Genomic DNA, 115,343 nt, shown 5'->3' on the forward strand with positions numbered 1-115,343 from the left:
GCGCTACCATTAGAAAAAGAGTTCTCTACCATTGATGGCGTTAAGGTCATCAGCTCTACCAACTCTCTTGGTAGTACTAGTGTTACCCTCGAGTTCAATACCGATCGTGATATCGATAAGGCCGCAGTCGATGTTCAGGCCGCACTGCTGCGCGCTCAAAAACGCCTGCCGATCGAAATGACGGTACCGCCCTCTTACCGTAAAGTGAATCCTGCCGATACCCCAATTTTGGTAGTGAGAATGCAATCCCCTTCAGTGAGTCTCTCAGATTTAAATGACTACGCAGAAAATCTTCTCTCACCGAACCTGTCAACTATCGGCGGTGTCGCACAAGTCATCGTCTACGGAGCAAAGCGTTATGCCATCCGCGTGCGTGTTAACCCAGATGCCCTAGGCAATCGCAATCTCACAATGGAAGATGTCTCGGTTGCGATCAACAAAGCCAATGCAAATAGTCCTTTAGGTGTTTTAGATGGTCCCCGCCAATCCATCACGATTTATGCCAACCCGCAATTGGTTAGGCCGGAAGAATTCGGCAACCTCATTATTAGCCAGAAGAATGGCTTGCCAATCTACCTCAAAGACGTAGCTGAAGTAATTGAAAGCTATGAGGATGTGAAAACCTTAGCCAGTGTGAACGGTGAAAGATCAATTGCAATTGCTGTGTTGCGTCAGCCGAACGCCAATACGGTTGAAGTGGTTAAGTCAGTCAAAGAATTGCTGCCGAAACTTCAAAAGCAAATGCCAGACTCGGTTCAGTTGCAGCTCGCGAATGATCGCTCGCTTTCTATTATTGAAGCAATACATGATGTCAATATTACCTTAGCACTGACGGTGCTTTTAGTGGTGCTTGTGATGTTCTTATTCTTAAAACATCTTTCTGCCACCATCATTCCCTCGATCAGCCTACCTATTTCGCTAATTGGTGCTTTCTCCCTATTATATTTTTTAGGCTACAGCCTAGACAATATTTCTCTACTCGGCATTACCTTGGCAGTGGGCTTAGTCGTCGATGACGCAATTGTCGTTATAGAAAATATCATGCGCCACATTGAGGAAGGCATGGATCCACTCAAAGCCTCTCTCAAAGGAAGTAAAGAAGTTGGATTTACGATTTTTTCCATCTCACTTTCTTTAGTGGCCGTATTTATCCCGCTCTTCTTTTTGTCTGGTCCTATTGGCCTCTTGTTTAGAGAGTTCGCGGTGGTGGTATCGCTCTCGATTCTGGTATCCGCAGTGGTATCACTCACGATAGTCCCCATGCTGTGCAGTCGCTTTTTGCCAAAACCAGGGCAGCACGCTAAAGAATATGCCATCAATAAAAAGTTTGATCGCTTTTTCGATTGGATGCTCAAGACCTATGTTCATTATTTAGACCTAGCATTACTACATCGAAAAAAAGTATTGTGGGGCGCCCTTTCTACTTTTGTAATTACGATTGTTTTGTTTATGACTAGCCCCACAGGATTTTTCCCAGAGGAAGATATTGGCCAAATTTCGGTCACTACTGAGGCATCCGAGGACATCTCCTTCAAGGCGATGCTCATCCTGCAAGATCGAGCAGCAGCCATAGTCAGTAATGATCCCAATGTAGAGAGCTCTATTTCGATAGTCGGTGGAGGCAATAGCTCAGGCAGTAATACTGGACGTATCTTTGTCGTTTTAAAGCCTAAGGGTGATCGACCCAAGATGGCCAAAGTAATGGAAGAACTTAGAACCAAGTTCAGGGAAATTCCTGGGCTACAGGTGTTCATGCGCCCGGTACAAAATTTACAACTCGGTGGCCGAGGCAGTAAAAGTCGCTATCAATTTACATTGCAAAGCGTAGGCTTTGAAGGTGTAAATGAGTGGGCAGATAAGTTGATGCAAAAAATGCGTGCTGACCCCATCTTCCGCGACGTCACCAGCGACTCACAGCTCAAAGGTCTTAATGTCAAAATTGATATTGATCGTGAGAAAGCAGCCAGCGCTGGCGTCTCAATCACCGATATCCGTGCCGCTTTGTATAACTCCTTTGGCCAAAAACAAGTCTCCACAATTTATACCCCCGTAAATACTTATTACGTCATTCTGGAAACTGCAGAAGAGGATCGTCAGTATGAGACCGATCTCAATAAAGTTTTTGTTCGTGGCCGTGCAACTGATAAGCTTATACCACTCTCAAGCGTAGCCAGCTTTACCAGAAGTATTGGTCCTACCGCTGTCAACCACCAAGGGCAAATCCCTGCCGTCACTTTATCGTTCAATCTAGCGCCAGATGTGTTCTTGGGTGATGCTACTAAAAAGATTGAAGCCTACACCAGTGAAATTAAATTACCGACATCAATCATTACCAGTTACGGTGGTGACGCTGCTGTATTCAAGAGTAATCAGTCGGGACAATTAATCTTAATTTTTGCAGCCTTAGGTGTAATTTATATTCTCTTGGGAGTGCTGTACGAGAGTTATATTCATCCGCTAACGATCTTGGCGGGTCTGCCCTCAGCAGCGATTGGCGCGATCTTGGCACTGCGTATTTTTGGATTTGAGCTCACTATCATCGCCTCGATTGGTATCTTACTACTGATTGGTATCGTGAAGAAGAATGCGATCTTAATGATTGACTTTGCTTTGGATGCACAACGTAATCAAGGCATGTCCCCTGAGAAAGCAATTCGGGAGGCCTGTATTTTGCGCTTCCGCCCAATCATGATGACTACTTTTGCCGCCTTGATGGGCGTTCTCCCCATTGCCCTTGGAATTGGTGCTGGCGCAGAGCTGCGTCAGCCCTTAGGAATCAGCGTAGCAGGCGGATTAATCTTCTCGCAGTTTGTTACGCTCATCATTACCCCGGTGATTTATCTGTATCTAGATAAGTATGCGGGTAACGGCCCCCTTGAAATCCCCCCATCCGTCTTAGAAGGCACCTAATGCGTCAAGTGATTCTCGATACCGAAACAACTGGCCTGAATCCTGCTACAGGTGATCGCATTGTTGAAATTGCTTGCGTTGAAATGGTGGGCCGTCGCTTAACCGATCGCACCTTTCATTACTACATTAATCCTGAGCGTGATATCGATGCCGGCGCTTTTGCAGTTCATGGACTCTCTCGTGAGTTCCTATCAGACAAACCCGTGTTCTCACATATTGTGGAAGAGTTGATTGAGTTTGTTGATGGCGCTGAAGTAGTTATTCATAACGCAGCGTTTGACTTAGGCTTTCTTGATAATGAATTTGCACTGCTCAAGCGCCCAGCTTTTAGAGGTCTTGCCTCCAAAATTACCGACACCCTACTTGATGCCCGTCAGATGTTTCCAGGCAAGCGTAATTCGCTTGACGCCCTCTGTGAGCGCTTTGCAATTAGCAATCAACATAGAACCTTGCACGGCGCCTTATTGGATGCTCAGTTATTGGCTGAAGTCTACGTAGCGATGACGCGTGGGCAAGAAGACTTATCCATTGATCTGATTGATTACACCGTTGGCACTGATGCCTCAGGACAAGCCAAAGCCTTGCCAACTAAGCTTAAGATCGTGACAGCGAGTGAAGAAGATTGCCAGTTACATGAAAAGATCTTGGCTGAAATTGCCAAGGCAAGCAAGAAGGATTCCGTTTGGAGCCCTTCTGCTGTCGCTAGTTAATCAATATTCGATTAACTGATAGCGCGACGGATTTCATCCTTCTTAGGTTTAGATCCTGTAACCGATTCTGTATCGTGCTCGGTCGTATTCTCGATCGTCTCAATAAGTGCTTCTTGCATTCGAATATTATCTTTAGGGCAAATGGGTGCGCCATAAGTAGCCCACTTTTTTAATAGCGTTACCTCGTATCCGCACTGGCTACATTTGGCTTTATTGCGACTTGCATTGCTCGGTCTTGGGGGCGGAAAAACAATTGCTTGATGTGGATATGGCCCAAGCTCTTGACTAATCATCATGAGGCGCACCATCAACTCTTCGGTCGCATGAGCCATTCTGGCAGGACCCTCTAAACCAACAGTCTGAGCAATACCCTTGAAGTCCTCGCCATGACCGCTAAAGCAATCATCTACGGCATGGCATAACTCATGTACCAAAGTGTCCAAGAGCTGAACGGGATCATCCAACTTAGGTGAAATGAAGATCTCGTTCACTCCACCACCAGAGCACTCGCGTGGCCAACATTGTCCCAAGGTTGTTCTGGGGCTGCTAGAGGCTGGAAAGCCACAAGACACTCTTACTGGCGGTATAGCATATCCCGCCTTTGAAAATACCGGCTCTAGATGTCTTACGGCATCTTGCAACCAAGATTCTCTTACGGAGTGGTGCTTCATTTGTCGATCGCTTAATCAAGCTTGATATTGGCGGATTTGATTGCTTTATCCCAATAAGGCAATTCTTTTTTCAGTAAGGCATCCATCTGTGGGGGCGTGAGATAACGCAACTCAACACCAGCCGCATCAGAGCGCTCTCTGACCTCAGGCAGAGCGAGACTTTTCTTAACAGACTCAGTCAACTTAGCAATGACTGAAGCTGGCGTGCCAGCTGGCGCATATAAAGCTACCCAAGATTCCAATTGGAAAGTGGGTAAGCCTGCTTCAGCAGTAGTTGGCACGTTGGGCATTCCTGGGTGACGGCTTTTGCCTGTAACAGCCAAGCCTTTCAGCTTGCCACTTTGTACGTGCTGCATTACTGAAGGTGGCGTCGTGATAAATACTTGCACCTGACCTGCCAAAACATCCTGTATTGCAGGGCCAGAACCTTTGTACGGTACATGAACGATATCCACACCTGTATTTTGCTTAAAGATTTCTGTGCCAATATGAGATACAGAGCCATTACCCTGCGAGGCGTAATTGAGCTTTCCGGGATTGGCTTTAGCGTAAGCAATCAATTCTTTTAAATTATTTACAGGTACTGAAGGATGTACTGCAATCACATTCGTAGAAACTGTCAGGAGTCCAACTGGAGAAAAATCTTTAACTGGGTCCCACGGTAATTTATCCATCAAGGAAGGATTGCCAACGTGGTATCCAGAATAAGAAATCAACAAGGTGTATCCATCGGGCTTAGCCTTAGCCACATATTGATAAGCCGTATTTCCACTGGCACCTGGCTTGTTATCCACAATCACTGGCTGACCAATCACCCGAGTTAAGGGCTCACTCAATAAACGCGCCGAGGTATCTACTAAGCCTCCAGGCGGGTTCGGCACAACCAAGGTAATAGGTCGATCTGGAAATGGCTGAGCATGAGCCAGGTTAGAGCCTAATGCAATACTGATAATGGCTAAAGAACGGTAAATGAGTTTGATTGATTTCATATTGATCTCCAAAAACTGGGTTTCATTTGTCGAGTATTACTAATTATCGCTGCCCTACTTTGACATCACCAAAAATGGCCTGAGCTTCACGCGGTAAGCAGCGCCAGTAACGCTCATTTGAAGGCACGATGCCACCTAAGGCTGCAGCAGCCTCCCAAGCCCAACGGGGCTTGTACAAAAATGCACGTGCCAGAGCGATTAAATCCGCATCGCCTTTTTGCAAAATATCTTCAGCTTGCTTAGGGTCAGTAATCAAACCCACTGTCATTGTCGGAATACCAGACTTGTCTTTCACAATTTTGGCAAATGGCACTTGGTAATTTGGTCCAATCGCAATCTTTTGTAATGGAGAAATCCCCCCTGATGAAATATGCACAAAATCACATCCCAAGGGCTTTAGTCGAGCAGCAAAATCAGCTGTTTCTTCGGGCGTCCAACCACCCTCAATCCAATCACTTGCAGATATACGAATGCCTAAAACACCTTGATAGGCTTTTCGTACTGCCGCAAATAATTCCAATGGAAAGCGAATGCGGTTCTCATAAGAGCCGCCATATTCATCTGTACGTTGATTGGCAATGGGCGACAAAAACTGATGCAAGAGATAGCCATGGGCACCATGCAACTCAACACCATCGATCCCAATCCGCTCAGAGCGCTGCGCTGCAATAACAAATGCAGTAATGAGCCCAGCTAACTCTGTTTTAGAGAGCTCGTGTGGCAAACGTTCATCCTTGAGCTGTGGGATAGCCGAAGGAGCAACCATGTCCCAGCCGCCCTGCTCCTTGGAGAGTAATTGACCGCCAGCCCAAGGGCTTGCACTGGAAGCTTTACGGCCAGCATGCGCCAACTGAATAAACACGGGAGTGGCTGGAGCCAAACTCCGGGCTCTCGTGAGCTTGTCTTTCAGGGCCGCTTCTGTGCGGTCATCCCACAGACCCAGGCATACAGGGGTAATCCGTCCCTCAGGGGTCACACCGGTGGCTTCGATGATGAAAAGTCCCGCCCCGCTATTGAGGAGATTACCCCAGTGCATGAGATGCCAATCCTGAGCCTCTCCATTGACTGCGGAGTATTGGCACATTGGAGCCACAACCACCCGGTTTGATAGGGTTAGAGGCCCCTTAGGGGAGCTTAGAACATAACTGGAGAAGAGAAGACTCATTTGCTTACCTTTAGAACTGAAAAAGCGGAAAACTAGCTAAAGCGATAAAATAGATTCAGTAGAATAAACGAGACCACAAAGTTGTGCGGAATCCTTCCCAAGCACCTTTATTGAACCCAAAACCAGACAACAGAATATTAAGTAAATCACTATGAGTGCACCCCAAGCTTTTACATCAAAAGAAGATATTGGCCATTTTGTTGGCGGCAAAGTCATCACCCCAAAAGATGGTCGTTTCGCCGATGTATTTAATCCCTCCACAGGCGCTGTTGCTAGACGCGTAGCCCTAGCTAGCCGCAAAGAAGTTGATGAGGTTGTAGCAAACTCGCAGGCAACATTCAAGACTTGGAGCCAGACCTCCCCATTGCGCCGTGCGCGCATTATGTTTAAGTACCTTGAGCTACTCAACGCCAACCGTGATGAATTGGCTGCCATCATTACTGCTGAACACGGTAAAGTATTTACTGATGCGCAAGGTGAAGTGACTCGCGGTATCGAGATTGTTGAATTTGCTACCGGTATTCCGGAGCTACTCAAGGGTGATTACACCGAGCAAGTCTCAACTGATATTGATAACTGGGTGATGCGCCAGCCTTTAGGTGTGGTTGCTGGCGTGACGCCATTTAACTTCCCTGTCATGGTGCCCATGTGGATGTTCCCAGTGGCGATTGCCTGTGGCAACACCTTCATTCTGAAGCCTAGCCCAACTGATCCATCTGCTTCATTATTTATGGCGAAGTTGCTGACCCAAGCTGGCTTGCCTGATGGCGTATTTAACGTGGTGCAAGGCGATAAAGAAGCGGTTGATGCCTTGATTGAGAATCCGGATGTCAAGGCAGTGAGCTTTGTAGGCTCTACTCCTATCGCTAACTACATCTATGAGCGTTGCGCACACTTCGGTAAGCGCTCACAGGCCCTAGGTGGCGCTAAGAATCACATGGTAGTGATGCCAGATGCTGATATCGACAAGACGATTGATGCTTTGATTGGTGCAGCCTATGGCTCTGCTGGTGAGCGTTGCATGGCAATTTCAGTAGCGGTTTTGGTAGGCGATGTTGCCGAGAAAATCATGCCAAAACTGATCGAGCGCACTAAGACCCTGAAGGTGAAGAACGGTATGGAGCTTGATGCTGAAATGGGTCCTATCGTTACTAAAGCCGCCTTAGAGCGCATCACTGGCTATATTGATAGCGGTGTTACTTCCGGTGCGAAGTTATTAGTGGACGGTCGTGGTTTAACGGTACCGGGACATGAGAATGGCTTCTTTATCGGTGGCACACTGTTTGATAACGTAACCTCTGAGATGAAGATCTATTTAGAAGAAATTTTCGGGCCAGTACTCTCTTGCATGCGTGTAGCGAACTTCACCGAAGCACTCAATTTAGTGAACTCCTGTGAGTTTGGTAACGGCGTAGCCTGCTTTACGAGCGACGGTAATATTGCCCGTGAATTTGCTCGCCGCGTACAAGTGGGTATGGTGGGTATTAACGTACCTATTCCAGTTCCAATGGCTTGGCATGGTTTTGGTGGTTGGAAGAAATCCCTCTTTGGCGATATGCATGCCTACGGCAAAGAAGGTGTTCGTTTCTATACCAAACAAAAGAGCGTGATGCAGCGCTGGCCTGAGAGTATTGCTAAGGGCGCAGAGTTTGTGATGCCGACTTCGAAGTAATTAGATGCAGCAGTAATGTAACAAGCATCTGCAGATAACAATAGCGACCCTCGGGTCGCTATTTTTTTAACGTGTATTTTCGATTCAGAATACTAGGCGGGAATAAGATAACGCCTCTCAATAGCCCGAGCGAACAATACAATCACCGATACCAGGGCTAGATAAACTAAAGCAGCCAAAAAATAGGCTTTAAAGAATTGGAAATTGGTCGCAGCCAACTCTTGTACCCGAGCAAAGAATTCGGTGTACTGAATCAAGAAGGCAACAGAACTATCTTTGAGATTGGCAATCACTTGATTGGTGAGCGCTGGAATAGATAGTCGAATCACCTGCGGCAAAGTAATCAAGCGAAATATCTGCAAAGGACTGAAGCCCTGTGCACTAGCCGCTTCCAACTGACTTTTATCCAAACCATTGAAGGCAGTCTTTAGGTATGCTGCGTTGTAAGCTGCCACGTTGAATGTAAAGCCAATAAAGGCGACTGTGAATGGAGAAAGTCGCACACCCCACTGTGGCAAGCCGTAATACATCAAGAACAATAAAACAATTAAAGGCATGCCGATAAAAAAGGAGATATAGGAGTTGATGGCACTACGCACATATTGATTTTTACTCAGTGTCAGATAAAACACGACGATGCCCAAAAATAATCCTGAGACACTAATCAAACCCGCCAATTGCAAGGTCTTCACAAGCCCCGTCAAAATCAAGGGCATCTGCTCAGTGAGATCACGAACGAAAGATGGCCACCCTCCCATTAACGCTTCTCCTCGGCACCAAAGAAGGCTTTGATATCTGGATCAGAATGCCTGCTCAATACATCGATTCGATCATCAGCCCGAATGACACCGCGATCTAAAAACATTACGGTATCTGCAATATTACGCGCCAAGTTCAGGTCATGGGTCACGCAGATCATCGTGATCCCCTCACTATGCAAACGGTTGATGAGGTCTGCCACATCTCTAGACATCACAGGGTCCAATGCTGAAGTGGGCTCATCGAGCACTAAGACTGCTGGATCCATGGCGAGTGCGCGGGCAATAGCCACACGCTGTTTCTGTCCACCAGAAAGCTGTGAGGGATATTTATCTTGATGGGATATCATTTCAAAATGGGATAACTCGAATAAAGCTTTTTCTTTAGCCTCGGCCTTATCCATCTTGTGAAGCTTACGCAGCCCCAATGAAACGTTATCTAACACGGTCAAATGACTATAAAGGGCGAATTGCTGAAATACAAAACCAATTTGCTTACGCAACTCCCGCACATCCACATCAGGATGCAGCACTTCCTTGCCTCTAAAAAGAATCGATCCCGAGGTAGGCTCAACCAAGCGATTCAGGCAGCGCAATAAAGTGGATTTACCAGAGCCAGAGGAGCCCATCAAGACCCGAACATCGCCCTCTTTTAATTCCAGGTTAATGTTAGATAAGACAGTTTGCCCATCAAACTCTTTTACCAAATCCCTCACTTGAATTAATGCCACAGGATTACCTCTTTAAATAATGTGGTGCTAGTTCTCATGCTGGTGCTCATGCTGAAGCCATCCCTGGAATTTGGAAACGCTTGCTCAGAAGTTGAACGCCGACCAAGCAAATTCGGTAAATCACGAAATATAAAATGCCTACAGCTAGATAGACCTCTATGCCACGGAGAGTGGTTGAGGTGAGTGTCATGGCTTGCTTGGTAATCTCCGGGATCCCTACCGTATAGGCAAATGGAGAATATTTCAGTACTGAGGTGAACTCATTGACCATGCCCGGCACTGAAAATCGCAGCATCTGGGGCAACTCGATAAACCGGAGAACCTGTATACGAGTCATGCCCATGGCCTGGGCAGCAATTACTTCAGTAGGATCTACCGAGTTAAATGCCCCCCGAAATACCTCAGCCAAATAAGCAGATGCTACAAGGCCCAAACTCAGCGCCATCGCCATCAAAGGCGGAACCTTAAAGCCAATACCTGGTAAGCCAAAGTACACCATAAACAGTAAAACCAAAACTGGCACGCCCCTAAAGACATAGGTATAGCAGTCAATCAGCTGGCTTAGCCAGGAAATATCGAGGCGGCGTAGGCTTGCTAAAAATAAGCCGACTACTAAGCCCGTGAGTGAGCAAACGACAGTGACCAAAACTGTATAGGAAATGCCCTGGGCTAACTGGGCAAGAATATCCAGAAAGGTCACAGGGCAGACTTTTGGCTACTGATGGAGGTATCAATAAATGGGGTTTATTTCATCCACTTATCCAGAATGGCTTTGATTTTTTCTGGGCCCAGTTCATTGAGGTATTTATCAAAGTCATCGCGCAGCTTAGAGCCTTTAGCAAAAGCAAAGCCTAGCTTATCAAACCCTTTGAATACATAGCTACTCTGAATTGGTAACTGCAATTTGTTCTCATAATTGAGGAATACCGGCTCCTCAATAAAGGCGAGATCCAAATTACCGTTCTGCAAATCGGTAATCACTTCTGCATAAGAGGGATAGAGCTTAACCTTGCTTAATGAATAGTAGCCTTTGGGCTCTAGCTCATTCTTAATCAGATCATCGTAAGCCATGCCACGTGGGTAGCCAATGGAATATTTCTTGAGCTGATTTAAGTCGGTGATCTGAATATTTTTATTCTTCATGCTCACAAGATGCCAGGCATTGTCATAGTAAGGCTGAGAAAAATCCATTACCTCTTTGCGCTTGTCGGTAATAGAAATTCCTGAGAAAGCTACATCGGCTTGACCGCTAGAGACAGCGCCCAACATTCCAGCCCAATCATATGGGGTGACTTTTAAAGTACAGCCACGCGACTGACAGAAGCCCTGAAAAATATCCATATCAGCACCAACGATCTGCCCTTTGTCATCAAATAACATCGGGGGAGATGCAGGAGAAACAGCAACCTTAATTTCTTTGGTATCAGAGGACTTGGAGCAAGCCACAATGGTGAGCGCTAAAACAGTTGCAAACAATGCTAGAAAAAAGCGTTTCATGGGTAGTTCTCCAATCCTAATCAATGGTGATATCCAGAGCCTGAGTACGCATTAAGTATAGGGGAATTGGGAGGGTGCTGGCTACTGCAAGGTGTTTTTGAAGGCAGGCATCATGGGCATTGCCATTATCTCAATCCCCTCGTCGAGCAAAGCCTCAGCTTCATCTAGTGTGGTTTGACCGCGGATACTGCGCTCGGGTGACTCTTTGTAATGAATCTTTCTAGCCTCTTCTGCAAAAGAGCCGCCTACATCTTCGGATTTACCCATTAAATCACGCATACCTTTTAAAAAAGCTGCCTGAACCTGTGCCTCTAACTGAGAATGGTCGCCGGCAGTCAAAGCAAGGACATCGCCACTTAATGTGCCACTGACACCAGCATGATCAGTTGCGGCTGAACTAGCGACAGTCAGCTCAGTTGAAGTCGGGATATCTTTACTAGAGCCCGACTTAGCAATATGGGGCGCCGATGGCATACGAGTAATCTCAGTACTATCGCAAATAGGGCACGCCAGCATTCCCTTGTTTTGCTGAGCAAGGCAATCATCTTCAGAGGCAAACCATCCCTCAAAGCGATGAGACAGAGGACAAGCGAGGTTATAAACTTTCATAAGATCTATATAGGGGCAAAAATACCAAATTCAATAACCCTATTTTAAAGGATTATTGAATTACCCCGAGATAGTCTCAGGACTTACCAAACCACGACGATAGCGATCCAGCCAATAAGTCGCAATAGTGGTTTTCACGTCGGTAATTTCACCCTGCTCTACCCACTCCAATAATTGCTCAAGAGGGGCCGCAAAGACATCTAAAAATTCTTCATCATCTAAGTGACTTTTGCCGGACACCAAACCTTCGGCGAGATAGATATCAATAAATTCCGTCGAATACGAAATCACTGGATGAATGCGGCGTATAAAACTCCATTTACTTGCAGAGTAGCCAGTCTCTTCCTCAAGCTCTCGTTGCGCACAAAGCAATCGATCTTCACCAATTTCCAGCTTACCCGCAGGAATCTCAATACAGGCCTTGGCAATGGGGTAGCGATATTGGCGCTCCAACAATACCCTGCCATCATCTAAGATCGCCAGAATAGCGACTGCGCCAGGGTGCGTCAGATATTCACGTACAGCCTGATTGCCATCTGGCAGACTGACTTGATCGCGCTTCATGTTCAAAAAAATACCGCCATAAATATCCTCACCAGATAAGCGCTCTTCCCTCAAATGGGCATCACCGATTGGTAGGTCTTTAAATGATTTTTCAGTCATGGTGAGTCTTTCATTATTTGAACATCCATCATACAAAATCCAGGTGACATCAAAAAAAGGCTCCTATCAGGAGCCTATATCACTAGCCAAATGGTGATTTCGTCTATGAGCCCAATAGGGTGCGGCGCATTGCATCCAAGCAAATCGCCATCAGCCCGGCAGGGAGGATTCCTAAAGCCAAAACAAAGATCGCATTTAGACTCAGCAGCCCACGAGCAAAGCCTGATCCAGAAATCTCAGCAGCATGCGCTTCCTTTGACTCATCAAAGTACATTACCTTAACCACTCGCAGGTAGTAGAAGGCGCCGATCAAAGAAGCCATTACTGCAATAATTGCTAAGAAGGTGTGCTCACCGTCAACCAGAGCTTCAAGTACGCCAAGTTTGGCAGCAAAGCCCACTGTTGGCGGAATACCAGCCAAGGAGAACATCATTATTAGACCAATGAATGCAAACCAGGGGTGGCGCTTATTTAAACCTTTGAGGTCATCAATAGTTTCGCAATCATGACCCTTGCGCGACAAGATCATCAGTAGGCCGAAGCTGCCTAGCGTAGTTAATACATAGGTAATTGCATAGAACATCGATGCACTAAATGCATGATCATCAAACACGGATAACATGCCCAGCAATACGAAGCCCATTTGCGCAATCGCAGAGTAAGCCAGCATCCGCTTAATATTGGTTTGCGCAATAGCGGTGACGTTTCCTACTACTAAGGATAAAACAGCAAGGATCACCAGCATTGGCTGCCAATCACCCATCAGCGGCAACAGTGTGTTTACTAAGAGTCTAAATAGCAGGGCAAAAGCAGCTAACTTAGGTGCAGCTGCAATCATTAAAGTCACTGCTGTTGGAGCGCCTTGGTATACATCAGGCACCCACATATGAAAAGGCACAACCCCTAACTTAAAGGCTAAGCCAGAAACAATGAATACTAAGCCGAAGGCCATCACCAAATGATTCACACGAGGGTCAGCTACCGTTCTGAGGATCTCAATCAAATCTAGTGATCCGGTTACGCCGTACAACATAGACATACCGTAGAGCAAGAAACCAGATGCCAGAGCTCCAAGGATGAAGTACTTGATACCTGCCTCAACACTCTTCTCACTGCTGTGACGCATCGCAACCAAAGCATAGGTTGGCAAAGCCATCAGCTCCAAACCTAAATAGAGCGTGAGCAGGTTTGCACCCGAGATTAATACGCACTGACCTAACAGGGCTAGCAAAGCCAAGACGATGAAGTCAGGACGAAACAATGCACGATCAGTCAGATATTGCTTTGAATACACCAAGCTCACTAATACAGCGCCGCATGAACAAGCTTTTAATAGGTTTGAGATGGGGTCTGACTGAAACAAGCCATTCATGGCCACGATGGATACATCACTCATCCGACCTACAAATGCAAAGATCAAATAGACCAACAAGATGATGGTGAAAAAGTAAACAAAACCAACGCCACGTGGTGTGTGGAATATGTCTTGCTCTACACCCGGAGTGGCTGGCTGACGCTCAGGCACATAAACACTCGCCACCAGCAAAAAGCAGGTGACTACCAGTAAAACGAGTTCCGGCAGGACGGCGTATAGGTCGAATGCTTGCATTAGCTTTTACTCAGAGTTTGCTGACAGCGACATGCTGTAGCAGATTAATCACGGCTGGATGAATAACGTCGGTAAACGGTTTCGGATAAACGCCCATACCAATCACGCAGATGGACAACACTGCCATCATGAAATACTCACGCGCATTGAGATCTTTTAATTCTTCAACATGCGCATTGGTAATCGCACCGAAGAACACACGCTTGACCATCCACAAGGAATAAGCAGCGCTCAGAATCAAAGCGGTTGCTGCCAAGATACCAATCACGAAGTCATAATCCACAGCAGCCAGAATCACCATGAACTCACCCACGAATCCAGAGGTAGCAGGTAAACCGCAGTTGGCCATTGCCATTAAGACCACAAACGCTGTAAAGGCAGGCATGCGGTGTACAACGCCGCCGTAATCTGCAATTTGACGAGTGTGCATGCGGTCATACAACACGCCAATCGAAAGGAACATAGCACCAGCAACAAAGCCATGAGAAATCATCTGCACAATACCGCCCTCAATACCCAGGGGACTGAAGAGGAAGAAGCCAAGAGTCACAAATCCCATATGCGCTACCGATGAATAAGCCACTAGCTTTTTCATATCTTTCTGAACCAGCGCTACTGCACCTACGTAGATCACAGCTACTAAGGATAGGAAGATGATGAATGGGCCAAGATACTGACTTGCGTCGGGAGCGATTGGTAATGAGAAACGCAAGAAGCCATAAGCACCGAGCTTCAACATGATCGCAGCCAACACGACAGATCCGCCAGTAGGCGCTTCAACGTGAACGTCTGGCAACCAAGTATGCAAAGGCCACATCGGCACCTTCACAGCGAATGCCATAAAGAAGGCAAAAAACAGGAGGATTTGCTCAACAATGTCTAGGCGTGCGTTATGCCAAGCCAAGATATCAAAAGTATTGGTTGCGTTATACAAGTACAGCATGGCAATCAAAGTCAATAATGAGCCAAGCAAGGTATACAAGAAAAACTTAAATGCCGCATAGATCCGGTTATGACCGCCCCACACACCGATGATGATGTACATCGGAATTAGAGTTGCTTCAAAGAATACATAGAACAACAAAGCATCCAAAGCAGCAAATACACCAATCATTAATCCAGAAAGGATTAAGAAAGAAGCCATGTATTGCGAAACCTTCTTATCAATCACTTCCCATGCAGCAATCACCACAAAAATGTTGATGAATGCCGTCAAAACAATAAACCAGACCGATATGCCATCGATACCCAGGTGGTAGTTAATGTCGTAACGCGGAATCCAAGTCATCTTCTCGACAAATTGCATGCCCGGGTTGGCGAGATCGAAATTAATAATTAAAGGCAGCGTTGCAATGAAACCTAATACAGAGCCAAAAAGGGCTAACCAGCGAACACCGGCTGTAGGCCTCTCTGAACCGTAGAACAAAATAATGATGCCGAAGAAAATCGGGATCCAGATGGCGTAAGAAAGAATCATGATGGCTACTTAAGTAACAAAGGCCTAGCGAACAAAAGGCAGGTAAGCGTATAAAACCCAAGCCAACAATACCGCTAAGCCCGCAATCATTGCGAAGGCATAGTGATAGAGATAGCCGGATTGCAAATGGCGAATAACTGTGGAAAAGCGCCCCACCGCATGCGCACTACCGTTAACCAAGAAGCCGTCAATAGCCTGTTGATCACCGCGATGCCACAAGATGCCACCGATCCATAACAAACCTTTGGCGAATACCGCTTGGTTTAGATCGTCGAGATAGTATTTGTTATCCATCAACTTCTTGATGGGGGCAAAAGCTTGAGCAACTACACCAGGCAACTTTGGAGCCCAGAGGTAGCCAATCGCTGCAGTCAATACACCCAGAACAACTAGTAGCAATACTGGTGAAGTGAATGAATGTATTGCCATGGCGATTGGGCCGTGGAATTCATCCTCTAACTCCTTCATGACTGGATGGTGAGCTAGATCAATAAAAATAGAATCGCCGAAATAGGTACCAAATAACAAAGGTGTAATTGTGTAGAAACCGATGATGACTGAGGGAATTGCCAACAAGATCAAAGGTAAGGTCACAACAAAGGGTGACTCATGTGGTTTTTGACCGGGAGCTAAACCATGGTGCGCATGATCATCGCCCTGCTCTGCGTGATCATGATGGTGATCGTGGGCATGAGCGTCTTCATGACCCCAACGGGCTTTGCCATGGAATACATAGAAGTACAGACGGAATGAATATAGCGCGGTAACAAAGACGCTGGCCATGACTGCAAAGTAAGCAAATCCAGATCCCGGTAAATGGCTAGCTGCTACTGCCTCAATAATGGAGTCTTTTGAATAGAAGCCCGAGAAGAATGGCGTGCCAACCAATGCCAAGTTACCTAGTAACATCATCAGGCAAGTGATTGGCATGTATTTCCAGAGACCACCCATCTTGCGCATATCTTGCTCATGATGCATGCCTAGTATTACGCTACCCGCAGCAAGGAACAGAAGCGCCTTGAAGAATGCATGCGTCATCAGATGGAAGATGGCGATTGGATAAGCAGAAACACCCAAAGCGACAGTCATATAACCCAACTGAGAGAGAGTGGAATAAGCTACTACCCGCTTAATGTCGGTTTGGACGATACCCAAGAATCCCATAAAAAGTGCAGTAATCGAACCAATCACCAAGATAAAGCTCAAGGCTGCATCAGATAACTCAAATAGAGGTGACATGCGTGACACCATGAAGATGCCGGCAGTCACCATGGTTGCAGCGTGAATCAATGCAGAAATTGGGGTTGGGCCTTCCATGGAATCTGGCAACCAAACATGCAATGGGAATTGAGCTGATTTACCCATCGCGCCAATGAAGAGGCAGATGCAAGCTACGGTGACTAAATTCCAGCTAGTTCCTGGCAATGTTTGTGCAGCCAAAGCCGTGTTCTGGGCAAAGATCACATCGTAGTTCATGGAACCAGTGCTGGCTAGTAGTAAGCCAATACCGAGAATGAAACCAAAGTCACCAACACGGTTGACCAAGAAGGCCTTCATATTGGCAAATACAGCCGATTGACGCTCATAGTAAAAGCCAATCAGTAAATAAGAAACCACGCCCACCGCTTCCCAACCGAAAAAGAGTTGCAAGAGGTTATTACTCATTACCAGCATCAACATGGCAAAGGTAAAGAGTGAGATGTAAGAGAAGAAGCGGTTATAACCCTCCTCACCTTTCATATAACCAATGGTGTAGATGTGAACCATCAAGGAAATAAAGGTCACTACACACATCATGGTGGCTGTCAGGGGATCAATCAAGAAGCCAATATCCAAATTGAGCTCACCCAATTGCATCCAGCGATACACAGTGCCATTGAAATAGAAGCCATCCATGACTTGTACAAGTACAAAGCAAGACAGAACGAAAGCAATCATCACACCTAAGATGGTTACGAACTGGCAAGCACCATTACCGATACGGTTACCGCCTAATTTAGTACCAAAAAACCCGGCAATAACTGAGCCAAATAATGGCGCCAGCGGAATTGCGCAGAGAACAGGAAGAGTTAAGGTCAATTGCATGACTAGCCTTTTAGGTGGTCAAGGTCTTCAGCATTGATGGTGTCCACCTTACGGAAGAGAACAACCAAAATTGCCAAACCGATTGCCGCCTCAGCAGCAGCCACAGTCAAAATAAAGAATACGAATACTTGACCAGCCATATCACCCAAATAATGAGAGAAGGCTATGAAGTTCATGTTCACCGAGAGGAGCATCAATTCAATTGCCATTAAAAGCACAATGATGTTCTTGCGGTTTAAGAAAATACCAATCACACTAGTCGCAAACAAGATTGCGCCGAGCACCAAATAGTGAGCCAGGGTAATAGTCATTTCTTCTCCCCGCGGGAATCTTGCTTTGCAGCCATATCAGAATCCATCTTGACGATACGCATGCGATCAGCAGAGTTCACATTCACTTGCTCATGAATATTTTGGGCCTTCGAATCCTTGCGATTACGCAAGGTCAATGCCACAGCGGCAATAATGGCCACTAACAGGATGACGCCAGCAACCTCGAAGGCATAAACATAGTCAACGAAGATCAACATACCTAAAGCTTGTGTATTGCTGGTAGCCATTTCTTCAAGCATGGGCTGTACTGGACTACTAGTACCAATAAAACTACGAATTAAGACGATAGACAACTCCAATACGATGACCGCACCCATCAAAAAAGCTACGGGAAGGAATTTCTTGAAATCACGACGCAAATGCTCAATATCTAAGTCCAGCATCATGACTACGAACAGGAAGAGCACCATCACAGCGCCAACATAAACCAGAATTAGGGCTAAGCTGAGGAACTCTGCTTTTAGAAGCATCCACAGGCCAGAAGCACAGAAAAAGGCAAGCACCAAAAAGAGTGCGGCATGCACTGGATTACGCGCAGTAATCACGCGCAATGCTGAGAGCACTAAAAGACCAGCGAAAGCATAAAAGAATGCTGCAAATAATGTAGAAGTATCGAATGTCATATGTTCTTGTGCTTGATTCGATTAACGATAAGGCGCATCAGCTGCGCGGTTAGCGGCAATATCTTTTTCGTACTTATCACCTACTGCCAAGAGCATGTCTTTGGTGAAATACAAGTCACCACGTTTCTCGCCGAAATACTCAAAGATATTCGTTTCAACAATAGCGTCAACTGGACAGGCCTCTTCACAAAAACCGCAGAAAATACACTTGGTCAAATCGATGTCGTAACGGCTGGTACGACGCGTACCATCATCGCGCTCAGCAGTTTCGATCGTGATTGCGTAAGCTGGACAGACTGCTTCACATAGTTTGCAACCAATACAACGCTCTTCACCATTCTCATAACGGCGCAAAGCGTGTAAACCGCGGAAACGAACAGACTGAGGCGTCTTCTCTTCGGGGTATTGAATCGTAATCTTTTGTTTGAAAAGATAGCGCCCGGTAATCGACATACCGACCAAAATATCTTTCAACATTAAGCTATCGAGAAATTGGGAAATTTTCTTAAACATGATTGATCAACTTATTTCCAAATGTTCAATGGAGATACAACCCATGCGCCAACGACAACGACCCAGAATACGGAGATGGGAATAAATATCTTCCAACCCAAACGCATAATTTGGTCGTAGCGATAGCGCGGCAATGTAGCGCGTAACCAGATTACGCAAGATAAGAGGAAGAAGGTTTTTGCAAACAGCCAGAAGAAACCAGGGATATCACGCAAGATTGGCAAATCTACAATCGGCAACCAGCCACCCAAGAATAAAGTGGATGCTAGAGCGGCGATCAAAATCATATTGGCGTATTCAGCCAAAAAGAACATCGCAAATGCCATACCGGAGTACTCAACCATGTGACCCGCAACAATCTCAGACTCACCCTCAACCACGTCAAATGGATGACGATTAGTTTCAGCAACGCCAGAGATGAAATAAATCACGAACATGGGAAGTAATGGCAACCAGTTCCAAGAAAGGAAGTTTAAGCCCATGTTGGCGAAGTAGCCCTGCTCTTGTGAAGCAACAATCGCACTCAGATTCAAAGAGCCTGAAGTTAGCAATACCGTAACCAATGCAAAACCCATAGCGATTTCATAAGAAATCATTTGAGCTGAAGCGCGCATGGCGCCAAGGAATGGATACTTAGAGTTAGATGACCAACCCGCCAAGATGACGCCATAAACACCAATGGATGAGATTGCCATTACGTACAGCAATCCAGCATTGACATCAGCCAAGACCATTTTGGCTTGGAAGGGAATTACAGCCCAGGCGGCAAACGCCGGCATGATCACCATCACTGGGGCAATGAAATACAGAACCTTACTTGCTTGCGTAGGAGAAATGATCTCCTTCATCAAGAGTTTCAAGGCATCGGCAATCGGTTGCAATAATCCCAAGGGACCAACACGGTTTGGTCCAAGACGGATATGCATCCAACCAATCAGCTTACGCTCCCACAGAGTCATATAAGCAACTGCAGCAAACATCGGCAATACGATGATGACGATGCGCACTAATGCCCACACTAGCGGCCATAGTGAACCAAAGATAGCCTCGCCTTGGGTGGTAACGAGGTTCAAGAAATTATCCATCTCGTCCCTTATGCCTTACAAACAGTTACAGGACCAAACATTGATCCCAATTGAGCGCTAGCCATAGTACCTGCGGAGATTCTGACGGCGCCCTGGGCTAAGTTTGCTTCCAATGTCACTGGTAGATCTACAGATTGGGCACCTTGAGTCACTCGGACAGCATCGCCCTCTTTCAAGCCTAAGTCGCTAAAGAGGCCTTGACCCAAACCAACCTGATTACTACGCTTTGCATCGCGAGTTAACTGCAATGCAGGTGCACGACGTACGATTTGATCGCCGGCATAAATTCCCACATCAGATAAACGCTCTAAACCTGTTGATGAACCTGTATTGCTATTGCTTAAACCAGTAGCCGTAGATTGATTGCCAAGCTTGGTGCAGTAATTGTCACCCAGTGCTTCACCCAATACTTCTTCAGGCATGTTGTAGAGGAAGCCATCTAAATTCAATAAGCTACCAAGAACACGCAGAACCTTCCATGCTGGGCGAGAGTCGCCCAAAGGTTTTACAGCGGGCTGAATAGTTTGCGTGCGAGCCTCTGCATTAACAAAAGTAGACACTGTTTCTGTGAATGTAGAGATCGGCAGAATGACATCAGCAACCTCTAAAAGATCAGCACTCTTATAAGCACTGAGAGCAATCACCGTATTGGCCTTAGCTAGTGCAGCACGTGCTTGCGCAGGATTTGGTAAGTCAGCATCTGGCTCAACATTCATCAAAATCACAGCGCGGCGATCACCGGAGAGGATAGATTCAACGCCAGCGCCGTTGGCGTTAACCAAGCTAGCACCAACAGCGTTACCGCCAACTGGCAAGAAACCTAAAGTTGCGCCAGTTTGCTCAGCTATAAATTGCGCGAGCACATGTAAATCCGTTGCATTTGGATGTGCGATTGCGGCAGAGCCTAGTAATACTGATGTAGATGCGCCAGACAACAAGCTATCTACAATCTTTTGCGCAGTAGCAGACACTGTTAAATTGGGCGTGCCTGCTGGAGTAGAAACAGATTTAGCCTTGGCTACTGCCAATGCAACTTCACTTAATACATTAATCCATGCACTTGGAGTTGCAACAATACCGGTATTAGGAATTAACCAATCATCGCCACCCGCATCAATGCGTGACACTTGCAAGCCACGTTTGGCTGCTGTGCGTAAACGTGCAGCAATTAATGGCAGCTCCTTACGCAAGAAGCTACCAATCACTAAAACACGGTCTAACTCACTTAATTTGCTAATCGGCATACCCAGCCATGGGGCAGAAGCGGCACCCTTGACATCAGTTTGACGTAAGCGAGTCTCGACCTGATTAGAACCTAAGCCACGAATCATCTTCTGGAGAAGATACAACTCTTCAGTACTAGAGATTGGATGCGCTAAAGCAGCAACTGCTTCAGGGCCACTCTCAGCAGAAATGGTTTTGAGTGAGTGAGCTACGTAATCCATTGCGGATTGCCAATCAGTCTCAAGCCACTGACCGCCCTGCTTCACCATCGGTGTTGTTATACGATCTGCGCTGTTCAAGCCTTCGTAAGCAAAGCGATCACGATCGCTAATCCAGCATTCGTTAATTGCATCATTTTCTAAAGCAACGATACGCATGACTTTGTTAGATTTTGTTTGAATGGTAGTGTTCGCACCCAAACTATCATGCGGACTTACTGAACGCTTACGGCCTAATTCCCAAGTGCGCGCTGCATAGCGGAATGGCTTGCTTGTTAAAGCACCAACTGGGCAAATATCAATCATATTTCCAGATAACTCTGAATCAATAGTTTGACCGGCAAAAGTAGTGATTTCAGAATGCTCACCACGATTGACCATGCCTAATTCCATGACGCCAGCCACTTCTTGGCCAAAGCGTACGCAGCGGGTACAGTGAATACAGCGGGTCATCTCCTGCATAGAGATAAGTGGCCCTACATTCTTATGAAATACAACACGCTTCTCTTCTTCGTAGCGGGAATTTGATTTACCGTAACCAACCGCCAAATCTTGTAACTGACACTCACCACCTTGATCGCAAATTGGGCAATCCAAAGGATGGTTGATCAGCAAGAATTCCATCACTGAGCGCTGCGCTTCAACTGCCTTTGCGGAATGCGTAAATACCTTCATGCCTTGTGTCACTGGTGTTGCGCAAGCTGGTAAAGGTTTCGGTGCTTTCTCTACTTCTACCAGGCACATACGGCAGTTAGCAGCAATAGATAGTTTCTTGTGATAACAGAAGTGCGGAATATATGTATCAAGCTTATTCGCGGCGTGCATCACCATCGAACCTTGCGGAACCTCTACCAACTTACCATCTAATTCGATTTCAACCATGCTCACTTTAAGATGCCCCGTGCTCAATGTCTTATAAAGGTTTAACAGAATCTAAGCAGCGCTTATGTTCTACGTGATACACAAATTCATCCATGTAATGCTTCAACATACCGCGAACCGGCATGGCAGCTGCATCACCCAAGGCACAAATCGTACGACCTTGAATATTAGCTGCTACATCATTTAATAAATCTAAATCTTCTGGGCGACCTTCACCGTGTTCAATACGGTGAACAATCCGCCATAACCAACCAGTACCTTCACGACATGGGGTGCACTGACCACAGGATTCTTCATGATAGAAATAAGACAGGCGCTCTAAGGCGCGAACCATGCAGCGTGTTTCATTCATCACGATCACTGCACCAGATCCCAACATGGAACCTGCTTTTGCAATGCTGTCGTAATCCATGGTGAGCGTCATCATCTCTGCGCCCGGAATGACTGGGGCCGATGAACCACCGGGAATGACAGCCTTCAAAGGAATGCCATCACGCATGCCCCCAGCAAGCTTGAGTAATTCAGCAAATGGGGTACCCAACGGAATCTCATAGTTACCTGGATAGGTGACATCGCCAGATATGGAGAAAATCTTTGTACCGCCGTTATTTGGCTTGCCCAACTCTAAATACGCTGGACCACCAATTGCCATAATGAATGGCACAGCAGCAAATGTTTCAGTATTATTGATCGTAGTAGGCTTACCATACAAACCAAAGCTGGCAGGGAATGGTGGCTTAAAGCGTGGTTGACCCTTCTTACCCTCAAGTGACTCTAAGAGTGCAGTTTCTTCACCGCAGATATAGGCACCCCAACCCGGAGAAGCATGCAACTGGAAGTTGAAATCACTTCCCATGATTTTGTCACCAAGGTATCCGGCAGCACGAGCTTCTTCAAGTGCCTCTTCAAAGCGAGAATAGACTTCCCAAATTTCACCGTGGATATAGTTGTAGCCCACAGAGATGCCCATAGTGTAGGCACCAATAATCATGCCCTCAATTAAGGCATGTGGGTTGTAGCGCATGATGTCGCGGTCTTTAAATGTACCCGGCTCACCTTCATCGCTATTACAAACTAAATATTTTTGACCAGGGAACTGGCGGGGCATAAAGCTCCACTTCAATCCAGTAGGGAAACCTGCGCCTCCACGACCACGTAATGATGATGCTTTTAATTCAGCAATGATGGCATCTGGTGCAAGCTTGTCATTGATGATGCGACGCAGCTGTTGATAACCACCCCGGCTCTCATAATCTTTTAAACGCCAGTTTTCACCATTCAATCCCGCCAGGATCAAAGGCTTAATGTGTCTATCGTGCAAGCTGGTCATGCTGCTTTTCCTTCTGCACGGAGTTCACTTAATAAGGCATCAATCTTTTCATTACTCATGTGGCTACACATGCGTTTGTTATTCACCAACAGAACTGGAGAATCACCGCAAGCGCCCATGCACTCACCCTCTTTTAAGGTGAATGTGCCGCAAGACGTTGTCTCGTTGTAGCCAATACCGAGCGTTTCTTTTAAATGGCTTGCTGCAGTCTCACCATGCATTAGCTGGCAAGGTAAATTTGTACAGATCACCAACTTGTACTTACCAATTTTCTTGGTGTCATACATATTGTAAAAAGTAGCCACCTCATCTACTGCAATGGTTGGCATTTCTAAAATTTGGGCAACAGTTTCAATCACCTCAGGAGAAACCCAACCCAATTCAGTTTGGGCGGCAATCAAAGCGGCCATAACAGCAGATTGTTTTTGCTCTGGAGGGTATTTCGCAACATTGCGCGCAATGTCTGCGAGCGTTTTGTCAGATAGTTGAAGGGTTGTTGTCATAAATTCATCCTTGGCGCGCTGTATTAGCGGTCAATCTCCCCGAACACGATATCTTGGGTTCCAATAATAGTGACAGCATCAGCCAACATGTGACCACGGGACATCTCATCCATTGCAGAAAGATGTACAAAGCCTGGTGCACGAATCTTCATGCGGTACGGCTTGTTAGCGCCATCAGAAATTAAGTAAATTCCAAACTCACCTTTGGGATGCTCAACAGCAGAGTAAGCCTCGCCATCAGGAACGTGCATACCTTCAGTAAAGAGTTTGAAATGATGAATCAACTCTTCCATATTGGTTTTCATATCCACACGCTTTGGCGGAGATACCTTATGGTTATCACTCATAACAGGACCATCGTTTACCTTGAGCCAAGCAACGCACTGTTTAATGATGCGATTGGATTGACGCATCTCTTCCATGCGAACTAAATAACGATCATAAGAGTCGCCATTCACGCCAACAGGAATATCAAAGTCCAGTTTGTCGTAAGTTTCATAAGGCTGCTTTTTACGCAAGTCCCACTCAATCCCGGAACCACGGAGCATTGGGCCAGTAAAGCCAAGTTGCAAAGCGCGCTCAGGAGTCACAACACCAATACCAACCAAGCGTTGTTTCCAAATACGGTTATCCGTTAAGAGATTGCAATACTCATCGACGTTGGCATCAAAACCATTGGAGAACTGCTCAATGAAATCAAGCAATGTACCGCTACGATTCTCATTCAAACGCTTAATGGCGGAGGCGCTACGAATCTTAGACTTTGAGAACTGCGCCATCTGTGTTGGTAGGTCGCGATAAACGCCACCCGGACGGTAGTAGGCAGCATGCATACGCGCGCCGGATACAGCCTCGTACATGTCGAAAATATCTTCACGATCGCGGAAGGCATACAAGAACACGGCCATAGCGCCAACGTCCAAGCCATGGCAACCAATCCACAAAAGGTGATTTAGCAAACGGGTTAACTCGTCATACATCACTCGGATGTACTGTGCACGCAAAGGTACATCTACTTGAAGCAACTTCTCAATCGCCATCACGTAAGCATGCTCGTTTGCCATCATGGATACATAGTCCAAACGATCCATGTAAGGAACGTTTTGAATCCAAGTTCGTGTCTCTGCTAATTTTTCTGTGGCGCGATGCAATAAACCAATATGCGGATCAGCACGCTGGATCACCTCTCCATCGAGCTCCAACACCAGGCGAAGTACGCCGTGTGCTGCAGGATGCTGAGGACCAAAGTTGAGGGTGTAGTTCTTAATTTGCGCCATGAATTAAACCGGGCCTCCGTACTGCTCTTCGCGCACGATACGTGGCGTGATTTCACGCGCTTCGATCGTGACAGGCTGATACACCACCCGCTTTAACTCTGGGTCATAACGCATTTCTACGTTGCCAGAGATTGGGAAATCTTTTCTGAATGGATGACCAATAAAACCATAGTCAGTCAAGATACGACGTAGGTCTTCATGACCATCAAACAAAATACCGTAAAGGTCAAATGCTTCACGCTCAAACCAATTAGCCGATGCCCATACTGGTGTTAGCGATGCAACTACTGGGTAGGCATCTTCTGGAGCGAATACACGTACACGCAGACGCCAGTTATGAGCTATGGATAAAAGATGGGTCACTACACCAAAACGCTGACCACCCCACTGCCCGTCTCGGTAGTCCTGGTAATCTACTCCGCATGAATCTATTAACTGTTCAAAAGCCAATGAAGGCTCATTACGCAAGAGCATGGCGGATTCAAAATAAGTATCTGCATGAACAACAACAGTCACTTCACCTAAGGTAACTTCAATAGATTGAGCACGCTTACCTAAAACTTTTTCTAAATTAGCAACGAGCTGAATTAAACGGTCTGACATGATTTAAGCCTTCCGCGCAATCGTGCTGGTGCGAGCGATCTTGGATTGCAACTGAATAATTCCGTAGATCAAAGCCTCTGCAGTTGGAGGGCAACCAGGAACATAAATATCGACTGGCACGATGCGGTCACAGCCGCGCACAACTGAATACGAGTTATGGTAATAACCACCACCATTGGCACAAGAGCCCATGGAGATCACCCAGCGTGGCTCAGGCATTTGATCGTAGACCTTGCGAAGGGCCGGAGCCATCTTGTTACATAAAGTACCGGCCACAATCATTAAATCGGATTGACGAGGCGATGGGCGAAACACCACACCAAAGCGATCCAAGTCGTAACGGGAAGCGCCTGCGTGCATCATTTCCACAGCGCAGCAGGCCAGACCGAATGTCATTGGCCATAAAGAACCATTACGAGTCCAATTAATTAACTGGTCCGCAGTAGTGGTAACAAATCCTTCTTTGAGAACGCCTTCTAATGCCATATCGATCACTCCCAGTCGAGAGCGCCCTTTTTCCAGATATATACAAAGCCCACGATAAATTCCAATAGGAAAATCACCATAGAGGCATAACCAAACCAACCAATATCACGCAGAGCCACACCCCAAGGAAACAGGAATGCTGTTTCTAAGTCAAATAAGATAAATAGGATTGCGATGAGGTAGTAGCGTACGTCGAACTTCATACGAGCATCTTCGAATGCCTCAAAACCGCACTCATAAGGAGACAGTTTTTCGGCATCTGGCTTCGAAGGAGCCAAAATTTTTCCGAGGAACATGGGGACTAAACCAACCCCAATACCTACAAGGATAAAAAGCAGAACGGGAAAGTAATTAGCGAGATTCAAAATGGCCCTGAGTCGTTCGTCCGGTAAATCCTAAGAAGCTACAAATTATCAATTACTCCACTACAAAAAACCTTGATTTAGGGCACAAGCCCCCTACAATTTTTTACAAATTTGGTGCCGACGGCGAGACTCGAACTCGCACAGCCTAAGCCACTACCCCCTCAAGATAGCGTGTCTACCAATTTCACCACGTCGGCATCTTGTAAAACTTGTCAATTCTACTGCATTGCACCACTTATTTGCCTCAAAAATAGCGTTAAAAACTGCTTAAAACCCTATTTTTTACTTTGGAACTGCTGGCTTGGTCGGGTCTTGAACTGGAGCTACAGGTGCGGCAGCAGGGACTGCAACTGGAGCCACGGTGCCAGACAAAATTCCAGGGCTGACTTCCTTTTTATTTCCGATCCAAGTAATGCCTAAAGTGCAAACAAAAAAGATTGCCGCAAAGATAGCAGTTGTGTGGGAAAGGAAGTTGGCTGAGCCACTGGCGCCAAAAAGACTGCCTGAGGATCCAGAACCAAAAGCAGCTCCCATGTCGGCGCCTTTGCCCTGCTGAAGCAATACGAGCAAGATTACAGCCAAAGCTGAAATAACCTGTAAAACGATCAATAAAGTCTTAAACCATTCCATGGCTTATCTCCAAATAAAAAATCTAGGCCTGACAGATGGCTAAGAATTCCTGAGGGTTCAATGAAGCACCCCCAATCAAACCACCATCAATATCCGGCATTGCAAATAGTTCAACGGCATTATCAGGCTTGACACTGCCGCCATACAAAATTCCCACATGGGAAGCTACATCCTCATCAAACTCTGCCAACTGCAATCGAATCGCCCTGTGCATATCCTGGGCAATTTGAGCGCTGGCTACTTTACCTGTACCAATAGCCCAAACAGGCTCATAGGCAATCAGACAATCCGCCAAACGGTCTTGCAAAATCGCAACTTGCTTTGAAATTTGACCCCTTACAACCTCAACTTCACGTCCAGAGTTGCGCTCATCCGCAGACTCACCAACACAGATTACGGGAATCATGCCGTTATCTAATACCTGCAACGCTTTTTCCGCTACCTGCTCATCAGCCTCCTGATGATGCTGGCGGCGCTCCGAATGCCCCACGATGACGTAGGCACAATTTAATTCCTTGAGCATAGCGGCTGCAACATCACCGGTATAAGCTCCCGCCGAATAAGCTGAGGCATCTTGAGCACCTAAGCTTAAAAAAGCTAAAGAGCAATCACGAATTAAATCACCACACTGTGACAAATAAGGCGCTGGGGCGCACACCACATACTTACGACCCGCAGGCATCCCCTGCTCCATCCCACGGCAAACGGTCTTGATCCAGTCTGCATTACTTGCAAAACTGCCATTCATTTTCCAGTTGCCGATAACAGTGATGGGACGCATAAATCTAGCTCAACACTTAAACGGTCAACACAATCTTGCCAACGTGCTCAGAAGACTCCATCAAACGATGGGCATCAGCTGCTTGGTCCAAGGTAAATGTTTTATAAATCACTGGCTTTAACTTACCCGCATCTAGCAAAGGCCAGATATGGGCATGCAACTGCTGGGTAATCTGCTTCTTAAATGACACTGGACGTGGACGTAATGTGGAACCAGTAATGGTCAAGCGACGACGCAAAATTTGATTCGTACTCACTTCAGCTTTTGATCCACCCTGAATTGCAATGATCACAATACGACCATCATCAGCTAGGCAATCGATTTCTTTTTGTACGTAAGCGCCAGTAACCATATCCAAGATGACATTGACACCCTTGCCGTCAGTTGCCTTCTTTACTTCCTCAACAAAGTCTTGAGTCTTGTAGTTGATCGCCAAGTCAGCACCTAAAGCTACACAAGCAGCGCACTTTTCATCAGTACCGGCTGTCACAAATACTTTATGACCTAAGGCTTTCGCAATCAAAATCGCGGTAACACCGATACCGCTCGAGCCACCTTGAACTAATAAAGTTTCGCCTTCAGATAGTTGGCCACGCATGAAGACATTGCTCCACACGGTGTAAAACGTTTCTGGCAATGCGGCAGCCTCTTGATCGGTAAATCCTTTTGGATAAGGCAAGCATTGCGCTATGGGAGCAATGCACAAATCTGCATAACCACCACCCTGCACTAGCGCGCATACCTTATCGCCAAGCTTTAGTCCAAACAGATTGTCGGCGTGAGCTAAGTCACCGCCAACAATTTCGCCAGCCACTTCGAGGCCAGGAATATCAGATGCGCCCGCTGGAACCGGGTAATGGCCTTTACGTTGCAAAACGTCTGGACGATTAATTCCAGCAGCCAAAACACGAATCAAAATCTCGCCTGATCCAGCACTAGGAAGAACTGGATCAGGACGAGTGGCAGACACCAGCATTTCTGGTGCGCCAAATTCTTTGATTTCTATTACGCGCATATGAATTCCGCTTGCTAAATAAACTAGTTAAGCGTTTTCGTCAGATGCGGGAGCAGCTTCAGCAGTAGCTTCAGCACCTGCCAAAGGAGCAATCGTGCCACCCTCGTCAGCCATCGCAGCCTTGAGAGATAAACGTAAACGACCACGCTCATCAGCAGCCAACAACTTCACACGAACCACTTGGCCTTCTGCTAAATAGTCTTTCACTTCTTTTACACGCTCATTAGAAATTTCTGAGATGTGCAAAAGACCGTCTTTACCTGGAAGAATATTTACCAAAGCGCCGAACTCAAGTAACTTCACTACTGGACCTTCGTAGATCTTGCCTACTTCAGCTTCAGCAGTAATGCCTTCGATGCGTGCTTTTGCTTCGGCCATGCCTTCAGCAGAGGTAGAGGCAATCGTTACAGTGCCATCGTCTTTAATGTCGATGCTGCAACCAGTTTCTTTAGTCAAAGCTTGAATAGTTGCGCCGCCCTTGCCGATTACTTCACGAATCTTGTCTGGATGAATCTTGAAAGAAACCATACGCGGAGCATGTGCAGACAATTCAGTACGAACTGAACCCATTGCTTCTTGCATCTTGCTCAAAATATGCAAACGACCTTCTTTAGCTTGAGCTAATGCAACTTGCATGATTTCTTTTGTGATGCCTTGAACTTTAATGTCCATTTGCAAAGCAGTAATGCCGTTAGCAGTACCTGCAACTTTAAAGTCCATATCGCCCAAGTGATCTTCATCACCCAAGATGTCTGTCAACACGGCAAAACGGTTGCCATCCAAAATCAAGCCCATTGCAACACCAGCAACGTGCGCTTTAACTGGAACACCAGCGTCCATCATTGCCAAACAACCACCGCAAACGGAAGCCATGGATGAGGAGCCATTGGACTCAGTGATTTCTGAAACCACACGAATGCTGTATGCAAAATCTTCTGCACTTGGCAACACTGGAATCAATGCACGTTTAGCTAAACGACCGTGACCAATTTCACGACGCTTAGGGCTACCTACACGACCTGTTTCGCCAGTAGCGAACGGAGGCATGTTGTAGTGGAACATGAAGCGATCACGGTACTCACCTTCGAGCGCATCAATGATCTGCTCATCACGTGCAGTACCTAAAGTAGCCACTACAAGAGCCTGCGTCTCACCACGGGTAAACAATGCTGAGCCGTGCGTGCGTGGCAATACACCATTACGAATTTCGATTGGACGAACGGTACGTGTGTCACGACCATCAATACGTGGCTCACCATTCAAAATCTGGCTACGAACAATCTTCGCTTCGATTTCAAACATGATGTCGCTAACAGCAACCGCATCAACATCACCATCTTCAGCTAGCTTAGCTAGAACTGTTTTGGAGATTTCTTTGAGCTTGTCTGAACGAGCGCCTTTTTGACGAATCTGATAGGCCTCACGCAATGGCGCTTCAGCCAATGCAGTCACCTTAGCAATGAATGGCTCGTCTTTAGGGGCAGCAGACCAATCCCACTCTGGCTTGCCAGCTTCGCGCACTAGATCATTAATTGCGTTGATCGCAGTTTGCATTTGGTCATGGCCATATACAACCGCACCCAACATGATTTCTTCGGACAGCTGATTAGCTTCAGACTCAACCATCAACACGGCAGCTTGTGTACCAGCAACAATTAAATCCATTTCGCTAGTAGCTTGCTCTGAACGAGTTGGGTTCAAGAGGTATTGGCCATTAGCGTAACCAACACGAGCAGCGCCAACTGGACCGGCAAATGGAATACCTGAAACAGCTAAGGCTGCAGATGCAGCGATCAATGCAGGAATATCAGCAGGAACGTCTGGGTTGATAGACAAGACATGCACCACAACCTGAACTTCATTCAAGAAGCCTTCTGGAAACAATGGACGCAATGGACGATCGATCAAACGGGAGATCAATGTCTCACCTTCGGATGGACGGCCTTCACGACGGAAGAAGCCACCAGGAATTTTTCCTGCGGCGTAAGTTTTCTCTAAGTAATCAACAGTCAATGGGAAAAATGATTGGCCTGGCTTAGCGGATTTAGAGGCAACTACTGTGCCCATTACTACTGTGTCATCCACATTAACTATGACAGCACCACCAGATTGACGAGCAATCTCGCCTGTTTCCATGATTACCTGATGATTGCCCCATTGAAACGTCTTTACTGCTTTTTTAAACATCGTCATTCTGATCTTCTCCAAATTGTTCACGTAAAAGCCACATGGATTTCACGCTTGTCGCGGGATAAAGCAGTGTCGCGACAACACTGGAGCGTTTGAAGATCACAAGGGATGCCATTCCAGGGAGACACTGGATTTCACAACCCAGAAACTCATTGGAATGACACGATCCCCTACACAAATAATCTTGAAGCGCCCAAAAAACATGCCATCTGCTTAAGACTGATTCTGTGACGAAACAACCCTAAGATAGATGGCATTGCAATACCGATAAGAATTACTTACGGAGACCTAATTTCTCGATCAACGCGCGATAACGACCCAAATCCTTGCCTTTGAGATAATCCAAAAGGCGGCGACGGCGTGAAACCATCTTCAACAAACCACGACGGCTGTGATGATCTTTAGCGTTGGCTTTGAAATGGGGGGTTAATTCATTGATGCGGGCTGTTAGCAATGAAACTTGAACTTCAGGGCTACCCGTATCGTTTGCGCTGCGCGCGTTATCTTTGACGATTTCCGCCGTTTTAATATCAGCAACTGCCATTTTCATACTCCTTACTTGCGAACACTTGAGCTTTCACCCAACTTGTGTCGTGCATTTATTAATCAAATAAAACAAAAAAAAGCTTTAAAATCAAAGCCCTCGAATTGTAGCAGATCCACCTTAAATTCCTGGCTCTAAGGCCAGGCACTCAATTCAGGGTTAAGCGGTGAATATTTTGGCAAGCCCTTGATTTATATGGGAATGATGTTAGAAACACCTTAAAATGCCTATTTTTTAGGCAACTCTCCATCAAACCCCCGCTTATAGCCTGGCGGGTACTTTTGCCACTCCTTGCCGCCCAGCCCCTGCTTGTAGCCATAATCAAACAGGGCTTGCATATAGGCAGTGTCAAACTCAGTCTTATGAGGGAACTTGAAGTCCGGCCCGATAAAGGCCAAGTTGAAACTGACTCCATCAAGCTGAGTAGTGTGATAAATGCGGTACAGATCCCCAATGCCTTGAGTCTGAATCATGCTAGAAATTGCTCTCTGAATGATGCTGAGGGTGCCCCGCTCTGTCTCGCGCCACTCAGGATCCAAGCGGGCATTGCGAATAATGTAGGCGTTACGCTGTTTCTGTAGCTTGAGTTTCAAATCTTGAGCGCGCTGAGATAAGGCGCTTGGATAGAGGAATACTTGAGTAATAGCACCGCCGTCGACATGCATCTCCTGAAAACTTTGGCCAGAAACCTCAAAATCGAACATGACTGGTGAAAATGCACCCGGTATCGATGCGGATGCCAGCATGACTTTCCTAAAAAGCTCTAGGGCTTCTGGAGTGCCGATACTGGCAATCTTGCCCATGTTCCAGACTACAGGCACGCCTGCATCCAAATTGGTTGTCCCAATCAAAAGCCAGCGGTTTTTGGTGGTGTACTCATTTGCCACCTTCTTCAGAAAATCCTGATCAATGTATTTTGAAATTAATTGAAACAAGGGCGTCGTATCTGATAGGCCATCACTCAAAATGCCAGAAATCAATCCACGCTCAATGAAGATATCTTGGGGGCCATACTTTGTATAAACATCACGTAAAACGGGATCATATTCTTTTCCCATATAGGCAAAGGGAGCAATTAATGCGCCGGTACTGATACCAGTGACTAAGTTAAATTGCGGGCGATCGCCGCGCTCAGCCCACCCTATTAATAATCCAGCACCATATGCACCATCATCACCGCCACCAGAGAGGGATAAATAATTCGCAGGTACGCTTAAGGTTTTTTCATCCCTAAGCTTAAATCCCGCCTGAATATCCACCGCCATCTGATCCACGCTAGATTGACTGGCGACCATATAACGTACACCAGTCAGGCCCGCAATTTGTGCTTGGCCCATCTGCTGCGAGGGCACTGCCGCCTTGCGCTGCAAGCTGCTGCAGCCTATTAATGACAGTATGAAGAGAGTAAAGATGCAGCGAGTTAAGAGAGTCATATTGGTTTGTTATTGGACAAGAGGGCTTGTTGGAGTATAAAGATGGAATTCATCAATTGCGGAAATACAGCAGAGGAAAAAATCAATGCGAACTAAATTCATCCAAGCATTAGCCTATAGTCTATTAGCCTTATCCCCTGCACTCAGTTTTGCGCAATTTTCAAATCCATTTGCCGCCGAGAAAACAATTGCCCAGCAACGCCAGGACATTCTCAAAAAGAGCGAAGATACTCTGAAAGCACTCTACCAAGCTCAACCCAAAGCAAAAGAGGTGATTGAGAAATCTGTCGGTTACGCCACCTTTAGCAACTTTGGCATGAAGATTCTGATTGCTGGCGGCGGAACTGGTAGCGGCGTTGTCATTCCAAAGGATGGCGCTAAACCTGTTTACATGAACATGGCTGAAGTACAAGCTGGACTTGGTATTGGAATTAAATCCTTCCAAAATATTTTCGCATTTCAAACCCAAGCCGCTATGAATGACTTCGTTAATTCCGGTTGGACATTTGGCGGCCAAGTTACTGCTGCCGCTAAGTATGAGGCTAATGGTAGCGCATACCAAGATGCCACTACTGTAGCACCCGGCGTATTAATGTATCAACTGACAGACTCGGGCCTTGCCGCAGAAATCACTGGCAAGGGCACCAAATATTACAAAAACACAGATCTAAATAAGTAGGTCATCAGGATAGGGTCTATAGATGACACCGAAAACTTTTAAGGCGTCATCTGCGCATTGAGCTTAGCTTGGCTAGGATCATGCAATTTATTTAAGGCTGACAAATAGGCTTTCGCTGAAGCTGCAATGATGTCTGGATCAGTGCCGACTCCATTTACAATGCGCCCACCCTTTGCAAGTCTGACAGTAACCTCACCCTGAGATTGCGTACCTGAGGTGATTGCATTTACAGAGTAGAGTAATTGCTCTACCCCGCTCTTTACGATCTGCTCTATAGCGTTCAAGCTCGCGTCCACTGGTCCATTACCTTCAGCCTCAGAGCTCGCTTCTTTGTCGCCAACCCGAAAAGTCACTTTAGACTTCGGACGCTCACCCGTTTCAGAATGCTGACTTATAGAAATGAATTTATAAAATTCACCTTCTTCAGCTGCAGCAGAATCCGACATGATGGCAATAATATCTTCATCAAAGATTTCTGATTTTTGATCAGCTAGCGTCTTGAAGCGGACAAAAGCTTCATTCAAATCCGCTTCAGCTTCAATCGCAATGCCTAACTCTTGTAAGCGCTGTTTGAAAGCATTGCGACCAGATAACTTGCCGAGCACAATCTTATTGGCAGACCAGCCCACATCTTCCGCGCGCATGATCTCGTAGGTATCTCGATTCTTTAAGATGCCGTCTTGATGAATTCCTGAAGTGTGCGCAAACGCGTTGGCGCCTACAACTGCCTTGTTAGGCTGAACAACGAAACCAGTAATTTGCGAGACCAACTTTGATGCAGGAACAATTTGAGTCGCATCAATACCGCACACCATATCAAAATAATCTTTGCGCGTGCGCAAGGCCATGACAATTTCTTCTAATGCTGTATTACCAGCACGTTCACCCAAGCCGTTAACAGTGCACTCAATTTGACGCGCACCACCAATTTTGACACCAGCTAAAGAGTTGGCGACAGCCATACCCAAGTCATTATGGCAATGCACAGACCACACAGCTTTATCAGAGTTAGGAACTCGGGTACGCAAGGTCTTGATGAACTCACCATATAACTCAGGAGTAGCGTAGCCTACGGTGTCGGGAATGTTGATGGTGGTAGCACCCTCATTGATAACTCCTTCAACTACTCTGCACAGAAAATCCATTTCTGAGCGATAGCCATCTTCTGCTGAGAACTCCACATCCTCAGCCAAGTTTCTTGCAAAACGAATGGAGCGTTTTGCTTGCTCCAACACCTCTTCTGGAGACATGCGCAATTTCACGGCCATATGTAATGGACTAGTTGCCAAAAATGCATGAATCCGTTTTGCATTAGCGGCCTTCAACGCATCAGCAGCTCGAGTAATATCTTTATCGTTAGCGCGTGCAAGTGAGCAGACAATAGAATCTTTTACAGCTGCTGCTACTGCAGAGATTGCCTGGAAGTCACCTTCGGAGCTCGCCGCAAATCCAGCTTCGATCACATCAACCTTGAGACGCTCTAATTGGCGTGCAATACGAACCTTCTCGTCCTTGGTCATAGAAGCGCCAGGTGATTGTTCACCATCACGTAAGGTGGTATCAAAAATGATTACTTTGTCGCTCATCACTACTCTCCAGTTCAATATTGCTTAATTATGCTTACTGCTGATTCATGGTGACTAATTATTGATTACTAAGCCTAAAAACAAAAACCCCAGCAATTTGCTGGGGCTGGTATGTCGTGGTTAATGAATTACTTTAATCTCATTAACTCAGGCCTTACCTGCCCCAAGCTGTAGGCTTAGTGCGAGTAGAAGCAATTTAGAGAGGGGGAAATTCATCAACATGGTTTAAATATAACCTAAATATTCCAAATTAGCTAAAACGACGGCCACTCAGATGCTCCCAAGCCCAAATGACATATCCCGAGATGGAATACACCACAAAGAGGCCGAACAGGGTCAAAGGCGGATTAGAAGAAATCAGCACAAAGGTCAGAATCATCAGAACCATGACTCCAAAAGGCACTCTGTAGCGAACATCTAAAGCCTTGCCACTGTAAAAGCGGGCATTAGATACCATGGTCAAGCCAGCATATACAGCTAAAAAGAAAGTGATCCAAGGGATAGCACTATCACGCACTGGGATCTTGTTGTCATCAGCCAGCCAAATAAAGCCTGCCATTAAAGATCCAGCTGCTGGACTAGGTAAGCCCTGGAAAAACTTCTTATCTACCACACCAGTATTGACGTTGAAGCGGGCTAGACGCAAGGCTGCTCCTGCACAGTAAGTAAAGGCAGCCAACCAACCCCACTTACCTAAGTCTTTTAAGGCCCATTCGTAAGCAACCAAGGCTGGCGCCACACCAAAAGACACCATATCGGCCAAAGAGTCGTACTGTTCACCGAAAGCACTTTGGGTATTGGTCATTCGAGCAACACGACCATCCATGCCATCCAAAACTAAAGATGCAAAGATGGCAATAGCAGCCATCTCAAACTGGTGGTTCATTGCATTGACGATGGCAAAGAAACCGCAGAATAAGGCTGCGGTAGTAAATGCATTGGGAAGTAAGTAAATGCCTTTGCTACGTTTACGTGGCTTGTCTACGTGCAACTCTTCCACTTCAAAATCTATTCCATCGCCCAAGCCCTCTACCCACTCACCCTGAGTGCGATCAGTACGGGAGTTCGGTAAGCGACTGCGATCAATACGGCCACGACGGCGAAATGTAGGCAAAGAATATTCCTAGTTAAAACGGCTTAATTAATCTAAGCCGGGTACGCGAGCTAATGCAGTGTTTGTAGCAAAAACTTTATCACCAACGCTGACTAAAGGCTCAGCTGTTAAAGGTAAATATACATCGACACGGGAGCCAAAACGAATAAAGCCATAACGCTCACCCGCTTTTAGTCTATCGCCAACGTGGATATAACAAAGAATGCGGCGAGCAATCAGGCCTGCAACCTGAACCAGAGTCACGGTTTGGCCATTGGCATCAATCACAACAGCATTACGCTCATTCTCAGTAGAGGCTTTATCTAAATCGGCATTGACAAACTTGCCAGGAAAATACTGAATCTCTTTTACTGTACCGTTGACTGCACTACGGTTGGAGTGAACGTTAAATACGTTCATAAAAACACTAATCTTCAAAGCTTCACGACCTGCATAAGGATCATTAGTTTTTTCCACTACGACAATACGACCATCGGCAGGAGATAAAACCAGATCACGCCCTATGGCAGCAATACGCTGCGGATCTCGGAAGAACTGCAGAACAAAGATAAAGATGATCCACAAAGGCCATGACCATGCAATGCCACCAAGATAGTGGAGCAGAAAAGTAACAGCCCCCACTAATGCCAAATACGGCCAACCTTCTTTCGCAATAATGGGGTGCGGATACATCATCTTTGTTCTGAGCCTTTTTAGTTACTACTATTAGTTTCTAGCTGCTATTTACTTAGTTCTTAACTTAGTTCTTTGTTTGATCAACTAATTTGTTCTTTGCAATCCAAGGCATCATGGCACGTAACTTAGCACCAACCACCTCGATGTCATGCTCAGCATTCAAGCGACGACGTGAAATCAAAGTAGGTGCACCTGCTTTGTTTTCCAAGATAAAGCTCTTAGCGTACTCACCAGTCTGAATATCTTTCAAGCACTGGCGCATTGCGTTCTTAGTATCTTCAGTCACAATACGTGGGCCAGTAACATATTCACCGTACTCAGCGTTGTTAGAGATAGAGTAGTTCATATTGGCGATACCACCTTCGTAGATCAAGTCAACAATCAGCTTGAGTTCATGCAAGCACTCGAAGTAAGCCATCTCGGGAGCGTAACCTGCTTCAACCAAAGTTTCAAAACCAGCTTTGATCAACTCTACTGCGCCACCACAAAGAACAGCCTGCTCACCGAACAAGTCAGTTTCAGTCTCTTCGCGGAAGTTGGTTTCAATGATACCGGCACGACCACCACCGTTGGCTGTTGCGTATGACAAAGCAACATCACGAGCTGAACCAGATTTATCTTGGTACACAGCGATCAAATGGGGAACACCGCCGCCTTGAGCATAAGTACCACGTACAGTGTGGCCTGGTGCTTTAGGAGCAATCATGATCACGTCTAAGTCAGCGCGTGGCTGGACTTGACCATAGTGAACATTAAAGCCGTGAGCGAATGCCAATGCAGCGCCCTGCTTGATATTGCCATGAACTTCTTTGCTGTATACATCAGCGATTTGCTCATCCGGCAAGAGCATCATCACTACATCAGCGTCTTTCACGGCTGCGCCAACTTCTTTTACTGTCAAGCCAGCATTTGCAGCTTTGCTCCAAGAAGCGCCATCTTTACGCAAACCAACAGTCACGTTACAGCCTGAATCTTTCAGATTCAATGCGTGTGCGTGGCCCTGTGAACCGTAACCAATAATGGTTACTTTTTTACCTTTAATGAGGGACAAATCGGCGTCTTTATCGTAAAAAACTTTCATGCTCTTTCCTTGTTTTGAAAATGTAGTTAATGCGGTAATTAGTTGAAAAATTAAACCTTCAGAATGCGTTCACCGCGCCCAATACCAGACCCACCCGAACGGACAGTTTCCAGAATCGATGCACGATCAATCGAATCAATGAAGGCATCCAATTTGGCGCCATCACCAGTTAATTCAATGGTGTAACTCTTATCAGTCACATCGATGATGCGACCACGGAAGATATCCGTTGTACGTTTCAATTCTTCACGCTCTTTACCTACTGCGCGCACTTTGATCATCATGAGCTCACGCTCGATATGAGGACCTTCAGTCAAATCAAACACCTTCACCACCTCAACTAAGCGATTTAAGTGTTTAGTGATTTGCTCAATCACATCCTCAGAGCCAAGAGTAACAATAGTCATACGCGACAAGGATGGATCTTCGGTTGGTGCAACGCTCAAGGCTTCAATGTTATAACCACGAGCAGAAAATAAACCAACCACGCGAGATAGTGCCCCTGGCTCGTTCTCTATCAATACAGAAATAATGTGTCGCATTAGAGATCCTCGCTGCCCAAAAGCATTTCAGTAATACCCCTGCCCGCTTGAACCATCGGCCAAACGTTTTCTTCTGGGTCTGTCTGGAAATCCATAAACACGGTACGATCTTTTAAACGAATAGCTTCTTTGAGAGCGCCTTCAACATCAGACTTCTTCTCAATACGCATACCCACATGTCCAAAGGCCTCTGCCAACTTTACAAAGTCCGGTAATGAATCCATATATGAACTGGAATAGCGCTTGTTATAAGTCAGCTCCTGCCATTGACGAACCATACCTAGGTAACGATTATTCAAAGAGACGATCTTCACGGGCGTGTTGTATTGCTTGCAAGTGGACAACTCTTGAATGCACATCTGAATGGAGCCTTCACCAGTGATAGCGAATACATCGTTATCTGGGAATGCTTTCTTGATACCCATGGCATATGGCAAGCCAACACCCATGGTGCCTAGACCGCCGGAGTTAATCCAACGACGCGGCTTATCGAACTTGTAGAACTGTGCAGCCCACATTTGATGCTGGCCAACGTCAGAAGTAATGAATGCATCACCACCAGTCAGTTCCCACAACTTTTGAACTACATATTGCGGTTTGACAATTTGCGAAGCTTCGTCGTACTTTAAGCAATCTTTTTTACGCCACTCGTTAATCTGCGCCCACCATGCCGCTAACTTAGCGTCATTCTTGCGTGGGCCAGCAGCTTTGAGTTGAGTGGTCATCTCTTGCAATACTTCCTTGAGATTACCAACGATAGGAACGTCCACTTTCACCCGCTTTGAAATCACAGACGGGTCGATGTCAATATGAATGATCTTACGTGGATGACTTGCAAAGTGCGTAGTATTACCAATCACACGGTCATCAAAACGCGCTCCAACTGCAATCAACACATCACTGTGTTGCATCGCCATATTGGCCTCATAAGTACCGTGCATTCCCAGCATGCCCACAAATTGAGGACTAGTACCTGGGAAACCGCCAAGACCCATCAAGGTATTGGTAACGGGATAACCCAATAAATCAGCAAACTCTTTTAATTCTGGAGCGGCATCAGCCAAGATCACGCCACCACCGGTATAGATGAATGGGCGCTCAGCTTCTTGCAATAAAGAAACCGCTTTACGAATTTGTCCACTATGACCCTTGACTACTGGGTTGTATGAACGCATCTCCAAGGTTTCTGGATAGACGAATGGTCCTTTAGCTGCAGATACATCCTTAGGAATATCAATCAATACTGGACCTGGACGACCTGTCTGCGCAATATGGAAAGCCTTCTTAATTACCAAAGGGAGGTCTTTCACATCTTTTACCAAGAAGTTGTGCTTGACCACTGGGCGAGTAATACCCACGGTGTCCGCCTCTTGGAAGGCATCTTCACCAATCGCGTACGTAGGTACGTTACCGCTGATGACCACCATCGGGATTGAATCAGTGTAAGCAGTCGCAATTCCGGTAACCGCATTGGTTACTCCAGGACCTGAGGTCACTAAAACAACACCAACCTTACCGGTTGCGCGTGCATAGCCATCGGCCGCATGAACTGCTGCTTGCTCATGGCGAACAAGAATATGCTCAAACTTGTCCTGCTTAAAAATTTCATCGTAAATAAAGAGAACGGAACCACCTGGGTAACCCCAAACGTATTCAACACCCTCTATGTGCAAAGCCTTCACCAGCATCTCAGCACCAATCATTTCTGGTGGAGTTGCTGCGGGATTTGTATTTGTATCTTGGTTAGCTTTAGAAGCTAAAAATTCTGCGCTGCTTGTATTCATTTTCTTTCGTCCTTTGCAATTTTCGGCAAAAAATTGATTGGTCTGTTCTGTCTCTTGCTTGTGGCCTGAGTTCGAACGGCGCTGCTACCGGAAAAACCACTTCTTGAATGAGATTCTAGGTAGTAAGCCCTATATTCTATAGCAATCCCCTAAAATGGAAGAATTCCATCTGATTCAGGTCTAATCTACTGAATGGCTTCACCCCAAGAACTTTCTGACTTTCTGAGCAGTGTTGAGCAGCGCGCTTTCAAGCAAGCGGTCTATGCTGTGCGAGATGACGATGCAGCCTTAGATATTATTCAAGATGCCATGATCAAGCTGGCTGAAAAGTATGGTGATCGGCCTGCAGCAGAATTACCTCTAGTTTTCACCAGAATTCTGCAAAACCGTATTCACGACTGGTTTAGACGTCAAAAAGTTCGTAATACTTGGGTCACCCTGTTCTCGAATATGGGTAAGAAATCTGATGAAAGTGATGATTTTGACCCCCTGGAGTCACTTTCAGCCCCAGATGATAGTGAAATTCACCAAGATGGTGCATTTAAGCTTGAACGTAGTCAGCTTTTACAGGCCCTAGAGTCAGAAATATCAAAATTGCCTGCCCGTCAACGAGAAGCCTTCCTGATGCGTTATTGGGATGAGCTGAGTATTACTGAAACTGCCCTTGCGATGAGATGTAGCGAGGGAAGCGTCAAAACCCACTGCTCAAGAGCCACTCAGGCTCTAGCTAAAGCATTGAAATTAAAAGGAATTACCCTGTGAACCGCAACGAAGACATCCTCAGCACAACAGAATCAGATCAATTTGGTCTGAATGCTGCCGCCCTGCTCCGCCAAGGATCCCAATCCCTGCCAGCCGGGATCAAAGATCGCCTCTATGCAGCACGCCTCAAAGCCCTTTCTGTGAAAAAACCAGAAAAAGTGCGTATTGTGCAGCATGTTTTAGCGAGTTCTAGCGGAAACTGGTCTTCCGGCTCACGCTCATTCTGGGATAACGTGGGTTGGGTTGCCCCCTTGGCCGTTTTGATATTTGGTCTCATCGGCATCGCTCAATGGCAGCAAGATTCCCGCATCAACGATATTGCTGAGCTCGATGTCGCCCTCTTAACTGACGATGTCCCACCTGATGCTTATGCTGATAGCGGCTTTTTGGGTTTCCTCAAAAACGGTCCTTTAACGGAATCAGATCAAGATAGCCTCAACTCAGCTAAGACTCCGTCCTAACTGTCATAGCGAGCTACAGTTAGCGCATGCTAAAAAATCTACGGTCTTTGAGCGCCTCACTGAGCATCAGCATGATGCTGGCAATTGGCGTCCTAGGATCGGCAGTAAGTTCAGACGTATTTTCTCAAACATCGGCAGCGGGCCATGGAAAAACTACTGGTATCCCAGAGAAAAAACCAGATGGTACTTGGGAGAGTCTTAAACCAGGGCAACAAAAAATCCTCGCTCCATTGGAAGACGATTGGGACTACATGCTCCCAGACAGTCGTAAAAAATGGATACAAGTTGCCAATCTGTATCCCAAGATGAGTGAGGCTGATCAACAGCGACTGCAGTCCCGCATGATGGGGTGGTCTAAGCTATCTCAAAAAGATCGCCGCATTGCACGCGAAAATTATTTAAGTAGCCTCAAGTTTCCCGCTGAGAAAAAAGCTGAAGCTTGGAGTGCTTATCAAAAACTAAGTGATGAGCAAAAGAAGAAGTTAGCCCAAGCAGAGGTCAATAAGAAAAAGCCAACGGCTTTAAATGCGCCTACATTACAACAGCATCCGATTAAACAACAATCGATCTTAGCTCCGTCTCCAATAGTCAGTAGCGCTCCTGCTTCAGAATCTCCTGCATCGAACAGTAGCCCCGATAGCGGCTCAAACAATCCCTAGTCTGTGATAAGTCCCGCTGAATTAAACCTACTCCCCTCTCCCCAGTTTTGGCGACGGGTCTCTTGCATTCTGTATGAGCAATTGGTTTTATTGGGTGTCATCGCTCTCACCTTCCTGCTTCCTAATTTGGGATTAGGTATTCTGTTTGGCGTATCTCTGCCAAGCTGGCTTACCTTTCTTTATCTCTATGCCGTTCTAGGTATTTACTTTATTTGGTATTGGACTAAGTCGGGGCAGACACTAGCAATGCAAACATGGCGAGTGCGCATGATTGGTCCAGACGGCTACAACCTGACGCGTAAGCAAGCGATTTGGCGTTATTTTTTTGGATCTTTGTGGCTCGTGCCTTGCGTGATTTTGCAGTGGCTGTTCGATCTGCAAAGATGGCAAATTATTGAAATGCTATTTGCGGTGGCACTATTTTTATGGCCACTAAGTATTTACTTGGATCGCGTTAAACCTTTGCTACGTCAAAGTCTGCCAGACCGCTTTAGCGGAACGCGTTTAGTAGAGTTGCCTAAGAACTTAGTTACGCTAAATTAAGTCTCACGCAAACATTCCATTGCAGTAGCAGTTTGAATTCTTCTCTGAAAGCGATAACCCGCTAGCAGGCAAGCAGTTATCCCGAAGCCGATTCCCATCGCCAAAGACTGTGCAAATGCATTGAACTCAATCTCCAATACAAAACGGCCAAGCGCCCATGCTGCAATTCCGGCAGCGAGTCCAGCCAAAGTTCCTGCTAGCACTCCAATAATCAGCAGCTCAGCTGATGCAATCTTTCCTAGTAGATAGCGCGATGCACCTACGGCTTTTAACAAGGCCGCGCTCCTGAAGCGCTCATCTTGTGTTGCCGCTATCGCAGCCACTAAAACTAGAATTGCCGCCGCAATCGTGAAGGCGAACAAGAGCCCTAATACAGAAGACAGTCGATCTAGTACATCTTGTATTTGCTTTAGTGATGTCCCCACATCCACGATAGTAAGATTGGGGTAGGTCTGTGCAAGTTGATAATCCAGACCTTCAATTGCGGTGCCTTGGTAATACGAGGTAATCCAAGACTGGGGCATCTCTGCGAGCATTGCAGGCGGCATGATGACAAAGAAATTCACTTTCATCGAGCTCCAGTCCAACTTACGCAAAGAGGTAATGGGCGCAGTCACTTTTTCACCGGCAAGCTCAAAGGTTATTTGATCACCTAGCTTCAACTTCAAAGTCTTCGCTATTCCTACCTCTAAGGAAACTTGTGGCGTACTCCCTTCAAGCCATTTTCCGGAAGTAATCCGATTACCCTCAGGTAGCCGCTCTGTGTATGAAAGATTAAATTCTCGATCAACCAAGCGGCGTGCATTTTCATCCATGTAATCGTTGGGTCCAATCGACTTTCCATTCACTTCAACTAAGCGTGCGCGAACCATGGGGCTAAAGCTCGGCTTTGCTACTCCCGCATCCAGTAGTGAGCGAGTAATGCTAGGCTTTTGATCTTCCTGCACATTAATCATGAAGCGATTAGGTGCATCGACTGGGATATTGCCCTGCCAAGTAGCCAATAGATCTTGTCGGAGCAAGAGGATGAGTAATAAGGCCATCAAGGCAATACCTAGCGCCGTAATTTGCATGACTGCAAACCCAGAGCGACGCGCTTGTACTGTAAGCGCAAAGCGTAAGGCAAAGCTTTGACTACTCCACTTTGTAAATACGATGTTAAGCAAGCTTAGGCACGACCAAGAAACTAAGGCAAAGACCACAATAGCTGAGCCAAAGCTTGCGGCAACCCAAGAGGCCAGCTTCCAATCTTGAGCTGCAAGCGCAATTAAGACAAGGCAAGTAGTCAATCCAAAGAGTGCGACCCACAACACCTTAATGTTTACCGATCCCAACTCTTTACGAATCAGTCGCACTGGTGAAATCATGACTAAACTAAATAAGGGCGGACCAGCAAAACCGATTAGCAGGCAAGAGGAAAATAAAATACTCCAGACTAAAGGCCAGAGTGAGAGCGCGGGTAGATTGGCAACTAGCAAATTACCCAAAATCCCAATCAATACCTCTTGAACGCCATAAGCGATTGTGGCGCCCATCACAGCGGCAGATATACACAGAGCGCCTAATATCTTGACTTGGTTTACTAGGATGGTCTTTTGGCTTGCGCCCAGGCATTTCATAACAGCGCAAACATCAGCCTGCTTTAAAACATAACGGCGTGCTGATAAGGCAATCGCTACCGCAGCCACCATGGCTGTGAGTAAGGCAACCAGAGATAAGAAGCGCTCTGCCCGCTCGAGAGTTTTACGCATGACAGGCTGAGCATTCTCCAAAGTCTCAATCCGCAATCCCCTGAGCCCGTCGGATTTAATCGATTGCGTAGCCCATTGCTCATAGTCAGAGATCGCAGAATCATTCCCGGCTAAAAGTAGTCGATAGGTCACGCGACTGCCCAGACCAATCAGGCCGGTAGCTTGTAAATCGTCCAGCGACATCATGACGCGTGGCGCGAAGTTCATAAAGCCAGCACCCCGATCTAGCTCACGCTCTAAAATACCGCTAATGAGAAATGTCTTATCACCCAAAAGCATCGGATCACCGACTTTTGCCTTGAGTACACTAAGCATTGCCGGATCCACCCAGACTGAACCTGCTGGTGGAGTCGCGCTGACTGATGAAGGGGATACCTGCAAGCTACCGCGCAAGGGGTAGGCAGAACTTACAGATTTAAGGGAAGCCAGCTTACTTTGTGACCCAACCGTAGCCATACTCGGAAAGACAATCGTTTGAGCAAAGCTCAGTTGCCGCACCTTGGCTTCCTGAATAAAGCGCTCGGGCAGCGGCTGATCAGAAACGAGTAATAGATCCGCAGCAAGCAGCTGGCGCGCATCGTACTGAAAGGCCCGCTGCATTCGGTCGGCTAAGAAGCTGACGCTCGATAAGGCAGCTACCGAGAGCGTCAGCGCGACCAATAGTGCCAATAACTCACTAGATCGCAGGTCTCGCTGAATAGCCCTTAGAAAGCTGCTTAACATTGCTTTAAATCGCCTGAATCTGACCGCCATCCACACGAATCACTGACCCAGTAATGTAGGAGGCATTTTTACTGGCCAGAAACGCCGCAGCATCTCCATACTCTTGTGGATCACCATAACGCCCCATCGGAATTTGTCTCAAGCTAGCTTGAACAACGGAGTCGTAGCTCACATTTTCACGTTGAGCACGTGCTTCATCTAATTGACGCAAGCGATCGGTTGCCACACGGCCTGGCATGATCACATTCACAGTAATACCATCGGCTGCCACTTCTGCCGCTAAGGTTTTAGACCAGGCCAGCAATGCAGCACGCAAGGTGTTGGAGATCGCAAGATTTTTAATCGGGGCAATGGCACCTGAAGTGGTACTCGTAATAATGCGACCCCATTTACGTTGACGCATTCCTGGTAGAACTCGGTCAGTGATACTGATGAGTGATAGCACCATGTCGTTAAAACTCTTTTGCCACAAAGCGGGATCTTGTCCTGCCGCTAATGTTGGAGGAGGTCCGCCGGTATTGTTTACCAGGATATCAATCGGACCTAATTCCTTTTCTACCTTACTCACCAAGTTGTCAATCAAAGATGCATCAGACAGATCCCAGCTCAGAGCTAAAGCTGTTCCACCGGCAGCTTCAATCAATTCAACTGATTTTTTTAATCCCTCGGGATTGCGGCCAGTCACCGCCACTTTGACGCCTTCACGCGCCAAGGAAACGGCCATCGCCTGTCCTAAACCTCGGCTAGATGCCAAAACTAGTGCAACCTTACCTTTGAGTCCTAAATCCATGTCTTCTCCAATATTGTTATATGTACTGTCATTCTAGAATGCCTACTGCCCAAGAGGTGGAGGCAGATTGCCAGCGTACTTATAAAGTACCACCTCATACTCTTTCAAAATTTGTGCCAAGGCTTCCTGCTGGCCCTGCACCAATGCCTGAGGAGAGCTGTCTTTAAGTGCAACTCTCTTGGAATAGCGGTTTTTACCAATCACTGGATTGCGCTTTTGGGGATCAGTTGCAGTAAGGAAAAATTCAATCGTTACAATAGCCTCGGGACGAACCCGATAATCACCATAGAACTCTTCTATGGATATCTGCAAGATGTAGTACGGAAAGAAGCTATTATTTTGCTGTTTCCGAACATCACTCCACACTCCAGCCAAGGAATAGACATTGACTGCACCACTCAAGCTAACTTGAGCGTGGCTTGCATCGACTTGCGACCAAACCGCCACTGGAGAGATTAAATTTGAAGAATTGGGGTCCGAAATGCTCATAGGCAAACTATAAGGGATCTATATGAGACCACTATGAAATGCCCAAAAAAGAAAAAGGGCCCAGTTTTTCAACTAGGCCCTGTAAGGGTTGGTGCGGCTGGCAGGAATTGAACCCACGACCCCTTGGTTCGTAGCCAAGTACTCTATCCAGCTGAGCTACAGCCGCAACAGCCATAATTATGCCATGGAAGAGAAGAACTACATCACACCCGCTGGTCACGAGCGCATCAAAAGAGAGCTTTTACAGCTCTTAAACTTCGATCGACCAGAGGTTGTCAAGGTTGTTCACTGGGCCGCCTCCAACGGTGACCGCTCCGAGAATGGTGACTATATTTATGGAAAAAAGCGACTTCGGGAGATAGATCGCCGGATTCGCTTCCTGAATCAGCGCCTTGAATTTGCTGTCGTGGTCGATAACCAGGCCAGAAAATCGGGTGAAGCCGATGCCGAGCAGATCTTTTTTGGGGCTACCGTGACTTATGAGAACTTAGAAGGCGTCGATGCTGGCAAAAAGACGAGCATCACGATTGTGGGCGTCGATGAGGTTGATTTAGATCTGGGTCACGTCAGCTGGGTATCACCTATAGCCAAAGCCTTAATCAAGTCGCGCCTGGGTGATTGCGTCAAAATTCAGACGCCAACCGGCCCAACTGAGATTGAAATCCTAGATGTTCAATACCAGTAATTGGGATCTATAGGGGTTTAGCTAACCCGAACGCGAGTCACGCGCATCACATCATGGTTTGCACGCAAACTACGCATGACCTTAGCGAGATGTAAGCGGTCTGATACCTGAATGGTGAAACGAATGGTGACAGCGTCTTCTTTATAGCGATCATCCATCGATACATTCATGATGTTGGAATCTGCAGCAGTCACACTACTTGCCACTCTAGCTAATACGCCTTTGCCTTGGCAGGTATCAATCGCTAGGTCAACCTCAAACTCCCGATTGACCTCTTTACCCCACTCGACCTCTACCCACTTATCACTATCTTTAGAGAGCATTCTGAGGGCTACTTGGCAGTCATTAGTATGCACCTGCAAACCCTCGCCTTTGCCAAGATAGCCAATAATGTTGTCTCCAGGAATTGGGTGACAACAAGTTTGAAAATGAATCGAGTTTCCTTCGCGACCATCAACCAAGATGGCTTGCCGCTGATGATGGTGTGAGGCAATTTCTTGTTGGGGAGAGACCCAGTCTGCCGCGCCCAAGCGCATTTGGTCAGAGCCACCCTCATCATCAATCAAAATATTTAAGCGAATTGCCAGCTCTTGAGAAGATCTGCGGCCAAGGGCAATATTGACACAAGCTTCTTCACGTGTTTTATCGCCAGTCCAATGCAATAACTTTTCCCAGAGCTCTGGTGATAGCAGTCCAGCATCAACTCCCTGTTGACGTAATGCGCCAGCCAAAAGACGTTCACCTAACTGTAAAGACTCAGCATAGTGCTTGGTCTTCAGTGAATGGCGAATCGAGGCACGGGCTTTACCTGTCCTCACAAATGCTAACCAACCTGGATTGGGTTGAGAGTTTGCAGATGTCACTACCTCGACAATATCGCTGTTCTTTAGCTCGCTACGCAGAGGTAACTGCATGCCGTTAATCTTAACTGCTACGCAAGTATTGCCTACATCGCTATGGATGGAGTAAGCAAAATCAAGAGCGGTAGCGCCACGTGGTAAAGCCCTAATCTGTCCTTTCGGCGTAAAGACGTAAACCGCATCTGGAAACAAATCGATTTTGACGTGCTCTAAGAATTCTTGAGAATCCCCGCTGCTATCCTGAATATCAATTAAGGATTGCAGCCATTGGTGTGCACGGTTTTGCACCTCACTCATGTCCGGACCGCCATCTTTGTATGCCCAGTGCGCAGCAACGCCTGCTTCAGCAACTGCATGCATATCGCCAGTACGTATCTGAAACTCTACCGGCACCCCTGATGGTCCCAGTAGCGTCGTATGTAAAGACTGATAACCATTGAGCTTAGGAATAGCAATGTAATCCTTAAACTTTCCAGGCATGGGTTTGTACAGTGCGTGCAAAATGCCGAGCGCACGATAGCACTCATCAATTGAATGGACCGTCACTCTAAATGCATAAACATCAAGCACCTGAGAAAAGCTCAAATGCTTACTGCGCATTTTGTGGTAAATACTAAAAAGCGTTTTTTCTCGACCTTGTAAATCAACCTCGAGATTGACTTTTGCAAAGGCCGTCCGAGCATTCTGCAAAATCTTTTCTACCATCTCTTTACGGTTACCACGCGCCCGCTTCACTGCATCTTCAATTACCCTGAAGCGCATGGGCATGGAGTAGCGGAAACTCAAGTCCTGTAAGTCGCGGTAAATAACGTTCAGCCCTAGGCGGTGGGCAATCGGAGCGTAGATCTCAATTGTTTCAGCTGCTACCCGGCGACGCTTCTCCATTGGGACAGCATCGAGCGTACGCATATTGTGCGTACGATCGGCGAGCTTGACCAAAATCACCCGGACATCGCGCGCCATAGCCATAAACATCTTACGGAAGCTTTCGGCTTGCGCCTCTGCATGACTTTGGAACTCCAACTTATCGAGCTTAGTCAAGCCCTCTACGAGCTCTGCCACCTTGCTGCCAAACTTACCCACTAGGTCTGCTTGAGTACAACCCGTATCCTCAATCACATCATGCATTAAAGCTGCCATGATGGATGACGCGTCTAAGCGCCAGGTAGCGCACAGCTCAGCAACTGCTACCGGATGAGTAATGTAAGGTTCACCGCTATGGCGATACTGACCTAGGTGAGCCGCATCAGCAAAATGAAAGGCTTGTTTAATGAGAGCAACTTCATCAGGCTTGAGATAGCCCAATTTAGAAATCAGCCCATCAATCGAAACAACTTGGTGCTTTAGCGGTAATGCAGGCGCAGAGGTTGGGCCAAATAGATGTCGACTCGATTGAGCCAACAAAGTTGCGATGATGGAAGACTTATCACCACTAGCGATCTCTTTAGGCGAGATCTGACCTTTGAGTTCCGATGTGTTTGGGTCGCCTAAGGGGAGCTCCACAACGGAACCCCTAAATTACAAAGGTACTTTGGTCAACATGTCACGGTCGGTTACACCAGCAGCAACTTCACGTAATGCAACTACAGTTGCTTTATCTCTGGACTCAACACGTGGGGAGTGACCTTGAACTAATTGACGTGCGCGATAAGTCGCGGCCAATACCAGCTCAAAACGATTAGGGATAGTTTTTAGACAATCTTCTACGGTAATACGGGCCATGCTGGACTCACTTAAATTTAGCTTTGATACCCATAGGATAACTGATTAGACACCGAGGCGCTTTAAAAGCGCAGGGTTACGAGCCATAATCGGCCCTGAGCGCAATCGGCTGGCTGCGACCACCTGTCGTAAATCAATCAATGCCCGCTCAAAATCATCGTTGATCACAATGAAATCGGCTTCGTGAGCATGCTGGAGCTCTAAATGCGCAGCAGCCAATCTCTTCTGAATAGTGGCTTCATCATCCTGACCCCGTTTGCGCAAGCGCTCTTCTAGGGCTTCAAATGAAGGTGGGAAGATAAAGATCCACTGCACTTCAGGAATAATTTGACGAATCTGCTGCGCGCCCTGCCAATCGATTTCTAACATGACATCGCGCCCGGTTTTCATCTGCGCCTCAATCCAGGCTTTGGATGTACCGTAAAAATTGCCGTGTACCTCAGCATGCTCCAAAAAATTGCCTTGGTCACGCTCGGCGATAAATGCATCTCTCTTAATAAAGCGATAGTCCTTGCCATCTATCTCACCCGGTCTTGGCGCGCGCGTTGTTGTTGAGAGTGACAACTTAAGGGCTGCATCCTCTTGTAACAAGGCATTCACTAAAGAAGATTTGCCGGCTCCTGATGGAGCGACGATCATCAGCATGCTGCCTTGGTAGGCAGGAGTTAAATTTGCTTTAGGTTTAGGGCTTGCCATAATAATTTGTAGAAATAATGCTTACTCTAAATTTTGCACTTGTTCACGCATTTGCTCAATCAAAAGCTTGAGCTCTAAAGCGGCTTGCGTACATTCTTCTGAAACCGATTTGGAGCTCAGGGTATTGGCTTCACGATTGAGTTCCTGCATGAGGAAATCTAAACGCTTACCTACCGGGCCCTTGCCTGCTAGGGCGGAATCGACTACTTGAAGATGGGTCTTTAAGCGCGCAAACTCTTCTGCCACATCGATACGCACGGCATACAGTACAACCTCTTGACGGATACGCTCCATCAACTCGGTGCCAGACCCACTAATTTTGCCTTGCTCTTGAGCAGCTAATGCTTCTGCCAAGCGCTCGGTAAGCTTCTCTTGATACTGGGTGACATAGACTGGAACCTTTGGTTCGATCGCTTTAACAATCTCACGCATCTTGCTGGTGATAGTAGTTAGGACCGTTACCAAGGCTTTGCCTTCGGCATGGCGACTATCCATTAGAGCAGCTAAGGCAGCGCGGCCGGCTTCCACAGTAGCGGCAATCCAACCCTCTTCTTCACCTCTCGGCTCAGAAACAATTCCGGGCCAGCGCAAAATATCGGCGATACGCAAGGTTTCTGCATTCGGAAAAGCAACTTGAGCATGCTCCTGAAGGGTATAGAGAGCGTCTAGGCGATCCTTATTTAAGGCGCCCAAAGCATGGGGATTGGCTTTGACCGCTCCAGCAGCACCCGAATTAACCCGCCATGCTGCCCGAAACTCGACCTTGCCCCGAGAAAGGCATTGTGTAGCCAATTCTCGTAAGGCAGGCTCAGCCCCGCGACACTCGTCCGGAAGACGAAAGCCCAAATCCAGAAAGCGGCTGTTGACAGCCCGACATTCCACTTGCAGATCAGCAACTACGCCAGCTCCTAGGGAGACTTGGCGAGAAGCGCTGCCATAACCAGTCATGCTCGATATCATAGGGACATTGTAGATCTTTAGGAACACGCACCATGACTCAGCACAACATCACCCGTCCTAGTGGCCGCACCCCTACGCAATTGCGCCCTGTGACCATCAGCCGTGCCTTTACCAAGCATGCTGAAGGCTCTGTTCTGATTGCGTTTGGCGATACAAAGGTACTCTGTACGGCCAGCGTACTAGAAAAGGTGCCTCCCCATAAAAAAGGTTCTGGAGAAGGTTGGGTTACCGCTGAATACGGCATGCTCCCGCGCTCTACTCATGCCCGTAGTGACCGTGAAGCAGCTCGCGGCAAACAGTCTGGTCGTACACAAGAGATTCAGCGTTTGATCGGCCGTGCGATGCGTAGCGTCTTTGATCTAAAAGTATTGGGCGAGCGAACAATCCATTTAGATTGCGATGTCTTACAAGCAGACGGTGGAACACGAACTGCATCGATTACCGGTGCTTATGTTGCAGCACGTGATGCGATCAACACCCTTCTGGAAAGTGGCGCCCTTAAAGCAGACCCGATCATCGACAGCGTTGCAGCGATTTCTGTAGGCATCTACCAAGGCGTACCCGTACTCGATTTAGATTACCCAGAAGACTCTTCTTGTGACACCGATATGAATGTCGTTATGACCGGTAAAGGCGGCATGATTGAAGTGCAAGGCACTGCTGAAGGTCCCGCCTTCTCCCGCACTGAATTAAATGCTTTGTTAGATCTGGCCGAAGAAGGTATCCGTGATTTAACTCAGTTACAAAAAGAAGCCTTCAAATAAAAGATCAAAGGTAGATGGTGCAAAAGCTCGTTCTCGCCTCTAACAATACCGACAAGGTTCGTGAATTTCAGGAGCTCTTGGCGCCGTTTCACTTTCAGGTCATCCCTCAGGGTGAGTTGGGCATTCCGTCAGCAGAAGAGCCACACCATACGTTTATTGAGAATGCCCTTGCTAAGGCGCGTCATGCCAGCGCTGTGAGCAGCTTACCTGCACTTGCCGATGACTCCGGCATTTGTGCCCATGCATTGGATGGAGCGCCTGGAGTGTACTCAGCGCGTTACGCAGGCCTTGATAGCGACAATATTGCCAACAATCAAAAGCTGATTGCAGCATTGCAGAACAAAGCTGATCGTGGAGCGCACTATGTTTGCGCCCTAGTGATGGTCAATAGCGCTAATGATCCAGAACCACTGATTGTGCAAGCCCGCTGGTATGGGCAAATCATTGATGATGCTCAGGGTGATCATGGTTTTGGTTATGACCCCTACTTTTTTATACCAGAGCTGGGCAAGACCGTCGCCCAATTAGAGCCCTCTGAGAAAAACCAGATCAGTCATCGTGGCCAAGCCTTGCGTGAACTCATTACTCAACTCCAAATTCGTGCTCAATACGCTTAATTCTGTTTCGGCTACGCAGCCAAAACTCATTGCCCTGCCTCCGCTGTCTTTGTATATTCACTTTCCGTGGTGTGAAAAGAAATGTCCTTACTGCGATTTCAACTCGCATCAAATTAAGGATGGCAAGCAAGGTTTTGATGAAGCGCGTTATATCAAGGCACTCATTGCCGATCTAGAGACAGAGTTACCTCGCGTATGGGGGCGTCAAGTACACAGCATCTTTATTGGTGGCGGTACTCCCAGCTTGTTATCTGCCAATGGCATGAATGAACTCCTTTCAGCCGTTCGGGCACGGGTGAACTTAGAGCCCGACTGTGAGATCACTATGGAAGCCAATCCCGGATCCGTTGAGACTGAGAAGTTTGCCGGCTTTGCTAAGGCAGGAATCAATCGCGTCTCTTTAGGTATTCAGAGTTTTCAGGATGCACATCTCAAAGCTTTGGGACGCATTCATAATAGTGAAGAAGCCAAGCGAGCAATTACAATTGCTCTGCAACACTTCAAATCAGTCAATCTCGATCTCATGTTTGGCTTACCCACTCAAACTTTAGAAGCCGCAAGATCGGATATTGAAACTGCTCTCTCATTTCAGACTCCACACCTGTCTTTCTACAACCTCACTCTAGAACCTAATACCTACTTTGCGAGCTTTCCCCCAAAGCTTCCCAGTGAAGAAGAGATTGATGCAATCTTTGAGCAGAACCTAAACCTGCTTGAGATAGCAGGCTATCGACGTTACGAGGTATCTGCGTACGCCAAAAAAGATCAGGAGTGCAAACACAATCTCAATTACTGGCGCTTTGGTGATTACATCGGAATAGGTGCAGGCGCACATGGAAAGATTTCCTTCCCTGACAAAATTACGCGACAGGTACGAGAACGTCATCCAGAAACCTATATGCAGGCGATGGAGACTAAAGGCAATGCCTTGATCGAGGCGAAAGAAATTCCGGCGAAAGATCTCCCATTTGAATTCATGCTCAATACCTTGCGGTTGACTAATGGTGTGGATACCGTCACCTTTAGCGAGCGCACTGGCTTGCCACTCAATGTAGTGTCAAAAGGATTGGATGAGGCGACTAAAAAAGGTTTGTTAGATTCAAACCCTAACAAGCTCAAAGCAACGGAACAAGGATTGCGCTATCTGAATAACTTACAAGAAATATTCTTGTAAATCTCTAGTAAGCATAAGATCTGGACTTATTTTCCAGACCAGCTTGGTGGCTTGCCATCCAGAAATGAAGCAACGCCATTCCTAAAGTCATCGCTGCCATAGCACTCTCGAATTAAATCATGGCAATCGGGTAAATTATTTTTGATGATTCTTGCAAGGGTTTGTTTACTAGATTTTTGAGTGATGGGCGCCAAACTCATTAAGCGTTCAGCCAGATGATTTGCTTCATACTCGAGCGCTTCAGCTGGATAAGTGCCCAAGAGGTAGCCCTGTTCAAGTAGCTCAGGTGCAGTCACCAACTCCGCCAGTAACAACATACGCTTAACGACATTGACACCCAAGTGTGCAACAAGCCAAGCGACGTTGCCAGCAGATAAACAATTACCCAGTGTTTTGGCAATCGGTACTCCGAAGCGCGCATCAGGGGTAGAGATTCTGAAATCGCAACAACTAGCAATTGCAAGACCTCCGCCAACCGCCATACCATCAATGACAGCAATCGATGGAATAGGTAACATTGCTAAAGGTGCAAGGTAGGCATCAATACCCTCCTCGTATCGAATACCATCTTCACCAGAACTAAATCCCGAGAACTGGGCGATATCACTACCAGAGACAAAGGATTTACCGCCAGCGCCTCGAAGAATAGCAACCCTAGCCGAAGAACTCTTAGATAAATCCTCGCAAATCGATTTCAGGCTTTGATACATTCCCACTGTCATTGCATTACGAGCAGCAACATGGTCAAAAGTAATATAGGCAATCTTATTGCGTAGCTCTAAGCGAACTTCGGCAATACGATCTGGGGTGGAGTCTATGGCTGTTGTCATGAAATGAAAAACCCTCCCTCATATAAGAGAGAGGATTAATGAATACTATAGCCCAATTAGATAACTTGGTTGAATTATTCAGCCTTGATATTCAAGCTCTTCACCAAGCGCTGATACTTCGCCAACTCACCTGCCAGGAACAAATTAAAGGCTGCTGGTGTTGCTGGGCCCTCTGCTTGTAAGCCTTGAGCATCCAATGTTTTCTTAATCTCTGGATCATTGGTAGCTACTTTTACAGCCTGATCAATTTTGTTCACGACTGCAGGATCCATGCCTTTTGGCCCCATTACGGAATACCAATTGGTCACATCAAACCCAACAATACCCACTTCATTAAATGTAGGAACGTTAGGCAATAATGCCAAGCGCTTGGGCGTAGAGATTGCTAAAGCTTTTAAATTGCCTTGACGAATCTGCTGCAAGTTTGGTGGCAAGGTGTCAAAGTTCATTGTGATTTGACCACCCAATAAATCCACAATCGCTTGACCGCTGCCTTTGTAAGGTACGTGATTCATTTCTACACCAGCAATCTTTGAGAACAGGGCACCTGCTAAATGCTGGGTGCTACCGATACCAGAGGAGCCATAAGTCATCTGACCTGGATTTTGCTTCGCCAAGGAAATTAATTGCGCCACCGAGTTTACTGGCAGAGAAGACTTCACTACCAACACGTTTGGTACGTAACCTAAATAATTAATTGGCGTGAAGTCAGTCGCCGGGTTGTATGGCACGTTCTTGAGCACAAATGGAGAAATCGCATTGGAGTTCGAGTGGCCCATGAGTAAGGTATACCCATCTGGATTCGATTTAGCAACGAGATCTGCACCAATCGTTCCGGCCGCACCCGATTTATTTTCAATAATGACGCTTTGGCCTAAGATCTCGCCCATCTTGGGAGCAATGGCACGAGCCACAATATCCGTGCCGCCACCAGGAGCGAAGCCTACAATGAGGCGAATGGGTTTTGTTGGAAAAGCCTGTTGAGCATTAGCAATCAATGGCAAAGTACTGCAGATAGTTAGCGCCAAGAAAGCGAATCTGCGCAAAAGTCGTTTCGGGGATTGATTGATCATATGGTCTCCATTTTTTGTTTTATATTCAGTGCTGTAAATGAACTTTGCAATATAAACATATAAAAACTATTGAGACAATGATGAAAACACCTACCAGCAAGCTTTTGCCCCTAGTTGGAGTTCGAGTTCTTGACGTAAGTCAAGTTATGGCCGGCCCCTACTGCTGCATGTTGCTTGCTGACTTGGGTGCCGATGTCATCAAAATTGAGCCGCCTGGTACCGGAGATCAAACTCGGGGAGCAATGGGATTCAAGATGAAAGGCTCAGATAGTATGGGCTTTCTGAATATGAATCGTAACAAGCGTAGCGTAACGCTCAATCTCAAAACAGAAGCCGGGAAAAAAGTATTTTTTGAGCTCGTAAAGACTGCCGATATTTTGGTTGAGAACTATCGTCCCGGCGTGATGAAAAAACTGGGTATCGATTACCCCTCTCTGAAAGATCTCAATCCAGGATTAGTTTATGCCAGCATCTCTGGATTCGGGCAAAGCGGGCCATGGGCGGATCGTCCCGGCTTCGACCTGATGGCACAAGCCATGTCTGGCGTGATGAGCGTGACAGGTTATCCAGATGGCCCTCCTGTAAAGGCTGGCGTTCCAGTAGCGGATATTGGTTGCGCCCTTTTTGCAGTCTATGGAATTTTGTCAGCCTATATTGGTAAGACTAAGTCGGGTGAAGGTCAATTTATTGATGCTTCCCTATTTGATTCTGCTTTGGCATTTTCCATCTGGGATACAGCGCAATACTGGGGCACCGGTGTTGAGCCTTACAAATTAGGCACAGCTAATCACATGAGCGCGCCTTATCAGGCTATGAAAGCCGCTGATGGTTATTTTGTGATGGGAGCCACCAATCAAAAACTCTGGAAACTCCTCTGCGACAAGATTGATCGCCCAGAATTATTTGAAGACCCACTTTTTAGAACCAATCCACTGCGTCTAGCCAATCGTTTGATACTCGCTGCTGAGCTAGAAAAAACCTTTATTAATAAAACTAGTGAAGAATGGGTGGATCTCTTACTAGCGGCAGGCATTCCGGCTGGACCGATCAATACCTACCCACAAGCATTTGATAGTGAGCATGGGCAGCATCGCCAGATGCGTATGGAGATTGATCACCCAATTGAAGGTAAGATTTCCAATATTGGCTTTGCAGTCAAGATGATGGGTACTCCGCAACAAGTGACTCGTCATCCTCCTCTACTCGGTGAGCACACCGATGAAGTGCTCAAGGAATTGGGTATTACAGGGCAAGAGCTCAAAGCGCTGGAAGATGGTGGCGCTTTCGCAGCATGAATCATTGACTGCTTATTAAAAAAGAAATGGGCTCCTAGGGGCCCATTTTTCTAATGCCTGTCTGCTATTTTGCCTTCCTTAAGCACCATCTGAATTTGCAATTGGAGGAGCCTCAAACGGATCCTTGCTTGGTTTAGCTGGAGGCACTTTTTTAGCTTTCGTGCCAGGCATCAACTCAAAATCTGGAGTGAAGGTAGTCATGGTGCTGCGTAATTGCTCAAATGCTTTGCGATCGCCCTCAAACTTGGCCTTGCCTTCTGCTTGAAGTTTTTCAAAGGTGGTTTGTCCGCCCATGACTTTTTCTAAGTCGCTGCGATTGACGGTAATAGTCAGGTTTGGTTTTTTATCTTGGTAACCCTTGATGTTACTTAGCGCAGAGTTACTCATCTCCACAACAAACTTTTCGCCATTGTCTGGTGTACTCAAGTTGATAGTAAATCTCATACCGGCAGCTTTTTTACTATCCATGCTGATGGCCAAGGCATTCAACCAAAGTTCTGTAGTCATCGCTTTGATCATGTCAGGACCATTGGTCTTTGGTGATGCCCCAGAAGGCATGCCATGACGTAATTCATAAGCGGCGCCCAAGAAACTATTACGCACACTTGGGCTTTCTTTTTGATAACCAATTTGTTCAAAAATATCTGCTAGCAAATCTTTTGCGGCTGTGTTGTTTGGCTCGGCATAAACTAACTTGTTCACAATTTCCATTGCTTCACGGTATTTACCCTGCTTATAGAGCTGCTTGCCCTTTGCCATGATCTTGCCCGAACCGCCCATCATCTCTACGTAGAGTGGCGCAGAATCTTTTGGTGATAAAGGAATCAAGGTGGCAGGATTGGCATCCCAGTAACCTAGGTAACGATTAATAACAGCGCGACTGTTGTGCTCCTCTGAGCCGTGGTAGCTGTGAGCAGCCCATTGAGACTTCAGGCTATCAGGTTGTTTGTAGACGTTATGAACTTCATTAATCGTCACACCATTGTTCGCCAAATGCAGGACCTCATTGTTCAGGTGTGCATAGCTATCACGCTGTGTGCGCATCACTTCTTGCACGCGATCATTGCCCCAACGCGGCCAGGAGTGTGAGGCAAACATCACTTGCGCCTCAGTGCCATAACGATATAAGGCGTTGTTGATGTTCTTAGACCATGCCAAGGCATCACGCACTAATGCGCCGCGTAAAGTGTAGATGTTATGAATAGTTCCCGTAATATTTTCAGCAGCCCAGAATGCTTTCATCTGCGGGAAGTAGGTATTCATCTCCGCCGGCGCTTCTGTGCCTGGTGTGTTCTGAAACTCCATCTCCACACCATCTACCGTCATTTTTTCAAATGGCTCATTGATGAGAATGGTTGGCTCAATTAGGCCCAGGTTACCGGCCGCAGTATTTTTACCAATCGATTGGTCAACGTGACCAAATGGGCTGCGTGGTAATAAAACACCATATTGGAAATACAAACGGCGCGTCATGGCATTACCCGCATAGACGTTCTCTGCTACGGCATGGTCCATGAAACCAGCTGGGGCAATAATCTTTACCTTACCACTCTTCACATCTGCTTCATCCACTACGCCACGCACACCACCAAAGTGGTCAGCATGCGAATGGGAATAGACCACCGCCACTACTGGGCGCATACCTAACTTCTCATTAACCAATTCCAAAGCTGCTCTAGCAGTTTCTTTTGAGGTCAATGGGTCAAAGATAATCCAACCCGTATTTGTTTTGACAAAGCTAATGTTGGAAAGATCGAAGCCGCGCACTTGATAAATCTTTCCTGGCACGACTTCATAGAGGCCGTAGCCCATATTAAGAATCGCTTGGCGCTGCAATGATGGGTGAACGCTATCAAAGTCTTTACCTTGCAAGAGGAAGTCGTAACTACCCATATCCCAGGCAACGTTTCCGGCATCCGCCATGATGGTTTTATAAGTAGGGGCTGCAATGAAACCCCTCTTGGACTCTTCAAAGTCGCGTTTATCTTCAAATGGCAGAGTTTTACGCAAGCCATTTTGTAGATCAACCGTAAATGTGGACGGCACCTTACCCTTGGAGTCAAAGTGCTTGCCCTGCATTGCGCCTGGGTCAGCAACTACACCGCCACCGCCTGCGGCAATAGCGGGATGACCAGAAATGAGAGTAATGGAGAGGACAATTAGGGAGAGTTTGGTTTTCATGAAAGCCTTGAAGTAATACAAGTATTAGTAAAAAAGATATCTCACGAATGTAAAGATTGCTATAGCCGTAGGCAATTAGCTATAGGGCTAATACCTGCCACCGAAAGAGGATCAGGCCAGACAGCCAAGTAAACAAACCTACTGAGTGAGACTAGGCAATCTACCGCTCAAGATCAGGTAGAAAAAGTAAAGTGCACCCAAAAAGATCAAGGCGCCAATTAAATACTGTGGATAGATTATTCCCTGCTCTCGCATGCCCTGTTTTTTGCCACTCACCATGGATCTGACGAGATTCTGTTTCTCGATCAAGCTCATGCCAATGGCAGCAATAATATGGACAATGACTAAGCTAAGAGCCAAGCTGGCAAGCACTTCATGAGCCTCAGATACGAAGTTACCCAAAAACTCTTTAACCGATAGATAGCCAGTGAAGCCAATCAACAGCATGAGTAACATCAGCGCGAACATGACTAAACCACCCGCTGGATTGTGACCAACATCATGATGAGGATGGTCACGTAACATGGCCATAAAGTGCCCAATGACTTCCCGAGGACTTTTGAGAAATTGACTAAATCTGGCGTAACGAGTGCCAATTAAGCCCCATACCAATCGGATGAGCACTAGCAGGCATGCGGTATACCCAAATGCATAGTGAATCAGCGCCCAGCGCTCACTTTCTGAGCTAGAACTCCCGCGCACTCGCCAAAAAACCAAAAGTTTAGCTCTCGAACCATCAGAGCACTCATTCTTGTTTATTGTCAATGAATGAGTCCATACCCTCCACACTCAATACGCCACCCAAGGCCTGAAGTACTCTGAGAATATTTTCCAATCTGAGAGTGGATTTGCCAGCCTCTAGCTCAACAACGAACCTCACGCCCACATTGGCAGCCAGTGCCAGTTGGGGTTGAGTTAGTTTCAGGCGCCTGCGTGTCTCACGCACCAAACGACCCAGATCTAGAGAGTTTTGAATTTGTGTGCTCATAAATATTTCCTGATCGGGAAATTTTACTGTAATTTGCCTGCTTTTTCAACATAATTTCCTGATCGGGAAATTTTTCAACGGAAATATTCAACATAAACCTGCTATGGGACTCTGATCGAGTATCAGCAGGTTGAGCAGTCAAACTAAGGGGATCAAAATAACAAAGAGTCTCTTAGTTAGGGGCTCTGATGTTGTACATGGCGGAAGAGGTGAGATTCGAACTCACGGAGGACTTTCATCCTCGCCAGTTTTCAAGACTGGTGCATTCAACCGCTCTGCCACTCTTCCTATGGGAATTGAGCTTGGATTATAGAGAACTTTTGATTTGCGCCTCCAAATGCTGGGCAATTGCTAAACAAGAGGTAAGGCCCGGGGACTCAAAGCCATACAGATTGAATAATCCGTTTAGTTGATGCTGCTGGGGGCCTTCAAAGTAAAAGTCTCCTGCCGAGGCGTTTGGCGGGACGATTTTGGCTCTGACGCCCGAGTAATCTGCTTGTAAAGAGCCATCTTTAAGGTCGGGCCAATATTTTCTGACGGCTGCATAAAAGCTATCTCCCCGTCCTTGATCCACTGTGTAGTTAATCTGGCTTTCTTCATCGATATCAAGCCATTCTACGTCTGGACCAAACTTCGCCTGACCACCCATATCGAGAGTGAGATGAACGCCTAAGCCGCCAGGCTCAGGTATTGGATATATCAAATGACTGAACGGAGATTTACCGGATAAAGAGAAGTAATTACCTTTTGCGAAGTAGGCTTTGGGTATTCGGTCTTTCGAGAGGCCTTCAATTTTTTGAGCTAGTGCTGGGGCACTGAGCCCCGCACAATTAATCAATAATTTAGTCTGAATGGTCATGCCATCTGCTCCGCCAATCGTGAGCTCAAAGCCACCTTGGGCATCATTGCCGATCGGCTTAGCGCTAAGTAAGGGAGATTGATAGGCGACCATGCCGCCCGCATCCTCAAACCCACCTAGCAATGACAGCATTAATCCGTGACTATCTACTACACCCGTTGAACTCGAGAGCACTGCCGCCTCACATTGCAACTGTGGCTCAAGCGCTTTCGCCTGCGCACCTGAAATCATCTTGATGTCGGGGACTTGATTGTTTTGGGCTTTGTACAAAATGGCTTGTAGATCATCTAGCTGACTAGCGTCTGCTGCAACGATTAACTTACCATAGGCTTGCGTGCTCACTTGATGACTACGGCAGTATTCATATAAGAGGCGATTACCTTCTACGCAGAGCTTAGCCTTTAGAGAATCCTTAGGGTAATAAATCCCCGCGTGAATCACTTCACTATTGCGCGCACTACTGATGGTTCCAAAAGAATCTTCACGCTCGAGCAAAATCGTTTCTCGACCCTGCAATGCCATCTCGCGAGCAACTGCTAAACCAACTACTCCAGCGCCTACTACAACGCAATCAACCTGCTCCATCCGCTATTCCTGACTTGATTTCAGATATGTCTCAATTTCGTAATGACTTTTGCCTAAGATAAAGCCTTGTTATTGATGAAATCGTAACATTTTCAGCGTTTTAAGGGGATTTTGATGTCCTTATTGATAAAATCTAGCTATGTCTGCGCAAGCCCAATTAGCCAACCAAAGTATTCACTCTGCCCTTGATGTGGTGCTCGATACCGCCTATCAAGGAATTGATACAGCTAGCTGGAAAACGCTCTTTGCTTCCGCTCGCCAAAGACATCTAGGGCAATTTATTGCAGATATGTTCGCTGGTAAACACATTAATAATAGTGAGGATCGGCCCGCCCTTCATTCTGCGCTGCGCAATTTAAGTAAAACACCAGTCCTGATCGATGGCAAAGATGTCATGCCCGCGGTTTCTGAAGTTTGGCATCGCATTGATGTACTGTGTAGTACATGGGTTGGCGTAACCGATGTCATTCATATCGGCATAGGTGGATCAGACTTTGGTCCTCGCTTAGCGATTGAAGCACTTGCCCATGTTCCCGGTATTGAAAGTCGCGGCATGCGCATGCATTTTTTGGCAAATATTGATACTGCTGAGTTAGCACGTATCTTGGCACGTGCTCAGCCTCATAGTACTCGCGTGATTGTGGTCTCAAAGTCATTCACGACACTTGAGACTTCTATGAATGCCAAGGCGGTTGTTGCCTGGCTTAAAGACAGCGGCTGCACAACCAGCCAAATTGCTCACTCCTTATATGCAGTCACTGCCAACATCCCTGCCGCTAAGGACTTTGGCGTAAGCCAAGGTAATATCTTTCCTTTTTGGGATTGGGTCGGTGGACGCTACTCTGTATGGTCGGCAGTAGGTCTACCAATTGCTTTGCAATATGGCTTTGAGACATTCAAACAGTTTTTAGCTGGCGCCGAAGCGATGGATTTGCATTTTAAAAATGCACTCCTCGAAGAAAATCTCCCTGTCATCATGGCGCTCTCTTTGCTCCACCAGCAAGAGAAACACAATATCAAAGCCTATTCAGCTATTCCATATGCTGATGCTTTAGATTGGTTTCCGAAGTGGTTGCAACAGCTCGATATGGAGAGTAATGGCAAGAGTGTGGATCGTGATGGCAAGCCAGTGAAGCATTCTTCACCGGTAGTGTTTGGTAGTGCAGGCAGTAATGCACAGCATTCTTACTTTCAACTCTTTCACCAGGGTACCGAAATCATTCCGATTGATTTCATTGCCGTGCGTGAACCGATGAGTGATCGACCTGAAGCTGTAGCGCATCACCGCATTCTGCTGTCTAATTGTTTGGCGCAATCGCAAGCGCTAGCCAATGGCAAGACTGCTGTAAATCCAAATGATATTTACCCAGGTAAGCGTCCAAGCAACCTCCTGTTGCTCCCCAAACTTAATGCGTTTTATCTTGGCGCCTTACTTGCTTTGTATGAAAATCGCACTGCGACTTTAGGTGCCTTGTGGAACATCAACAGCTTTGATCAACCTGGCGTGGAATACGGCAAAGTACTAGCTAAGCCGATTGAGAAAGCACTAGCAAGTCATCAGAACGATATTGCTGCTAGTGCAGATATTGATGCTGTTACTGCTGCCCGTATAAATCTATTAAATTCAAATAACTAGTTATCACTCTAGCAATACTCGGGTGTTTTTACTGAAAGATCTGCAATGCAATTGTCTCCATCTATTTTTAAAGCTTATGACATACGCGGCATTATTGATGAGACCTTAGATCCCTCGATCGCCAAACTGATTGGTCAGGCGTTTGGTACTGAAATGCGTGAGCTTGGTGAGACTGATATTGTTATTGGCCGCGATGGTCGTCTATCTGGCCCTAGCTTGATTGAGGCATTAACAGAAGGTCTGCTCTCTACTGGCATTCATGTGATTGATCTAGGCATGGTTGCTACACCGATGGTCTACTTCGCTGCCAATCACACCATCAATGGCAAGACTCCCAAGTCCGGCATCATGATTACTGGCAGCCACAATCCCCCAAATTACAACGGCTTCAAAATGGTATTGGGTACAGCAGCCATTTACGGTGACAAGATTCAGGATTTGCGCAAACGTATAGAAGCTCAGAAATTTACTATTGGCCAAGGAAATCGAAGTGCCTTTGATATTTTTCCGATGTATCTCAACTATATCGTCGGCGATGTGAGGCTGGCTCGCCCCATGAAGATTGCAGTGGATTGTGGCAATGGTGTTGGTGGCGCTTTTGCTGGCAAGCTTTTCAGAGCTTTAGGTTGCGAAGTTCAAGAATTGTTCTGTGAAGTTGATGGGCATTTCCCCAATCACCATCCGGATCCAGCCCATATTGAGAACTTGCAAGACCTTATTAAGAACCTCCAGACTACCGATAACGAATTGGGTCTTGCCTTTGATGGGGATGCCGATCGCTTAGGTGTGGTCACTAAAGATGGTCAGGTGATTTTTCCGGACCGTCAAATGATGTTATTTGCAAAAGATGTTCTCTCTCGCAATCCTGGCGGTCAAATTATTTACGATGTGAAATGCACTCGTAATCTAGCGACCTACGTAAAAGAGCATGGTGGCGAACCCATTATGTGGAAAACAGGACATTCTTTAGTAAAAGCCAAACTCAAAGAGACTGGTGCTCCACTTGCTGGTGAGATGAGCGGTCATATCTTCTTCAAGGATCGATGGTTTGGATTTGATGATGGTCTCTACACGGGTGCTCGCTTACTAGAGATTCTGAGTAAAGAAAAAGATCCAAGCGATACTCTCAACGACTTGCCAAATGCAATTTGCACCCCAGAATTGCAACTCGCTTGCGCCGAAGGTGAACCTTTTGCCCTGCTAGAAAAAATCAAAGCCAATGCGACATTCCCGACATCAGAGTCAATCAATACGATTGATGGTGTGCGAGTGGAATACGCGGATGGCTTTGGTCTTGCCAGACCTTCCAATACAACACCAGTTGTGGTGATGCGCTTTGAGGCTGATAGCAAAGAGGCTATTCAGCGTATACAGTCTGAGTTTAAGGCGGTCTTGTTAGCTGCAAAGCCGGAAGCAAAGCTGCCGTTTTAAGTAATTAAGGTCGGCTGTCGCCAGCTAATGTAATAGAGATAAAATTACTCATGACTTCCACTATTAGCAATCCTATAGCCTTCGATTACCCCCAGCAAAATGCTGCCGGAACCACCTGCACCGCCCAGGCTTGGGCAAAAACACCCCCACAACTGCATGGCAGCGAGAAAGCTGCTGTCATTACCCGTATTAAGCAATTGCTGATCGAGAAAGATGCTGCTTTAGTTGCACATTACTACGTTGATGGAGATATTCAAGACCTTGCAATAGAAACTGGTGGCTTTGTTGCTGACTCATTAGAAATGGCACGCTTTGGCAAAAATCACTCTGCCAAGAACTTGATTGTGGCTGGTGTGCGCTTCATGGGAGAGTCTGCCAAGATTCTGAGCCCTGAAAAGCGCGTCTTCATGCCAGACCTAGAAGCGACCTGCTCTTTGGACCTGGGTTGCGATGCTACTGACTTTGCCGCCTTCAGAGCATTGCATCCGGATCGTACTGTGGTTGTCTATGCCAATACGAGTGCTGCTGTTAAGGCACAAGCCGATTGGATGGTGACAAGCTCTTGCGCCTTAGCGATCGTCCATCAACTCAAAGTTGAGGGCAAAAAAATTCTATGGGCACCCGATCGGCACTTGGGTCGCTATATTCAAGAGCAGACTGGCGCTGATATGTTGCTATGGAATGGTGCCTGTATTGTTCATGATGAGTTCAAGGCGGTAGAACTAGAAATATTGATCGCCGCTCATCCCAATGCCATGGTGTTAGTTCACCCCGAATCTCCACAAGCAGTTGTAGATTTAGCAGATGTGGTGGGCTCCACCTCTGCCATGATCAAAGCAGTGGTTGAAGGCTCTGCCACTAAATACATTGTTGCTACCGATAATGGCATCTTACACCGCATGCGCCAATTAGCACCCAATAAAATATTAATTGAAGCCCCGACTGCTGGCGATAGTGCTACCTGTAAAAGTTGCGCTCATTGCCCTTGGATGGCCATGAATGGCTTGCAAGGAATCTTGGATTGCCTTGAAAACGCCTCTGGCGAAATCTTCATTGAGGAAGGTATTCGAGTTAAAGCGCTTGATTGTATCGAGCGCATGCTCGACTTCACCCAGAATCATCCCGACCTGCTTGCAAAAGCCCAGCATGGCTTTGTGAAGAATATTGGCGCCGCCTAATTTAACTTTTTAACTGCATACGTATGTTTGATTACAACGAAACCTTAGAGCAGGCACGTCAACGCAATATTGCTGATGCGCTGATGGAGGATATTGGCAAGTGTGATTGGACTGCGCAATTAGTTCCCAGTAAACCTGTGCATGCACAACTGATCGTTCGTCAAGAAGCGGTTTTATGTGGAGTAGATTGGTTTGAAGGCACCCTCAAGAAGTTGGACCCTATAGCGAAAGTGAATTGGTACTACCGGGAGGGCGACTTGATGAAGCCCGATACTAAGGTCTGCGATATTGAGGCTAACTCTCGCGCCCTGCTCTCTGCTGAGCGTCCCTGTATTAATTTCTTACAAACACTATCTTGGACTGCCAGTAGTGCGCGTCAGTATGTTGATGCGATTGCCGGTGTCAGCCCAAATCCCAATGGTTGTGCAGTACTCGATACCCGAAAAACGATTCCAGGCCTACGTCAAGCGCAAAAGTATGCAGTTCGTGTCGGTGGCGGTCAAAACCAACGTCTTGCACTTTGGCATGGCATCTTAATTAAAGAGAATCATATTGCTGCCGCAGGAGGTGTTGCCGCTGCAGTGAAAGCTGCACAGGCTTTAAATTCTGGGGTGGATATTCAGGTTGAAGTAGAAAACTTTACTGAATTGAAGGAGGCTTTGGGTGCTGGGGCAAAAAATATCTTGATTGATAACTTTACTACCGATCAAATGAAGGAAGCTGTTGCCTTTACCAATGGACGCGCATTATTGGAAGCATCTGGTGGTATCGACCTAGATCAGATACGTGCTATTGCCGCTACGGGCGTTGATCGGATCTCTCTCGGAATACTGACCAAAGATATTAAGGCGGTGGATTTCTCGATGAGAATTTTGTAGGTAATCTGCCCACCGAGGTCAGCCTAATGCTGACGCCATTACAAAGCCCCTCCGATATTCGGCGGGGCTTTTCTTTTCTAGACTAATCCTACGCATCTATTGGGCTTTCAGTCTTTAAGGGCTTAATTTATGTATTGACATTAATTATTTTTGTATATACATTAACAGGGTGACTTAGTGATTGAATTTGACGATGTAAAGCGAGAGATAACCTTATTTACACGTTGCCTAGATATGGCAAGAGCAAATGAGATCTTTGAAGCCTCACATATGGATCAAATTGATTACAGAAAGAATTATGGTGAAGTTCGAGTATTCAGTTTTGGCTACCTAGATAACACTCCAGTAGTTGTTGTGTGGACCTACAGAGGTATCAAAAGAAGAATTATCAGCCTGAGGAGAGCAAATGAACGTGAAATTAAAAAATATGCAGGAAGAATGGGTTGATCCAGATGACGCGCCAGAGTTAGATGAGCAATGGTTTAAGGATGCCCACGTCTATGTTGGCGATACTCTTATCAAAAGAGGTGTTGGTAGACCACCCATTAAAAACACTAAAGAGATGCTGAGTCTCAGAATGGACTTTGATGTACTGGAAAAACTACGGGCGAGTGGTAAAGGCTGGCAAACCCGACTAAATAATTACATTAAAGAAGCTGTTTTAAAAGGCGATCTTCAATGAGATTAGGTCTCAGGATTTTCTGAAGTACCTTCTGCCTGTGGAGTCAAAATAGTTGGATAAGAAACTGCCCAAGTACCTGGGTAATCACGGCTGTAATGCAGCCCTCTACTCTCTCTACGCATTAAAGCTGATCTCACGATCAGTTCAGCACATTCCAACAGGTTGCGAAGCTCAATTAAGTCACGTGTTACTTTAAAGTTCGCGTAATACTCCTGTACTTCGTATCTGAGGAGTTTGATGCGGTGCAATGCTCGCTCTAGCCTTCGATTGGTTCTCACAATTCCGACGTAATTCCACATCAATGAACGCAGCTCATCCCAGTTATGAGCAATTACCACTTGCTCATCGGCATCCTCGACCTGACTCTCATCCCACAATGGTAGTTTTGGCATTACTGCTGTTTTCATTGCAGAGATATCTGCAGCAGTGGCCTTACCAATGACGATGCATTCCAATAATGAATTACTAGCCAAGCGATTAGCGCCATGTAAACCGGTATAAGTAGCTTCGCCTACTGCATACAGACCAGGCAAATCAGTACGGCCCTTGAGGTCAGTCACTACGCCACCACAGGTGTAATGCGCTGCCGGCACTACTGGAATAGGCTCTTTAGTAATGTCTAGTCCCAAACTCATACAGCGCGCATAGATCATTGGGAAATGCTCTTGAATAAACGATTCACCTAAATGGGTCGCATCAAGATGAACATAATCGAGACCATGCTTTTTCATCTCAAAGTCGATTGCCCTAGCGACAATATCACGCGGCGCTAATTCGTTGCGCTCATCATGCTCGGGCATAAAGCGATTACCGTTAGGGAGTTTAAGTAAACCGCCCTCACCACGCATTGCCTCGGTGATTAAAAAGGTTCTATCACTAGGGTGATACAAGCATGTTGGATGAAACTGAATAAACTCCATATTACCGACACGGCAACCTGCACGCCAAGCCATAGCGATACCATCGCCTGTAGCAGTGTCGGGGTTGCTGGTGTATTTGTATACCTTGCCAACACCACCGGTAGCCAACACTACTGACTTGGCTTCAATTGTTTCTACACGATTATTTTGAATATCGAGGGCATATACGCCATAACAACGATTCGGTTTAGTGCGTTGAGTCTTGGTATCTAAGTGACGATTGGTAATCAGATCTAAAGCAATCCAGTGCTCTAGCAGTTGAATATTTTTATGGGCTCGTGCTTTATCTAACAATACTTCATGAATAGCTTTACCGGTAGCATCCGCAACGTGCGCAATCCGACGTTGGCTATGGCCACCTTCACGCGTGAGATGCAAGCCCATGGGGCCAGTCTCATCAGCAGTAAACGGAACTCCCTGCTCAACTAGCCAACGAATAGCTTCTGCACTTTCTTCAGCAATATATCGGGCAGTAGATTCCACTACAAGACCAGCGCCAGCATCCAAGGTATCGGCTACATGAGAGTCAACGCTGTCATGCACTTTATCAACCACACCAACGATGCCACCTTGAGCCCAGGCAGTTGCAGCCTCACCCAGACCGCGCTTGGCCATCACAATGACCGGCTGCGTCTCTGCCATATGAAGAGCTACGGTCAGGCCGGCTAAACCTGCTCCAATAATTAGGACGGGTAATTCTGCTTTGGTATCGAAGGGTGGGGTTTGGGGTTTTGAACTAGCCATGTTTAATTCTAAAGGGCAATCGATAAAGAGATATTCTAAGAGATTTAAAGCAACAAAGCCCCTGGTAAGGGGGCTTTGTTAGGTTGTGCAAAACAGCTTAGGAGATGACTTCAGGCTCTTGCCTACTAGGATCATTAGTTCCATAGCCCATTACGGCAGCAGCATGACCACCTTTGGCAAGCTTGACTGCGCAGTACTTAAATTCTGGGATCTTGCCAAATGGATCTAAGGCAGAGTTGGTAATTAAGTTGGCTGCAGCTTCGTAGTAAGCAAACGGAATAAAGATCACACCACGCGGAGTGCCATCATCTCGACGAACGTGGATAGCTACTTCGCCACGACGTGACTGAACCGTAATGACATCGCCAGCAGATACACCTAACTGGGTCATATCTTCACCATGCATCGACACAGTAGCCATCGGCTCAATCGCATCCAAGACGGTTGCACGGCGCGTCATACTGCCAGTATGCCAATGCTCTAACTGACGTCCTGTAATCAGCACAAATGGATACTCCGCATCTGGGCGCTCATTCGCAGGAATGATATCGGCTGGCACTAACTTCACTCTGCCATCTTTAGTATCAAACTTGTCATCAAATACAATTGGTCGACCTGGATCTTCAGCGGATAAACAGGGGTAAGTCACGCTAGACTCTTTTTCTAAACGCTCCCAAGTAATACCATTGATAGCTGCATGCATTGCTTGACGCATCTCGTCATACACCGCTGCAACACCGTCGTCAGCACCTTGATAGTTCCAGTTCAGGCCCATGCGCCTAGCGATTTGCTGAATAATCCACAAATCGGGCTTCGCGTCTCCAGGGGGATTAATCGCTTTTTTACCCATCTGTACCATACGATCGGTATTGCTTGCAGTACCAACCTTCTCAGGCCATGCGCTTGCTGGCAAGACCACGTCTGCTAGAAGCGCAGTCTCAGTCATAAAAATATCTTGGACAACCAAAAGATCCAAAGAAGCTAAAGCATGACGAGCATGATTCAAATCAGGGTCACTCATCGCAGGGTTCTCACCCTCGACATACATGCCGCGAATCTTATCGGGATCACTATCGGGCGCAGTGATCTTATGCATGATCTCTACCACGGTGTAACCGGGCTTCTTATCTAACGGGCTATCCCAGAATTTCTCGAACCAGGCATGCGCTTCTGGATTGTCTACGCGCTGGTAGTTCGGGAACATCATCGGAATTAATCCCGCATCACTTGCACCCTGTACATTATTTTGTCCGCGAAGTGGATGCAAGCCAGAGCCAGGCTTACCAATTTGACCCGTAATACTCACTAAAGCAATTAAACAACGGGCGTTATCAGTACCGTGAATGTGCTGACTGATACCCATGCCCCACAAAATCATGGCTGACTTAGTAGTTGCAAATTCTCTGGCAACTTCACGCAAAGTCTCTGCTGGAATACCGCAGATTGGTGCCATTGCTTCTGGGCTATAGCCCTTGATATTTTCTTTTAGAGCTTCAAAATTATTAGAGCGATTCTCGATAAAGTCTTTATCGACCAATCCTTCTTCAATGACTGTGAAGATCATGGCATTGAGCATCGCCACGTCAGTATCGGGCTTGAACTGCATGGTGCGCCAGGCATGTTTACTAATATCGGTCGCACGTGGATCACACAATACAATTTTTGCGCCTCGTTTAGCGGCATTCTTAAACCAGGTAGCGGCAACGGGATGGTTTGCGGTTGGATTTGAGCCGATCAAAAAAATAAGGCTTGAGTGCTCAACATCGTTCACTTGATTACTTACCGCTCCTGAGCCGACGCCTTCTAAAAGCGCAGCAACTGATGATGCATGGCAAAGACGAGTGCAATGGTCGACGTTATTGCTACCAAAACCAGTACGTACCAGTTTTTGGAATAAGTAAGCCTCTTCGTTACTGCCTTTTGCAGAACCAAATCCAGCCAACACCTTATTGCCGTATTGATCTTTGAGTTTCTTCAGGCCGCCACCAGCAACTTCCAAAGCCTCTTCCCAAGTAGCTTCACGGAAAATGTCGGACCAATCTTGCTTACCTTCTAGCAAAGCTTCATCTTTAGCAACACCGGCCTTACGAATGAGCGGCTTTGTTAGGCGCTGTGGGTTATGGATGTAGTCCATACCAAAGCGACCCTTAACGCAAAGACGGTTGTGATTAGCTGGGCCATCACGACCTTCTACGCTAACAATCTTTTCATCTTTCACGTTGTAAGTAATCTGACAACCTACGCCGCAGAATGGACAAACTGAATCTACCTTGCGATCAACTATTTGCGAGCCAATTAATCCCTTGGGCATTAATGCACCCGTTGGGCAAGCCTGCACACACTCACCACAAGCAACGCAAGTACTATCGCCCATTGGGTCATTCAGATCAAACACGATCTCGCTATGAGAACCGCGCATTGCATAACCAATCACATCATTGACCTGCTCTTCACGACAGGCGCGCACGCAACGATTGCATTGAATACAGGCATCTAAGTTCACCGCCATGGCTGGGTGAGATACGTCATGACTCACTTTTTCACGGCGCAATGCCTTGAGCTCTGGACGTACTGTGACATCTAAGCGTTCAGCCCAGGTACTCAATTCGCCATGTTGATTTTTTTGCTCTTCTTCCTTACTGTCACCTACCCACTTAAAACCTTCGTCCGGCATGTCGGATAACAACATTTCTAAGACGAGTTTTTGACTCTTGAGTGCACGTTCGCTATTCGCTTTGACATCCATACCTGGAGTTGCGCTACGACAGCAACTGGGTGCCAAAGTACGTTCGCCATTAATTTCTACTACGCAAGCACGGCAATTACCATCAGCACGATAACCATCTTTAAAACACAGATGCGGAATATCGATCCCGTGGCGTTTAGCGGCTTTGAGAATAGTCTCGCCTTCGTAAGAAACGATGGTCTTGCCGTTGAGCTTGAACTCAACGGTTTGCAATTCAAGTTCTTTAGGATTTACTGGTGCATTCATATTTGTCTCGTTTTTCCCTATTCTTTTATTAAGCAACTTCCTTATTGAACTTCTTGCGGGAAATATTTTGCAATACAGCGAATTGGATTTGGTGCAGCTTGACCTAGGCCGCAAATAGAAGCGTCAACCATCACCGTTGCTAAATCTTCTAAAGTGTCTTGATCCCAAGATGGTGACTGCATCAACTTGGCAGCCTTGCTGGTGCCAACACGACATGGCGTACATTGACCGCAACTCTCATGCTCAAAGAAGTGCATGACATTGAGCGCCATATCGCGCGCCTTGTCTTTATCGCCAAACACCATCACCGCAGCAGAACCAATGAAACAGCCATAAGGCTGCAAGGTATCGAAGTCTAGCGGAATGTCATTCATCGTTGCTGGCAAGATACCGCCTGAAGCGCCGCCAGGTAGATAGCCGTAGAACTTGTGGCCATCTTGCATGCCGCCACAATACTCATCAATCAGCTCCTGAATCGTAATTCCGGCTGGAGCCAGTTTTACGCCCGGGTTTTTGACTCGACCGCTAACACTAAAGCTACGTAAGCCCTTGCGATCATGGCGACCAAAAGAACTAAACCACTCAGGGCCACGCTGAACAATATCGCGCACCCAGTAGAGAGTTTCAAAATTGTGCTCTAGTGTTGGACGACCAAACAAGCCAACCTGCGCAATATAGGGAGGACGCATACGGGGCTCTCCACGCTTGCCTTCGATACTCTCAATCATGGCAGATTCTTCACCGCAGATATAAGCGCCCGCACCACGACGTAACTCAATCAGTGGCAATTTAAATGGAGGATTTGCTATAAGCTTAGCCAACTCTACTTCGAGCAATTCACGGCAACCATGGTACTCATCGCGCAGATAAATATAGCAAGCATCAATACCCACTACATTTGCAGCAATTAACATACCTTCCAAGAAGCGGTGTGGATCGCGCTCCAAATATGTACGATCTTTAAATGTACCTGGCTCACCTTCGTCAATGTTCACTGCCATCAATTTCGGAGCGACTTGATCTCTCACAATGCGCCACTTACGCCCTGCTGGGAAGCCTGCGCCACCTAAGCCGCGAAGTCCTGAGCTCTCCATTATCTTGACAATACTCTCGCCGTCTTTTTTACCCTCAACAATTTCTTTTGCTAAGGCATAACCACCCAGTGCGCGATAAGACTCGTAACCTACATAGTCTGGTGAAACTGCTTGATTTTCACCTTGCGGAGATACGCCCTGCTCTGCTAAAGCTGCAGGATCAAAACTCGCACTGTCCTTGGCCATTGGCTGAGTAGTCAGATTATTTTTGACGGCGGCAGCGACCTTATCCGTAGTTGCAAACAATACCGGGTACTGATGCACAACTGCTACTGGAGCCTGCTCACAACGACCCACGCAGGGAGCAGCCTCCACTTTAATCTTAGGATTGCCCAAGATTGCCGGTAACTTCGCTAATAGATTTTGCGCACCAGCCAGCTCACAGGCAACACCATCACAAACCCGCAGAGTGATATCTGCAACCGGATCATTGCCACGCACCACTTCAAAGTGATGATAAAAAGTAGCAACCTCATAAACTTCTGCCATCGGCAAATTCATTTCTTTTGCGAGGGCAACTAAGTGACGATCATGTAAAGCGCGGTATTCGTCATTGAGCTTGTGTAGATTTTCAATCAGTAAATCACGACGATCAGCTGCAGCACCGATTAACTGGCGAACCTCTGCCAATGAGACATCGTCTGCTTGACGCCCTTTAAGTTTGCTCTTGCGACGAATGGTTTCCCTTAAATCATCTGCTGTTGCTACAGCAACAGCCTTGACTTCAGCCGAGGGTTTTGGGTGATTCATAGTTTTAATCTCTAATTTCTAGTCGCAATAATGGAGCTATTTTTTTAAGTCTGAAGCTACGCTTGATAAGGTCCGAATTGGCAAGAAACAGCTGCGCTTGCTCTAAATAGGAAACTCCCAAGGTCACTAATGATTTTGGGTCATTTTGGCACTCAAGTCCTTGACGGCGCTCAAGTGAATTTAACTAGGGTAAACCCTATTAAATGACGGATGGGGAAGGCTTACTGCCCGGTGGCGGAGCGTAATCCAGCTTGCGCTCATAAACACGCGCCTTAAAGCAATCGTTATAGCCTTTGCTGCCGATTTGCCAACCAATCGAAGTACAGTCATCTTGGGCTGCTGACTCAATAGAGCCGCACCCCGTTAAGGCAATAGCGGCAATAGAAACAAGGGTGGCTAAGAAGCGCGGTGTAATTGAATTCATACCCTAAGTCTACTGGATTCCTGATTCCAAGTTAAGGGAAAGTGAGTACTTGTGGAATTAGAGATAAGTCAGCAACAATGTATGGGAGCATCATTGCAGCTATACAGATAAATACATTCGGAGAACATAATGCACACAAGCTTAAAACAAGTTCTAGCAATCGCCTTTTCGCTGACTATTGCCCTGCTTTCTATCAACACCCATGCTCAAGCACAAGATGGCTACACCGATCTCATTGATGGCGTTAGCTTAGACGGTTGGAACATCATCGGCAGCGCGAATTGGGTCATCGGCAAAGGAATAGTCGAGGGCAATAAGCCATCCGGATTTTTAGTGAGTAATAAAAGCTATCGGAACTTCATTATTCGCGCTGAATTTTGGGCTGAATCTGACACCAATAGCGGAATTTTTATTCGCTGCCAAGATCCCAATAAAGTCACCGCTGGTAATGCTTATGAAATTAATATCTGGGATACACGTCCAGGACAGGAGTACTCCACCGGGGCCATTGTTGATATTGCCAAGGTCAATCCAATTCACAAAGCTGGTGGGCGCTGGAACACCATGGAAATTACGGCCAATGGACCTCAGCTCAAAGTAATGATGAATGGGGTGCTTACTGTTACAGATGCTAGAGATAGCAAGTTTTCTGAAGGACCCATTGCTCTTCAGTCCGCCGGTGGCATCATTAAATTTAGGAAACTACAAATTAAGGCAATCTAAATTATCTCTAGGTCAATTTACTGGGGGCGCCTCAAATAAGGCGGCCCCTTTTACTTAGATAGGGGCAAGTCACAGAGCGGTGAAATCAGTGCTAGCGACAAAGTAGCGCTTTTATTAAACATAGATTTCATACCTATCAGCACAAACTATTGGACGTAATGCTCTTGCGTGCTTGTGCATCTTGACGATACCGTAATTTGACATCGTCTTAAGGGTGCGAGATAGATTACCCTGCTTGCGTCCAGTTAATTCCGCCAACTCTGAAATCGAGATCGGCTTTGATTCGCGAATGACGTTTAATAGCGCACGATTTTCATCGCTGAGAACTTGGGCTAATGAGCGCATTGAGGTAAACCATATTTTGGGATCGCTCGGTTGAACTTTCAGCTGACCCTTAGCTACCATCAGAACGCGCTGACGCATTTGTTGCTGAGATGCAATTCCTATCTTAATTACTTTCATTTGTCTCTCGCCAATCTTAAGGTCTTATCAACATCCTCAAAAAAATCCTTTAATAATTGATAGGCATTCTTAAAATCATAACTTGTTCCCAGATCTGTCGCACAACGATGCTTGTGATCATATGGAAGCTTACGATTTGCATAGCCAGCAAACTTTGTCGCATGAGCATTGTCATAACCTAATATTCGAACTCCCCGAGGGTTATGTAAAGTTAAAGAATATCGAATTCCATGGGGAATAGAAGCAGTCGCCTCAACCTCCCATGCCTCTATCTTTACCCAATACCCACCCTCCTGATCCAAGACCTGCCCATGCAAATCTAATAAGACATTCTTACCAAGTGATTTCATTGCCTAAATATATCAACTAATGATATATCAAAAGTATCAACCTCTATAGGAATGGGGGAATAGTACTGCTACCTGTTTTTATGCAGGCGGAAAACCAACCTTTTGTTGCCAGCTATTGTTAAACACATGAATGACCGGCTTTTCATAGACTCCTGCTTTGGTGAATGGCTCATCTGCTAGCCAAGCCTCAACAGCTGCCTTGCTTGGAAAATCCATCGCTAACAAGCTACCCACTGTTGTCTTGCCATCTTCAGAAGTCAGTGGGCCAGCAAAGGCCATCTTGTCTGCAAACTTACCTAAGTAAGCGCGATGCTCGGGTCGCACCTGAATGCGTAATTCTGCTGTACCGGGACGATCCATTAACAGGATTGCAAAGATCACGTTTTCTCCTCATTAGCTCTAAAACATCCATCTTACGGCAAGCGGAAAAAGAAAAACCGCCCTAAGGCGGTTTCTCGCGCAAAGCTATTAAAACGAATTAAGCAGCTTTACGGCTTTTAGCAGCTGGCTTAGCTACTGCGTATTGGCCTTGAAAGTTAGCCATTGCAGCATCAACACTTTTCTCAAAGTTTGCGAAAGCATCAGTTGCTGAAGCGCGAACTTGGTCAAACTGTTGGAGTGAAGTTTCAAATACAGTTTTGAATGCAGATACAAATGCCTCAGAACCAGCAGGAGCTGTCTTAGTAGCTTCTTTAACAAACTTAACCATGTCAGCGCGTACATCATCAATGGATGCATCAACTACTTGAGCAACTTCTTTATTGCTGTTACGCACAACTTTGTTTACCTTAGCTTGGTAAGCAGCAGCGTACTTAGCAGCTTCTTGTGCTGTTTCTGGCTGAACCAATTTTGCCAATTGTTGTACATCTTTAACTGCCAACAATTGAGCGCTTGCATCTTGAGCAACAACTAAAGCATCTTTAGCGGTAGCTTGGTTGATTTCAGCTAATTCTTTTGCGCTTTCAACAGCTACTTGAGCCAAGAACTTTGCGTTTTCAACAGCTTTAGTTTGAGCTTGTGTCATTTGGTCGTTTAATTGATTTTGGAACATGGTGGTTTTCCTAACTTTTATAAAATTGATAAAAAATGTATTGCAATGCACCATTCTAAAAAGTTTTTTTATTGCACTGCAAGGTTTATTTGCGGCGACGCAACAAAAACATCAAAAACCCCCTTTTTTGATTAAAAACAGGGGGTTGAGGGGCAAAATAATTTAGCCTGAGATGGTGATTTGGGGCAAAAAACCGAGGAAAAGTAAAGAAAAATCACCCGAGGGTGGTCTCAAACTACTGGCGGAAGAGGCGGGATTCGAACCCGCGGTAGGCTATTAACCTACGCACGCTTTCCAGGCGTGTGACTTAAACCGCTCATCCACCCTTCCGTACAAGCCGTTGATTATACGTTTGCCAGAAGGGCTTAGCTCTAAAAGCATGATTGGCTAATTAGACAGACTCTTTGAGTTGCTCCAAAATCGCTGGATTTTCTAGAGTTGAAGTGTCTTGAGTAATCTCTTCACCTTTGGCTATGACACGAAGTAGGCGGCGCATGATCTTGCCTGAACGTGTTTTAGGTAAGTTATCACCAAAACGAACATCCTTTGGTTTAGCGATCGGACCGATCTCCTTACCCACCCAGTTCCTTAGCTCAGTAGCAATCTTCTTCGCTTCGTCGCCTGTTGGGCGTCCACCCTTCAGAACTACGAATACGCAAATGGCTTCACCCGTCAGCTCATCGGGATGACCTACTACTGCAGCTTCAGCAACTAATGGATTAGCAACCAAACATGATTCAATTTCCATCGTACCCATGCGGTGACCAGAGACATTCAAGACGTCATCGATACGACCCGTAATCGTGAAGTAGCCAGTATCTTTATTGCGAATTGCACCGTCACCTGCCAAATACAAAGTACCGCCCAACTCTTCTGGGAAGTAAGACTTCACGAAGCGATCGGGATCACCCCAAATATTGCGAATCATTGAAGGCCATGGACGCTTCACAACCAAAATACCGCCGTGACCATTTGGAACATCTACGCCTGCCTCATCCACAATCGCCGCCTGAATACCTGGTAATGGCAATGTGCATGAACCTGGAATCATGGGAGTTGCACCAGGCAATGGTGAAATCATATGACCACCAGTTTCGGTTTGCCAGAAAGTGTCTGCAATTGGGCAACGTGAGCCGCCCACATTCTCGTAGTACCACATCCAAGCTTCTGGATTAATCGGCTCGCCGACTGAACCCAAGAGACGCAGGGAAGATAAGTCATAACTCTGGGGATGGACTGTTTGATCATTACTCGATGCTTTGATTAATGAACGAATCGCTGTTGGGGCAGTGTAGAAAATCGTTGCCTTGTGCTTTTGGATCATGTCCCAGAAGCGACCCGCATTAGGGTAAGTTGGAACACCCTCAAACACAATCTCCGTAGCGCCTACTGCGAGTGGGCCATAGGTAATATAGGAGTGACCTGTTACCCAGCCGATATCAGCAGTGCACCAGAAGACATCATTTGGCTTAATGTCAAAGGTCCACTTCATTGTGAGAATCGCCCACAAGAGGTAACCACCAGTAGAGTGTTGAACACCCTTAGGTTTACCTGTTGAGCCAGAGGTATACAGAATAAATAGTGGGTGCTCAGCACTGACCCACTCTGGCTCGCAAGTAGAAGATTCATTGGCTACGATTTCTTGCATCCAAACATCACGACCCGCTGTCATGGTGACATGATTGCCCGTGCGCTTATTCACGATCACATGCTTCACATTAGGACATTCGCCAGTCGACAGGGCTTCGTCACAAATGGCCTTCAAGGGCAATGATTTACCGCCACGGAACTGTCCGTCTGCGGTAATCACGGCTACTGCACCCACGTCAATAATTCGATCTCGCAACGCTTGAGCAGAGAATCCACCAAACACAACAGAGTGAATTGCACCAATACGAGCACAAGCCTGCATCGCAACAACACCTTCGATAGTCATCGCCATGTAAATGATGACGCGGTCACCAGACTTGATGCCCATTTTGCGCAGTGCATTTGCCATTTTGCAAACACGCTCTAGTAACTCTTGATAAGTTACGTTGATAACTGATCCATCATCCGCTTCAAAAATAATCGCGATCTTATTGCCAAGACCATTTTCAACTTGGCGATCTAAACAGTTGTGGGAAGCATTAGTAGTGCCATCTTCAAACCACTTGTAGAAAGGCGCTCTGGATTCATCAAGAACTTTAGTAAAGGGCTTTTTCCAAAAGACATTCTCTTTAGCAAGGCGACTCCAGAAACCGTCATAATCATTGTTAGCTTCGGCACAGAGCTTGTTGTAAGCGTCCATTCCAGAAATAGCGGCAGACTTAATAAAGTCTGCAGGTGGGTTAAATACGCGGTTTTCTTGCATCAATGGTTCCATGCTTCACAGCCCTTCTATTCAATAATCAGTCGTCTTTTTCTGCAAAAAAGGTGCAGAGTAAGGAAAACGCATCCCAAGACCTAATAAGATAAGTGAAAACACGCTAGATTTGCTCTATGGCAAACCCTTAAAATAGATTAAACCTTACACGATTAAGCCAAAAACTATGACAAATATCAAACAAAACGACCTCATCCAAAGCGTGGCGGATGCCTTTCAATTCATCTCTTACTACCACCCCAAGGACTTTATCTCCGCCATGGGCAAGGCTTATGAGCTTGAACAAGGTGCTGCAGCGAAGGATGCGATTGCGCAGATTTTGACTAACAGCCGGATGTGCGCAGAAGGGCATCGCCCCATGTGTCAGGACACTGGCATTGCAGTCGTTTTTCTCAAAATTGGTATGAATGTTCAATGGGGCGATGCCACCATGAGCGTCAGTGAAATGGTAAATGAAGGTGTTCGTCGCGCTTACATGAACCCAGATAACCCACTACGCGCATCCGTTCTGACTGATCCAGCGGGTAAACGCAAAAACACTGGCGACAACACCCCGGCCGTTGTTCATTACGAAATCGTCCCAGGCGATGGTGTTGAAGTCATTTGCGCGGCCAAAGGTGGTGGCTCTGAGAACAAAGCCAAGATGGTCATGCTTAACCCCTCGGATTCGATCGTTGACTGGGTAGTCAAGACAGTTCCGACGATGGGTGCGGGCTGGTGCCCTCCCGGCATCTTAGGTATTGGTATTGGCGGAACCCCAGAGAAAGCCATGTTGATGGCCAAAGAGTCATTGATGGGCCCAGTAGATATTCAAGAGCTTTTTGCTCGTAGGCCACAAAATCGTGTTGAGGAACTCCGTTTAGAGATTTTCGATAAAGTAAACAAGCTTGGTATTGGTGCTCAAGGTTTAGGTGGCCTTACTACCGTTCTTGATATCAAAATCATGGACTACCCAACCCATGCAGCCTCACTGCCGGTGGCGATGATTCCGAACTGCGCCGCTACCCGCCACATTCACTTTCATTTACATGGTGACGGCCCCGCTAAATTAGAGGCGCCTGCATTATCTGATTGGCCAGACGTCACTTGGACTCCAGACACTAAAAAATCAAAGCGTGTGAACTTAGATACTTTGACCGCTGAAGAAGTGGCTGGTTGGAAAGAAGGAGAAACACTTCTCCTAAATGGCAAAATTTTGACTGGTCGTGATGCAGCACATAAGCGCATTGCCGACATGCTTGCTAAAGAAGAAGAATTACCGGTAAGTTTTAAGAACCGTGTGATCTATTACGTTGGTCCAGTAGACCCAGTAGGTAATGAAGCAGTGGGTCCAGCAGGTCCAACAACCTCAACTCGCATGGATAAGTTCACTGAGATGATGCTGGCCCAAACTGGCTTGATCTCCATGATTGGTAAAGCGGAGCGTGGTCCAACTGCTATTGAAGCGATTAAGAAACATAAGTCCGCTTACTTGATGGCCGTGGGTGGCGCAGCTTACTTGGTTTCAAAAGCCATTCAGACAGCAAAGGTAGTGGGCTTTGCTGACCTCGGCATGGAAGCGATTTATGAGTTCGATGTCAAAGATATGCCAGTAACAGTAGCAGTCAGTTCTGCCGGCATCTCTATGCATGAGACCGGTCCCAAAGAGTGGCAAGCAAAGATTGCTGGAATTCCAGTCGTGATTGCTTAAGTTACCTATTAACTCAGCCACTCTTAGTTAAGCGACCTGACTTGGCACTCATCGGAGTTTTTGATTCTGGCATTGGAGGCTTATCCATTTTGGATGAGGCTATGCGCCAGCTTCCCGCGCATGACTACATCTATTTAGCTGACTCCATTCATGCTCCTTATGGAGAAAAGTCTAGTGAGTGGATAGCTTCGCGCAGTATGGAGCTATGTCAGTACTTAGCAGCGCAAGGATGTGATGCCATTATGGTTGCCTGTAACACTGCTACTGCCGAAGCCATTGCAGATATTCGTGATGAGCTCAGCAATATTCCGATCATCGGCGTAGAGCCAGGCATCAAGCCTGCAGCAATGCAGTCAAGTAATGGCATTGTTGGCGTGCTCGCAACTGAGGCTACCCTCAAGAGCGATAAATTTAGTGCTTTACTCGCCACCCTACCCAATTGTCAGTTTGTTAAACAAGCGGGTGCTGGCTTGGTTCCCCTGATTGAGGCGGGTCAGGCTAATTCTGAAGAAACACTAGAGCTACTTACTGAACATCTAGAACCCATTCAGGAGGCGGGGGCAGATACTCTGGTTCTAGGATGCACACACTACCCTTTCTTACGAAAAGCCATACGTAAATTATTAGGCGATTCCATTAACCTCATTGATACCAGCGAGGCAGTGGTACGCCAACTTAAACGAAAACTAGAGTCACAGGGAATGCAATTAGATGATGGTGAATATGGTTCTATTCAATTCATCAGCAGTAAAGATGCACAGAACTTACATCAAATGGCGCACGAGCTCATGCAATCAGATCTGGATAAACATAGCATTGACTCTCGTTTAGTGAGATCCTTCACATGAGCACCTTTTTAAATCGAATGAATGCGCATCTACCGTTCGATAAGACTGAGCGCATCATCATTGGTATTGTTATTGCCTTGCATTTATTATTTCTGATTGGCTTTCAGAGTGGGATGAAGCCGGACAACGATAGCAATCAAGATGATGCGCGCGTGATGGCCAATCTAGTAAGTCCTGAGGCAGCTAAGCAGCCTGACGCTACTCCAGCTGCGCCTCCACCTAAACCCAAGCAAGAGCAGAAGAAGAAAACGGTGGATGAAAAATCCACACAGGCACCAACACCGCCACAAACTCAACAACAGACTCCCACCCCGCCAACACCCCAACAATCCAAAAGTGAATCCCAGGCTCCGACTGCTACGGTTGCACCAGCCACTACCTCTGGATCTAGTGGCACACCGATTCAGACTGATATTGGTAAACTAGTCGTTGTATATCAACCAGATGCAGATGCTTACTACCCTTCTTTTTCTAAAAGATCTGGGGAGCAGGGAGAGGTAGTTGTGAGACTAATTATTGATGAAGCGGGTAGTGTTGAGGATGTTGCCTTATTGCGTTCCAGCTCATTTCCAAGATTAGACAGAGCAGCAACGGAAATTGGTCGTCGTTATCGCTTTAAACCATTTTTAGTCAATGGTTCGCCCCAGAGAATTTCTACCAACCTTTTAATTAAATTTAATTTAAAGAATTAATATTATGAATACACCATTTGGCTTAGCAAATTTATGGCTCGAGGGCGATGCAGTGACCCGCTTTGTGGCTATCGCGCTTCTGATCAGCTCTATTGTGACTTGGGTAATTTTGCTCTCTCGTTTTTGGGATTTGCGTAATTTACGCAAACTCCAGCCTGAGCTCGATCAGTTTTGGCGCGCCACTTCCTATGACCAGGGTCTGAATGCATTTACTAGCCATGCAAGCAACCCTTACTATCAAATTGCTAAAGCTGCCAGTGGAGCCTCTACCCACCACCAGAGCCAATCGACCAATCATCGTGAACTGCTGCAAACACTGAACTACTCTGAGTGGATGGCGAGAAGTCTTAAGAATAGTATTGATGGGGTTGCGGCCCAACTCCAAAAAGGGCTTACTTTCCTTGGCTCAACCGGTGCGACCGCACCATTTATTGGCCTGTTTGGAACGGTGTGGGGTATCTACCATGCTTTGATCGCAATCAGCAGCTCTGGTAGTGCGCAAATTGATCAGGTTGCTGGCCCTATTGGCGAAGCGCTCATCATGACTGCTTTAGGCTTGGCTGTAGCGATTCCAGCAGTATTAGGCTTTAACGCAATTAATCGTGCCAATAAATTATTGCTTGCTGATCTCAATCGCTTTGGCAATGACCTCCTCGCTTACTTTGTCACTGGTGCCCGTGTGAAGTCCGGAGAATAAATATGTCTTTTAATCTTCACAACGACCAAGAAGAAAGCGGCATTATGGCCGAAATCAATATGACTCCGATGGTGGATGTCATGTTGGTGCTCCTCATCATCTTCATCATTACTCTGCCAGTCATTCAGCAGGCGGTGAAGGTTGAGTTGCCCAAAGCCAATAGCGTACGCAATGAAGTCAAACCAGAGTCAGTACAGCTTTCGATTGACGCTCAAGGTCAAATATTTTGGAATAGCACACCAATTGATTTAAAAACTTTTGATGGCTATGCAGAAAAAGCTGCTCAGAAGGAGCCGCAGCCAGAAATCAATTTACGTGCTGATAAGTCAGTGAAGTATGAATATGTTGCTCAGGTATTAGCCGCATCCCGACGCGCTGGCTTAACCAAGCTCGGATTTGTAACTGAACCTAATTAAGGCTGATTAGCAGCAGTACATTACTCTTGATAAATCTTTGTACCCTCGCCTAGAGTTACGGAGAGAATTCCACCTTTAACCGTCTGCATCTTTCTTAGTTGGCCCGTTGGGCGATTAATCGCGGTCAACGTGATTACGGAACCAGCGCCATACTGAACACCATCAAAACTTTCTGGAGGAAATTGTGATTCCATTGAAATGAGGACCGTGTAGTCATCAATGAGGATGCTTTTGACAGTTTGCTGACCCAACTCGCTAACCCGGTCTAAATCTCGGTCATCAATAAAGACTTTGGCCTTCTGACTTTTTGAGGCAGCCATGACTTTGAGCTGATAAGTTTCAGTGTAGTTATTTTCCGAACGCTCACAAGTAAAAACCAAGGGGTCTGCAGCCAAACTGGGGGTGGCACCTAAAAGCAAGGGTAGCAAGAAGAGAAAGTAGAAATATTTCAAGGATGCCTGAAATCAATCGATTGGTGCCCGAGGCCGGAATCGAACCGGCACGACTTTTTTGAGTCGGCAGATTTTAAATCTGCTGTGTCTACCGATTTCACCACTCGGGCTCGCACGAGCAATAAAGCCGTACTAAATAAATCAAGACAAATACAATTTTAGCATGCGAGCCCTATCGGAGGCGGCAAGCCTGCTTTGATCAAGCCTGGGGTCTAGTTCAAGCAAACCCACTAAACTATTACTATGAAAATACCTACGCCAAGCTCAGGTCTTAAATCTGCCTTTAAAGGTATCTTTTTGCTTAGTTCTGCAGCTCTAGTCCTGATCATCGCTGCTGGAATAATCTACTTAATCTCCGCTCAAACGAATCCTTCTGGCAAGCGGATCATTAAGTCCCTCGGGGATTCCGTTTCGATTACCTTTGATGAGAGTGACATTCCCCATATTCAGGCAAAGAGCTCTACTGATGCACTCTTTGCCTTAGGCTATTTGCATGCTAGTGAACGATCCTGGCAAATGGAAATTAATCGCCGACTAGCCAGTGGGCGGCTCTCTGAAATCCTGGGGAAAGATACTGTCGGAATCGATCGCTTTATTCGGACACTGGGTATTAAGCACGCTGCAGAAAAACAGTTCGATCACTACCCTATTGCTACTAAGCGATTACTTCAGTCTTATGCGGATGGCGTTAACACTGGTAATGCACACTTAGGCTGGGCCCTGCCAGTTGAATACTTTTTAACTGGATCTAAACCAGGGCATTGGTCACCTACTGATAGCGTGGCGTGGATGTTGATGATGGCGCTCGATCTTGGCGGTAACTGGCAAAAAGAATTGCAACGCCTTGAACTCTCCCAGTTTTTAACTACCCAGCAGGTATGGGAAGTGATGCCAGCATATACACCGGGTGAGCCTGTGAGTAATGTTGACTTTGTCAAAATGTATCGAGATATCAATGTCTTTAATCCCAATCCACTCGCAAGAGATCAAAAGTCGACTAAACTACCTGCAACTGAATTAGCTGTCAATGAGGTTCCGGGCGGCAAGGAGGGCATCGGATCGAATAATTGGGCACTGAGCGGGAAACTGACGGCCTCAGGCAAGCCCTTGCTGGCAAACGACCCTCATCTAGGTCTATCAGCGCCTGCAATTTGGTATGTGGCCCACATAGATGCGCCAGGCCTCAATGTCATTGGTGCGACCCTCCCTGGTATTCCAGGAGTGGTATTGGGCAGGACTGATAAGTTTGCCTGGAGCTTTACGAATACCGGCCCTGATGTTCAGGATTTATATATTGAGCAGCTCGATGCGAAAAATCCAGGAGTTTATCGAGGGCCCGAGGGCCCACTAGCTTTTAAAGTTCGCCAGGAAATAATCGATATCAAAGGCGAGCCTCCACTACGCTTCTTAGTCAAAGAAACACGGCATGGCCCAGTGATTTCTGAATCGTATGCACGGGCCAAGCGGGTGATCGATACCGATCGCTTTGTTTTAGCTTTACGCTGGACTGCCTTGGATATTGAAAATCAATCTGTAGCTGGCTTGCTGGATATGAATCACGCCAAAGATTTAGGAACATTTAAGCAAGCACTACGCAAAAACTATGCGCCAATGCAAAACGTGGTGATGGCAGATGTAGATGGAAATATTTCTTATCAAGCGGCCGGTGTCGCACCCAAACGCACTTTGCATCAAGGACTGTATGGAGTGGCACCAGCATTAGGCTGGGAAAAGCAATATGACTGGGCTGGATACATCCCCTTTGAACAATTACCCAATAGCAATAATCCTGACTCAAATTGGATTGCTACGGCTAACCAAAAAATCATTGCGAATAATGATCCGAATCCACTGACTGGCGACTGGGAGCTGCCAACTCGCTACGACAGAATTGTGGAGCTCATTAAGGGCAGATCAACGCACGACTTCGCTTCCATGCAAGCAATGCAAGCAGACACTCTATCTTTGGGTGCCACACCATTATTAGAATTATTTAAATCAGCGCAATCAACACATCCGCTAGCCCAACAAGCAATTGAGCTCAGCAAGAACTTTGATGGGGATATGAAAATCGATAGCGCTGGTGCACTGATATTTAATGCCTGGGCCGACCAACTCTCACGTAAACTCTTCTCGCGCTTAGGATATTTGTTTACCGAGAATTACGGTACACGCAGCTTTAGACATGCTCTAATTTTGCAATTACAAAATCCAAATAGTCCTTGGTGTAATGATCCCAAAACTGAACAGATTGAGAGTTGTGCTGACACTTCAAATGCAGCGTTTGATAAAGCGCTTGAACAACTGAGTACACAATTTGGCAACAACCCTAAAAATTGGGTTTGGGGGAATGCGCACATCGCAGTTTCAGAGCATCGTCCATTGAGCAAGGTGCCATTCCTGGGAAGTCTCTTTAATCTAACGCAAGCTTTTCCTGGTGATAGCTTTAGCATCAATGTGGGACTCCTCGAACTACTGAGAGCTGACAACCCTTTTGAAACTAAGCAGGCACCAAGCCTGCGGACGGTTTATGACTTATCGGATTTAGAGCAATCCCTCTTTATTTATCAATCTGGACAGTCTGGCTGGGTACAGAACAAGCTTTATCGCAATATGAGTGCACTCTGGGCTCGAAATGAATACCTACCCCTGCAAATGAAACCCCAAAAGGTCGGGCGTCAACTAGATCTGGCTATTAAGGAGAAATAAGCTGGGGGAGTTTAGAATAATTCTTAAGATACCAACTAGAATCTGAACTTATATTAATAATAATGCCACAACGCCACATATGATGAAAAAAATATACACACTCACTATTTTTACCACCTTATCCTTATTACCTTTCTCTAGCAGCTTTGCTGAGTGGAAAGAGTTAGGAGCAAATGCAGTGATGGTGGTGTATGTTGATCTTGATACGATAAGCACCTCCGGTGAAAAAGCACAAATCATGTCCATGCTCGACTTGAAGAAGCCGGGTGTTAATCCAAAAACAAAACAGCCCGTTAGCTCAATCATCGGTATCAATGAGTACAACTGCCCAGCCATTAGCTACCGCCCAATCGAATACAAAGAGTTCGCTGGCAATAAAGGTAGCGGTAAGGTAGTTTCAGATAACAAAACTCCCAATAGTGAATTTGAGCCCGTGGTAAGCGAGTCTTGGGCTGCTGGAGTTTTCAACGTTGTTTGCCAGCGTAAATAAACATCTCATTTTGAATACCCCTCAAAACAGTCCCAACCCATCGGGCTGGTCTGTTTTTGGAGGTTTAGTTCTCTGCCTCAATTTGGGTGGTTGTGCTGCGCCATTACTGGCTTTAGGAGGATCTGCCACTACAGCTGCAAGCTCTGCAGGCTCAGTAGTAGTATCGGCAGCAGTAGCGAATCCCTCGACTGCAGCTAGCGCTATCTCCACTGTGACTACTGGTAAATCCCCTTTAGAGCATGCCGCCTCAGCGGCAACTAAGCAAGATTGTAATTTTCTGAATGCCTTAGGGCCAAAGCCAATTTGCTCGGATATTCCCGTTCCTAAAATTAAAGATATGAGCGAATCCTATCCGGGACCAGCAGATAGAGTGCCTACCGCCAAATAAGCAATCTAAAATTGCATCCCACAAGCAATCCTTCTCTTATTTAAAGTCATGACTACAGAAAATTACTACCTCACACTGACCTGCCCCAATAGACCGGGTATTGTTGCAGCCGTTTCAACTTACATCTTTGAATTAGGTGGCGATATTGAGGAAGCTCAGCAATTTGATGACAAGGCTTCCAAACGATTCTTCATGCGCGTGAGCTTTAGCTGCGGTACGGATAGCCAATCTCTGAAGGCTGGCTTTGTAGAAATTGCTAAGCGCTTTGATCTTACTTGGAACTTGCGCTCTGTAAAAGATTTGAAGCGTGTGCTAATCATGGCATCCAAGCTAGATCATTGCTTGGTAGACCTTCTCTATCGTTGGCGTATTGGTGAGTTGCCAATGATTATCAGTGGAATTATCTCTAATCATCCGCGTGAGGTTTACTCTAGTATTGATTTTGCGGATATTCCGTTTTATCACTTACCGGTTACGCCAGAGACGAAGTCAGAGCAAGAGATGAAGCTCCTTGAGATTGCTACTGATGCAAAAGTCGACATGGTTATTTTGGCTCGCTACATGCAAATTCTGTCGGATGATTTATCCACGAAATTATCCGGTCGCTGCATCAACGTTCACCACTCATTCTTGCCAAGCTTTAAAGGTGCTAAGCCTTACCATCAAGCCCATGCTCGCGGCATTAAGTTGATTGGTGCAACCGCACACTTTGTGACGAGTGATTTAGATGAAGGTCCGATCATTGAGCAAGACGTCACTCGTGTTACACATGGCGATACGCCTGAAGACTTAGTGCGTAAGGGCAGAGATTTGGAGCGCACCGTACTCTCACGCGCCCTGCGTTACTACTTGCATGACCGTGTCTTAATTAACGGCGCGACTTCAGTAGTCTTTTCAGACTAATCTCTTTTTAAGGCCGAACCCCTGGAGTTTCCAGGGGCATGCCTCTGGCTCGCCACATCAGAAATAACTCTAATTGAGCCATCTCTTGCGAGCCATATTCAAACTGTTTAGCACGAACACCGCTCATACAGTTCCGTAAACGCCTTTGTAAAGATCCCATAGTCTGCCATTCAATTCGGTAAATTGGGTAGGCAGTTGGGTGACCCTGAGGAATCAGGCTTCCCCCTAGTTTTAAGCCAGCGCGATCTTGATGACATTGGGCGCAAGATAAATTGAGCTGACCCATTCTTGTATTAAAGAACTGATGGCCTTGTTGCAGGTCTTTTTTGTTCTGAGGTGTTTCTTCAACAGCGATTGGCAAACCCTTGGATTGAGTTGCTACAAATGTCGTTAACGCTAGGAGCTCTTTACTCTCATAAGCGAGTGCAGGGGCCTCTTGTCGTGATGTACGACATTGATTAATTTGCCCCTCTAAGGTCTGCAACTTTCCTTTCTGCATCTTTGGAAACTGCGTTGCCACACCAGCCATCTTTTGCCCACTATCACCGTGACAGGATGCACAAGATACATTCTTGTTACCGATCTTTTCTTTCCACAGGCTGTGACCATCCATGACCCAAAATGCAGCGGGATTGAGATTGGAGTCATCTTGCATTGCCCGATTCTCCGGTGTCATCAGGTGATAGCTTGATTGCCGAGTATCTTTTGGAGCTTCTAGTGCTTGGCTGGAATCAACTCCAATCAAAATGACTAATAAGGGCAATACACGAAGGCAGAAAACAAACAGATTCACGAAACAGTAATTTGCGCTTGATTTACTGCCTCATAGCCACCATCTCCTACCCACTTGAATACAAGAGTACCGGAAGCTACTGCCTCGGTAGTAAAAATAATGAGGGGGTTAGCGCCAGTACCTGGATAAAAATCTGATCTGAATACTTCCTCGCCGTTGTATTGACAAGTAAAGAGTTGAATGATGTCGCGTGGAATCCGCTTGCCATCTTCAGTGTATCGATAGCCCGTTTCCATATCGTGCTGGGCGATTGCCCGAATTTCAATAATGGTACCTTTTTTTGCCTGGGCTGGCATCGTGATACCTGTGCGGGAGGTCTTACTCATATCATCTCCGTGCAGGCTGACAGAGTTACCAGGGTATCGGCATATCCCCGCCAAAAACTACCGTCACTCATTTGTGCAATAGCCCATACCCGTTGTGAGTCTGCCAACCTCACGCGAGTTGTTAACTCAGCGCGCCCAGAACGGGGTGTGAAATACGCAGTAAAAATATTAGGGGATGGATTCTCTTCAGCAATCACATGCACTGCCTTAACGTAATCATTTGCTGTCATGGGGCTTTCTATAGAGAGCTTGAGAACCACCAAGTTGCCGCTCTCCACCAAAGGCGGAATCACCAAGTTCACTCGGCCATCACGAATCGTGTTGGAGCCGGCAATTTTTGCGATCGCTTCCATTGCCTCTGGCTTTTTAGCCATCGTCAAACTCGGAGCCATCCAACTAGATAGGCCAAAAAGACCCAGCGCAGATAAATACGTACGTCGACTCACCTTGATGGGGTTTGAACTCGGATTGAACTCAGTCATATTGATTTCGTAATTACAGTTAGTTATTGAAGGCTTACTAAAAAAGCTACAACATCTTCTATCTCTTGGCCAGTAAGAATAGTCTGATCGAGAAATTTGGGTGCCACACGACTCAGACCAGTGCTGCGATAGTAAGCCGGCATGATGCTGCTTGGATTCAAGCGGGCTGGATCAACTAATCGAGCTCGCAATTGAGCTGGAGTGGATTGACCCACACTAGCAAGCAAGTCTGGCGCCAGATTACCCTGAAAGCGCTCTTCCGGAAATGGCCCACTGTGACACAGCAAACATAAACCGACTTGACGACTGGCCACAATCGCGCGCCCCTTTACAGCATCACCTGGAGAAGAAGTCAGGGGATTCACAATCGAATCCCCTGCCCAAGTCTGAGAGTAAGCTAAGCAAGGCAGGAAAAGAGTCGAGCTTCCTAGCAATAAAGCTACTAGCGCTCGTCTCATTCCTGTTTGCCCATAGCCATTACACCAACTTGAAACCGCTGTTTTTCAATGGGACTGTACGTAAGCGCTTGCCTGTTGCACGGTAGATCGCATTAAGCACTGCTGGTGCCGCGACTGCAATTGTGGGCTCTCCAACACCTCCCCACTCTTTGCCGCCACCCTGAATAATGATGGTCTCGACCGGTGGCATCTGTGACAGACGAATAGAGTTAAAGGTGTCAAAATTCTTCTGTACAACTGCGCCCTTCTCAATCGTGATTTCTTCTTCGAAGAGTGCAGATAAGCCATAAACAAAGGAGCCGGATACCTGACGGGCTATTTGCGCTGGATTGACCGCATAGCCCGGATCAGTTGCAGCCACCATGCGGAGAATCTCTACCTCATTGCCGTTAGTCACCGTGATCTCACAGGCTGCAGCAACATAGCTTCCAAATGAGCGCATCTGCGCAAGCCCACGAAATACTCCTGGCTTTGCTGGCTTAGTCCAACCAATACCATCTGCTACTGCATTCAGAACGGCTACCGCACGTGGGAATTGCTCCATATGCTTGCGACGGAATTCCACAGCATCAACACCCGTAGCTTCCGCCATTTCATCCATAAAGGTTTCTAGGAAGATTGCATTTTGATTCACGTTTACGCCGCGCCAAAAACCTGGCGGCACATGCGTGTTGCGCATAGCATGGTCAATCATCAAATTCGGGAAGCTGTAAGTAATACCATGCTCGCCCGCAGCGTCTAGACCTTGGAACACCACTGGATCTTTACCTTTATTGGCAGCCACTACTGCTGGACGTACAGAGGCTAAGATGGATTGACTTGAAATACGCATATCCAGGCCGGTGATGTTTTTCTTATCATCAATCGCGGCGGTCATCTTACACATCGTTACCGGGTGATAACGGCCTTGGGTCATATCCTCTTCACGGGTCCATATCAATTTGATTGGAGTGCCTGGCATTTGCTTGGCGATATTGACAGCTTGCGTGGTGTAATCCTGGAAGGCACCACGACGACCAAATCCACCACCAAGGTTGACCTTATAGACATTACATTTTTCGGCAGGCAAGCCTGAAGCTGCGATCACCGCGGCCAAAGAAGCTTCACCGTCTTGAGTGGGGACCCAAGCCTCGCAAGAATCTGCCGTCCACTTAGCTGTTGCTGTTTGTGGCTCCAGAGTTGCATGGTTCAAGAATGGATAGAAGTAGGTTGCCTCGATCGTTTTAGATGCTTTAGAGATTGCCTCTTTAGCATCACCATTCGAGTTACCGACAAAAGTCTCGCTGGCAGTTAAGCCACCTTCAAGCATCTTCTTAATAGAGGCACTAGAGACATCGCCATTAGTACCGTTATCCCAAACAATGTTGACCGCATCTAAGCCGGTCTTTGCTTGCCAGAAAGTGTCAGCAATAACTGCTACAGCAGAATCGCCCACTTGAATCACCTTCTTTACCCCCTTCATGCCAGAGGCTTTGCTAGCGTCGTAGCTCTTCACTTTGCCACCAAAAACTGGAGACTCATGAATGGTTGCTACCAACATGCCGGGTAACTTCAAGTCAATTGCATAAATCTGCTTACCGTTTACCTTGTCAGCAGTGCCGTCAATACGATTCAATGACTTACCAATGACAGTCCACTCTTTAGGATCCTTTAAAGGGACATCTTTAGGCACTTCTAACTTGGAGGCTGCTACAGAAACTTTACCGAAAGTCGTTTTACGGCCAGATGGGGTGTGGGTAATCACACTATTTTTAGCGACGCATTCAGAGACGGGTACACCCCATTGGGTTGCTGCAGCCTGAATCAACATCATGCGTGCTGCGGCACCGCCTTTACGAACATATTGCTCAGAAGTGCGGATACCACGACTACCGCCTGTAGAGTAGCTGCCCCATACTTTGTTACGTTTGAGATTCTCACCGGGTGTTGGATAGTCGTAAGAGATTTTTTTCCAATCACACTCCAGTTCTTCAGCAACCATTTGTGCCAAGCCAGTAATGGTTCCTTGACCCATCTCGGAGCGCACAATTCGCACTACGATATCGTCATTTGGCTTAACCTCTACCCAAACACCAATCTCAGATGTTGATAAGGGAGTCATGCCGGTGGTACCGGAACCCATCGCCGCATTCGCGGATGAGATGAAAGAGAAATCAAAGCCGATTGCTAATCCAGTTGCAATAGCACTTGAGCCAACAATAAAGTGGCGACGTGAAGTGTTGGTAACGTTGGTAGTGTTTGTATTAATAGTTTTAGTCATGATTACTCCTTATGCCTTGCTCACAGCATGAATAGCATCACGCACTTGTTGGAAGGTTCCGCAGCGGCAGATATTGGTTACAGCAGCATCAATCTGCGCATCAGTTGGTTTTGGGGTATTGCGCAATAGGGCTGTAGTTGCCATCACCATGCCAGACTGGCAGTAACCACATTGCGGCACCTGGTTATCAACCCATGCTTTTTGCACTTTAGAGAGCTGACCATTCTTTTCTAAGCCCTCTATAGTTTCAATCTTCTTACCTACAGCCGCACTCACCGGAATTGCGCAACTGCGGATTGCTTGACCATCAAACAAGACAGTACATGCGCCGCACTGACCCACACCGCAACCATATTTAGTACCTGTTAATCCAACGTGATCACGTATCGCCCACAATAAAGGGGTTTCTGGATCAACATCCACCTTGTACTTTTTACCGTTGACGTTTAAGTCAGTCATGCGTGCTCTCCTTAATTGATTTATTTTGAAGTCTTACTCATTAGCAAAGACCCTGCTTTTGATGTGATTATCTTACCCAAGAAATAATTTATTGCTTTGCAACATATATTGCAGAGCAGTAAGATCAAGCCATGATCTCCGGCCTAGTCCAAATCCTTCTCTTTCAAAGCCTAGGTGAGCTTCTATCCAAGTTTGCTCTGCCTACCCTTCCTGGCCCCGTAATTGGCTTGGTGTTACTCATTATTTGGCTGGTTCTGCGCAAGGGAATCAATCCTGAGCTCGCATTAGTAGCAGACGGCTTTAGCCAATACCTTGGCCTTTTATTCGTTCCGGCAGCCGTTGGGGTAGTGCTATTTTTACCCCAACTACAGGCTAATGCCCTCGCAATCATCAGTGCCTTGGTCGGTAGCGTGATTCTGACTATTGCCACTAGCGCGCTAGTTGTCCGCTTTTTGAGCGCAAAGCCAACAGAGACGGGGCAATGAACGAAAAACATTCGATTGTGGAGATTTGGGTTTACCTCTCGGGTAGCCCTTTATTTGCCCTTTTTATTACTTTGGCTGCCTATCAAATTGGCCTGTTGATTTATAAGACTGCCAAACAGAATCCTTTAGCTAACCCAGTAGCAATCGCCATCATTCTGGTTGCAAGCATCATTCAATTTGTTGAGATGCCCTATTCCACCTACTTTGAAGGTGCGCAATTTATTCATTTCTTATTAGGCTCGGCAACGGTCTCTTTAGCTATCCCGATCTATAGAGGCTTAAGTAGCTTGAAGGGTCGATCATTTCCTTTGCTGGCGTCTTTAATTGCAGGTGGCTTGGTATCCATTATTGGCGCGGTAAACATCGCCAAATTATTAGGGGCTGACTCCAGCATTACGGGTGCCATGTACCCTAAATCAGTTACCGCGCCCATTGCCATGGGTATCGCTGAGCGGATCGGAGTATCCCCGACCTTAACCGCCATCTTTGCCGTGACTACCGGAATCCTCGGAGCAATTCTGGCGCCCTTTATTCTGAATGCCCTGGGCATGAAAGCATGGTGGCAACGCGGCTTTGCAATTGGCATCGGGGCTCACGGCATTGGCACCTCGCGTGCATTTAGCATTCATCCAGAGGCAGGAACTTATGCCAGTCTCGCCATGGGAATGAATGGCGTTATCAGTGCTGTAGCCATTCCGATTTTGTACCACCTATTTAATTAGATGACTTGCTCCAATAAAATTTGGGGTATGACCGTAAAAAAAGGGGTGGCATGCACTAATAGTGAGCACCAATTTCTAATTTGGTATCAAAGAAGTCATTTCCCTGATCGCTACTGCTTTAAGCTTGAGTGATCGGTATTTTTATAAACAAGCTATACATCACTTAAAGAACATCAACATGAATCCTCTTAAGCGCAAAACTGCCCATGCACTCTTGGGCTTTGTATTCACAACTATCCTGTGCGGCAACGCCATGGCAGCATCAGATGCAGATTGGCCCAAGAAGCCGATCGTCGCCATCCTGCCTTTTCCTGCTGGTGGCTCTACTGATATATTTGCGCGCGCCATCGGCGTACCGCTTGGAGAGGCATTAGGTCAACCCATTGTGATTGAAAATAAACCGGGTGCTGGCGGCATGATTGCCATGGGCGCATCAGCCAAGGCCGCGCCTGATGGCTACACCCTTTTATTTAGCGCCCTCACTAATCAGTCTATTTCTCAAGCACTTTTCAAAAATCCACCGGCAGATCTCACCAAAGACTTTGCGTCCATCGCGCTCGTAGGTTCAATCCCGCATTTAATTGTTGTGAACCCGTCAGTACCCGCTAAGAATTTACCTGAACTCATTTCCTATATTAAATCCAAAAAGGGAGACTTTAATTACGCCTCTCAAGGTAATGGCAGTCTCTCTCACCTTGAGTCAACAATGTTCATGCAGCGGATTGGTGCCGCTGGTACCCATATCCCTTATAAGGGTAGCGCTTTTGCTCTCCCAGATTTAATTGCCGGCAATACGCTCATGATGTTTGATAGCGTGACAGCATCTCTGCCACATATTCAAAGTGGCAAGTTGCGCCCCATTGCGATTGCCGCGCCCGAGCGTTCACCATTAATGCCGAATGTCCCCACCTTAGGTCAAGATGGCATGAAACAATTTGATGTAGAAAATCTCTATGCCATTTTTGCTCCCAAAGGTACGCCCCCAGCAATTGTTGCAAGAATAGAAAGAGAAATTCGGAAGATTTTGACTAACCCTGACTTCAAAAATCGTCTGGCAAACCAAGGTATCCATCCCCAATTTGCCAACTCTGAGCAATTAACTATGATCACGCAAAGTGAGCATGACAAGTGGGCGAAGGCTGTTAAAGCAGCCAACGTTAAAATTGATTAATAGCCAATACACCCAAGCTTGCGCACTCTTAAAGAGAATCGATTAGATCCATGTTAATTTCTCCTCCCTTCGGGGGCGGTCGTGCCCCAGTCCTTGCAAAGAATGCAGTTGCTAGTTCACAGCCATTGGCCACACAAGCGGGGATTGAAGCCTTGCAAAATGGTGGCAATGCGGTGGATGCAGCCTTAGCGACTGCGATCACACTCACCGTGGTTGAACCCACCATGAATGGTCTTGGTGGCGATGGCTTTGCACTCATTTGGGATGGTAAAAAACTCCATGGCATGAATGCCTCTGGTCGTGCCCCTGCAGCTTGGACGCCGGAGTATTTTTCTGGCAAAACCGCAATGGATTTGATTGGCTGGAATACCGTGACTGTGCCTGGAATGGTTTCGGGTTGGATTGAGTTATCTCGTAAGTTTGGCAAGCTGCCTTTTGCACAACTCTTTAAACGTGCAATTGACTATGCTGAAAACGGCTTTCCAGTTTCACCGGTCATTGCTCGTCAATGGCGCGAGGCGATTCCTATTCTGAAGAATGAGCCTGGTTTTAGTGCATCATTTTTGATTGATGGCAAGGCGCCGACTGCTGGTCAACTCTGGCGCTACCCCGCCCAAGCCAATACATTACGCGAGATCGCTAACACTGAAGGTAAATCTTTTTACACCGGTAAGTTAGCCCAAAGCATGGTCGACTTTGCTCAAAGTACCAGTGGCTGTTTCACCATGGCAGATTTTGCTGCTAATCAAACAGACTGGGTTGAGCCATTAGCATTTGATTATGGTGATTACACCTTGCACGAGATTCCTCCCAATGGTTCGGGTATTACGGCCCAGATGGCACTCGGTATTTTGCAAGCAGCTAATGCAAAACAATATCCCGCCAACTCTGCACAGCGTATTCACCTACAAGTGGAAGCCATGCGTATTGCCTTTGCTGATGCTTACGCTCACGTATCGGATGCCAGTACTATGAAAGTACCGACAAGCGCTCTATTAGATCGGGATTATTTGGCTAGCCGCGCTGCACTAATAAATCACACTCAAGCAGGTAGCTACCGTGCCGGAGACCCGCATGCTGGTGGCACTGTTTACCTTTGCGCTGCGGATGAGAGCGGCATGATGATTTCTTATATTCAATCGAACTTCAAGGGCTTTGGTTCTGGTGTAGTTGCCCCAGGTGGTATTGCCTTTCATAACCGTGGTATGAGCTTTAGCTTAGTTGATGGTCACCCTAATCAAGTAGCTCCAGGTAAGCGCCCTTTCCACACCATCATCCCCGCATTCCTCACCAAAGGGAGTCAGCCAACCATGGCATTTGGTGTGATGGGTGGCAATATGCAACCACAGGGACATCTACAATTTGTAATGCGCTTTGTCGATGAATATCTCAATCCACAGGCCTGCTCAGACGCACCGCGCTGGAGAATTGATGATGTGGGCAAGCTCACGGTTGAAGCTTCAATGCCAACTGTAGTAGTCGAAGGACTTAAAGCAATGGGACATGAAGTGACTGTCATGCCTGCAAACAGTTTAGACTTTGGTAGTGCTCAAGCTATTGCGCTATTAGGTGAACAAACAAATGAAGCCTATATTGCTGGTAGCGATCATCGTCGCGATGGATTGGCAGCAGGTTTTTAAAGCGAGTTAGCCAGGCAAGCAGTTCAAATAAAAACGCTTCACCTCTTGATCGCAGCTCACATCCTTAGGCTGTATGGGGCGCTCTAGAATGATGCCCTCGATGGAGGTACAGCGACTCAAGGCGACATAAACTTGTCCTGAGGCAAATGCCCCTGAAGAGAGATCTACTTTGATCTTATCCAGAGTCTTGCCTTGACTCTTATGAATAGTGACAGCCCAAGCTAGCATTAGTGGGATCTGCACAAAGGTGCCAATGATGTTCGGTGAAATCTTGCCAGACATCATGTCATGGTCATAGCGGTACGATTCCCACTGATGTCCTTTAACTTCCACCGTATTAGAGTAAGGACCGTTTTGTACCATCACCTTTACAGTGTTAGGCAACAACTCACGCACTACCCCGATCGTACCGTTGACCCAACGCTTCGGGAAATTGCTATCGGTTGCCGTAAACATCACCTTGGCGCCCACCTTTAGAGTGAGCTGATTAGGTGATGGCAGATTGCGATCATCCACATTGAACTTACCAGTGCTATTGCCCATATAGACTTTGGCATCAGTTGTAAGTGCTCGTAATCCTGCGCCATTAATTTGATCTGCACGAGCGTTGGTCGTGGTTAGCGTGATGGTTTGCTCATCAATTTCTTTTTTTGTTTCATAACAGACGGTATTTAAAGTATTGAGTGCTTCTTCAATGTCTTGATTGATACGGATCTGATTGAGTAAGCCGGCAAAGTGCGCATCTTTTTGACGGAAGATCTTTGATAACTCCACCATCGTGACATCTTTACGATGTAACGCATTGGCGCAGAAGAAATAAGGGCCTTCGTAACCGCGCTCCGAAAGTACTTGCATATCCGCCTGAGATACCACCGGCGGCAACTGAAACAAGTCCCCAACAAACATCACCTGTATGCCACCGAAGGGCTCACTCTTATGAGGTCCGTTAGCGCGCAGAAATAAATCAATTGCATCCACTACATCTACTCTCACCATTGAGATCTCATCGATGATCAGGAGACGAATATCTTTATAGAGACGCTTATCTTTTAAAGGCTTGATATCTTCTTCAGGAAAGATCAAGCGAGGTGGCAAGCGAAAGAAGGAGTGAATCGTGACGCCCTTCACTTGCAATGCAGCTACGCCAGTTGGCGCAACTACCACTACGTTGCCATGAATGTTTTCACGTAAATAGCCAATTAAAGTGGTCTTACCGGTGCCCGCCTTACCGCTGACAAAGATATAGGGGTCGTGGCGCTCAATTGCGTCAATTACCTCCTGGTACTCAGAGGTGATTTCAATAGCGGATGGATCAATTACGGGTGCGGTCATTCCTTATTGTTTCACGGCATCAGCCACACACCGAAATCCAATGTAAACCACTCCAATATCTGCTGGCTTAGATTCCACATCAGATTCTTTTTGTCTCTCAGGGCCATACCACCAAGATGCACCACGGGTAATGTAGCCACCGTTACGCTCGGTAGCAGTCCACTCCCACACGTTGCCACCCATATCGAATAGTCCATTGACTCCGAGCTTAGTAGTGCCCGTGGAGACATGGCCAGTACCTCGGTTTAAGGCACCTGCAGGAGCGACACCTTTGTAGTCACCACAGCCACTGAGGCAATGAGAAGCCGCTGGAGTGCTACCGCCGGGGAATGGATAACGCTCACCCTTCACAAAGCCAGTAGGTGGATTTGCTCGTTGCTCTACAAATGCCGCAGAGATCCACTCAGCCTCAGTAGGCAAGCGCTTGCCAAAATAACGGCATACAGATGCAGCTTCAGATTGATTGAGGTGTACTGCTGGCTCAGTATCTTTTGCAGGAACACCGTAGGGGGTTTTCCAAGTCCAACCGAGTTTCTTAACAAAACCGGATTCGTAATTGAGCCCGCCGCCGTTTTTCTCGGCCTGGCTTACAAAGCCTGTAGCCGTCGCAAACGCTTTCATATCCGCAATGGTCATCTCAGTTTGATCCCAAGTCACATTGCCAACTTTAACCACAGGGATGGTTGACGCAGGTGCGCTAGTGGCAGTTGATGGTTGCAACATGAAATACAGAGCGATCACGGACAGCAGTAGGCCGAAAATAACAGGGAGAAGGTCGAATTTTTTCATGAATAAAAATCTCAAAAGAAAAGGCTCCGGATAGGGAGCCCTAGGATAATGCAATATTCGGTGGGGCGAACGACGGGGCTCGAACCCGCGACAACCAGAATCACAATCTGGGACTCTACCAACTGAGCTACGTCCGCCACTGAAGACCTAGATTATAGCTTTTGGGCTAAAACCCTGTCAAAAAGCCCTAGTTATAAGATTTAAGAGCCCTCGAACTCAAAAGCGGCCCAATCCCCTAGGGTAAGGCTAGCATCGATAAAGAAGTCCAAAATGGCAGCCTTACTTTGTACCTTAGCCAGAGCATGGTGATCAGAAAGGCGCTGGCGCCAGTAACGGGAGCCAGCCCTGCCATGAGCCAACCCAAGAATGTGCCTTGTAAAGGCTCCGATATAAAACGGTTTGCCTTTCGATTGGCACTCATCAAACCAAGCCTGCACCTGCTTCACCAATGCAATCTGAATGCGATGCCACTCGGTCTCGCTAAAAAGATATCCAGCGGCTTCGCCATCAGTCTTGATTAAGTCATCCCAACCGAGCAACATCGCCGGAAAATGATAAGCCGCCCTACCCACCATAAAGCCATCAAAATCATCCCAATGGCCAGCGATTTGCTCATTGCTTTCTAGTCCGCCGTTGAGCAATACCTTCAGGTTCAGGAATTGTTTTTGTGCATCAAGGCGAAGCTTTGCAGCGACTTCATAACGTAATGGCGGTTTACTGCGATTCTCCTTGGGGGATAAACCTTTGAGGACTGCATTACGAGCATGGATGGTGACCTGGCTAGCGCCTGCATCTGCTACTGCAAGGATAAAGTTCAGCGCAAATTGATAATCTTGTTCAGAGTTGGCAGCATCCATTAAATCCAAGCCAAGACGATGCTTTACGGAAATAGGTATATCGACTGCACTCTTCATGGCCTTAACGCAATCTGCCACTAATGCGGGCTCGGCCATCAGACAAGCGCCAAAAGCACCACGTTGCACGCGTTCAGAAGGACAACCGCAATTGAGATCAATCTCGTCATAGCCCCACTGCTGCGCTAAGTCTGCAGCTTTAGCTAAATCAGAAGGGTCTGAACCACCCAACTGCAATACGACGGGGTGTTGATCTTGCGAATAATCTAAATGGCGTGGCACATCCCCATGAATCAGTGCGCCCGTAGTCACCATCTCGGTATACAGAACCGCATCTTTAGTCAGCGTGCGATGAAAAGAGCGGCAATGACGGTCAGTCCACTCCATCATTGGAGCGACAGCTAAACGCTTCGGCAGTTTTACAGTCATACGAATATCAAGCCAAGACTCTTTGACTCATGAAAAATCGTTCATGCCCCGTTACCGGGTCTTTAAAATGAATCTCTTTAGCTAAGAGTTGCAGGGGTTTAGAAAAGTCCAAATCATACTCTTGATAAGGGGTCAGGATTGGATAGATCTGATCATGGCGTATTGGAACTCCGAGGGCATTAAGGTGGCAACGTAATTGGTGCTTTTTACCACTACCAGGAGTTAAGCAATATTTAGCCCAAGGTGCATTTACTTCAATCAATTCAATGTAGGTATCTGTATTTGCTATGCCATCCACTTCTTCCATTTGCAAGAAATGTTCAGACTCTTTTATATTACTCACATAAGTCATTGGCAGTTTTTTGCAGAGCTCTTCTGAATATGGCGCTATGGCTTCGTATACTTTCTTGACCTCTCGGTCTCTAAAGAGATTTTGGTATTGCGCCCTCTCCTGAGGCTTGACTGAGAAAATGACTAACCCCGCTGTATCGCGATCAATGCGATGAATAGGACTTAAGTCCTGAATACCTGTTTTTTTCTTTAGGCGATTGAGTAGCGTTTGATGCAAGTAAAGACCGCTTGGAGTGACTGGTAAAAAATGGGGTTTATCCGCAACTAAAATATGCTCATCTTGGAATAAGATTTTCTCCTCAAAAGGAATCTCCGGCTCCCTCACCAAGCGCCTAAAGTACAGCAAATGGGTATTAGGCAGATAAGCATTGCTGGCAGAAAGTGCCTCTCCCTCTTGATTAAATACCAAACCCTCTTCAAAGCGAGCTTCCCACTCACTTCTTTCAATATGTGGAAAAGTGGTAATAAAGAAATCCAACAAAGAATCATAGCTCTGCCCTGCAGGCAAATACACCCTAGATGAGGAGACTCCTTCAGAATTCACTTTCATTTGCACTAGATTATCCACGCCCACCATGGCGAGCAATGTTATCTGGGGGCGCCCAGATAAAACCACCCTAAAATGGGGTAGTAGCGCCCCTTAGAACTAGAAAATGAATAGACAATATGCTTGAACTCTCTGCATTCGACCTTGGCTTATTGTTTGCCTTCGCATTATTTGCAGGATTGGTCGACTCCATTATTGGTGGCGGAGGAATGATTCAGGTTCCAGCACTGTTTGCAGCCCTACCAGGCTTTCCGCCAGCCACCCTACTCTCAGTCAATAAGTTTGGCTCTATCGTTGGCACGATTGGCTCAGCCATTCAGTACAGCAGAGCCAACAAGAGCCCCTGGGGTCTGGTGATCATCTCCTCTTCCTTTGCTTTTTTTGCTTCTGTTGCGGGCGCTTACCTTGTTACCCGCTTACCAACAGAATGGCTAAGAGGCGCCCTGCCATTTTTGTTACTTGCGTTGCTAATTTTTAATATCAAATCTGGCGCTGGTCTAGTGCACGCCCCCAAACACAATCACCACAAACAAAAGGCGATTGCTTCCACTGGCGCTGGCATCATCGGTTTTTATGATGGCTTCCTAGGGCCTGGAGCTGGCGCCTTTTACAAACTCTTTTACACCCGTGTTTTGGGATTTGATTTTTTACGATCGGCAGCGCCTGCCAAGTTTCTCAATATTGCGTCCAATCTAGGTGCGCTATGTGTCTTTTTCTATCTAGGTTACTTTGACTGGAAACTCGGCTTACTCATGGCTAGCGCCAATTTGGTGGGCGGTCAAATCGGCACCAGAATTGCGATCAAGCATGGCAACTCTTTTATTCGTAAAGGCTTCTTCATTCTAGTAAGTATCCTCATCATCAAAACCTTTTATGACGCTTTTCTTAAATAAGCACTTGATCATGAGAGCAGAATTAGATGTGCGAAGCCTACAACTTATACGCCTTTTGAAAAATAGCGCTCCTTGAACCACAAAGCCACAGCGACTAAGCCAATCATGATGGGCACCTCTACTAGGGGGCCTATGACTGCTGCAAAGGCTGCTCCAGAATTGATTCCGAATACTGCAATTGCTACCGCAATAGCCAACTCAAAGTTATTACTCGAAGCCGTAAATGAGAGTGTGCAGCAACGCTTATAGTCGATCCCCATCTTGCCAGTGACAAAAAATGTCAATAAGAACATGATCAGAAAGAAGATGAGCAATGGGATGGCAATGGTGAGGACATCCATCGGGAGCGTCAACATCACCCCACCCTTAAGACTAAACATCACCACGATAGTGAAGAGTAAGGCAATCAAAGTCAGCTTACCAATGCGAGGTACAACATGCTCGTGATAATGCGCTTTAGTCATGAACTTGAGCATCACTACCCTAGTCAATATTCCAGTGATACAAGGAATGCCTAAATAGATAAATACACTTTGCGCAATCTGACCCATGCCTATGCTGACGCTCGATCCAACGAGTCCAAAATAAGGGGGCAAGACAGTGAGAAAGAAATAAGCATAGACGCTAAAGAACAGCACCTGAAAAATGGCATTAAATGCAACAAGACCAGCAGCATATTCAGTAGAGCCTTTGGCTAGATCATTCCAAATGATCACCATCGCAACACAAGGTGCAATACCAATCAATATCAGGCCAGCCATGTACTCTGGCTGATCTGGAACAAAAGTAATCGCCAAGAAGAACATTAAAGTTGGTGCAATGATCCAGTTCATTAATAGCGAAATCAGAAAAATGCGCCTATCTTTAAAAACGTCAGGCAGATCTTCGTAACGCACCTTAGCAAAAGGTGGATACATCATCAATATCAAGCCAATAGCAATTGGGAGATTGGTTGTGCCGATCTGAAAGAAATTAATAAAGCTTTCCATATCCGGAATAAAGTGCCCTAAGGCAATGCCTAAGGCCATTGCTGCAAAGATCCAGACCGTCAAATAGCGATCCAGAAAAGATAGTTTTTTAGTTATGCTATTCATGCTTATATTTAGATTGATGTGTGAATCACTTTAAGACTAATAGAGTCTAGTTTTTCTAGTGGCATCGAAGCTAAAATATCTAGGCGTCTTTTAAGGCCATTTTTCACCTCATTAAAAGCTGCCTTCTTTTCCAAGACTGTTCCTTGTACCTGCGACGGATCAGGGAACCCCCAATGGGCTGTCGCAGGCTGACCCGGCCAAAATGGGCACACTTCGCCAGCGGCGTTATCGCAAACTGTAATAATAAAATCCATCTTTGGGGAGTTCTCTCGACCAAACTCATCCCAGCTCTTCGATCTCAAAAGAGTGCGGTCCATGCCCAATTCTTCTGCAATGTCAGCAGCAATGGGATTAACGCTTGTGCCTGGAGTAGAGCCAGCTGAATACCCTATTAATTTGCCACTTGGATGAGTAGATGCTAAAGCCTCACCCAATACTGATCGAGCAGAGTTGTGAGTGCACAAGAAAAGGATGTTGTACTGTTTCATTGGGCTTTTACCTTTTTCGCAGTTTTAGTAGTTTTGCATGGCATACCACCGCAGCAGTTAGCCAGCAAGAATTGACTGAGATCTTCCACTATTCCTGGGTTTGGCCTGTAGATCAGATTGCGACTTTGACGCTCAACAGTAATCAGATTTGCCTGATAGAGCTCTTTTAAATGGAAGCTGAGGGTCGCATTAGGAATGCCTAACATTTCATGGATTTGCGAGGGCAATAAACCATGATCGCCCTTTTGAACTATCAGGCGATATACGTTTAAGCGGGATTCTTGCCCTAGGGCGATGAATGCCAGAATAGCTTCGGTATTTTTCATAATTCGATAATAATCAAACTATATTACAAATAAATGACTACTGTGCGATAAAACCATACCTACTCATGATTTGCCGGGACTTAGGCCCTTGCAGGTATTGATAAAAATCCTCAGCGCTAGATGCGCTATTTTTTATCAAGGTCATCTTTTGTCTTAAGGGCTTATGTAAGTGATTTGGTATCAATACATAAGTAGATTGGGCTTGCACTTGGGGTGATATCGCTAAAGACAGAGCAGAAATTGCAAAATCTGCTGAGCCGGTTAAGGCAAACATCGTTGCTTGTGAAATGTTTTCTCCAAATACCAGCTTAGGCTGAGCCAGATCCCAAGCTCCAATGCTGATGAGATATTCTTTTGCGGCCCTACCGTAAGGTGCATGCTCTGGGTTAGCAATGGCGATTTTTTTGGCTTCTGTAATTGCTCTAATCAAACCATCTTTATCCGTACTGAGTTTGATTGGGTGACCTTTTTTTTGTAAGAGGGTTATTCTACCGATAGCGTAAAGGCTTCCCTGATCCACCGTTAAGCCATTTTTAGATAAGTCATCGATATACGCTTCATCTGCAGACATCAGCAAACCAAAGGGCGCTCCGTTTTTGACTTGCTGCCATAGTACGCCAGATGAACCAAATACCAGCCTCACCTTTTGCCCCTTATCGGCCTTATAGTTAGCAGCAATTTCTTCTAGGGCAAACTTGAGATCCGAGGCTGCAGCTACTGTTGGTGCTGTTTGCGCTAAAGAAGCTGAGACATAGAGAGTCAGCAAAGCCAAAAGAATCTGTTTGATTGGGGTCATTTTTTAACTATTTAAAGTCGTAAGCATATCTACTGCACTATAAGGTATGTCTTATAAGGGGCGTCATGAATCCTCATCAAGACTCACTAAATCCAAGGATCAAACACCTTCACACCTGATTGACTGAAATCAGATACGTTTCTAGTGACGATAGTCATTCGACTCTCAATAGCTGAAGCTGCAATCATGGCATCTCGTTCTGATTTAGGATTAGGTACATGAAGGCTAGCGCAGCGTTGAGCAACAGCCAAATCAACTGGCAAGACTCTCTCGGAGAATGCTGGTAAGACATTCTGATTTAGCCAGCGCCTGAGTACAGCTCCCTGTTTTTTATCGCGGCGCTCAATTTGTAAGACACCGATTTCTAATTCCAATACTGTGATCGCAGAAATGAACATCAATTCTGGGAAGATTGCTTCGGCCCAGGATTGAACCCCTTTATTGATTCGACCATCAGCTGATTTCCTCAATTCAGATACAACATTGGTATCCAATAAATACATTACAAAGAATCTCCAATTGACTTGATTAGGCCTTGCACTTTCGCAGGCTCAAATTCAATTTCACCTGCGCCTTTCATCCCCAAAAGATCAGACATGTTTTTTCTTTTCCCTAGGACTCGCTGGTAGTCTGAAAAAGTCATTAATACATGCGCAGGCTTACCGCGATCAGTAATAAACACTGGGCCTGTTTCTGAGGCTTTTTTAGCCTTACCGGTATCTTGGTTAAATTCTCGGCTCGATAAAGTGGTGATCATTGAAACCTCCACAAGAGGTAATTAATGTAGCAATGTTACTACATTATTCTTAGGGGTTCAAGCCCCCTTCCCCTGAAGAGAGATTTACCCCTTTAACTTACGCAAGGCGTCTGCCATTGCATTATTCATTGGAGGTGCAGAGCTTCTATCTTCCTGTGGTCTTCTAGCTTCGGGGGCTCTTGGAGCGCCTGGTCTATTTGCTCTTTGCTCAGGTTTTGAGCCTGCCGACACTTTAGGAGCCTCATCGGATAGGCGCATTGTTAATGCAATGCGCTTGCGTTTCTCGTCCACTTCCAGCACTTTGACTTTCACAACCTGCCCTGCTTTGACTACCGTGTGCGGATCTTTTACAAAGGTGTTGGCCAATGCGGAGATATGGACGAGGCCATCTTGATGAACACCAATATCAACAAAGGCGCCAAAGGCTGCCACGTTGGTGACAACGCCTTCTAAAATCATATCGGCTTTGAGATCACTGATTTTTTCAACACCATCCTTAAAAGTCGCTGTAGTAAACTCAGGACGTGGATCGCGACCAGGCTTTTCTAATTCTTTAATGATGTCAGTAACAGTGGGAACGCCAAATTTCTCATCGGCATACTTTTCTGGATTGAGTCCTTTGAGTATTCCGACATCGCCAATCACTTCCTTAACGCCCTTCTTGATATCTTTCAGAATCTTTTCTACCAAAGGATAGGATTCAGGGTGGACAGCAGAAGCATCCAAGGGATCTTTACCATTCATAATGCGTAAGAAACCAGCTGCTTGCTCAAAAGTCTTTTCACCTAAGCGTGGCACGCTACGCAAATCTGCTCGCGTCTCAAAGGCACCATTGCTATCTCGATAAGACACGATACCTTCAGCAACCGTAGCACTCAAGCCTGAGACTCTTGCCAATAATGGTGCGGATGCTGTGTTCACATCAACACCTACCGCATTGACGCAATCCTCTACTACTGCCACTAATGACTTAGCTAACTGAGTCTGCATCACATCGTGCTGATATTGACCTACACCAATGGACTTTGGATCAATCTTCACCAGCTCAGCCAGAGGATCCTGCAGCCTTCTCGCAATCGATACCGCTCCACGTAAAGATACATCCATTCCAGGTAATTCTTTTGAGGCGTACTCAGAGGCCGAGTAAACCGATGCCCCTGCTTCAGAGACCACAATCTTTGTTAACTTGAGTTCGGGTTTAGCTTTGATTAAATCTTGCGCTAATTTATCAGTCTCACGTGAGGCTGTACCGTTGCCAATCGAGATTAAGGTGGCTTTATGCTTCTCGGCTAATTTAGCAAGGGTATGCAGTGAACCATCCCAGTCATTCTTGGGTTGGTGCGGATAAATAACGTCGGTATCTACCACTTTGCCCGTAGCATCCACAACCGCTACCTTCACACCGGTCCGCATACCGGGATCAAGGCCAATGGTGACCTTTGGTCCTGCAGGTGCGGCCAACAGTAAAGCCTTCAGGTTGCGTGCGAAGACATTGATCGCCTCAACTTCAGAGCGTTCACGCAAAGCACTCATCAGCTCAGACTCCAAGTGCATGGAGCACTTAATACGCCATGTCCAGCGCACGGTCTCTGCGAGCCACTGATCGGCAGGACGACCTTCATTTTTGATCTTGAATTGATGAGCAATGCGGGATTCGCAAGGATTATGGGGTGCATCCCATTTGGGCTTTTCTTCTTCGGTATCTAGACGCAAGTTGACCATGAGCATTTGCTCACGACGACCTCTAAATAAAGCCAAGGCACGATGCGACGGAATTGCCGAGATGGGCTCTGAATAATCGAAGTAGTCCGAGAATTTCTCACCCTCTTGCTCTTTACCGGCAGTCACTTTGGACTCCACCACGCCATGCTCTTGCAAATACGTTCTGAGTGATTGCACTAGTCCAGCATCTTCTGCGAAACGCTCCATCAAAATCTGACGTGCACCTTCAAGAGCGGCCTTGGTATCCACTACACCGGGATTGTCACCCTGATCCGATGTAAATGCTGCTTTGAGGTATTTGACTGCTTCCACTTCAGGATCTAGCATGGGGTTAGCCAATAAATCATTTGCCAGCGGCTCTAAGCCTGCTTCTAGGGCAATTTGCGCCTTAGTGCGACGCTTGAGCTTATAAGGAAGATATAGGTCCTCTAGGCGGGTCTTATCCTCAGCCAACATAATAGATTTAAGCAACTCTGGTGTCATCTTGCCTTGCTCTTCAATCGAAGCAATAATCGCTTTACGACGCTCTTCTAATTCTCGTAAATAGCCGAGTCGATCTTCTAGTAAACGCAACTGCGTATCGTCTAGACCACCAGTTGCCTCTTTGCGATAACGCGCAATAAAGGGCACTGTTGCACCCTCATCCATTAAGGCAATGGCAGCAGCCACTTGTGCAGGTTTAGCGGATAACTCTTGGGCAAGTCGTTGTTCAATGGATGGCAGCATGAAATTATTAATTTATTAAGGTTTTAAGAATATTGCTATGGAGTAAAAATAAGAGCCACCCAAAGGTGACTCTTATTGACTAACTAGATAACTTATTAAAGCATCTCTGAAAGATTACTCTCGGGAAGCCTTCTTACGATCATGCTCTTTCAAATGACGCTTACGGATTCGTACGCTTTTCGGTGTTACTTCAACCAACTCATCATCGCTAATAAATTCAACAGCGTATTCCAAAGTCAAGTCGATTGGTGTGACCAAACGAACCGCTTCATCAGTACCTGAAGAACGTACGTTAGTTAATTGCTTACCTTTAATCGGGTTCACAACTAAGTCGTTATCGCGACTATGAATACCAATCACCATACCTTCGTAAACAGGATCGCCATGTTTTACAAACATACGACCACGATCTTGCAGCTTCCAAATAGCGTAAGCAACTGCTTCACCGTCATCTTGGCTAATCAATACACCGTTATGACGCTCGCCCAAGATGCCATCTTTAGCTGGAGCATATGAATCAAATGTATGGCTCATCAACCCGTTACCGCGAGTCATAGTCATGAAGTCACCTTGGAAGCCGATCAAACCACGTGCAGGAATACGGTACTCAAGACGGGTACGGCCTTTTCCGTCGCTCACCATATCTTGTAACTCGCCCTTACGCTTACCCAAGTCTTCCATTACGGAACCTTGAGTGGCATCTTCTACGTCAACCGTTAAGTTCTCGTACGGCTCCATCTTGACGCCATTCTCTTCGTGGAACACAACGCGAGGACGGGAAACTGCCATCTCATAACCTTCACGACGCATGGTTTCAACCAAAATAGTCAAATGCAACTCACCACGACCGGATACTTCAAATACGGTGTCATCATCAGTTTCTTTTACGCGCAAAGCCATGTTGGCCTTCAACTCACGATCAAGACGCTCACGAATCTGACGACTAGTCACAAACTTGCCTTCACGACCAGCTAATGGGCTGGTGTTCACCATGAAGTTCATAGTTAAAGTAGGTTCATCAATCTTGAGCATTGGCAATGGATCTGGTTTATCAACTGCACAAACCGTTGTACCAATTGCTAACTCTTCAATACCGTTGATTAAAGCAATATCGCCAGCAAATGCTTCTTCAACGATTTCACGCTCTAAACCTTTAAATTTCAATACTTGGTTGATACGGCCTTTAAATGGCACGCCATCGGGACCGTTCATACAGACCACTTCCATGCCTGACTTCACACGTCCACGGCTAATACGGCCAACACCAATCTTACCGACATAGCTGTTGTAGTCGATTGAAGAAATCTGGAATTGCAAAGGGCCATCTGGATCATCATCACGCACAGGTACGTATTTCAGAACAGCGTCAAACAATGGACGCATATCGCCTTCACGGACATCTTCCGTGATTCCTGCATAGCCATTCAAGCCTGATGCATAGATGATTGGGAAATCGAGCTGCTCTTCAGTAGCACCTAGTTTGTCAAACAATTCAAAAGTGGCATTAATAACGTAGTCACAACGTGCACCCGGACGGTCAACCTTGTTAATCACAACGATAGGCTTTAAACCCAAAGCTAAAGCTTTCTTAGTTACGAAGCGAGTTTGTGGCATTGGGCCTTCAACCGCATCAACCAAGAGTAAAACACCGTCAACCATGGAGAGCACACGCTCTACTTCGCCACCGAAGTCAGCGTGTCCTGGTGTGTCTACGATGTTGATGTGTGTGCCGTCATACTCAACTGCACAGTTCTTGGACAAAATAGTAATGCCACGCTCTTTTTCCAAATCGTTTGAGTCCATGACGCGTTCGGTCATTTTTTCATTAGAACGGAATGTGCCAGATTGGCGCAAGAGTTGGTCAACCAAGGTAGTTTTACCGTGGTCAACGTGGGCGATGATGGCGATATTACGAAGTGCGCGTTTAGTCATGTGAAGCTTCTAAAGTTAAGAATATGAAATTCAGGTTAGTTAAGGTTAATCAATTAATAAGTCAAAAATATTAATGGGCCGAAGAAATCAAACGCTTAGGATGCAATACCCCAGAGCGCCAATCTCCAGTACCAATGAAATTATGTGGAGCAGCAGTTGCACGATAGATTCGTACTAGTGCTTCTATCGAAGGTAAATTGAGCGGGACTCGTTGGCCCATCTCTAAACGTTTTGCTTGCTGCTCATCTACCGTGAGATGTGGCAAGGTTTGTAAGAGTGCATCGACTGGCAAGATATAGCTTGAGCTTTCTTGCAAGCCTTTCTGGATAGATTCAATCGTGAAAGACTGCTCTAAATTCAGGTGCCCAACTTCAGTACGACGCAAGCCAACCAAATGCGCACCACAGCCTAATGCTTTGCCAATATCTTCTGCTATCACGCGGATGTAAGTGCCTTTACTGCAGCTCACTTCTAAAGTAGCTTCAGGCCAATTGATATTGGTCCAACGGATGGCATGAATCGTGATATTTCTTGGGGCTCGTTCTAACTCAACACCAGCGCGAGCGTATTCATATAAAGGCTTACCATCGCGCTTGAGCGCAGAATACATTGGTGGAACCTGACTAATAGGGCCGGTAAATGCTGGGAGCAATGACTCTAGTGCTAGCTTCAGGGCAACTTCATCAGCGAATACTGGGAGCGGCAACTCTTCAATGATGAGACCTTCAGCATCACCAGTATCAGTACGCTGACCAAATTTCACTTGAGCAATGTAAGTTTTATCTGCCTCTAATAAATCCTGAGAGTACTTGGTTGCTTCACCTAAACAAATTGGGAGTAAGCCAGTAGCCATGGGATCTAGAGTGCCAGTATGCCCAGCTTTTTCTGCGTTAAATGCACGCTTCACGGCAGTGACTGCACCTTGCGAGCTCATGCCAGCAGGTTTATCAAGCAAAACAACACCGTCGATACGTACAGACATAGCTATTTACGCGTTCTCGTCTTTGCGATCACTATCGACCGCTTGATCAATTAAGCGAGACATTTCGATACCGTGCTCAACAGAACTATCGTAGTGGAAATGCAGGGTTGGCACAGTATGAATATGCAAACGCTTAAACAATAATGAGTGTAAATAGCCCGCTTTATCCTGGAGCGCCTTTAATGCCACTTCAGGCTCAGCGCCTAAAACAGTAAAGAAAACTTTTGCATGCGCCAAATCAGGCGTGAGTTCAATACTTTGTAAAGTAATTAAACCTAGACTCGGGCTACGCAGTTCACGAGGAATCAGTTCGGCCAGGTCTCGCTGAATTTGATCCGCGAGACGCTGGTTACGATGAGGGCTAGTTTTATGCATGTACTCGGTAGTTCTTAGAGTGTTCTAGCAACTTCAGTTACTTCAAATGCTTCCAGCTGATCGCCCTCTTTGATGTCGTTGTAGCCTTTTAATGACAAGCCACACTCAACACCGGCACGAACTTCTTTTGCATCATCCTTAAAGCGCTTGAGAGAATCCAACTCACCACTCCAGATCACGACGTTTTCACGTAAGAGGCGAACGCTAGAATTACGCTTGACAACACCATCGAGTACCAAGCAACCTGCAATTGCGCCCACTTTAGATACCAAGAAGACTTGACGAATCTCCACCATACCGGTGATTTCTTCTTTCTTATCTGGTGTCAACATACCGCTTAAGGCTGCTTTCACTTCGTCAACCGCATCATAAATAATGTTGTGATAGCGAATATCCACACCATTATTCTCAGCTAACTTACGCGCTGCACCATCCGCACGAGAGTTAAAGCCAATAATGACCGCCTTAGAAGCAACTGCCAAGTTCACGTCAGTTTCAGTAATACCGCCTACTGCAGCGTGGACGATTTGAACCTTCACCTCTGCAGTAGAGAGCTTTTGCAACGACTGTGACAATGCTTCTTGAGAACCTTGTACGTCTGCCTTAATGATCAGCGGCAACAACTTCGCTTCGACTGCACCCTCTTCCATGTTTTCCATCATGGTTTCGAGTTTGAATGCTTGCTGCTTCGCCAACTTCACATCACGGAACTTGCCTTGACGGAACAGTGCGATCTCACGTGCTTTACGCTCGTCGGGAACTACTTGCACTGATTCACCAGCTGCAGGGACTTCAGATAAACCTTGAATCTCTACAGGGATGGATGGGCCAGCCTCATTACATGGCTTACCGTTCTCATCCAACATCGCACGAACACGACCGTAAGTTGAGCCAGCTAGCAACATGTCGCCACGCTTCAGCGTTCCAGACTGAACAAGAACAGTAGCAACTGGACCGCGTCCTTTATCCAAGCGCGCCTCAATCACTAGACCTTGTGCCGGAGCTTCTTTAGCTGCTTTGAGCTCTAAAACCTCTGCCTGCAAGAGTACGTTCTCAAGTAATGCATCAATGCCGTCACCAGTCTTGGCAGAAACGCCAATAAATGGCACATCGCCACCGTATTCCTCAGGAACTACTTGCTCAGCTACCAATTCTGTTTTGACACGCTCTAAATTGGCTTCAGGTTTATCAATCTTATTGATTGCTACAACGATTGGAACACCCGCTGCTTGAGCATGATGAATCGCCTCTCTAGTTTGTGGCATCACGCCATCATCCGCAGCAACTACCAAGATCACGATATCCGTTGCCTTAGCACCGCGAGCACGCATTGCCGTAAAGGCCTCGTGACCCGGGGTATCAAGGAAGGTAATCATGCCACGTGGAGTTTCAACGTGATAAGCACCAATGTGCTGAGTAATGCCACCAGCTTCGCCAGTAGCAACCTTAGCCGCACGAATCTTATCGAGTAAAGATGTTTTACCGTGGTCAACGTGACCCATCACCGTGACTACTGGTGGACGCGGTAATAATTCTGCATCGTGACCAGCAATACCTAAATCTAAATCAGGATCATCTAACTTAGCAGCATGAGCAGTGTGTCCCATTTCCTCAACAATGATCATAGCCGTATCTTGATCCAAGATCTGGTTGATCGTGACCATCTGACCCATACCCATCAAGAGCTTAATCACTTCTGCGCTCTTCACAGCCATGGCATGAGCTAACTCAGCAACAGTAATGGTTTCTGGGACATTAACATCACGCACAATCGCTTCAGTAGGCACCTGGAAATTGGTATCGGTATTAGCTTCAGCAATTTGACGTTGCTTTCTTCTACCGCCACCTGAACGCCAACCGCCTACACCACCAGAGCTATCACCACGAGTCTTGAGACCACCCGGTTTCTTGGCACCTTCTTCTTGCCAAGTAGATGAAGTCTCTGCAGACTTAATTGTCTTACCACCAACTTTAGCAACTGTTTTTTTCTTATCGTCAGCACCTTCAACCTTGGCAGGTTTATGTAAAGTACCTTTTTTAGCTTCCTCAGCAGTAATTTCACTTGGTGCTTTGAGAACACGTGCAGGCGTACTCATCATGTCGCGAATCGCTAGAGCTTCAGCTTCAGCAGCGGCACGACGTTTTGTAATATCCGCTAACTGAGCCTTATTGGCATCAGCAATGTCCTTAGCAACCTTGTCCGCCTTCGCTTTCTTTTCAGCAGCTTTTGCCGCCGCCGCATCTCCATCTGATTTAGCAGTTTTTCCGCTTACTGGCTCAGCTGCGCTTGCAGCAGCTGCAGCATCCGCTTCTTTTTGCCGAGCATCTACTGCGGCTTTCATTTCAGCTTCTTGACGAGCTAATAACTCAGCTTGACGAGTAACTTCAACTGCGCGTTTTTCTAACTCTTCGGCAGAAAGGATTGGCTTAGCAGATTCTGCAGGAACAGCTTCCTTAGCCGCTGGAGCTGGAGTCTCTTCAGGAGCTTTATCTCCCGCTTTAACTAGCACGCGCTTTTTACGAACCTCAACCTGAACGGTACGAGTGCGTCCGGCAGAATCTGCCTGACGAATCTCTGAGTTTTCGCGTTTGATCAAAGTAATCTTTTTACGATTACTCGTATCCGCACTACCGTGCTCTTTTTGCAAATGCTCAAGAAGGACAGTTTTATCCTTTTCGGT

General features: G+C 46.5%; 113 protein-coding genes and 6 tRNA genes (2 of these 119 cut by a window edge). 34 read left to right on the forward strand and 85 right to left on the reverse strand.

The features are described from left to right. Positions 1–2,910: the 3' portion of an efflux RND transporter permease subunit gene (locus tag ICN22_RS09620; protein WP_216170576.1), read on the forward strand. It extends 189 nt beyond the left edge of the window; the window shows 2,910 of its 3,099 coding nt (coding positions 190–3,099); the start codon falls outside the window, past its left edge; it ends in the stop codon at positions 2,908–2,910. Continuing rightward, positions 2,910–3,620, forward strand: coding sequence for a DNA polymerase III subunit epsilon (dnaQ, locus tag ICN22_RS09625; RefSeq protein ID WP_216170578.1), 711 nt, complete (start codon positions 2,910–2,912; stop codon positions 3,618–3,620). The genes ICN22_RS09620 and dnaQ overlap by 1 nt, the downstream gene beginning before the upstream one ends. An 11-nt stretch (positions 3,621–3,631) precedes the next feature. Here dnaQ and ICN22_RS09630 read toward each other — a convergent pair whose 3' ends face one another. From ICN22_RS09630 to ICN22_RS09640, 3 genes are read right to left on the reverse strand one after another with little or no spacing between them, the layout of a single operon-like run. Continuing rightward, the gene (locus ICN22_RS09630) at positions 3,632–4,291 is read right to left on the reverse strand and encodes a SprT family zinc-dependent metalloprotease (protein WP_216170580.1); all 660 of its coding nucleotides are present in this window, start codon (positions 4,289–4,291) and stop codon (positions 3,632–3,634) included. A gap of 11 nt (positions 4,292–4,302) precedes the next feature. Then, positions 4,303–5,280 carry a Bug family tripartite tricarboxylate transporter substrate binding protein gene (locus ICN22_RS09635; RefSeq protein ID WP_216170582.1) on the reverse strand — a complete coding sequence of 326 codons (978 nt, stop codon included), beginning with the start codon at positions 5,278–5,280 and terminating at the stop codon, positions 4,303–4,305. A gap of 43 nt (positions 5,281–5,323) precedes the next feature. After that, complete coding sequence (locus tag ICN22_RS09640) at positions 5,324–6,445, reverse strand: NADH:flavin oxidoreductase/NADH oxidase (RefSeq protein WP_216170584.1); 1,122 nt, start codon at positions 6,443–6,445, stop codon at positions 5,324–5,326. Positions 6,446–6,596: 151 nt separating this feature from the next. On the opposite strand from ICN22_RS09640, the gene ICN22_RS09645 reads away from it, so the two are divergent. Next, positions 6,597–8,117 (forward strand): CoA-acylating methylmalonate-semialdehyde dehydrogenase, encoded by a 1,521-nt coding sequence (locus tag ICN22_RS09645; protein WP_216170587.1) that lies wholly within the window; start codon positions 6,597–6,599, stop codon positions 8,115–8,117. 92 nt (positions 8,118–8,209) lie between these two features. Here the strand turns inward: ICN22_RS09645 and ICN22_RS09650 are convergent, their stop codons facing one another. From ICN22_RS09650 to ICN22_RS09780, 27 genes are all read right to left on the reverse strand, one after another. Further along, the gene (locus ICN22_RS09650; RefSeq protein WP_216170589.1) at positions 8,210–8,875 is read right to left on the reverse strand and encodes an amino acid ABC transporter permease; all 666 of its coding nucleotides are present in this window, start codon (positions 8,873–8,875) and stop codon (positions 8,210–8,212) included. Next, positions 8,875–9,606: an amino acid ABC transporter ATP-binding protein gene (locus ICN22_RS09655; RefSeq protein ID WP_216170591.1), complete on the reverse strand. Its 732-nt coding sequence runs from the start codon at positions 9,604–9,606 to the stop codon at positions 8,875–8,877. The genes ICN22_RS09650 and ICN22_RS09655 overlap by 1 nt, the downstream gene beginning before the upstream one ends. 46 nt (positions 9,607–9,652) lie before the next feature. Further along, entirely contained in the window at positions 9,653–10,306 is a 654-nt protein-coding gene (locus ICN22_RS09660; protein WP_216170593.1) for an amino acid ABC transporter permease, read from the reverse strand. Between the two features lie 44 nt (positions 10,307–10,350). Beyond that, positions 10,351–11,103 (reverse strand): transporter substrate-binding domain-containing protein, encoded by a 753-nt coding sequence (locus tag ICN22_RS09665; RefSeq protein WP_216170595.1) that lies wholly within the window; start codon positions 11,101–11,103, stop codon positions 10,351–10,353. A gap of 81 nt (positions 11,104–11,184) precedes the next feature. Then, positions 11,185–11,712, reverse strand: a complete 528-nt coding sequence (locus ICN22_RS09670) for a DUF1178 family protein (RefSeq protein WP_216170596.1) — start codon at positions 11,710–11,712, stop codon at positions 11,185–11,187. 60 nt (positions 11,713–11,772) lie between these two features. Next, on the reverse strand, positions 11,773–12,375 hold the full coding sequence (locus ICN22_RS09675; protein ID WP_216170599.1) for an NUDIX domain-containing protein: 603 nt from the start codon (positions 12,373–12,375) through the stop codon (positions 11,773–11,775). A gap of 103 nt (positions 12,376–12,478) precedes the next feature. Then, positions 12,479–13,984 (reverse strand): NADH-quinone oxidoreductase subunit NuoN, encoded by a 1,506-nt coding sequence (gene nuoN / locus ICN22_RS09680; protein ID WP_216170601.1) that lies wholly within the window; start codon positions 13,982–13,984, stop codon positions 12,479–12,481. A gap of 10 nt (positions 13,985–13,994) precedes the next feature. Next, positions 13,995–15,461, reverse strand: a complete 1,467-nt coding sequence (locus ICN22_RS09685; RefSeq protein ID WP_216170602.1) for an NADH-quinone oxidoreductase subunit M — start codon at positions 15,459–15,461, stop codon at positions 13,995–13,997. A 24-nt stretch (positions 15,462–15,485) separates the two neighbouring features. After that, complete coding sequence (gene nuoL / locus ICN22_RS09690; protein WP_216170605.1) at positions 15,486–17,546, reverse strand: NADH-quinone oxidoreductase subunit L; 2,061 nt, start codon at positions 17,544–17,546, stop codon at positions 15,486–15,488. A 2-nt stretch (positions 17,547–17,548) separates the two neighbouring features. Continuing rightward, positions 17,549–17,857 carry an NADH-quinone oxidoreductase subunit NuoK gene (nuoK, locus tag ICN22_RS09695; protein ID WP_173960150.1) on the reverse strand — a complete coding sequence of 103 codons (309 nt, stop codon included), beginning with the start codon at positions 17,855–17,857 and terminating at the stop codon, positions 17,549–17,551. Next, complete coding sequence (locus ICN22_RS09700) at positions 17,854–18,501, reverse strand: NADH-quinone oxidoreductase subunit J (RefSeq protein ID WP_216170607.1); 648 nt, start codon at positions 18,499–18,501, stop codon at positions 17,854–17,856. Before ICN22_RS09700 ends, nuoK begins: the two co-directional genes overlap by 4 nt. A gap of 21 nt (positions 18,502–18,522) precedes the next feature. Beyond that, positions 18,523–19,014, reverse strand: a complete 492-nt coding sequence (gene nuoI / locus ICN22_RS09705; protein ID WP_216170609.1) for an NADH-quinone oxidoreductase subunit NuoI — start codon at positions 19,012–19,014, stop codon at positions 18,523–18,525. Positions 19,015–19,025: 11 nt separating this feature from the next. Continuing rightward, positions 19,026–20,099 carry an NADH-quinone oxidoreductase subunit NuoH gene (nuoH, locus tag ICN22_RS09710; protein ID WP_216170611.1) on the reverse strand — a complete coding sequence of 358 codons (1,074 nt, stop codon included), beginning with the start codon at positions 20,097–20,099 and terminating at the stop codon, positions 19,026–19,028. A gap of 8 nt (positions 20,100–20,107) precedes the next feature. Then, positions 20,108–22,423 (reverse strand): NADH-quinone oxidoreductase subunit NuoG, encoded by a 2,316-nt coding sequence (gene nuoG / locus ICN22_RS09715; RefSeq protein ID WP_216170613.1) that lies wholly within the window; start codon positions 22,421–22,423, stop codon positions 20,108–20,110. Between the two features lie 31 nt (positions 22,424–22,454). Next, complete coding sequence (nuoF, locus tag ICN22_RS09720) at positions 22,455–23,753, reverse strand: NADH-quinone oxidoreductase subunit NuoF (RefSeq protein WP_216170615.1); 1,299 nt, start codon at positions 23,751–23,753, stop codon at positions 22,455–22,457. Next, positions 23,750–24,256, reverse strand: coding sequence for an NADH-quinone oxidoreductase subunit NuoE (gene nuoE / locus ICN22_RS09725; RefSeq protein WP_216170616.1), 507 nt, complete (start codon positions 24,254–24,256; stop codon positions 23,750–23,752). The genes nuoF and nuoE overlap by 4 nt, the downstream gene beginning before the upstream one ends. Before the next feature lie 23 nt (positions 24,257–24,279). Beyond that, positions 24,280–25,533, reverse strand: coding sequence for an NADH-quinone oxidoreductase subunit D (locus tag ICN22_RS09730; RefSeq protein ID WP_216170618.1), 1,254 nt, complete (start codon positions 25,531–25,533; stop codon positions 24,280–24,282). Positions 25,534–25,536: 3 nt separating this feature from the next. Further along, positions 25,537–26,136: an NADH-quinone oxidoreductase subunit C gene (locus tag ICN22_RS09735; RefSeq protein WP_216170620.1), complete on the reverse strand. Its 600-nt coding sequence runs from the start codon at positions 26,134–26,136 to the stop codon at positions 25,537–25,539. Between the two features lie 3 nt (positions 26,137–26,139). Beyond that, complete coding sequence (locus tag ICN22_RS09740; protein WP_011902891.1) at positions 26,140–26,622, reverse strand: NuoB/complex I 20 kDa subunit family protein; 483 nt, start codon at positions 26,620–26,622, stop codon at positions 26,140–26,142. Between the two features lie 5 nt (positions 26,623–26,627). After that, positions 26,628–26,987 (reverse strand): NADH-quinone oxidoreductase subunit A, encoded by a 360-nt coding sequence (locus ICN22_RS09745; protein ID WP_011902892.1) that lies wholly within the window; start codon positions 26,985–26,987, stop codon positions 26,628–26,630. Positions 26,988–27,099: 112 nt separating this feature from the next. Continuing rightward, a tRNA-Leu gene (locus ICN22_RS09750) sits at positions 27,100–27,184 on the reverse strand. A gap of 85 nt (positions 27,185–27,269) precedes the next feature. Next, positions 27,270–27,617: a preprotein translocase subunit SecG gene (secG, locus tag ICN22_RS09755; RefSeq protein WP_216170622.1), complete on the reverse strand. Its 348-nt coding sequence runs from the start codon at positions 27,615–27,617 to the stop codon at positions 27,270–27,272. Between the two features lie 22 nt (positions 27,618–27,639). After that, the gene (gene tpiA / locus ICN22_RS09760; RefSeq protein WP_216170624.1) at positions 27,640–28,398 is read right to left on the reverse strand and encodes a triose-phosphate isomerase; all 759 of its coding nucleotides are present in this window, start codon (positions 28,396–28,398) and stop codon (positions 27,640–27,642) included. Positions 28,399–28,414: 16 nt separating this feature from the next. Further along, positions 28,415–29,413: an NAD(P)H-quinone oxidoreductase gene (locus ICN22_RS09765; RefSeq protein WP_216170626.1), complete on the reverse strand. Its 999-nt coding sequence runs from the start codon at positions 29,411–29,413 to the stop codon at positions 28,415–28,417. Between the two features lie 27 nt (positions 29,414–29,440). Then, entirely contained in the window at positions 29,441–31,606 is a 2,166-nt protein-coding gene (pnp, locus tag ICN22_RS09770; protein ID WP_216170628.1) for a polyribonucleotide nucleotidyltransferase, read from the reverse strand. A 271-nt stretch (positions 31,607–31,877) separates the two neighbouring features. Further along, a complete protein-coding gene (rpsO, locus tag ICN22_RS09775) occupies positions 31,878–32,147 on the reverse strand; it encodes a 30S ribosomal protein S15 (RefSeq protein WP_112204355.1) in 270 nt (89 codons plus the stop codon). Between the two features lie 227 nt (positions 32,148–32,374). After that, positions 32,375–33,580: a patatin-like phospholipase family protein gene (locus ICN22_RS09780; RefSeq protein WP_216170630.1), complete on the reverse strand. Its 1,206-nt coding sequence runs from the start codon at positions 33,578–33,580 to the stop codon at positions 32,375–32,377. Positions 33,581–33,665: 85 nt separating this feature from the next. Between ICN22_RS09780 and ICN22_RS09785 the strand changes: the two genes are divergently transcribed. Continuing rightward, complete coding sequence (locus ICN22_RS09785; RefSeq protein ID WP_216170632.1) at positions 33,666–34,259, forward strand: lipid-binding SYLF domain-containing protein; 594 nt, start codon at positions 33,666–33,668, stop codon at positions 34,257–34,259. A gap of 38 nt (positions 34,260–34,297) precedes the next feature. Here ICN22_RS09785 and ICN22_RS09790 read toward each other — a convergent pair whose 3' ends face one another. The 6 genes from ICN22_RS09790 to ICN22_RS09815 all read right to left on the reverse strand — a co-directional run bounded on the left by ICN22_RS09790 (position 34,298) and on the right by ICN22_RS09815 (position 41,041). After that, positions 34,298–35,845 (reverse strand): 2-isopropylmalate synthase, encoded by a 1,548-nt coding sequence (locus tag ICN22_RS09790; RefSeq protein WP_216170634.1) that lies wholly within the window; start codon positions 35,843–35,845, stop codon positions 34,298–34,300. Positions 35,846–36,095: 250 nt separating this feature from the next. Further along, complete coding sequence (pssA, locus tag ICN22_RS09795) at positions 36,096–36,959, reverse strand: CDP-diacylglycerol--serine O-phosphatidyltransferase (protein WP_216170636.1); 864 nt, start codon at positions 36,957–36,959, stop codon at positions 36,096–36,098. Between the two features lie 27 nt (positions 36,960–36,986). Beyond that, a complete protein-coding gene (locus ICN22_RS09800) occupies positions 36,987–37,634 on the reverse strand; it encodes a phosphatidylserine decarboxylase (protein ID WP_216170638.1) in 648 nt (215 codons plus the stop codon). Between the two features lie 64 nt (positions 37,635–37,698). After that, complete coding sequence (gene ilvC / locus ICN22_RS09805; protein WP_216863520.1) at positions 37,699–38,715, reverse strand: ketol-acid reductoisomerase; 1,017 nt, start codon at positions 38,713–38,715, stop codon at positions 37,699–37,701. 50 nt (positions 38,716–38,765) lie between these two features. Beyond that, a complete protein-coding gene (ilvN, locus tag ICN22_RS09810; protein WP_046329932.1) occupies positions 38,766–39,257 on the reverse strand; it encodes an acetolactate synthase small subunit in 492 nt (163 codons plus the stop codon). Continuing rightward, the gene (locus ICN22_RS09815; RefSeq protein WP_216170640.1) at positions 39,257–41,041 is read right to left on the reverse strand and encodes an acetolactate synthase 3 catalytic subunit; all 1,785 of its coding nucleotides are present in this window, start codon (positions 41,039–41,041) and stop codon (positions 39,257–39,259) included. Before ICN22_RS09815 ends, ilvN begins: the two co-directional genes overlap by 1 nt. Before the next feature lie 192 nt (positions 41,042–41,233). Between ICN22_RS09815 and ICN22_RS09820 the strand changes: the two genes are divergently transcribed. From ICN22_RS09820 to ICN22_RS09835, 4 genes are read left to right on the forward strand one after another with little or no spacing between them, the layout of a single operon-like run. Next, positions 41,234–41,803: an RNA polymerase sigma factor gene (locus ICN22_RS09820; protein ID WP_216170642.1), complete on the forward strand. Its 570-nt coding sequence runs from the start codon at positions 41,234–41,236 to the stop codon at positions 41,801–41,803. Continuing rightward, complete coding sequence (locus ICN22_RS09825) at positions 41,800–42,264, forward strand: DUF3619 family protein (RefSeq protein WP_216170644.1); 465 nt, start codon at positions 41,800–41,802, stop codon at positions 42,262–42,264. Before ICN22_RS09820 ends, ICN22_RS09825 begins: the two co-directional genes overlap by 4 nt. Positions 42,265–42,290: 26 nt before the next feature. Further along, a complete protein-coding gene (locus tag ICN22_RS09830; RefSeq protein WP_216170646.1) occupies positions 42,291–42,923 on the forward strand; it encodes a DUF3106 domain-containing protein in 633 nt (210 codons plus the stop codon). A 3-nt stretch (positions 42,924–42,926) separates the two neighbouring features. After that, complete coding sequence (locus ICN22_RS09835) at positions 42,927–43,466, forward strand: RDD family protein (RefSeq protein WP_369411592.1); 540 nt, start codon at positions 42,927–42,929, stop codon at positions 43,464–43,466. Here the strand turns inward: ICN22_RS09835 and ICN22_RS09840 are convergent. The 4 genes from ICN22_RS09840 to ICN22_RS09855 form a co-directional block, all read right to left on the reverse strand. Then, the gene (locus ICN22_RS09840; protein ID WP_216170647.1) at positions 43,463–45,940 is read right to left on the reverse strand and encodes an ABC transporter permease; all 2,478 of its coding nucleotides are present in this window, start codon (positions 45,938–45,940) and stop codon (positions 43,463–43,465) included. The genes ICN22_RS09835 and ICN22_RS09840 overlap by 4 nt on opposite strands. 4 nt (positions 45,941–45,944) lie before the next feature. Then, entirely contained in the window at positions 45,945–46,730 is a 786-nt protein-coding gene (locus tag ICN22_RS09845; protein WP_216170649.1) for an SDR family oxidoreductase, read from the reverse strand. A 42-nt stretch (positions 46,731–46,772) separates the two neighbouring features. After that, entirely contained in the window at positions 46,773–47,219 is a 447-nt protein-coding gene (locus ICN22_RS09850; protein WP_216170651.1) for an ABC-type transport auxiliary lipoprotein family protein, read from the reverse strand. A gap of 89 nt (positions 47,220–47,308) precedes the next feature. Further along, positions 47,309–47,385: transfer RNA gene (locus ICN22_RS09855), tRNA-Arg, on the reverse strand. An 18-nt stretch (positions 47,386–47,403) separates the two neighbouring features. Here ICN22_RS09855 and greB point away from each other — a divergent pair. Continuing rightward, positions 47,404–47,904 (forward strand): transcription elongation factor GreB, encoded by a 501-nt coding sequence (greB, locus tag ICN22_RS09860; protein WP_216170653.1) that lies wholly within the window; start codon positions 47,404–47,406, stop codon positions 47,902–47,904. Positions 47,905–47,921: 17 nt separating this feature from the next. On the opposite strand, the gene ICN22_RS09865 is transcribed toward greB, so the two are convergent. From ICN22_RS09865 to ICN22_RS09880, 4 genes are all read right to left on the reverse strand, one after another. Continuing rightward, entirely contained in the window at positions 47,922–50,219 is a 2,298-nt protein-coding gene (locus ICN22_RS09865; protein WP_439650995.1) for a RelA/SpoT family protein, read from the reverse strand. A gap of 63 nt (positions 50,220–50,282) precedes the next feature. Further along, positions 50,283–50,486 (reverse strand): DNA-directed RNA polymerase subunit omega, encoded by a 204-nt coding sequence (gene rpoZ, locus ICN22_RS09870; protein ID WP_011902918.1) that lies wholly within the window; start codon positions 50,484–50,486, stop codon positions 50,283–50,285. Between the two features lie 45 nt (positions 50,487–50,531). Further along, the gene (gene gmk, locus ICN22_RS09875) at positions 50,532–51,182 is read right to left on the reverse strand and encodes a guanylate kinase (RefSeq protein WP_216170656.1); all 651 of its coding nucleotides are present in this window, start codon (positions 51,180–51,182) and stop codon (positions 50,532–50,534) included. Between the two features lie 21 nt (positions 51,183–51,203). Further along, positions 51,204–52,142: a YicC/YloC family endoribonuclease gene (locus ICN22_RS09880; RefSeq protein WP_216170658.1), complete on the reverse strand. Its 939-nt coding sequence runs from the start codon at positions 52,140–52,142 to the stop codon at positions 51,204–51,206. 32 nt (positions 52,143–52,174) lie between these two features. Here ICN22_RS09880 and rph point away from each other — a divergent pair, with 32 nt between their 5' ends. Genes rph through hemW form a run of 3 tightly spaced genes read left to right on the forward strand, consistent with a single transcriptional unit; the run spans position 52,175 to position 54,697 of the window. Further along, positions 52,175–52,906 carry a ribonuclease PH gene (gene rph / locus ICN22_RS09885; RefSeq protein WP_216170662.1) on the forward strand — a complete coding sequence of 244 codons (732 nt, stop codon included), beginning with the start codon at positions 52,175–52,177 and terminating at the stop codon, positions 52,904–52,906. A gap of 17 nt (positions 52,907–52,923) precedes the next feature. Then, entirely contained in the window at positions 52,924–53,523 is a 600-nt protein-coding gene (rdgB, locus tag ICN22_RS09890; RefSeq protein ID WP_216170976.1) for an RdgB/HAM1 family non-canonical purine NTP pyrophosphatase, read from the forward strand. Next, positions 53,480–54,697: a radical SAM family heme chaperone HemW gene (gene hemW / locus ICN22_RS09895; RefSeq protein ID WP_216170664.1), complete on the forward strand. Its 1,218-nt coding sequence runs from the start codon at positions 53,480–53,482 to the stop codon at positions 54,695–54,697. Before rdgB ends, hemW begins: the two co-directional genes overlap by 44 nt. A 26-nt stretch (positions 54,698–54,723) precedes the next feature. Here the strand turns inward: hemW and ICN22_RS09900 are convergent, their stop codons facing one another. Then, positions 54,724–55,527 carry an enoyl-CoA hydratase/isomerase family protein gene (locus ICN22_RS09900; RefSeq protein WP_216170666.1) on the reverse strand — a complete coding sequence of 268 codons (804 nt, stop codon included), beginning with the start codon at positions 55,525–55,527 and terminating at the stop codon, positions 54,724–54,726. Between the two features lie 74 nt (positions 55,528–55,601). Further along, complete coding sequence (locus ICN22_RS09905) at positions 55,602–56,600, reverse strand: Bug family tripartite tricarboxylate transporter substrate binding protein (protein ID WP_216170668.1); 999 nt, start codon at positions 56,598–56,600, stop codon at positions 55,602–55,604. A 77-nt stretch (positions 56,601–56,677) separates the two neighbouring features. On the opposite strand from ICN22_RS09905, the gene ICN22_RS09910 reads away from it, so the two are divergent. Continuing rightward, positions 56,678–57,895 (forward strand): CaiB/BaiF CoA transferase family protein, encoded by a 1,218-nt coding sequence (locus tag ICN22_RS09910; RefSeq protein WP_216170670.1) that lies wholly within the window; start codon positions 56,678–56,680, stop codon positions 57,893–57,895. A gap of 78 nt (positions 57,896–57,973) precedes the next feature. Here ICN22_RS09910 and ICN22_RS09915 read toward each other — a convergent pair whose 3' ends face one another. The 5 genes from ICN22_RS09915 to ICN22_RS09935 all read right to left on the reverse strand — a co-directional run bounded on the left by ICN22_RS09915 (position 57,974) and on the right by ICN22_RS09935 (position 62,508). Continuing rightward, a complete protein-coding gene (locus ICN22_RS09915) occupies positions 57,974–60,076 on the reverse strand; it encodes an alkyl/aryl-sulfatase (protein ID WP_216170672.1) in 2,103 nt (700 codons plus the stop codon). Between the two features lie 138 nt (positions 60,077–60,214). Further along, a complete protein-coding gene (locus ICN22_RS09920) occupies positions 60,215–60,778 on the reverse strand; it encodes a cytochrome b/b6 domain-containing protein (RefSeq protein WP_369411593.1) in 564 nt (187 codons plus the stop codon). A 43-nt stretch (positions 60,779–60,821) separates the two neighbouring features. Further along, positions 60,822–61,064: a type II toxin-antitoxin system Y4mF family antitoxin gene (locus tag ICN22_RS09925; protein ID WP_216170676.1), complete on the reverse strand. Its 243-nt coding sequence runs from the start codon at positions 61,062–61,064 to the stop codon at positions 60,822–60,824. A 198-nt stretch (positions 61,065–61,262) separates the two neighbouring features. Then, positions 61,263–61,352: transfer RNA gene (locus ICN22_RS09930), tRNA-Ser, on the reverse strand. Positions 61,353–61,371: 19 nt separating this feature from the next. Beyond that, the gene (locus ICN22_RS09935; protein ID WP_216170677.1) at positions 61,372–62,508 is read right to left on the reverse strand and encodes an NAD(P)/FAD-dependent oxidoreductase; all 1,137 of its coding nucleotides are present in this window, start codon (positions 62,506–62,508) and stop codon (positions 61,372–61,374) included. Between the two features lie 139 nt (positions 62,509–62,647). On the opposite strand from ICN22_RS09935, the gene pgi reads away from it, so the two are divergent. The 6 genes from pgi (at position 62,648) to ICN22_RS09965 (ending at position 68,313) form a co-directional block, all read left to right on the forward strand. Beyond that, positions 62,648–64,144 (forward strand): glucose-6-phosphate isomerase, encoded by a 1,497-nt coding sequence (gene pgi / locus ICN22_RS09940; RefSeq protein WP_216170680.1) that lies wholly within the window; start codon positions 62,648–62,650, stop codon positions 64,142–64,144. 45 nt (positions 64,145–64,189) lie between these two features. Further along, entirely contained in the window at positions 64,190–65,575 is a 1,386-nt protein-coding gene (locus tag ICN22_RS09945) for a phosphomannomutase/phosphoglucomutase (RefSeq protein WP_216170681.1), read from the forward strand. Between the two features lie 50 nt (positions 65,576–65,625). Further along, positions 65,626–66,753 carry a quinolinate synthase NadA gene (nadA, locus tag ICN22_RS09950; protein ID WP_216170684.1) on the forward strand — a complete coding sequence of 376 codons (1,128 nt, stop codon included), beginning with the start codon at positions 65,626–65,628 and terminating at the stop codon, positions 66,751–66,753. 23 nt (positions 66,754–66,776) lie between these two features. After that, positions 66,777–67,631 (forward strand): carboxylating nicotinate-nucleotide diphosphorylase, encoded by an 855-nt coding sequence (gene nadC / locus ICN22_RS09955; protein WP_216170686.1) that lies wholly within the window; start codon positions 66,777–66,779, stop codon positions 67,629–67,631. Between the two features lie 177 nt (positions 67,632–67,808). Continuing rightward, on the forward strand, positions 67,809–68,078 hold the full coding sequence (locus tag ICN22_RS09960; RefSeq protein ID WP_216170689.1) for a BrnT family toxin: 270 nt from the start codon (positions 67,809–67,811) through the stop codon (positions 68,076–68,078). Further along, positions 68,038–68,313 (forward strand): BrnA antitoxin family protein, encoded by a 276-nt coding sequence (locus tag ICN22_RS09965; RefSeq protein WP_216170691.1) that lies wholly within the window; start codon positions 68,038–68,040, stop codon positions 68,311–68,313. Before ICN22_RS09960 ends, ICN22_RS09965 begins: the two co-directional genes overlap by 41 nt. A gap of 2 nt (positions 68,314–68,315) precedes the next feature. Here ICN22_RS09965 and nadB read toward each other — a convergent pair whose 3' ends face one another. The 4 genes from nadB to ICN22_RS09985 form a co-directional block, all read right to left on the reverse strand. Next, complete coding sequence (gene nadB / locus ICN22_RS09970; protein ID WP_216170693.1) at positions 68,316–69,977, reverse strand: L-aspartate oxidase; 1,662 nt, start codon at positions 69,975–69,977, stop codon at positions 68,316–68,318. 97 nt (positions 69,978–70,074) lie between these two features. Continuing rightward, positions 70,075–72,969 (reverse strand): formate dehydrogenase subunit alpha, encoded by a 2,895-nt coding sequence (fdhF, locus tag ICN22_RS09975; protein ID WP_216170695.1) that lies wholly within the window; start codon positions 72,967–72,969, stop codon positions 70,075–70,077. Positions 72,970–73,010: 41 nt separating this feature from the next. After that, complete coding sequence (locus ICN22_RS09980) at positions 73,011–74,813, reverse strand: NAD(P)H-dependent oxidoreductase subunit E (protein ID WP_216170697.1); 1,803 nt, start codon at positions 74,811–74,813, stop codon at positions 73,011–73,013. A 199-nt stretch (positions 74,814–75,012) separates the two neighbouring features. Continuing rightward, on the reverse strand, positions 75,013–75,237 hold the full coding sequence (locus tag ICN22_RS09985) for a hypothetical protein (protein WP_216170699.1): 225 nt from the start codon (positions 75,235–75,237) through the stop codon (positions 75,013–75,015). 129 nt (positions 75,238–75,366) lie between these two features. Here ICN22_RS09985 and ICN22_RS09990 point away from each other — a divergent pair, with 129 nt between their 5' ends. After that, entirely contained in the window at positions 75,367–75,960 is a 594-nt protein-coding gene (locus tag ICN22_RS09990) for a 3-keto-disaccharide hydrolase (protein WP_216170701.1), read from the forward strand. Between the two features lie 114 nt (positions 75,961–76,074). Here the strand turns inward: ICN22_RS09990 and ICN22_RS09995 are convergent, their stop codons facing one another. The 6 genes from ICN22_RS09995 to acs all read right to left on the reverse strand — a co-directional run bounded on the left by ICN22_RS09995 (position 76,075) and on the right by acs (position 80,188). Next, a complete protein-coding gene (locus ICN22_RS09995; RefSeq protein ID WP_216170703.1) occupies positions 76,075–76,422 on the reverse strand; it encodes an HVO_A0114 family putative DNA-binding protein in 348 nt (115 codons plus the stop codon). After that, positions 76,419–76,772, reverse strand: a complete 354-nt coding sequence (locus ICN22_RS10000; protein WP_216170705.1) for a toxin-antitoxin system TumE family protein — start codon at positions 76,770–76,772, stop codon at positions 76,419–76,421. Before ICN22_RS10000 ends, ICN22_RS09995 begins: the two co-directional genes overlap by 4 nt. Positions 76,773–76,850: 78 nt before the next feature. After that, positions 76,851–77,153 carry a YciI family protein gene (locus tag ICN22_RS10005; RefSeq protein ID WP_216170707.1) on the reverse strand — a complete coding sequence of 101 codons (303 nt, stop codon included), beginning with the start codon at positions 77,151–77,153 and terminating at the stop codon, positions 76,851–76,853. 97 nt (positions 77,154–77,250) lie between these two features. Then, positions 77,251–77,823 carry a phasin family protein gene (locus tag ICN22_RS10010; protein ID WP_216170709.1) on the reverse strand — a complete coding sequence of 191 codons (573 nt, stop codon included), beginning with the start codon at positions 77,821–77,823 and terminating at the stop codon, positions 77,251–77,253. Between the two features lie 239 nt (positions 77,824–78,062). Continuing rightward, a tRNA-Ser gene (locus ICN22_RS10015) sits at positions 78,063–78,153 on the reverse strand. Positions 78,154–78,214: 61 nt separating this feature from the next. After that, a complete protein-coding gene (gene acs / locus ICN22_RS10020; RefSeq protein WP_216170711.1) occupies positions 78,215–80,188 on the reverse strand; it encodes an acetate--CoA ligase in 1,974 nt (657 codons plus the stop codon). Between the two features lie 166 nt (positions 80,189–80,354). Here acs and ICN22_RS10025 point away from each other — a divergent pair, with 166 nt between their 5' ends. Genes ICN22_RS10025 through ICN22_RS10045 form a run of 5 tightly spaced genes read left to right on the forward strand, consistent with a single transcriptional unit; the run spans position 80,355 to position 84,531 of the window. Beyond that, positions 80,355–81,878: a fumarate hydratase gene (locus ICN22_RS10025; RefSeq protein WP_216170713.1), complete on the forward strand. Its 1,524-nt coding sequence runs from the start codon at positions 80,355–80,357 to the stop codon at positions 81,876–81,878. Then, positions 81,836–82,726, forward strand: a complete 891-nt coding sequence (gene murI / locus ICN22_RS10030) for a glutamate racemase (RefSeq protein ID WP_369411594.1) — start codon at positions 81,836–81,838, stop codon at positions 82,724–82,726. The genes ICN22_RS10025 and murI overlap by 43 nt, the downstream gene beginning before the upstream one ends. Next, positions 82,723–83,418: an energy transducer TonB gene (locus ICN22_RS10035; RefSeq protein WP_216170715.1), complete on the forward strand. Its 696-nt coding sequence runs from the start codon at positions 82,723–82,725 to the stop codon at positions 83,416–83,418. Before murI ends, ICN22_RS10035 begins: the two co-directional genes overlap by 4 nt. Positions 83,419–83,422: 4 nt before the next feature. Then, complete coding sequence (locus ICN22_RS10040; protein ID WP_216170717.1) at positions 83,423–84,115, forward strand: MotA/TolQ/ExbB proton channel family protein; 693 nt, start codon at positions 83,423–83,425, stop codon at positions 84,113–84,115. Positions 84,116–84,117: 2 nt separating this feature from the next. Beyond that, entirely contained in the window at positions 84,118–84,531 is a 414-nt protein-coding gene (locus ICN22_RS10045; protein ID WP_216170719.1) for an ExbD/TolR family protein, read from the forward strand. A 20-nt stretch (positions 84,532–84,551) separates the two neighbouring features. On the opposite strand, the gene ICN22_RS10050 is transcribed toward ICN22_RS10045, so the two are convergent. Both ICN22_RS10050 and ICN22_RS10055 read right to left on the reverse strand, forming a co-directional pair. Beyond that, complete coding sequence (locus ICN22_RS10050) at positions 84,552–84,983, reverse strand: hypothetical protein (protein WP_216170721.1); 432 nt, start codon at positions 84,981–84,983, stop codon at positions 84,552–84,554. A gap of 21 nt (positions 84,984–85,004) precedes the next feature. After that, positions 85,005–85,093: transfer RNA gene (locus tag ICN22_RS10055), tRNA-Leu, on the reverse strand. Positions 85,094–85,226: 133 nt separating this feature from the next. Here ICN22_RS10055 and ICN22_RS10060 point away from each other — a divergent pair. From ICN22_RS10060 to purU, 4 genes are all read left to right on the forward strand, one after another. Further along, positions 85,227–87,692: a penicillin acylase family protein gene (locus ICN22_RS10060; protein ID WP_216170723.1), complete on the forward strand. Its 2,466-nt coding sequence runs from the start codon at positions 85,227–85,229 to the stop codon at positions 87,690–87,692. A 79-nt stretch (positions 87,693–87,771) separates the two neighbouring features. Beyond that, the gene (locus ICN22_RS10065) at positions 87,772–88,182 is read left to right on the forward strand and encodes a surface-adhesin E family protein (protein ID WP_255533928.1); all 411 of its coding nucleotides are present in this window, start codon (positions 87,772–87,774) and stop codon (positions 88,180–88,182) included. 10 nt (positions 88,183–88,192) lie between these two features. Beyond that, on the forward strand, positions 88,193–88,570 hold the full coding sequence (locus ICN22_RS10070; protein WP_216170724.1) for a hypothetical protein: 378 nt from the start codon (positions 88,193–88,195) through the stop codon (positions 88,568–88,570). Between the two features lie 48 nt (positions 88,571–88,618). After that, on the forward strand, positions 88,619–89,473 hold the full coding sequence (gene purU, locus ICN22_RS10075; protein ID WP_216170725.1) for a formyltetrahydrofolate deformylase: 855 nt from the start codon (positions 88,619–88,621) through the stop codon (positions 89,471–89,473). A gap of 7 nt (positions 89,474–89,480) precedes the next feature. Here purU and soxA read toward each other — a convergent pair whose 3' ends face one another. From soxA to ICN22_RS10105, 6 genes are read right to left on the reverse strand one after another with little or no spacing between them, the layout of a single operon-like run. After that, on the reverse strand, positions 89,481–90,266 hold the full coding sequence (gene soxA / locus ICN22_RS10080; RefSeq protein WP_369411595.1) for a sulfur oxidation c-type cytochrome SoxA: 786 nt from the start codon (positions 90,264–90,266) through the stop codon (positions 89,481–89,483). Then, complete coding sequence (locus ICN22_RS10085) at positions 90,263–90,592, reverse strand: thiosulfate oxidation carrier complex protein SoxZ (RefSeq protein WP_216170726.1); 330 nt, start codon at positions 90,590–90,592, stop codon at positions 90,263–90,265. The genes soxA and ICN22_RS10085 overlap by 4 nt, the downstream gene beginning before the upstream one ends. Beyond that, positions 90,589–91,074: a SoxY-related AACIE arm protein gene (locus ICN22_RS10090; RefSeq protein ID WP_216170728.1), complete on the reverse strand. Its 486-nt coding sequence runs from the start codon at positions 91,072–91,074 to the stop codon at positions 90,589–90,591. Before ICN22_RS10090 ends, ICN22_RS10085 begins: the two co-directional genes overlap by 4 nt. A 23-nt stretch (positions 91,075–91,097) precedes the next feature. Then, complete coding sequence (soxX, locus tag ICN22_RS10095; RefSeq protein ID WP_216170730.1) at positions 91,098–91,532, reverse strand: sulfur oxidation c-type cytochrome SoxX; 435 nt, start codon at positions 91,530–91,532, stop codon at positions 91,098–91,100. 19 nt (positions 91,533–91,551) lie between these two features. After that, on the reverse strand, positions 91,552–93,792 hold the full coding sequence (locus ICN22_RS10100; RefSeq protein ID WP_216170732.1) for a xanthine dehydrogenase family protein molybdopterin-binding subunit: 2,241 nt from the start codon (positions 93,790–93,792) through the stop codon (positions 91,552–91,554). Positions 93,793–93,801: 9 nt separating this feature from the next. Further along, positions 93,802–94,251 carry a (2Fe-2S)-binding protein gene (locus ICN22_RS10105; protein WP_216170734.1) on the reverse strand — a complete coding sequence of 150 codons (450 nt, stop codon included), beginning with the start codon at positions 94,249–94,251 and terminating at the stop codon, positions 93,802–93,804. A 131-nt stretch (positions 94,252–94,382) separates the two neighbouring features. On the opposite strand from ICN22_RS10105, the gene ICN22_RS10110 reads away from it, so the two are divergent. The 4 genes from ICN22_RS10110 (at position 94,383) to ICN22_RS10125 (ending at position 98,269) form a co-directional block, all read left to right on the forward strand. Further along, a complete protein-coding gene (locus ICN22_RS10110; protein WP_216170737.1) occupies positions 94,383–94,736 on the forward strand; it encodes a CidA/LrgA family protein in 354 nt (117 codons plus the stop codon). Further along, on the forward strand, positions 94,733–95,458 hold the full coding sequence (locus ICN22_RS10115) for an LrgB family protein (protein ID WP_216170739.1): 726 nt from the start codon (positions 94,733–94,735) through the stop codon (positions 95,456–95,458). Before ICN22_RS10110 ends, ICN22_RS10115 begins: the two co-directional genes overlap by 4 nt. A 178-nt stretch (positions 95,459–95,636) precedes the next feature. Continuing rightward, positions 95,637–96,629, forward strand: a complete 993-nt coding sequence (locus ICN22_RS10120) for a Bug family tripartite tricarboxylate transporter substrate binding protein (RefSeq protein WP_216170741.1) — start codon at positions 95,637–95,639, stop codon at positions 96,627–96,629. Between the two features lie 50 nt (positions 96,630–96,679). Continuing rightward, a complete protein-coding gene (locus ICN22_RS10125) occupies positions 96,680–98,269 on the forward strand; it encodes a gamma-glutamyltransferase family protein (protein WP_216170743.1) in 1,590 nt (529 codons plus the stop codon). 6 nt (positions 98,270–98,275) lie between these two features. Here the strand turns inward: ICN22_RS10125 and ICN22_RS10130 are convergent, their stop codons facing one another. The 5 genes from ICN22_RS10130 to ICN22_RS10150 form a co-directional block, all read right to left on the reverse strand. Continuing rightward, on the reverse strand, positions 98,276–99,601 hold the full coding sequence (locus ICN22_RS10130; RefSeq protein WP_216170745.1) for an ATP-dependent DNA helicase: 1,326 nt from the start codon (positions 99,599–99,601) through the stop codon (positions 98,276–98,278). A 3-nt stretch (positions 99,602–99,604) separates the two neighbouring features. Beyond that, positions 99,605–100,390 carry a formylglycine-generating enzyme family protein gene (locus ICN22_RS10135; RefSeq protein ID WP_216170747.1) on the reverse strand — a complete coding sequence of 262 codons (786 nt, stop codon included), beginning with the start codon at positions 100,388–100,390 and terminating at the stop codon, positions 99,605–99,607. Positions 100,391–100,451: 61 nt separating this feature from the next. Continuing rightward, positions 100,452–100,527, reverse strand: a tRNA-His gene (locus tag ICN22_RS10140). Between the two features lie 63 nt (positions 100,528–100,590). Beyond that, positions 100,591–101,673, reverse strand: coding sequence for a tRNA dihydrouridine(20/20a) synthase DusA (gene dusA / locus ICN22_RS10145; RefSeq protein WP_216170749.1), 1,083 nt, complete (start codon positions 101,671–101,673; stop codon positions 100,591–100,593). A gap of 7 nt (positions 101,674–101,680) precedes the next feature. Continuing rightward, entirely contained in the window at positions 101,681–102,574 is an 894-nt protein-coding gene (locus ICN22_RS10150) for a pseudouridine synthase (protein WP_216170752.1), read from the reverse strand. A 116-nt stretch (positions 102,575–102,690) separates the two neighbouring features. On the opposite strand from ICN22_RS10150, the gene ICN22_RS10155 reads away from it, so the two are divergent. After that, entirely contained in the window at positions 102,691–103,464 is a 774-nt protein-coding gene (locus tag ICN22_RS10155; RefSeq protein WP_216170753.1) for a sulfite exporter TauE/SafE family protein, read from the forward strand. Between the two features lie 44 nt (positions 103,465–103,508). Here the strand turns inward: ICN22_RS10155 and arsB are convergent, their stop codons facing one another. The 11 genes from arsB to infB all read right to left on the reverse strand — a co-directional run. Next, positions 103,509–104,558 (reverse strand): ACR3 family arsenite efflux transporter, encoded by a 1,050-nt coding sequence (gene arsB / locus ICN22_RS10160; RefSeq protein WP_216170755.1) that lies wholly within the window; start codon positions 104,556–104,558, stop codon positions 103,509–103,511. An 8-nt stretch (positions 104,559–104,566) separates the two neighbouring features. Continuing rightward, on the reverse strand, positions 104,567–105,046 hold the full coding sequence (locus ICN22_RS10165) for an arsenate reductase ArsC (protein WP_216170757.1): 480 nt from the start codon (positions 105,044–105,046) through the stop codon (positions 104,567–104,569). Beyond that, the gene (locus ICN22_RS10170; RefSeq protein WP_216170759.1) at positions 105,043–105,372 is read right to left on the reverse strand and encodes an ArsR/SmtB family transcription factor; all 330 of its coding nucleotides are present in this window, start codon (positions 105,370–105,372) and stop codon (positions 105,043–105,045) included. The genes ICN22_RS10165 and ICN22_RS10170 overlap by 4 nt, the downstream gene beginning before the upstream one ends. Before the next feature lie 37 nt (positions 105,373–105,409). After that, positions 105,410–106,168: a molybdate ABC transporter substrate-binding protein gene (modA, locus tag ICN22_RS10175; protein WP_216170761.1), complete on the reverse strand. Its 759-nt coding sequence runs from the start codon at positions 106,166–106,168 to the stop codon at positions 105,410–105,412. A gap of 86 nt (positions 106,169–106,254) precedes the next feature. Further along, a complete protein-coding gene (locus tag ICN22_RS10180) occupies positions 106,255–106,671 on the reverse strand; it encodes a type II toxin-antitoxin system VapC family toxin (RefSeq protein WP_216170763.1) in 417 nt (138 codons plus the stop codon). Beyond that, positions 106,671–106,925, reverse strand: a complete 255-nt coding sequence (locus tag ICN22_RS10185) for a type II toxin-antitoxin system Phd/YefM family antitoxin (protein ID WP_216170765.1) — start codon at positions 106,923–106,925, stop codon at positions 106,671–106,673. The genes ICN22_RS10180 and ICN22_RS10185 overlap by 1 nt, the downstream gene beginning before the upstream one ends. Positions 106,926–107,009: 84 nt before the next feature. After that, complete coding sequence (locus ICN22_RS10190; RefSeq protein WP_216170767.1) at positions 107,010–109,373, reverse strand: Tex family protein; 2,364 nt, start codon at positions 109,371–109,373, stop codon at positions 107,010–107,012. Between the two features lie 114 nt (positions 109,374–109,487). After that, positions 109,488–111,305, reverse strand: coding sequence for a translational GTPase TypA (gene typA, locus ICN22_RS10195; RefSeq protein WP_216170769.1), 1,818 nt, complete (start codon positions 111,303–111,305; stop codon positions 109,488–109,490). A 70-nt stretch (positions 111,306–111,375) separates the two neighbouring features. Further along, the gene (truB, locus tag ICN22_RS10200; protein WP_216170771.1) at positions 111,376–112,287 is read right to left on the reverse strand and encodes a tRNA pseudouridine(55) synthase TruB; all 912 of its coding nucleotides are present in this window, start codon (positions 112,285–112,287) and stop codon (positions 111,376–111,378) included. A 6-nt stretch (positions 112,288–112,293) separates the two neighbouring features. Continuing rightward, positions 112,294–112,662 carry a 30S ribosome-binding factor RbfA gene (rbfA, locus tag ICN22_RS10205; RefSeq protein WP_015420788.1) on the reverse strand — a complete coding sequence of 123 codons (369 nt, stop codon included), beginning with the start codon at positions 112,660–112,662 and terminating at the stop codon, positions 112,294–112,296. Positions 112,663–112,676: 14 nt separating this feature from the next. Next, positions 112,677–115,343, reverse strand: the 3' portion of a protein-coding gene (gene infB / locus ICN22_RS10210) for a translation initiation factor IF-2 (protein WP_216170773.1). 111 nt of this gene lie beyond the right edge of the window; the window shows 2,667 of its 2,778 coding nt (coding positions 112–2,778); its start codon lies beyond the right edge, outside the window; its stop codon occupies positions 112,677–112,679.

Source organism: Polynucleobacter bastaniensis (assembly GCF_018882205.1).
GTDB classification, from domain to species: Bacteria; Pseudomonadota; Gammaproteobacteria; order Burkholderiales; family Burkholderiaceae; genus Polynucleobacter; species Polynucleobacter bastaniensis.

What these genes read in the sequence shown, in the direction of transcription:
- ICN22_RS10150 (WP_216170752.1), bottom strand. Translation starts at nt 102,574, where the DNA reads ATGAAAGTGAATTCTGAAGGAGTCTCCTCATCTAGGGTGTATTTGCCT.
- greB (WP_216170653.1), top strand. Translation starts at nt 47,404, where the DNA reads ATGGAAGAGAAGAACTACATCACACCCGCTGGTCACGAGCGCATCAAA.
- ICN22_RS09650 (WP_216170589.1), bottom strand. Translation starts at nt 8,875, where the DNA reads ATGGGAGGGTGGCCATCTTTCGTTCGTGATCTCACTGAGCAGATGCCC.
- truB (WP_216170771.1), bottom strand. Translation starts at nt 112,287, where the DNA reads ATGTCTGTACGTATCGACGGTGTTGTTTTGCTTGATAAACCTGCTGGC.
- ICN22_RS09785 (WP_216170632.1), top strand. Translation starts at nt 33,666, where the DNA reads ATGCGAACTAAATTCATCCAAGCATTAGCCTATAGTCTATTAGCCTTA.
- nuoF (WP_216170615.1), bottom strand. Translation starts at nt 23,753, where the DNA reads ATGACCAGCTTGCACGATAGACACATTAAGCCTTTGATCCTGGCGGGA.
- gmk (WP_216170656.1), bottom strand. Translation starts at nt 51,182, where the DNA reads ATGGCAAGCCCTAAACCTAAAGCAAATTTAACTCCTGCCTACCAAGGC.
- ICN22_RS10170 (WP_216170759.1), bottom strand. Translation starts at nt 105,372, where the DNA reads ATGAAAAATACCGAAGCTATTCTGGCATTCATCGCCCTAGGGCAAGAA.
- ICN22_RS09850 (WP_216170651.1), bottom strand. Translation starts at nt 47,219, where the DNA reads ATGAGCATTTCGGACCCCAATTCTTCAAATTTAATCTCTCCAGTGGCG.
- ICN22_RS09675 (WP_216170599.1), bottom strand. Translation starts at nt 12,375, where the DNA reads ATGACTGAAAAATCATTTAAAGACCTACCAATCGGTGATGCCCATTTG.
- secG (WP_216170622.1), bottom strand. Translation starts at nt 27,617, where the DNA reads ATGGAATGGTTTAAGACTTTATTGATCGTTTTACAGGTTATTTCAGCT.
- nadC (WP_216170686.1), top strand. Translation starts at nt 66,777, where the DNA reads ATGTTTGATTACAACGAAACCTTAGAGCAGGCACGTCAACGCAATATT.
- ICN22_RS09820 (WP_216170642.1), top strand. Translation starts at nt 41,234, where the DNA reads ATGGCTTCACCCCAAGAACTTTCTGACTTTCTGAGCAGTGTTGAGCAG.
- ICN22_RS10180 (WP_216170763.1), bottom strand. Translation starts at nt 106,671, where the DNA reads ATGTATTTATTGGATACCAATGTTGTATCTGAATTGAGGAAATCAGCT.
- ICN22_RS10125 (WP_216170743.1), top strand. Translation starts at nt 96,680, where the DNA reads ATGTTAATTTCTCCTCCCTTCGGGGGCGGTCGTGCCCCAGTCCTTGCA.
- ICN22_RS10010 (WP_216170709.1), bottom strand. Translation starts at nt 77,823, where the DNA reads ATGTTCCAAAATCAATTAAACGACCAAATGACACAAGCTCAAACTAAA.
- nadB (WP_216170693.1), bottom strand. Translation starts at nt 69,977, where the DNA reads ATGGCTAGTTCAAAACCCCAAACCCCACCCTTCGATACCAAAGCAGAA.
- ICN22_RS09845 (WP_216170649.1), bottom strand. Translation starts at nt 46,730, where the DNA reads ATGGATTTAGGACTCAAAGGTAAGGTTGCACTAGTTTTGGCATCTAGC.
- ICN22_RS10035 (WP_216170715.1), top strand. Translation starts at nt 82,723, where the DNA reads ATGAGCACCTTTTTAAATCGAATGAATGCGCATCTACCGTTCGATAAG.
- ICN22_RS09800 (WP_216170638.1), bottom strand. Translation starts at nt 37,634, where the DNA reads ATGATGTATCCGCACCCCATTATTGCGAAAGAAGGTTGGCCGTATTTG.
- ilvN (WP_046329932.1), bottom strand. Translation starts at nt 39,257, where the DNA reads ATGCGACACATTATTTCTGTATTGATAGAGAACGAGCCAGGGGCACTA.
- ICN22_RS10090 (WP_216170728.1), bottom strand. Translation starts at nt 91,074, where the DNA reads ATGACTGAGTTCAATCCGAGTTCAAACCCCATCAAGGTGAGTCGACGT.
- ICN22_RS10165 (WP_216170757.1), bottom strand. Translation starts at nt 105,046, where the DNA reads ATGAAACAGTACAACATCCTTTTCTTGTGCACTCACAACTCTGCTCGA.
- ICN22_RS09765 (WP_216170626.1), bottom strand. Translation starts at nt 29,413, where the DNA reads ATGCGCGTAATAGAAATCAAAGAATTTGGCGCACCAGAAATGCTGGTG.
- acs (WP_216170711.1), bottom strand. Translation starts at nt 80,188, where the DNA reads ATGGAACCATTGATGCAAGAAAACCGCGTATTTAACCCACCTGCAGAC.
- ICN22_RS09630 (WP_216170580.1), bottom strand. Translation starts at nt 4,291, where the DNA reads ATGAAGCACCACTCCGTAAGAGAATCTTGGTTGCAAGATGCCGTAAGA.
- arsB (WP_216170755.1), bottom strand. Translation starts at nt 104,558, where the DNA reads ATGAATAGCATAACTAAAAAACTATCTTTTCTGGATCGCTATTTGACG.
- typA (WP_216170769.1), bottom strand. Translation starts at nt 111,305, where the DNA reads ATGACTAAACGCGCACTTCGTAATATCGCCATCATCGCCCACGTTGAC.
- ICN22_RS10155 (WP_216170753.1), top strand. Translation starts at nt 102,691, where the DNA reads ATGCTTGAACTCTCTGCATTCGACCTTGGCTTATTGTTTGCCTTCGCA.
- ICN22_RS09790 (WP_216170634.1), bottom strand. Translation starts at nt 35,845, where the DNA reads ATGAGCGACAAAGTAATCATTTTTGATACCACCTTACGTGATGGTGAA.
- ICN22_RS10120 (WP_216170741.1), top strand. Translation starts at nt 95,637, where the DNA reads ATGAATCCTCTTAAGCGCAAAACTGCCCATGCACTCTTGGGCTTTGTA.
- dusA (WP_216170749.1), bottom strand. Translation starts at nt 101,673, where the DNA reads ATGACTGTAAAACTGCCGAAGCGTTTAGCTGTCGCTCCAATGATGGAG.
- ICN22_RS10185 (WP_216170765.1), bottom strand. Translation starts at nt 106,925, where the DNA reads ATGATCACCACTTTATCGAGCCGAGAATTTAACCAAGATACCGGTAAG.
- ICN22_RS10135 (WP_216170747.1), bottom strand. Translation starts at nt 100,390, where the DNA reads ATGAAAAAATTCGACCTTCTCCCTGTTATTTTCGGCCTACTGCTGTCC.
- ICN22_RS09880 (WP_216170658.1), bottom strand. Translation starts at nt 52,142, where the DNA reads ATGATATCGAGCATGACTGGTTATGGCAGCGCTTCTCGCCAAGTCTCC.
- nuoI (WP_216170609.1), bottom strand. Translation starts at nt 19,014, where the DNA reads ATGTTTAAGAAAATTTCCCAATTTCTCGATAGCTTAATGTTGAAAGAT.
- rpoZ (WP_011902918.1), bottom strand. Translation starts at nt 50,486, where the DNA reads ATGGCCCGTATTACCGTAGAAGATTGTCTAAAAACTATCCCTAATCGT.
- fdhF (WP_216170695.1), bottom strand. Translation starts at nt 72,969, where the DNA reads ATGAATGCACCAGTAAATCCTAAAGAACTTGAATTGCAAACCGTTGAG.
- ICN22_RS09985 (WP_216170699.1), bottom strand. Translation starts at nt 75,237, where the DNA reads ATGAATTCAATTACACCGCGCTTCTTAGCCACCCTTGTTTCTATTGCC.
- ICN22_RS10130 (WP_216170745.1), bottom strand. Translation starts at nt 99,601, where the DNA reads ATGACCGCACCCGTAATTGATCCATCCGCTATTGAAATCACCTCTGAG.
- ICN22_RS09915 (WP_216170672.1), bottom strand. Translation starts at nt 60,076, where the DNA reads ATGAAAACCAAACTCTCCCTAATTGTCCTCTCCATTACTCTCATTTCT.
- pgi (WP_216170680.1), top strand. Translation starts at nt 62,648, where the DNA reads ATGTCTGCGCAAGCCCAATTAGCCAACCAAAGTATTCACTCTGCCCTT.
- purU (WP_216170725.1), top strand. Translation starts at nt 88,619, where the DNA reads ATGACTACAGAAAATTACTACCTCACACTGACCTGCCCCAATAGACCG.
- dnaQ (WP_216170578.1), top strand. Translation starts at nt 2,910, where the DNA reads ATGCGTCAAGTGATTCTCGATACCGAAACAACTGGCCTGAATCCTGCT.
- ICN22_RS09740 (WP_011902891.1), bottom strand. Translation starts at nt 26,622, where the DNA reads ATGGCATTAGAAGGCGTTCTCAAAGAAGGATTTGTTACCACTACTGCG.
- ICN22_RS09815 (WP_216170640.1), bottom strand. Translation starts at nt 41,041, where the DNA reads ATGAATACAAGCAGCGCAGAATTTTTAGCTTCTAAAGCTAACCAAGAT.
- ICN22_RS09645 (WP_216170587.1), top strand. Translation starts at nt 6,597, where the DNA reads ATGAGTGCACCCCAAGCTTTTACATCAAAAGAAGATATTGGCCATTTT.
- ICN22_RS09900 (WP_216170666.1), bottom strand. Translation starts at nt 55,527, where the DNA reads ATGACAACAGCCATAGACTCCACCCCAGATCGTATTGCCGAAGTTCGC.
- rph (WP_216170662.1), top strand. Translation starts at nt 52,175, where the DNA reads ATGACTCAGCACAACATCACCCGTCCTAGTGGCCGCACCCCTACGCAA.
- ICN22_RS09635 (WP_216170582.1), bottom strand. Translation starts at nt 5,280, where the DNA reads ATGAAATCAATCAAACTCATTTACCGTTCTTTAGCCATTATCAGTATT.
- ICN22_RS10105 (WP_216170734.1), bottom strand. Translation starts at nt 94,251, where the DNA reads ATGACTGACTTAAACGTCAACGGTAAAAAGTACAAGGTGGATGTTGAT.
- rpsO (WP_112204355.1), bottom strand. Translation starts at nt 32,147, where the DNA reads ATGGCAGTTGCTGATATTAAAACGGCGGAAATCGTCAAAGATAACGCG.
- rbfA (WP_015420788.1), bottom strand. Translation starts at nt 112,662, where the DNA reads ATGCATAAAACTAGCCCTCATCGTAACCAGCGTCTCGCGGATCAAATT.
- pnp (WP_216170628.1), bottom strand. Translation starts at nt 31,606, where the DNA reads ATGACGATGTTTAAAAAAGCAGTAAAGACGTTTCAATGGGGCAATCAT.
- ICN22_RS09700 (WP_216170607.1), bottom strand. Translation starts at nt 18,501, where the DNA reads ATGACATTCGATACTTCTACATTATTTGCAGCATTCTTTTATGCTTTC.
- tpiA (WP_216170624.1), bottom strand. Translation starts at nt 28,398, where the DNA reads ATGCGTCCCATCACTGTTATCGGCAACTGGAAAATGAATGGCAGTTTT.
- ICN22_RS10100 (WP_216170732.1), bottom strand. Translation starts at nt 93,792, where the DNA reads ATGACTAAAACTATTAATACAAACACTACCAACGTTACCAACACTTCA.
- ICN22_RS09995 (WP_216170703.1), bottom strand. Translation starts at nt 76,422, where the DNA reads ATGAAAGTAATTAAGATAGGAATTGCATCTCAGCAACAAATGCGTCAG.
- ICN22_RS09840 (WP_216170647.1), bottom strand. Translation starts at nt 45,940, where the DNA reads ATGTTAAGCAGCTTTCTAAGGGCTATTCAGCGAGACCTGCGATCTAGT.
- nuoK (WP_173960150.1), bottom strand. Translation starts at nt 17,857, where the DNA reads ATGACTATTACCCTGGCTCACTATTTGGTGCTCGGCGCAATCTTGTTT.
- ICN22_RS10115 (WP_216170739.1), top strand. Translation starts at nt 94,733, where the DNA reads ATGAACGAAAAACATTCGATTGTGGAGATTTGGGTTTACCTCTCGGGT.
- ICN22_RS09905 (WP_216170668.1), bottom strand. Translation starts at nt 56,600, where the DNA reads ATGATCAATCAATCCCCGAAACGACTTTTGCGCAGATTCGCTTTCTTG.
- ICN22_RS09910 (WP_216170670.1), top strand. Translation starts at nt 56,678, where the DNA reads ATGATGAAAACACCTACCAGCAAGCTTTTGCCCCTAGTTGGAGTTCGA.
- ICN22_RS10025 (WP_216170713.1), top strand. Translation starts at nt 80,355, where the DNA reads ATGACAAATATCAAACAAAACGACCTCATCCAAAGCGTGGCGGATGCC.
- ICN22_RS09730 (WP_216170618.1), bottom strand. Translation starts at nt 25,533, where the DNA reads ATGGCGCAAATTAAGAACTACACCCTCAACTTTGGTCCTCAGCATCCT.
- ICN22_RS09945 (WP_216170681.1), top strand. Translation starts at nt 64,190, where the DNA reads ATGCAATTGTCTCCATCTATTTTTAAAGCTTATGACATACGCGGCATT.
- ICN22_RS09685 (WP_216170602.1), bottom strand. Translation starts at nt 15,461, where the DNA reads ATGATTCTTTCTTACGCCATCTGGATCCCGATTTTCTTCGGCATCATT.
- nuoN (WP_216170601.1), bottom strand. Translation starts at nt 13,984, where the DNA reads ATGCAAGCATTCGACCTATACGCCGTCCTGCCGGAACTCGTTTTACTG.
- ICN22_RS09735 (WP_216170620.1), bottom strand. Translation starts at nt 26,136, where the DNA reads ATGTCAGACCGTTTAATTCAGCTCGTTGCTAATTTAGAAAAAGTTTTA.
- modA (WP_216170761.1), bottom strand. Translation starts at nt 106,168, where the DNA reads ATGACCCCAATCAAACAGATTCTTTTGGCTTTGCTGACTCTCTATGTC.
- ICN22_RS10190 (WP_216170767.1), bottom strand. Translation starts at nt 109,373, where the DNA reads ATGCTGCCATCCATTGAACAACGACTTGCCCAAGAGTTATCCGCTAAA.
- ICN22_RS09935 (WP_216170677.1), bottom strand. Translation starts at nt 62,508, where the DNA reads ATGGAGCAGGTTGATTGCGTTGTAGTAGGCGCTGGAGTAGTTGGTTTA.
- ICN22_RS09780 (WP_216170630.1), bottom strand. Translation starts at nt 33,580, where the DNA reads ATGACTCTCTTAACTCGCTGCATCTTTACTCTCTTCATACTGTCATTA.
- ICN22_RS10060 (WP_216170723.1), top strand. Translation starts at nt 85,227, where the DNA reads ATGAAAATACCTACGCCAAGCTCAGGTCTTAAATCTGCCTTTAAAGGT.
- ICN22_RS09990 (WP_216170701.1), top strand. Translation starts at nt 75,367, where the DNA reads ATGCACACAAGCTTAAAACAAGTTCTAGCAATCGCCTTTTCGCTGACT.
- soxX (WP_216170730.1), bottom strand. Translation starts at nt 91,532, where the DNA reads ATGAGACGAGCGCTAGTAGCTTTATTGCTAGGAAGCTCGACTCTTTTC.
- ICN22_RS09925 (WP_216170676.1), bottom strand. Translation starts at nt 61,064, where the DNA reads ATGAGCACACAAATTCAAAACTCTCTAGATCTGGGTCGTTTGGTGCGT.
- ICN22_RS10085 (WP_216170726.1), bottom strand. Translation starts at nt 90,592, where the DNA reads ATGAGTAAGACCTCCCGCACAGGTATCACGATGCCAGCCCAGGCAAAA.
- ICN22_RS10110 (WP_216170737.1), top strand. Translation starts at nt 94,383, where the DNA reads ATGATCTCCGGCCTAGTCCAAATCCTTCTCTTTCAAAGCCTAGGTGAG.
- ICN22_RS10000 (WP_216170705.1), bottom strand. Translation starts at nt 76,772, where the DNA reads ATGAAATCACTTGGTAAGAATGTCTTATTAGATTTGCATGGGCAGGTC.
- nuoE (WP_216170616.1), bottom strand. Translation starts at nt 24,256, where the DNA reads ATGACAACAACCCTTCAACTATCTGACAAAACGCTCGCAGACATTGCG.
- nadA (WP_216170684.1), top strand. Translation starts at nt 65,626, where the DNA reads ATGACTTCCACTATTAGCAATCCTATAGCCTTCGATTACCCCCAGCAA.
- nuoL (WP_216170605.1), bottom strand. Translation starts at nt 17,546, where the DNA reads ATGCAATTGACCTTAACTCTTCCTGTTCTCTGCGCAATTCCGCTGGCG.
- ICN22_RS10065 (WP_255533928.1), top strand. Translation starts at nt 87,772, where the DNA reads ATGATGAAAAAAATATACACACTCACTATTTTTACCACCTTATCCTTA.
- ICN22_RS09830 (WP_216170646.1), top strand. Translation starts at nt 42,291, where the DNA reads ATGCTAAAAAATCTACGGTCTTTGAGCGCCTCACTGAGCATCAGCATG.
- ICN22_RS09665 (WP_216170595.1), bottom strand. Translation starts at nt 11,103, where the DNA reads ATGAAACGCTTTTTTCTAGCATTGTTTGCAACTGTTTTAGCGCTCACC.
- ICN22_RS10045 (WP_216170719.1), top strand. Translation starts at nt 84,118, where the DNA reads ATGTCTTTTAATCTTCACAACGACCAAGAAGAAAGCGGCATTATGGCC.
- ICN22_RS10040 (WP_216170717.1), top strand. Translation starts at nt 83,423, where the DNA reads ATGAATACACCATTTGGCTTAGCAAATTTATGGCTCGAGGGCGATGCA.
- nuoH (WP_216170611.1), bottom strand. Translation starts at nt 20,099, where the DNA reads ATGGATAATTTCTTGAACCTCGTTACCACCCAAGGCGAGGCTATCTTT.
- ilvC (WP_216863520.1), bottom strand. Translation starts at nt 38,715, where the DNA reads ATGAAAGTTTTTTACGATAAAGACGCCGATTTGTCCCTCATTAAAGGT.
- ICN22_RS09965 (WP_216170691.1), top strand. Translation starts at nt 68,038, where the DNA reads ATGAACGTGAAATTAAAAAATATGCAGGAAGAATGGGTTGATCCAGAT.
- nuoG (WP_216170613.1), bottom strand. Translation starts at nt 22,423, where the DNA reads ATGGTTGAAATCGAATTAGATGGTAAGTTGGTAGAGGTTCCGCAAGGT.
- ICN22_RS09670 (WP_216170596.1), bottom strand. Translation starts at nt 11,712, where the DNA reads ATGAAAGTTTATAACCTCGCTTGTCCTCTGTCTCATCGCTTTGAGGGA.
- ICN22_RS09640 (WP_216170584.1), bottom strand. Translation starts at nt 6,445, where the DNA reads ATGAGTCTTCTCTTCTCCAGTTATGTTCTAAGCTCCCCTAAGGGGCCT.
- ICN22_RS09980 (WP_216170697.1), bottom strand. Translation starts at nt 74,813, where the DNA reads ATGAATCACCCAAAACCCTCGGCTGAAGTCAAGGCTGTTGCTGTAGCA.